Genomic DNA, 106475 nt, shown 5'->3' on the forward strand with positions numbered 1-106475 from the left:
CATATCTGTGGTAAAAACCTAATTAAATTCTTATCAAACCAAATGATATCGTTTGGAATCTCACAGTGGTTAAATTTAAATTTAAGTTTCCTTTCAGATTCATCAAAGCTAAACCAAGTGTGATCGGCATATATTATTTTTGGTTCACCATTATTATTTGCATTTAAGTCCATACAAATGGCATTGCCTCCAATAGTCGTAGCAAACACAAGTAAACCATACCTTATTAAAAATACTCCTGGCGATAAACTACTGTTCTCTTCTTTAATGCCCAATAAATTGGCAAGTCTCACACCATCTCCCAAATAATCTAGTTCTTTCGGTTCATAGTTTTTGTAAAAGTTAATTATTGTTTCAGGAACTCTGTATTCCTTAAATTATGTAGTTCATCATCCTCGTCATAGTAAACAGTTGACCAATAGCTGAACGTACCAAAAAGATCTGATAAAATATTAATGTTCTCCTCATCACACTTACCAAATGCTTGGTCAACACTGTAATTATGCTTTCTTTCCGTTATCTGCTTCTTTGCTTGTTCTATTATCAACTCATATGTCTTCATGAGATACCACCATTACTTCCTTTTTATGTATTTACTTTGATCAATCAAGTTATCACGCGCTATACTCACCTTATGTTGCACTATCGTTCCTCGTTGAATGAACCTACTGTTAAATCTACATCTCTACTGTAGTCCCATCTTCTCTTCCAGCGTAGGAATGTAATTTCCCATCATTTCCTTTATATTCAATTGCAAAGCTTTTAACTTTTTGATTATTCCAATAAACAATCACTTGCATTGCTATGTTACCTTCTTCTAACCCCTCCGTATGAGCCCACCCTTCATCCCCTGTCCTTGTTTCGACTTTAAATCCATCTTTCACGCCAAAATCATAACGATATGCATCTATTGTATAAGACTCTCCAGCCTCTGTACCTGTATAATTTATTTCAACATATTTATCCCCAAGAAGCTGCTTTAAATCTGTTTGTGTCAGTCCTACTTTTAATTTAGTTTTAATGTTATTTAAATCGAAAGAGTTTATCCAAATTGTATTACTGTCGTATCCAATTGATAAACCCAAACTTTCAGCAACAAACCGAATCGGTACATACGCATGTCCCTTATAATTTAATGTGGTGTATTCACTATCTAATTCTTTGTTTTGACCATTAAATACAAATTTGGCAGGAAATAAATACGCTTGGATTGTGTCTGCGGCATAGACAGCAGTTGTCGCGGTTAAACCAATTCCACAAACAAGACCTAAAATAAACTTCTTCAAAATTCATCACTCCCATTGTTAGTTCTAATAAATCAGACGAAGCGAACAAGTAAAAAGTTTCCATTTCAGAGCACATAGCTTATTACACTAATCTGCCCGTCCCTCGGTTTTAATGGTTTATCTAACGCATACTCACTCATTCGCAGGATTTCATCACCTTGAAAATAACGACCGCTTAGAAAACGAGGTTCTATGGATAAAAAAAATTAATTTCAAGCGTGCGGGAACAGAGGAGCCGTAAATTAATTCCCCTAAATTTCACTCCATAAAAATAAAAAAGCCTGATTCCTCAGGCATTTGCATTTAAAATTATGTAGGCACATTTGTGTCATTTGACACCTGTCGGATGGCAAGAACATTGTCCGATTAGTTCAAACCCATTACTTGAGTAACGGGCTAAGGAAATTTTTATATAATACCTCCGGCGAGAATGAGATAATGCTCTTGTCATTAGGCAATGACAACAACCTTATCCCATAAAACAAAAAGCCGCGAAATAAGCGGCATTGGTCATACCTTGTCTACTTGACAGGGGTATGACCACATTTGTGAAATAAAGCTTTTGTCACCCTAAAACATACCTTAACCTCCTTCGATTATTTGAATATGGAACAATCGCACACTTATGCGGAAGTAATCGTAACCGTTCGTTTCGTTACCGCCGAATCATTCGCCGCCAATGTAACCTCAAGCGTCGCTGCCGCTTCACTATAATCACCGAGCACTAGCTCCTGTCGTCCTGTTTTCACAGCTGCGACAAACGCCCGATTCTGCTCAAGGTAAAAATCCATCTCCGACGTTAAAGTCACGTCTTGCGTGTCATCCACAATCCGAAGCGTCATGCCGCTTATGGATACGTAGAAGTCATGCCCGAAAAATTCCACGTCCCCGCGTCCAATTTTACGGGACAAGACCGTATTGCTGATCGTCCCTAAAGCCCCGCTGCGCAGCCCAAAAGAAACGATACCCACATCATAGACTGATGCCTCTGGATAATTTCGATGAATGTGCCTCTGCTCATAGTTCGCTTGGACGTAGTCAAACTCACCTGCCAAATATCGAATCAAGTCCACTTGATGTGTCGATTGCTCTACAAGCTGGCCGCCTGAGCGATCCATGAGCCTCCACCAGCCTACTTCAGGCATGCTGCCAATTCGGTATGCGAGCACCATATCAACTTGTTTATCAGCCAAGTACATCTTTGCCTTCTGCACGGTGTCCAAATAACGCAAGCAATAGCCCGACGAATGAATGATGCCCGACCCTCGAATGAGCTGTTCTTTACGACGTACTTCTTCCATTTGTAAGCCGATAGGTTTCTCCGATAACAAATGTATGCCACGTGCTGCTGCCGCTTCCTCAATCCCTTCCCTAGCAAAGGGTGGTGTGCATATATAAAGCGCGTCGATTACCCCCGCATCCAGCATTTCTTCCAAATTTTCGTACGTGTTTGCTCCGAAAGTTTCAGCTATCTCCCTCGCCCGATCCGCGTTCATGTCGCATAGGGCCGTAATCACAGCGTCCTCTATTTGCTGCAATGTTTTCATATGGTACTCTGCCATGCCGCCTACACCAATAAATCCGATTCTTACTTTATCCATCCGTATTGCCCTCCCTGTGTGTTTCTTTCCGCGGCAGCCTTCTCCTGATGTTTATTGAGCTATAGTTCTCAGTTAGTTAAGTAAACTAACGCTATAAGAGTCTAGCCTAAAAATAGAATTTCACCATTATCTTTCTTGCGCGAATTGTGATTTTTCCTAAGCATTGCTCTGGATAAGCATAACCACTTTCTACTTCGTTGAATAACGCGGCTAATATCGACTCTATTTCGGCTAATGTAGTGTCTTTTGGAAGTCAATGTACACGAACTAATTCAGTGCTATTATAAGCATCTTCTGTTCCATTGACTTCAACTTTACCAAATGCTCTGACTTCAAATTCTATCTTCATTTTTCATCTCCTCACAAACTAATACTATTTTATTTTCAATAATGATTCAACTAAGCTGCCCGTTTACTTTAATAAACAAAAGAGAAGCTGCCGCGAAGCAAGCCCCTCAAGTATAGTTCTCCGTTAGGTCGAGATGAAAAACGATTACTGCCACGGTCAATCATAACGCATGTTCTATTTTTCATATTCTATTTTCATTTCATTTAGTTTATAGTTTTTCGCTACTGCTGGAACTAACCCCTTGGTTGTAGGTGACATGACGATTGTTCCTGTATTTCCATTCACTTTAATGTAATTAACGAGATAACCTTCTTTCGGAATAATGTACCAATCATCATTAAATGGAATAGTTGTTGTCTGCTTTCGATTATTTTTAGCCTCTTCCCACTTCGAACTTATTGAATCAGGTACAGGAAAATCTCCAGCTATCATTTGTGGACTAGTCGTCATCATATGTTTACCGGTTTGATCCATTTGTTTCAATTTTCCATCAGGAATTTCAAAGATTCTGTTATCCAGTATAGGATTAATTTCTATTGAAGTAACTTCAAAAGTTTCAACAATATTCCCATTCTTATCATAGAATTGTTTTTTTAATAACATATCTGTCTCAACATCTACCCATATTTTATACGTGACAGAACTCCCATTCCGTTTCATATAGGCCGGTAATTCCCCTTCAATGAGTGTAACTTTACGACCTATTAATATATCTTCGCTTTTAAATGACCACAAATTCAAGTCAACAACCATATAAGGCATATTACGCAAGGGCGCGACAATATCTTCTGCTGTTCTTGACCAAGCTGGATCTGAAGGCATGTAGTATGTTTTGATTCCGTCGGGTGCGGTAGATACAAAAGTCATTTTAGGCTCCATCTCTGGATCTCTAGTAGAAACTTTTGTAACCCGATCTTCCTTACCATTTATCTGCTCCAACATATAATGATTATCATTAATATATTCGTTTATTCTCCCATCAGGTAAATTAACTACTTCATAAGAAGCTGGATTCTTGCCTTCACGAATTTGAAATTCAACTGTCGAGGAAACTGAGTTTATATTTAATTGTGCTTTTCCCCTCAAGGTTTTTATGTTCTGATATGAATATGCCATCTTTTGTATAAATTCAGCTTTAATTTTTTCGTCGTCTGGCAGCTGATCCTGATTCTCAAATACCTTGTTTCGGGGAGGATAATTAACTGCCTCATATTGTACGACCTCTGGTAGTTGGTCCTGATTCTGAGGTGTACTTTGAGTAGTATAACTTTTTTGAACGCTATTCCAATTAGAAATAAAACTCCATGTTTTATCCAAGTTCAATGTAAAGATTCCTGCTAACAATACCCCTGCAACTGTTATACCCATCAAAGGCACAACTCTTCTAAATGTGCTTCTTTTGTTTTTAAGTTCCATTTCAATAAGGCGAATTTTCTCTTGAGTCATTTTATTTTGTTTAAAAGGCTGTGCCTCCAACCGGCTATACCAATCAGGTCGCTGTGACATTAGTCATTCTCCTTATCTAATTGTTTAGCAACTTTAGCCCTCGCCCGGAAGATCCTAGACTTCACAGTTCCTATTGATAAATTGAGTGTATCCGCAATTTCCTTCATTGTCATATGATGAACTGCATCCAACAATAAGACTTCCCGTAGTTTTATGGGCAATTCTAAAACAATTCTCCAAATATCATCAGAAAACTCCTTTGACAAGTATTCTTCTTCTGCCGATGGGCTTATCTTATTGTCTTGAATGATATCCATTAGAATCATTTTTCGAAAAAAAGACTTTTTCCTATAATCGCTTGCAAGGTTACGTGCTATCTTAATTAACCAAGTTCGAAAAGAACTATCCCCTCGAAATGTAGCAATATAACGGTAGGCTTTACTAAATGTATCTTGAGTAATATCATCCGCGATGTCAGGTTGGCCTACAAGGAAATATACGTAATTCCATACAGCCTGACCATGATTTTCAATGACATGCCGGAAATCAATAGCTTCTATTTCAGATACATAACGAAGATTATCATCCACTACTACGCCTCCTTTATATATTTAATTAGACCAATCGAACGGACTGAAGGTTCCGTACAAAAGAATATATTTTTCCATTAAATTGATTTGAAGTAAAAAAACAACTATCCGTAAATCCGATAGTTGCTCTTTGGTACCGCTGTTACTTACAAGTCGAATAGTTCGTGGGTCCAGCATCAGCATTGTTTAATGAACTACGCTGCCCGTTACTTGAATGACGGCAAGCTGCTCCCTGGTTGGTATTGTACTATCGTTTCCGTTAGATTCCTGTAGATGGATAAATTTCAGCTTTGTAAAAAAAACGAGCGCCTCTGTACGATGGAAGTACGCTACGGGTCAAAAGCCCTTTAATTCCATCATCCAGGAGGACGCTCTACTATGAAGTTTAAATCACAAGATAAGCAAAATCAACTCATTGAAAACATTACCGTTAATCATCTTGGTGTTGGTGTAGACATTGCTCAAGAGACTCATGTTGCCAAGGCGGTTAACTTCTGCGGTGTCGCTCTCGGTAAGCCTTTAGCGACAATACACGCTCTAAAAGCGACAAAAAAGATGCTTTAGTTATTGCCGACATGGTGAAAAACGGCTACTACTCCCCTGTCCGTTTCCACTCTTCTGAGTACGAGGAGCTGCGAGTACTCATGGCTAACCGAGAAACAGTCGTTAAACGACTTGTAAGTGCCGTTAACCAGATCCACCGCTGGGTCGACATTGTCTTCCCTGAACTGAGAGAAGTTTTTAAGATCTTAACTTGTAAGGGTGCATTGTTAACCCTTCGGCTTTTTCCGCTCCTGGCTGAGCTATGTAAACTAAGTCCTGACGATGTCATTAAAGGATGGCAGAAATTAATGAAGCGGCATTCTGGTGTGCGTAGAGCTCATCTACTTATTGATATTGCCAAGCAAACTATTGGTTCCAAGCAGGCATCACATGCTTACAAACTCCATCTAGAACAGCTCCTTGAGGAGCATGACTTAGCAACTAAACAACTTCAGAGGATCGAAAAAGAAGCCAAAGACGTTGTTCAACGTATCCCGTATTCTGGCAAAATCCTTGCGATTACTGGAATAAGTGCAATTGCTCTAGCAGGTGTTTTAGGAGAGTCTGGAGATCTTAGAGGTTACGCACACGGGAACGCTCTACTCCGTCACGCTTGCCTTAATGTGACCGAAGCAAGCTCGGGTAAATGGAAAGGACAACTGAAGCTCAGTAAACGAGGTCGTCCACGCCTGCGTCACTTTCTCTATTTAATCACGATGTGCATGGTCATGAGTAACCAAGAATTTAAAGCCTTACATCACCATAATGTTCAAGTAAAAAAACTCAAAAGATGAAATCTATCATTCTAGTCTCCATTTTCTCGTCATGTCTTCATCCATTTTAATCACCTCATAATAGACAATCAAAGACAAGATTTCACCAGCTCATCTAAATTAATATTGCGCTCTCGTTTTCCGTTCAATGATGTCTGACTCGTTAAGAACTGACATCCTTTATCAGTAACGAGTAAGTTATTTTCTCCAACGTACTGAATATATCCATCTCTTAGTAGGGAAGTTCTTGCGTTAATTATCCGATTTCTATATGTATATTGTCTTCCGCATTTCACCATTTCCTTAAGATCTTCCTCTGATAGCCGAAACAAAATAACTAAATCATTCATTATTCCATCTGTATTGTAGCGTTTTCGATCATTTAATATCTGAAGAAATGGAAGTACGAATTCCCTATACGAAGGGATGCTAGACATTTTATTTCCTCATTTCAATAAAATTCAAAACGTTGTATGAATCATTTCCAACACTATTCTTCCTTACATGTTTAAATTGATTGTCATTCTGCACTCAACCTGGGAACAACATCTCCGTATTAAGCGTAAAGCCTTCGATCTCGGCATCCTCGTCAACCTCAATCAAAATGCATCGTTTCCCTTGATAATTCACCTGTTTCACGTACTTCAAGTCTTGCGGACTGATCGAAATCGTAGCTACCTTCGTATTAATCTTTATCGATTTCGAAGTGAACTTCGGAATAACACTGTTTGCTTTGAACTCATAGTTTCTGTCATCGACGACATTCTGGAACGCTCGTTCCACCTTTTCCTTCGTCACGTTCTCTACGCCACTCGCGGTCAGCATGCGTTCCACATCGACATAATCCAGCTTCGGAGGCTCATCCCCCTCATTGGACTCGATAATCTGATGTACGGCCTCGTACACATGACCAATCGTGGAGGCATCAAGCTGACCACCCGCCACTTCCTTCACGATTTCCTCAAAAATAACTCTCTCTTCATACGCCGTCACAGACTTCTCGGCATTCAATACTTGATCGATGAACTGCCAATTCGGCTCATTGGCTTTCCCCATGCAATACAATATGCGATTCACGTCAGAGTAGTTGTCCGTCACGCTAGGATATAAAAACCCTTGCTCCGGTGTGTTCAATTTGATGATAGGATCCACGAAGACATTGTACTTATATTCCCTCTCGACATAATCGAACATGAGGATTTTACGCTGTTGCTCCGTGGAGTTCACGCTGCACAAAATGAACAGATGTGAGAACATCTCGTCCTTCTCGCTCTCCTCGGCAGCTTCGTTCCTTTTCTTGGTTGGACGGGCCACTTGGCCGCGAACAAAAGTAACGACCATATCCCGTTCATAATTGGTATCCTTCAGCATTTTCTCTACCAGCAGGATCATCAGATCTTGCCACTCTTCCGGATCACCGGTCACCAGTGCTTGATGGAGAAGTTCACGTGAAGGCTCCTCCGCTTCGTCTTGAAACATTAACTCGATCATTTTCTGATCCAATTCGCCAGTCAGCAGTTTCTTGAAATTGCCCATATACAGCTCCTGCTTTTCCCTATCCAACATCGCAAACGACTGACGTTCGTGATGATAAATCTCGCTGCTATCCTTCATGATGTACACGTTAAGAATATCGTATATCTTTAACATTTCGTGGTCCAACTTAAGCTGCTTTCGAATATGCGCGAGTTCCTTTTTGTTCATGGTCCTTCAGACAACTCCCAACTAGTTTTATGAGGCGATCACAAAAGTAAATGCCCTTCACGAGAAGGGCATCTCACTATTACTTTTTTATTATCGTCTCTTCAGGCCAAGTGTGCAACACTTTCAACATGTAACGAGTAGAATGTGACAACAAATATGTCTGTATCCATAGGGATAGTGTTTGCTCAACTAACCCCAAATCCCTATCGAAGGATAAATTCGGAAGGAGATCGGAGCTGCAACAGTTAATTATAAAAAATTTGTTCGGTAACACTAACTTAGTGTTATCGGCAAAGGCGCAGTCCCCGCATAACCCCTGACCAAGTTCAATCACGATGAACACGGATAGCTGGCGGACTTGAAACACAATCGGCTTACGTTGCCCATCTGAAGGCAGGGTGTTAACATTTCTCGTACTTCCAACATAACGTAATTTGAATTTGAAAATTCCTAAAAGGAGAAGTAATAATGACAATTACGTTTGAACCATTTACGTTAACAATATCCTTTTTTGCCATCATCTTAGCAATTTGGCAAGCTATTAAGTTTATTACGAAAAAGAATGTAGAACATCTTTTTACTAAAAATATTGAGAGTCATAAACATGAATTACAAAAGATTATTGAATTCAATAAATTTGATTTTCAAAGAAAATTGCAAGATTTTAATTTGTATACTTCAAAAAAACATGAAAATTATCAAAAAACATATCATCTAATAACATTAACAATTGGAAAAACTAAGCCTATACTTAATTTCCTTCCAGTACAATATTATCTTTCATTATCAACGAAAGGTCTCCAATATATACTTTTAAAAAATAAAGCCCAAGAACACATAATAGAAATGTATTTAGCAGATTGGAATCATAACAAAATTAATCTAGTTAATTCATTAATTGGTTATATGAAGTTAAATGAATTGAATGATGCTAAATCGACATTAGTTGAAGCAAATAAAGAGTATTTTCTTAATAAGATATATCTATCAGACAAGGTCTGTGAAGTATGTGAAGAATTAATTAATGGTATTGATAGTCTACTTGACGATGTTTATACACTTATTATTTATTTTTATGATAATGAAAATGCTGTATTGGAAGTAGCTGAAACCGGAAGGAACGAATGTATTGATACTTTGACTAAATTAGATAAATGTATTTTAGAGCTTAGAGGAAAAATGGTGGAAGAAATTGGTGTAGGATATTACTAGTCAAATCCCATGTCTATTAAAACCACGCTCTACTTCCAGTTACTTCCATAATCAACAAGAAGAGCTGCAGCGATGCAGTTACCTCAACTATGGTTTCTCGTTAGGGGAGCAACTAGGACTATGGGTTCACATAATATTCGTTGGTCACCTATGGTATATAGGTTACACCTTCTGTGTAGGAATTGTTAGCATTCCAGATTAAGTATTCATTAACACCCGCATCTTGTAAGGCTTTAATTTGTGCATCTACTTCAGCCTTGCCATATTTAATATAATTGCCGGTACCTAACCAGCTTGCTGTAAAGTCTTGAATCCATGGACGTGACTGGGGTGGAGACTGGAGTTGTGCAAACTTCTCTTTTTCAGCTTTCATATATTCGGTTACAAGTCTATATGGCTCTTTATCCGGTTTGGATATTCCGAAATAACCATTGGACCAATGACTTGGATAAATCATAGACGAAATTACATCTACAGAGCTAGAAATGCGGTTAAAGTTCTGACCGATACCCGGAGCTTCAGGCAATGTAGCAGAATATCCGAAGATATCAACAGAGACTTTTATTGCGTACGGCTTTAGTTGATCTTTGGCATATGCAACAAAATCGCTGACAGCATCAACACGAAGCTGAGTCATACGTGCTGTATCGCTAAAATCAGGTGCTTTGGGAGCTTTTTTTAGAAGGTCAGATACGCTCTTTTGAGCATCGTCCATTGCTTTTTTATTTACATCGGTATTCGCTGAATTGTAAGTATTAGTAGCATCTGTCAACTTTACCTGTAACGATGTCAAATCGTCTTGATATTTCTTAGAGGTTTCCGCATAGTCATTTTCTTCTTGCACAAATTTAGCTGGTTTTTTATCCTGGTAATCGCCCAATGAATATTTAAGAACTTTGTCCCTGCTTTCAAAGCCTTCTGGGAATCGCACGTAGTCAAATTGGATCTCTTTAAACCCAAGTTCTGCAGCCAATTTTGCTAAATCTACATTATGATCCCACGTTTCTTTAAGGAATGGGTTGATAAACCCATCACCGTTACCATTACGCCAAACACTGTTGCCCTCTACATAGGAAAGGTCTGGACGCTTTTTCGCCAAAACCGTGTCTTTAAAGGAAACAATACGAGCGATTGGGTAGATTTTATGCTGCTCAAGAGTTTTCATGAGTTCGTGGGCATCTTTAATGTAAGGTTGGCCAAATTCTGCAAGTTTCCCCTCAGGCTTAAATGTGATATATCCGTCATCATCTTTTATATCTATCACCATTGCATTTAGGTCAGTGTTATCAACAAGTGAAAGAAGTTTAGACATACGGTCCCCACCAGCTGACCAACCTGTTACATAAATCCCACGTACAGCATCTGGATAATCGAAATGTACGGGGGGGGCAAAGGTAGGTGCTTGACTGGCTGCAGGTGTGGGCGAAACGACAGTTGGTGAATTTGAGGGCGATGGCGATGGCGTGAGCGTGGACTCTGGTGCAGGTGTAGACTGCTGTTCGGATGGATTCGGCGTATTCAGAGCTTCTTTGGAGGACAAACAAGCTGACAACGCGAGCACTAAAAATAGCATGATAAAAATAAGACCTTGTTTCTTCATGATATTCTCCCCTTTTCCCAAAATCATTTGATTTCCAGTAGTTATACCTTTTGGTGAATAAAGGGTGTTATATGGAGAAATAAACTTCATCATATCATGATGCCGCATTAAAAATTGCCCCATACATTAACGGGAATTTCGATGCTCCATATTGAAATATTCGTGAAGCGAATAAACTATGCTGCCCTTGATGACATTCGGCTAAAAAAAGAATTAAGGAGCAGCTGCCGCGGCAAACTGCTCCCGTTCCGCTAATCTGCTCTTTCGTATTGAATAGGCTACCGATTATCTCGGTAACCTGTTGCAGTGAGCTATTATTCGCCGTTATTTTAACGAGCACTATAAAATATGACCAACCATGTCTTTCTTGACATAATTAGGCTTATTTATCTAACCAAAGCTTGAATCTGAGAAGATGATCGGTTAAATGTTCTCTCTTTAAGATTTCAATCTGCTTGTTCCCTATTAGGTCGTAATGTGGATATTCATCACGAAGATGAATGTAAACTGGATTTAAACCATTCGCCAAGCACCATTCCTTCAATCGTTCCAGATCACAGCAGCCCACCTTAGTGATCGTCTTCACTCCTGGAAAGCGAGGTTCTAGCCAATAATGCGTCAAAAAGGCAATTTCTCCCTGTGAGCATTTGCTTTTCCATTCATTCAGTTCATGTCTGGATATTCCGAAAGCCATGTCATCAATCTCCTATTCGGTGCAAACATTCTGGAGCATCAATACCCAATAATGTCCTCGGGTGATTTGCAACCTGAATAACAACTAAATTCGCTGCCTAGGCTCCTTTTAATATGCATTAGTATGAAACTTTTACCTTGAAAATATCAGGCCGTCCCAATGCCTCTTCAGATTGTTTTATAAAACTTTACTTCATCGTTAGTTCAATATCCTATATTTTATTTGGTTTCTTTAACACTATATACTTCAATCTCATTACAGAATAAATGTAACTTCCTTGCCATTATCATGAAGCGTTTCGTATTGGTTTTGATTCACTTCTCCATTTGATTTGTTTCAATAAACTTTTGAAGTATTTCGAAATCAAATCAGTTTGTTTTATTTAATTTTTTTAAGTTTTCGGTAGCGGACTGAATCATTCCTTCTGAATGGTCAATGCCAACAAGTAGTAATGCGGCATCGGCAATAGATATCAGACCTGTTCATATCATGTCCTCCATCTTTAAATTGAGATAATAAAAAGCCAAGAGCTAGCAGCGCATGAATAGGAGCAAACGAAAAATTCATTTGTTCCGTCATTCAAGCAGTACGAGTGTTCTTGGCTTAAATATTTTGGAAATCAGCCTGACACCATTCAAAGTTTTAGTTTCAAAAGACCAAAAGGACAGAAAATCCCCTTTGGCAGCTGGTACGCGTTTTACCCAGCCCCAAAACTAGTTACTTCGAACGATACGGAATGACATCCAGTTCACCTCATTTGGAAGATAATTCAATTGTAAATGTTGCTTCCCCTATATTCAAGCTTATATTCAACATAACTGTCCAATAGCTTAATGAAGCTGCCGACATCCTTCCTCGGCAACTTCATTATGAATGTATAAGCTCTTGTACATCGTTAGAGCGTAATGATATTAATCTAAGTAATGGGGGTTTGCAGCCATTAATTCATCAAGGTCTTTCTTTGGCTTGTGAATTCTTCCCCTCATGATAGTCTTCCCATAGTGGGGTGATGTATTTTTCTAATATTTTTACGACGTCATCTCTTCGGCTCTCCTCGACATCTACAGTGTTATTTGAAATATCATTTCTAATTCGTATGAGCACAAATAAAGGGGGTAATGCAGCCTCGCGAAGAGCATTTATCATGTTTTCTTCTTGTGGAGTAATATCCATAACGTATCATATTCCTTTCTAGTAGATTTCTGCTCGAGATAATCTCATTATAAACCTTGACCTCAGTGTTAGGGTCAAGAGGAAGTAAGCTATTCAACTATGCTGTCAGTTACTTTAATGAACTCAAAAAAAGAGCTGAATTAATTCAGCTCCTGTTATTTTTTCTCGTTAGATAAGTAAGCGTCAAACAGCCCTCATCTTGAATACAAGGTGGGGGCTGTTTGACGCTTACGTTTAGGTTGATGATATCGAGAGAGTAGCAAATGATGATTAAGTCACCGACTATGTACGTGAGCGCTAACAACTCTTCTAATGAAATCTAATTATTCATTTACACTGATTTTTCAAAATCTAATACATCTAGTGTTGATCAGCAACTTTTTCAAATTTTATCGCTCTCAGGAAACTTGATTTTCCATAGCCATCCCCAGATTATAATAGAGTATATCCTTTGCGATTTGCTCTTCGTTCAGATGATCCCATCGCTTGCCTCCTTTTCTCCCGGTACGCCGTACATTGCCGGACAAAACGTTTGGCAGCTTCCACATTAGATGCAAAATGAACATGCGTATACCCCGCCGTTTGCGTTGGCAGCGCGTAGCCGTCCTTGCCAGCCCCGCGCAACCCTTTCGTCTCGTAGGCATAAGGGTACTCGTCTTGAACAACATCTACTGCGACCGTAGAATAATGGAACTCGTGCCCGCGGATCGTCTCTCCTTTCGCCAGAAGCACACTGTCGCGCAGCCCCTTCACCTCACGGTAGCCGAGAGCGGCCAGCTTTGCTTCCATACGCACCTCAGCGGGAATGAGCCCAACCATTTCGTGCTTTTCGCCGGAACGATCGGTGATGGACCTGGTTAAATACATATAACCACCGCACTCGGCAAATACCGGAAGTCCCGCCTCCGCTCGCGTTTTCAAATCCTCACGTACATGGCGGTTTTCCGAGAGCCGAGAGGCAAATTCCTCTGGAAAGCCGCCTCCGATATAGACACCGTCGGCGTTATCCGGTACGACTTCACCTGCAAGCGGACTGAACAAACGGACACGAGCGCCCAAATGCTCGAGTAGCTCCAGGTTTTCCGGGTAGTAAAAGTTGAATGCCGCGTCTTTCGCAACAGCGATGATCGGTCCCGTTCCAGAGACTACTGTATCTACGAACAAACGCTGTTCCGGCCAATCGAGCACAGGCGCTTCTCCTGCCAGCGCCAGTATGGCGTCGAGATCGACGCCCTGTTCGATCACATCGGCTGCGTGCCTGAAGAGCGGCGCAAGTTCGCCTCGCTCAATAGCTGGTACGAGACCAAGGTGCCGCTCCGGCACCTTCAGCCCGTCGTCGCGGCCGAGCCAGCCGAGTACTGGGATTCTGCATATTTGCTCGATTGCCAGTTTGACGAGCTTGTAATGCCCAGCGCTGCCGCATTTGTTGGCTATGACCCCAGCAATCCGTCCCGGACCCGCCAATTGCTGGAAACCGAGCACAATCGCTGCTGCGCTTCTCGCCATGCTCTGCGCATTCACGACAAGTAGAACAGGACAGTCCAGCAGCTCGGCGATTTCCGCCGTCGATCCTGCGTCGGATAGCGGGTCTTTACCGTCAAACATGCCCATGACGCCTTCGATGACGGACACATCAGCATCCGTAGAGCCTCGTAAAAAGATTTCCTTCATCGTATTGTGAGAAAGCATCCACGTATCGAGATTACGTGACTGCCTGCCTGAAACGGCCGTATGGTACGTCGGATCTATGTAGTCGGGACCGCATTTGAAGCCCTGCACCCGCAAGCCGCGCTGCTGCAGGGCGGCCATCAAGCCGATCGTGACCGTCGTCTTACCAGTGCCGCTTCCAATTCCGGCCACAACAAAACGGGGTCTGCGCTCACTCATGCGCGTTCCACCGAGCTCCACCGAAACCGTACTTTTCCTGTTCCAATCGCAATCTCTCCTATCCTGCATTAAATGTGTAACTAACCGAGTCAACGAGTATACCGATCTCGATGCATTTATTCAAAACGCCGTCCCGGTCTACAGGCTCATGAGGATTAAAAGAAGGAGGAACACGAAAGCCTGTTCCTCCCTTCCTAATTGCTTATCTATTATTTATTCAGGTCTGGATAGATCGCGCTGGCGATGTCATGCAGCGCTTGCGTGATCCGTGGACCTGGGCGGGATAGTACGTCTCCATACAAACCGATGACTTTCTCGTTTTTAATCGCCGTAATACCTCCCCAGCCGCTACGACCGTGAATGAGATCTTCCAGCTTGTTGCCCTGTTTGTCCACCGTATTAAGCGTATAGATGATTACATCAGGATTGTCCTTGATAATCTTCTCTTTGTCGATCTGAATCCAGCCCTGTACGTCGGAAGCAATGTTCACCCCGCCAGAAAGCGTAATGAGCTCGTCCATGAACTCGCCGCTACCGACCGTCCAACCAGGGGAAAACTCGATGTAAACCTTCTTCTTCTCCTCTGGTTTAATAGTCGCCGCGACGTCGGTTACTTTCTGAATATCCGCTTTCATTTGCGCGACGAGTGCTTCAGCTTCCTTCTGCTTGTCGGTAATCCGTCCGAGAAACAGAATGTCGTTTAGAACATCGTCAAGTTTTTTCGGATCCGAGCAGACAACGTTAAGACCTAACGTGCGAAGATTCTCGAGTGCTGTATTTTTAATGGAAATTCCCGTGACGACGAGATCGGCACCGGTGGCCACGATCGCTTCCGTATTCGGCGAGGTAGTGCCTCCGACCTTCGTCTTGCTTTCCACTTCCTTCGGATAATTGTCGTAATTCGATACGCCTACGATACGGTCCGCCAGACCAAGCGCGAACAAAATTTCCGTCTCCGAAGGGGATGTGGACACAATCTTCTCCGGCGCTTTCTTAAACGTGATTTCCTTGCCAGTTGCGTCCGTTTCGGTCAGCGGGTAGATCGTTCTCTTGGCATCATCGGCCGTTGGCGATGCAGATTGCGTTGCATCCGTCGACGGCGATAACGTCGTCGAACTCGCGTTGTCGGACGATGGATCGTTGTCATTCGCTCCACACGCAGCTAGTATCATTACAAGTAACGCAGATAATAGGATAAGACTGTTTTTTTTCATTTCAGATTCTCTCTTCCAAATTAGTTTATATGATTTGTAAAAAGTTGGGACAACTCCAGTGCCGTTCGTGGAGGTGTCCCCATCGTTGCACGAAGAGTACTGGGAAGCCCATCCCAAATTTCAATTAACATTGGTGGTTCCAGCTCGGAGGGAAGTACTGCCCGATTGTGGTAGAACACATCGAGAGGATCACCTTCAAGAACCTTTCTTCCTTGGTCCATAACGATTACCCAATCAGCCCAGGAATATGCCAAATTCATATCATGAGTTGCCATGACGATCGTCATTCCTTGGCCGTGGAGACGGTTCAACTCATCGATGAACTGCCGTTCGGCATGACGATCCAAATAAGCCGTAGGCTCATCCAGCAGCAGCATTTCCGGTTCGAGTGCGACTACACCAGCCAACGCGACTCTTTTTTTAAGTCCCAAACTTAGATGATGAATGGGCAAATTTGCAACATGCTCAAGATGGAAAGTTCGCAGCATCTGTGAAGTCCGTTGTTGAATGACATCTTCGGACATCCCGGCATTGCGCATACCATAGCCTATATCTTCAATGGGCGTAGAGAGAATCAACTGATGCTCGGGATCTTGGAAGACGAGTCCGATTTGCTGACGAAGCTGCTGGAGATCTTTGCGCTTGTAGCTGAGTGGTTCTCCCTTCCATTGCAACATTCCGCTCATTGGCTGGACGATTCCGATTGAATGGAGAAAAAAGGTCGACTTCCCCGATCCGTTATGGCCGATGATCGCGGTCCGCATCCCTGTGAGGATGTTCATTTGCAGCTTCTGAAGTGCCTTGCGTTCGGAACCGGGATATTGATAGCTGACTTCACAAGCTTCCAAAATATGTTTCACGTTTAAAGCTCCTTTCATCTGTATATGAGGTTAAGCAAAAGGAGCATACCGATGCCTATCAAAGATTCTATCCTATATTTGCGTTGTACCGGTTTACGCGAATAAGGCGCTAACCGTAGTTCACCAGTGTAGCCTCTTGCCATCAAGCCCTGATTGAGTTCATCGTAACGTTGGATCGTTTTCACCATAAGTCTCGAGATGAGAAGCGCACAGTCTCGCAGTCTGCCCCGAAATCCAGTCTGGCCTCCTCTGGCAATTTGGGCCGTATAGATCATCGTCGCATTTTCCATAAGTAAGAAGAGAAACCGATACATAATTAACATGAGCTCGACCAACAACGGATGGATTCTCAGCTTGTTCATAAGCTGAAAGAGCTGCGACATCGGAGTTGTCATCATGATGAATGTAACACAAGATAAGCTTGCCGCAATTTGAACACCTAGTGACAACCCTCTGTGAATACCTGTTGACGTCATATAGATGGACCAATTATGAAAAGTCGCAATAACATAATGACCAGGCAACATAAGGGTATCATTGGACATCGCATGACTGATTTCAAGAATGATCGCTGGTAAACTCACCGCATAAAATAAGAATGGGACGATGATCAGCCTAGCGTAAATTTTAAACGGAATTTTGGCGTGAACAACCGTCCAGCACATCATCCAACAAAAGATCCCAGCCTGCAGCGGTATTGTAGAAACATACGTAATGAAAAGCATTGCTACTGCAAAACCAGTCTTCCAGGCTACGGATTCATTGCTAAGATTATTTGAATATGAATAAGAATCGATCAGCTTAATCATCAGATCGGGATGAGGCTGCTGCTCCCTTGAATCTTCCTAGCACATACCCAATAAAGCCCGCTCCAAGCGCTGCTTGCACCGCGAATAGCATACTTTCAGTCTCTCCTGGTAGATCCATGTATGATTCGAACCACGGCTTATAAGAAGGATCCAGCTCGGTAATCATTTGCTCGCCTGCATTATCAGATCCACCGTAGTCACCATTAATGAATAGCAATGGAGTAACAATCATAATCGAAATGACGATCAGGATTGTGATCGTCAGAGTACGAGTTTTCATTCCTTGTTCAGCCCTTTCATAGTACGTTGTAAAAGTTGAATTTCTTTCGAATTGTAAGAATGCAACCATTTCCATATCATTACAGTCAACAATCCCTCAATAATAGCAAGCGGTATTTGCGTAGTCGCAAAGATGCTGCCGAATTTAACCACCGAAGTCCAAAATCCGCCGTTTTCTGCTGGGAATGCAAGCGAAAGCTGCAATGTCGTAACCATATACGTCGATAAGTCGGCAAGCGCTGCAGCAGCAAAGATGGCAAAGTACTGCTTTTTTGTTGAATACATGATTAACTTGTAGACGAAATAACCAACGATTGGTCCGACAACAGCCATAGACATTGCATTTGCGCCAAGTGTAGTCAATCCGCCATGTGCTAGGAGTAACGCCTGGAACAGCAATACGATAGTGCCCAACACGCTCATTGCAAGCGGTCCGAACATCACAGCTCCTAGTCCTGTACCTGTAGGATGCGAGCTACTGCCAGTAACGGAAGGGATTTTAAGTGCTGACAACACGAAAGTAAACGCGCCTGCCAAGCCGATCATCAGCTTTAATTCGGGAGCTTCTTTCGTAGTACGAATCAGTGAGCGCAGTCCGAATACAAAGAATGGAATAAATAGTACCCACCAAAATACTGCCCAACCGACGGGTAGATAGCCCTCCATGATATGCATGGCATAGGCGGTTTCTGGTTCATTTATAGAAAAATACAGTGTAAACGCCAGTATCGTTAACAAAAGCGATCCGTAACGTTTAAAATGCGTTCGTTTCATCAACAAAACCTCCAGTAAAATAATTACTCTGCTCAGCATAAACAACAATCGATTTACCGACCCCTCAAATCTTCAAGTCGTAGATAAGATGCCTTCATTGTGCTGGCGATCAAGCGTGCCAAGCCTAGCCGAAAACGTCCATTCTCCGTATCGATGATCGTCGCACCGAAGCCTTCTTGAGCGATCTTCTCTGCTATATTTAAAGCCGCCTCGAGTGAGGTTTCGTGATTTACCGAATGGCTTGCTCTGCTCACCTTGCCATCGGTTAATACGAATAGGCTGGATTGGAACGAAGGCTCTCTCTTACCCCATCGCTGTAACAGCTCTAGACATGTTCGTAAGCCCTTGGCTAGAGGAGTAGTTCCGCCATTGCGAAGCTGTTCCAATGCTTTCTGCGCTTGCTTGATGCTTTTGGTCGGTGGAAGCAGAACGTCGGCTTTCCCGTCACGAAAACTAACGATTCCAAAAACATATCGTTTAGGGTATGCCTTCTGAATCATTGACAATACAGCAGCCTTGGCTTGTTTCATCTGCATGTAGCTGGACATCGAGCCGCTCGCGTCTATCGCATAGAGTTGGAACTGTTTATACTGAAGAGTGAATGTCTTCTTGAACAAATGCTCCTGCCTGATCCTGATCTTGCAATGGCTCTCGTTCTTGTTATGCAGTTTTGGCTGAAAAATAGCGGCTGCTAACGTCTTCTGCCAATCGAAACGGCCAGATGTGTCAAGCTTTCCTCCACCAACCGGTTGAGAGCGCAAATATCGGCCGCGCAATGGATGGTTCACACCATTGGCACGTGTACGCGCACGCGCTCCTTCGACATTACGATGAGCAATCGAGCTAGCTTTACGGCTAGCTTGATCAAGGGCAGCGTCATTGATGCGGAACAAGCTATCAATCGGCAGCAGATGCTCATCGATCGGTGCTGGGATAGAAGCACTCTGCCCCTCATTTGTCTCCGCTTGGGGCTGGCTTAAAGTCTCGCTTTCGGTATGAGAAGGAGTCTCTTTATTCACAGCATTCTGCCCCGATTGTCCAGAATCTCCGTTATTCGGATTCTCGTTGTCATTATCGTTCGACGAATCATCCTCGCTATCATCTTCAGGAGCAGAGTCGTCTGGATCTGGCTGCCACTGCTCCGCGCTGCGATGGTACAGCACTAAAGGAGCAGCGTCATTGACATCCGCTACCGTGACACTCAGATGATTTCGATATGCAGCAAGTGCCTTAGCTGCTTCACACAGGACGAGATCCGCTCGTAACCCTTCTGTTCCAGCTTGAATACAGATTCGGGCGATTTGCTCCAACCTAGTTTGCGGCAATTCAACGTCGGGCAGCTTGATTCTTGCGGAAGAAAGCTGCTCACCAGCAGCTTTCTCTTGCTCCTCCCACTGACGGACGAATTGTTCCGGATTTGCTTCAAATTGCATCCGTCTACTCATGACCGAAGTTCGGGCTTCGATATCTTTCGGCGTGATTACTGGTACAGACAAGCCGAATCGGTCGGCCAGCTGAGGCCGCAATTCCCCTTCTTCCGGGTTCATCGTGCCGACCAGAATGAAGCGCGCCGGATGCGATAAAGAAAAGCCTTCACGCTCTACATGATTCCAACCTGAAGCAGCCGCATCGAGCAACGCATCGATCAGATGATCTGGCAACAGGTTGATTTCATCTACATACAATATGCCACGATGAGCTTGCGCCAGCAGCCCGGGCTGGAAAGTGTAAGTTCCATTCTGGAGGGCTGCCTCCATATTCAGATGACCGCTTAGCCGATCTTCCGTAGCGGAGAGCGGCAGCTCAACGAACGGTGCTTCTGCATACTCCACCGGTCCATCCCATTTTTTTCCTGTGCAATGTGGGCAAAATTCAAAGGGCATAGCCGGATCGCAATGTGACGGGCAACCCGGTACATACGGCACGAGCGGCATTAACTTGCGTAGAGCGCGGACCGCTGTTGACTTCGCATTGCCGCGCTCTCCTTGAATGAGTACACCACCTACTTGAGGAGAAACTGCATTAAGTAGTAGCGACAGCTTGACGGCTTCTTGACCCACAATGGCATGAAACGGATAGATATGGCGCAGTGTATTAGGACTCGCCATTGGTATTCCCTCTTTCTTCAAGGCACTCTTCCACCTGCAGCAGTGCGTTCATTAGACCCTCGATCGTCTGAGGATTAGGTGACTCCCACAGCCTACGCTGCGCCGCCTCCAGCAACCGTTCCGCGATATCCTTGAGCGCCCACGGGTTCGAATGCTGCAAAAACACACGGTTTTGTTGATTCAGTACGTATTCTTCGGACAGCTTCTCATACATCCAGTCCTCGATAACATGTGCAGTCGCATCATAGCCGAACAAGAAATCTGTCGTATTGGCCATTTCGACAGCACCTTTATATCCATGACGACGCGCTGCCTCGATCCATTTTGGGTTAACAACCCGACTGCGGAACACTCGCATCGCTTCCTCCGTGATGTCTCGTATTTTCGGCACCGACGGGTTAGAAGTGTCACCGAAGTACATTTTCGGATTATTTCCTGTCAGCGAGCGTATCGTGGCAATCATGCCGCCATGCTCTTGGAAATAATCATCGCTGTCGAAGATGTCGTGTTCACGGTTATCTTGGTTTTTAGTTGCAATCTGAATATGGCTGAGCCTATGTTTGAATTCAGACGGAGCAGGCGTGCCATACTGCGTGCTTGTGTAAGCATAACTGGACCAATTCGTGAATACTTCGGCAATATCGTGTTCCGTTTCCCAATTTCCGCTTTCGATCAAGGAAAGCAAACCTGCGCCATAGGTTCCCGGCTTGCTGCCGAAAATTCGATACTGCGAAGATTCGAGCGCAGCGGATTCTTCCATACCCGACTGCATCTTCTCGACCGCTTCTTCTCGTATGTGCATGCGCAGCGGATTCATTTCATCCGGCTCATCTAGCTCGCTAACGAGCTTGACAGCATCATCGATCATGCGAACGATATGTGGGAAGGCATCTCGGAAAAATCCGCTGATCCGCACGGTCACATCAACTCTCGGCCTTCCGAGCTCTTCAAGTGATATAACCTCAAGTCCCATTACACGACCGCTTGAAGGCTGCCAAACTGGGCGGACGCCCATTAACGCATAAATCTGAGCGATATCGTCGCCACGCGTTCGCATAGCCGATGTACCCCATACGATAATAGCTACCGTCTTCGGATATTCATGCTCTTCGTCCACATAACGCTGAATGAGCTCATCGGCCAATTGGCGACCAATTCTCCATGAACTAGAAGAAGGCAATGCTAACGGATCGACTGAATAGAAATTCCGTCCCGTCGGCAAAATATCCGCCATCCCCCGGGTCGGCGCTCCGCTCGGACCAGCTGGAACGAAGCCGCCATTTAAGCCGACAAGCAGGTTGCCGATCTCCTCTGGTATGCACAATAGACGAGGTATTAGCGAATTCTCGACATACGAAGTTACCGTTCGAATAACAGGATGCACGCGAACTTCATCAGGGATTTGAACTTCCACGCTGAGTTCCTCTGCGCTTATTTCTATCTTCTGCGCGAGCTCGCCTGTTCGAATGATTTGTTGAATGATGAGACGAGAAATCTGTTCAATCGATTCCTTAAGGTCGCGAACACGAGCAGTAAACTTCTTCTGAAAACCGGCAAATGACGCTAAATAACTTGGGATTTCCCCTTGCCAAGTCTCTCCGAGCTCGCTCTGCATCGCCGTCCATTCGAGATTCAAGCTTTCAGCGACAGCGTTAGGCAACGAGGAAATATCTCCATTCGGATGCTGTACGAGTGAATAAAGCAAATCAACCCATGCTGCCTCCGACTTTGGAGTCTCCCCAAGAATATGGAGTCCATCCCTGATTTGTGCTTCTTTGAGTTCACAAAGATAACCGTCAAGATTTTTCAGAAAAAGGCTGAGTTCCGCGTATTCCGTTGGGAGTTCCGCTTGCTGTAAATCCTGGTCGAGCTGGGCTTGCTTTATCGTCTTCCAAAGTTCTTCCTGAATGTAGGGGAGCTTCTTGGGATCGAGCAATTGCACCTGGTAATACTCTTCGAGTAACAGTTCGATTCGGCTCAGCTCACCATAAGTGTCGGCGGTGGTGATTACAGGCACCATATGATCAATAATCGTGGCATGAGCGCGCCGCTTGGCTTGTGTCCCTTCGCCTGGATTGTTGATAATATACGGATAGAAATTCGGGAGATCGTCGAGAACAACCTCTGGATAACAATTCTCCGAAAGACCGATGCCTTTACCCGGAAGCCACTCCAGCGTTCCATGCTTCCCAAGATGGACGACCGCATCCGCTCCAAACGTATCTCGCAACCACCGATAATAGCCAATGTAATGGTGGGTCGGCACAAGATCAGGACTATGATAAATGGCGGACGGATTGTCGCTGAATCCGCGAGGCGGCTGCAAGCCGACGAATACATGTCCGAATCGGACACCCGGAATAATAACATGATTGTCATACACGAAAATATCTCCGGGTGGTCGGCCCCAAGCTTGCTGAACTTTCTGCCGTGCCTTTTCACTAATCTGCTCCCAGTTACCAGCATAGTCAGACACAGGAAGACGACCATGAGCCGCTGCAAGCTGTTCCTCGGTCAAATAATCGCGATCATTGCTGCAAGTCGCGATAATCAGATGCGCCAGCTCGTCCCCTGTTCGCGGAAGATTCTCAGGATCGCCAAGATCGTATCCGTTTTCTGCCATAGCACGCATAACGGCAACGATCGAATTGAGCGAATCCATTCCGACTGCATTGCCTATCCGTGAATTTTTCGATGGAGAATTGTTCAGCAGTAATGCAATGCGTTTATCCCAATTATCCTTCTTACCCAGACCTGACCACTTGATGGCAAGCCGAGCAATGTACCCCGTGCGGCTGCGATCTGCGGCATATTTGCGAATCGATGTCTTCAGCACCGGATCCTCTTGCTCGATTTCCTTGAAGCTGATCGGCACTGTGACGATGCGTCCATCAAACTCAGGAAGCGCAATGTTCATCGCGATATCGAGCGGTGACAAGCCAGCCTCGCTTACATCCCACTGCTGATGGCTGTTTAAGGAGACAATCGCCTGAAGGACAGGCACGTTCAATGCTTCGATGGTAGAAACGCTGCTTCGGCTCGGTGGACATACGTCGTTCCCTCTACCATGAACCGCAAAACTCATCGTCACGATTAAACAATTCACGAGTTTACGACCGTGCGAATCAACCAGAAACTGTCCATAGCTTTCTTGCTGCTCGTCGTTCGAATTTTCCTTGAGACTTTGAGCAAAAATCGGGAGCGGAATGCCGCCTTTTCCTGCGATCTCCTCACACAACGAGTCGATGAACTCGATGTTCTGGCTCATCCAATGCGCCCGGTAAAATAAAATTCCGATTACTGGCAACCCTAGAGCTAACTTTGCTTGGTGCTCTTGCGCCCATTGATCCGATGTAATCGGCAGCAACGACTTAGACTTATAAATACCGGCCCATGGCATCGAAGCTGGCTTAACATAGCCATAACTTGTCCCCAGCCAGTTGTCACTGACAAAATGCAACATCTGAACGAAATTACGGACTCCACCATAAACCGTATAGGACATCGCCTTTCTTGACAGTTCAAGCGGCACGTTCGTTGCTCGATCAAGCTCTGGGTCTTGCTCGGTATTGCCTGGCCAAGCCATGAAAGGAATCTGCTGCTGGTGACAGAGGTTACGAATTCTGTCAAATGCATACGGCTGAGCTTTACGGCCTCCATGAATAAGAAGAACAACAAGCTTAGCCTGAGCCAGCCACCGGTCTAGGAACGACTCAGCCAATTCATCCCGATCCAGCCAATCGGTAACATTCGCGGAACGAATCGCTGAGAAATCTTCTGGCAACATTGGCAAAGCTGCTTTTAAAGTCAAAATGTCCGTATCTGCTGTCGTTAAATATAAAATCACAAAAGGCTCTCCTTTCGACATTGAGAATGATTTATTGTTCTTTTGCTTTTGCTTATGCTTCTGCTTTTGCTCTTTTTCGTTCAGCTCCAACACTTGGAAGCATGCCAGCCACTCCGTTTCCGCTAAGGATGAAACGACCTTGATCGTAGGAGAAAGTTATCTGATCCTGTAAGGGTGTGTTTGATTGTAAGAGCCCGCGAACCAGTTGCTTTCCGCTCTCGGGAGTCATGTTCTTATACCAGTTTCCCTCCGGATAGACAGTGACAACAGATGCATCCTCACAGCGGCCATTGCATCTTGTTCTTGTTGTATGAATCAGATCTTCCGCTCCAAGGGACGCGATTTCTTCGCGTATAGCAACGGTAACTTCATCTCCGAGCATGCGTAAGCAGCTCGATCCATTACATATTAGAACATGATGCTTTGTTTGAGATAAATCCCAAGTTGACATTGTTTATACACCCCTTCATCGTATCGACAACGTTCGTCAAGTTAGGATTTTGCATCCTTTTTCTTCATTTCCCTAAATACTTTCGGGCTTCTCACATATTCAACATCCGCTATGCCTAATCGATAATTCATTACTCTTGCAACAGCAAATAAATAATCAGACGTTCGGTTCATATACTTAAGTACATGCGGATTAATCCGCTCCTCCTTGGACAACGCAACGACACGCCGCTCGGCACGACGTACTACCGTCCGGGCCAAATGCAGAAAGGCAGAGGCTTGGCTGCCACCAGGGAGAACGAAGCGCTCCAGTTGTGGCGATTCTTGAATGTACGCATCGATGCGAGACTCCATCTCAGGTAGAAACTCTTCTAGAAGCTCTTCTGTTACCTTAAAAGGTCGGCGTTCTTCCATTCCTTCTTTCTTGCTTAGATCACTGCCGCAATCGAATAGAATTTGTTGGATTTGCTCCAGTTCATTTCTGATCTGAAGTTCGGTTTCAGGGATGTAAGTGATCGCAATGCCGATAATGCTGTTAGCTTCATCGATTGTTCCATAAGCATCCACTTTTACACTTGCTTTCGAAACACGCCCGCCGACAATGCTTGTTTCGCCGAGATCCCCGGTTTTCGTATAAATTCTCATTTTCATCGCCTCTTTCTTTTCACTATATAGGTCGAACAGGAGTAATATTCAAACCGAATGCAATGGGTTCGATCATGCTTTCGATGCCATACACCTGCTGTAAATTTCGCTCGGTCAACACTTCACTTGGGTGACCGGTTGCGTACACTTCACCTTGCTTCATCAGAATGATGCGATCTGCATAACGTGAGGCTAACTCGAGATCATGGAGAACCATCACGGCTGAAGTGTTGTTATTCCTCACCATAGCTTGAATCGTGTCCATCGCCTCAAGCTGATGCCGAATATCAAGACCTGTAATCGGCTCGTCCAACAGCATGACTTCTGGCTGCTGTGCCAAAGCGCGGGCCAGCATCACTTTCTGGCGTTCACCGCCACTAAGTTCGCTAATATATCGCTTTTTAAGGGAGGAAAGCTTGAGTTCATTCAGAATGCGTTCGACTTGCACAATGTCTTCTTTTGTAGTTCCCCAACGAAGATATGGCGTTCTCCCCATTAGAACGACCTCGAATACGGTCATTGGAATGGACGCGGAGAAATGCTGAGGAACGAATCCGATTATTCGCGCCCGCTGTTTGGGAGAATAATGTTGTAGTAGCTTGCCTTTGTATGAAACAGAACCACTTCTCGGCGGATAGAGATAGGCCATACATTTCAACAACGTGCTTTTACCTGCTCCATTCGGACCGAGAATCGCAACGACTTCCCCTCGAACGAGTTCCAAACTCACCTTGTGAATCGCGGAGCGTCCTCCATATTGAAAACTTACCTCCTCTAATCGCAGGCTCATGATTTTCCCCCTTAATTCCAATATTCTCTCTTCTTGCTGATCAATAAATAGATAAAGAATGGAACGCCGATGATCGAAGTTACGATTCCGACCGGGATCTCAACAGGAGAAAAGAGTGCTCGCGCAACCGTATCCGAGAGTAATAATAGGATTGCACCAAGTAAGCAGGACGCTGGAACGAGAAATCGGTGATCGACACCGATGATCATCCTCGCTACATGAGGCGCCACGAGTCCGACGAAGCCGATAACCCCTGTGAACGCGATCGTGATTGATGAGATGACCGTCACCGTGAAGAGCGAGACTAGCCGAAGCTGTTTTACACGAATACCGGTCGTTCTGGCAATTTCCTCTCCAAGCGCCAGCACATTTAACTGCCAGGAGTAACGCATTATGATCAACATACCAATCAAAGTGACTGGTGCGATCAGCTTTATTTCTGACCAATTAGTACCGCTTGTACTTCCCATCAGCCAAACAATCAAATCTTTAAGCACATCATTTTTGGAAATATATTTTAGTGCAGATACCCCCGAGGAGAACAAGTAACTAAAAGCAACCCCTGCAAGTAACAGCACCGTGCCGGAATGATTCTTCAAGCTGGAGATCGCATAAACTAACAGAATGGACAAGCAGCCAAATACAAAAGCATTAGTTGCAATCAGCCATGAGCTTGTCAGTATCGTTTTAATGCCGAACAAGCTAGTGCCCAAAACGATAGCCAACGCTGCACCGAAGGAAGCTCCGCTTGACACGCCTAGCGTAAACGGGCTGGCAAGTGGGTTTCGCAAAATAGCCTGCATGATGACGCCTGCTCCAGCAAGCGCGATGCCTGTAAACACGTCCATTCCTATGCGTGGGAACCGTACATCTCGAAGAATTGTCAGATTCGTCGACTCCACCGATGGGGCAAACAACCCCTGAATAATCTCGCGATTGGTCACATGAATCGTTCCAAATTTGGCAGCGCCAATGATGATAATTATCAAAAAGGCTGATAGTAACAAAAGGACCAGCCATTTTCTGCGAAGGGTTGTGGCATATTCGTTACTTGGAATTAACGTTTCATCCATCTGGATCCATCTCCTAAGTTTGACTCAAATATAAAAAAGCCTCCTGAACAGTTTCAGGAGGCTTGCATGCAGAAGTAAAAGGTGTATACGACAAAACGGTCGCAACTAACTTTCAAGTTCCATGCATCTTTTCCTCGAAGACATTCATGAATAAACACCAAATAGGCAGGTCTCCTGGCTATTGCGTCATCGCAGTATCCAACCTTCCCATGACGAACAAACATCACAGTGGCATAACGGATACTACTCTGCAAGTACAGTGGCGGGACCGCGTCGGATTCGAACCGAACTTCCCTTTTAATCTCCCGATCGACTTCGATCAAGGAGAACCTATTGGCCAATATTTAATTTTTTTCGGACTAAGCATAGTGAACTCAAGATCTAACTATAGTGAATACATCTGCTTTTGTAAATGTATTTTACAAACAAAATTAAAAAGGTCACAGCCTCCAAAGCATCTGGAGGTCGCTCTACTATGAAGTTTAAAATTCAAAACATATAAGTCAATGCATTAAAACCGTTTCCAAGTTTGCTACATCCGCCTTGATGAACTTCGGATGAGGGTTACTTGCCTCTATGGCACCTCGCGCAGGGAGCCACGCGAGGTACAACGGCGCGTGATGGTTGTCAACTCTGGCTCTATGGTCTCAATAAACACGTTCAAATTACTTAAAGCTAACATTTGATCCAGGGCTATACTTTGGTACTTAGCCATCGTTTTCGATAACAAATTGAAAATGATTATCTTATTAAACATCATGACTAATTCTCTGTAGACACTTCGTCTACAAGAGTCTCCTAAAATAAACTCTAAAAATATCTCGTCTACAATTCGGCTCATTAAAAAGCAAAAACCCGCTCAGTGAGCGGGTTCTCTGTATGGAGGTGAGGGGAGTCGAACCCCTGTTTTGAACTCTTTAATTGTTTTTAAGTTATGTTGATTAGTGCCAAGAAGCCTTATTTCATAAGGGCTGGGGGTTCTAATCGTGTTAATTAATGTTAGCTATTTTTAGGTGGAATTAGCGTACTTTAAAGCTTTTGGCTACACTTTGACTACAAAAAAACGAGGGGATTCTGGGGTAAAGTATTCTAAAATTTATTTTAAATTATTTAGTATTAGAATGTTTTTTGAATGCTTTCCCACTTATATGCACCGTATGCGGGATCAAATCGACCTAAGTGGTTTCCTCCATTTTCTTTGTTAAGGGAAACGTATGCTGGTTAGTTTTTCCTATAAATATTTTCTTTTGACTTTAAGGAGATTAATAATCGATTGAGCGATAGTAGAGTCATTTAATCAAGCCAGATCACACAGGTCGATTTTCACACTGCAAATGATTGAGCAATCTGATGATGAAATTATCCAATCGCGGGGTAACAGCAAATTTGCAAAAAAAGCAAAGATGCTTCCTGTAACTTTTGTAATCAAGGCAAAAAAACTATAGTATCCAATCGAAATATTATAAAGATCATTGGATTTTCTTAATAACCATTATACTGCGTTCGATGATCGGACCACTTATGACCATATTTTAACATAAATAGTTGATAACTAACAGTTCGCTGAGAAGGCTGCCGTTCTATGCTGTCGGTAGCCTTCTCCTGATGTCTATTGAGCTATAGTTCTGCGTTAAAATACCGATTATTACGTAGATCAAATTCGGGTTCGTTTCTGGAGCAATCAAATACCTATTTCATCGATTCTGCTATTTTCATCAAATCATCTACCGTAAACTTTTTGCTTAAGTTTTTCTTACCGACTGCCAATTTATAATTCAAACCATCTTTTGAAAACGTATTTCATATCCCAATTCGAAGTTTGCATAATATAACACTTTTGTTCCGTCTTTTAATTTGAGAATCTCAGTGTTTTTCCATATAAATCTATCAAGGTTCTCAGTTACAGGGAATACCGCGATATGTAAATAGCTGTGCAGAGACTCCATTCCATATCCTAAATCTAGAATCTCAGGTAGTGTATCATTTTTTTCAGTAATATAACCATGAAAACCAGTAATCTCAACTGGGAATTCAGTGGGTACCAATACGCGTCTGTGAAACTTCAATTGTGAGAGAGTAAAATGAAAAAAAGCATCTTCTTATCTTTAGTTATTTTGATGGCAGGTTGCCTATCATGGTGGTTTTGTTTAATTAAAGAAATCGAACATAAAAACAATATAAATAAAAAAGCGCGGGATTGGCTATCGTTACTCGTTAGAGTTTAAAGCGACAAAAAAAGCTGAATTTAGAGCATACGCCTAGATTTTGCATATACTGCTCATAAAAGGAGGAGTATTGTATGCATCATCCCAATTATATGATGAAGGGGTTGCAGGGCAACATAAAGGATACAAAGGTTACTATCAATTTAATTACGTTGAGATAGCTCCTTGTATTTACTTTATGTATTGGTTGGAAGAAGTCTATACAGTTAGTCAAATTATTGATCTTAATAGGATGGTTGTCTATACCCATTATACCTATGATAAAAATGGCGATCGAAAAAGCTTTTTCCATTCTGGTACAATAACTCAACTATATACAACAAACTTCACATCGTAATCCCAACTCGTCACTTTACTTCATTGAACTCCTGCTCGTTAGTTGTGTAAAGGAGCCGATACACTCGCCAGATGCCGCTGCTATACTCGATTAGTAAATATATGCAAAACGAAAAAAACCGCAAACTCAGCATGCGATACATCACATGCTGAGTTTGCGGTTAAAAACCAGTTTACATACTTTTCTTGTGTAACTCACTCGAAGTTCGCGCCCATCTGCGGTATTTCCGGTAGCCTCGGCGCACAAGGTGCAGCAAGAGCTCCGGGAACGGCAGCTTACGCAGCCATGGGAAATAAAAGCGATCGTAGGCGCGCTTCAAATCGTCCCACATCGAGCAATCGTCTTCTTTCAAGAAATCCGATACGTCGACGACTAAGCCTCGCCCGCTCCGCTGCATCACATTTTTGCCATGCACATCATGCGGTGACAGTCCCCGGGTAACCGCATACTTCAAGGCTTCATCGATATCGTGCAACACTTGACGCGAAATCGGGATACCGCGCAACACACATTGATACAGCGTAACGCCCGTTAGTCGGCGCAGTACGAGATAAGAATCACCCGAATAGAGGCATTCGGAATAAGCTGGGTGCTTGCCCAGCCGTCGATATATTTCTTTTTCATCCTCTAAGCCTGGCCGCCCCGGCGCGTACACCTTCACTACTATATCCGGATAACTTGGATGCATCAGCACAGCCGCATAATTACCCACTCCGACAAGCTGCCACGGCTCAGGGACACTATAAACGACGATCGGGTCATAAGGCTGCTCACTGGCAAGTTGCAAATTCGGAAGCAATTGTGCTTCAATTACTTCGATCCAGCCATTCTGCACGCACCTGTCACCCCCATCTATTACTTTGTGGTATTATACAAAAATTTCTAGCAATATGCTAGAACAAAATTACTCTGCACATCTATCCAAAATGAATAAAGAAAAAGGGCCTATCGTAGTCCCCCCTCTGTTATACGTGGAAAATACATCTGTTCTCCGGCAGCAAGACTTATCGTCCTACATGTAGTGTTAGGGTAAAGCGCAGAAAGATCTACCTCAAATACTCGCTTCGAATTAGATCTATTAGTCAAGGTAAACCCTTCAGAATTGTATTCATAGGCCAGCTGAAAAAGCGATTGATTCAATTCAACGCGTCCATACGTTTGCAGCTTAGGCTCGATCCTCAAATCGGCCTCCAAGGAGAAACGAATACCTACATATTCATGAAGCAATACCCAAGAAAATACACATGGATATTCGTAGTAATGGCCAGCTCCGTGCCAATTCTTGTCGTCAATATAATAGACATGGTTCATATCATAGCGTTCTCCCATGATATATCCATCTTTACTAGCCTGCTCCATAACCTGTTGCAATTGTCGGCTCAACATGTCGCCATCTTTTCTCCAAGACCAGTAAGCCGCATCCCAGCACCAATAACGCCCTGCAGCGCATAAGTCATAAGGGCCGCCATCTCCAAGTTCGGACAAGGTATATTGCTCGATTTCAGCTGCAACAAAGCTAGGAAAACGCTGGAACTCATTTAGCTTAGCATTCATTAATGTCCTAACAGCTTCTTCTTGTTCTAGTGTCGAATATCCGAACATAACCGGCAAAATATTAGCCAACAAATGGATATGATCGTGTACAACGCCGCTTCGATCTATCCAATCGACAAAACGTCGATTATGCGGATCCCAATATCCGTTAGGCAAGGGCTCAACCAAAACTTCAGACAACTGTTTCGCTATTTGCTTGTAAAACTCAGCCTTGTCTTCACGTTGTATATATTGTTCTAGTCTCCCAAGCAAATTTAACGAATAAGCAGCAAGCGCAGTTGCTAACGATTCCCGCCCATCTTTCATTACTTGATCCTCGTAGTACACATCCGACCAGAGACGGCCATGACGGTCAATATAGTCTTCGATTCCACTTGCCGCTCCCTCTAGTTTTTCGATATGGGCGCTGAGCCATTCTTTATCCTTCGTTACACTTATATAGAGCCACGCCGACTCCAAGATCTCAACATTTCCTGTTATTAGGAACATGTTAGCATTCGTTTTACCATCCATTGAGCTGCGCCGCACATGATACTCCCTTGTTCCATCGGGTTGAACAGCGCATGGATTTCTCCATAATCTTTCGGGATCTTCCTTCATAAGCGTAAGCTGAAGCTCCATCATTCGACGAATAACAGCCGCATCAAGTTGATTCCCCCAAGCCATTCTCCCTTTTATTTGAAATTCGTGATCCACGTCAGGATAAGTACCCGCGTATGCATGCTTCATTAGGGTGCTCAGAACGAAGCCGTTAGACTCCGGATAGGCAGCAGCTCTCGTTCGTTCTACTACGGAAGGAAGCATGGTCCCCCAATAAAAAGCCGCCAACGTCTTTGCAAACGCTTCACCATTTTCAAAATCAAATGTGTATCGGTCGCCAAAACAGTCGGAGTGAGGCCTGCTCTCATACGGAATCAACTGACAATTATCAGATGCAATATGTACTAAGATTCCTTGTTTATCAAGGGCCGTGATCCGGATCGTTCCTTCTGCTTTTATGAACCAAGAGGCATCTAATGAGTCTGTATCTTCAGGTAAAACCCAGGCGATGGAATTTCCCTCCAGATCTGTACTTCCTTCTTCCATGGGCAATACGTACCAATCATTTGTCTTTTGCAGGACATAGGAAGGTCCATAGCTAAAATAGAGCTCGATCACGCCTTGTTCACTTGAAATGACATTCCATGAAGGCGGAGCCTCAGTCAATGATTCAGCCTTTATAGATTGAAGAATGCCCCGGGGAAAATTATCTTTTATTTCTAGCTCGGAAATTTTGGACATCTTATCAGCTCATCTCGTAAATAGTTGTATAAAATGGTTATAAAGCGCTTCCATGTTTAGTTAAACCGTCGCAAATTCATATCCCTACCTCGATATACTCCTTATTATATTCTTGCAGCAGTTTGATTTCCCTTCCAGAAACCTTGAGGAAATCAGATCAAACTTGACTTTAGCTTAATAACACAAAGAGACCCACAGCAACGGGCTGTGGGTGGAGGGTGAGCTATCCAGTCCGCCGGTTTCCCAGGTAAATACACTAACCCGAATTAATGATGTCCCCGGTAAGGTTTATTCTTCTAGAGCAACTTTACTTACTTCAGGATTTCCGACAATCATATTAATTAGACCATTGCGATCCGAATTGAAATTAAGAGTAAGGCTGGAAACATTCGTTACATCAATATCAATTTTCTTGGCTTCTTGACCAGCTCTCCAGCTCGCTTTTAGTCTCAATACCTTAAAATCAGAAGTTAATTTTGCAACTTTGTGTTCTCCCATTACTTGTCGCGTAAGCAACTCCGCTTGATAAGAACAATAAAAGCCCTTTCCACTGAATTAATGGTTAAAATTTTGAGATTGGTTCACGAAAACAAAAACAGCATGTCTCTTTAGAGGGCATGCTGTTTTTGTTTAGTGGCCGTTAATTGGATGGAATGATTCGAAAATCCTTATCCAAATTGACAAGCATCAGGAAATTGCGATTGAAAGTAAAAATGCGTTTTACCTGATAATAGGACATGGTCACAGCAGTGAATGCTTCGCTGAGCGAGAAACGGAGTTCCGGCCTGTCTATAAGCAGTTTGCGCGATTCACCCTCGAATTCGTGGCCGCTGGAGATCACCGCAAGCTTGCCTGTATTCACTGCTTTATCAATTGCATTCAGAAAATATTCCGCCTGCTCATAGCCGTATTCATTGCGAAGCCATTCGTGAAGATCAAATATGATGGAGTTGGTAGTCATGTAATTACGTTCAAGATCATGCAAATCCAAAAACAGGGAACGTGCTTTCGCATAGTGGGGGTCTTCAGGGTTCATTAAAGCGGCTAAAGCTGTTTCATCCAGAAAAATTGCATCCTGAATGTTCAAGTGGTTATCCATGTATCAGCACTCCTTAAACCTCTAGTTTGCAAATACCATCCAAATACAGAAGCGGGTTATCTTCCTTTTGATCCACTGAGATGGGGGGTGATCCGTATGTAGCGTTTGCCAGATATTGGACAATGATTCCATTTACGATCGCTTGCACGGTCGTATGCCGCATATCGGCGATTGATCTCAGCTCAGCATAATATTGCGGATTGAGTTCTATAGTGCTTTCTTCTTGTTTTTCACTTCGTGAAGAAATGAATTCGGAAGCAGTGGACATCGCTTTTTCGTATTGATTTTGAATGAAGCGTTTATAATTTTTCGCCAACGTGATTCACTCCTTATGCATAGCTTTTAAAACGATTCGTCTATTTTTGTAGATATAAGGGGGTTGATCCCATAAAATAAAAAAAGCCGCGATTTACGCGGCTATTAATGAGAGATTGTTCTTGCCACCCGATATTTTTAACCTAAAATAAGGAAATGTCACTTGGCATTTTGCCAGTACTTTGAATGGTACGAATCTGAGCAGTTGTTACCCGGAATCCAACCAGAATAAACGACGAGGTTACATTGTTAAAATTAAAAGCTCGTAAGTCTGAAATGTTCTGGCTGCCACGGAAAATTCGAAAATTGCCTGTAAAGTTGCGCCCTGAAAACAATACTAACGTAGCTTGACTAGGAAATATGACATTTCTTAGCCGAAAACTGGAGATGATGTTATTAAAACCGAATAAACCCAGATTTGAAACTGCCACGCCTCGTCTAAATGTTAGACTTCTTCCAGTAAAGTTAAAACCCGAGAAAAAAGTAACTCTAACATTACGATTAAATATTAATCCCATCCCTATCACGCTCCTAATCACAAGATAGTAATAGTGTATGAATTGGTTAATATATTGGCTTGGACTTATGTTATTAATCAGAAATTCTATTCCCCGAACCGAAACCGATTGAACAAAACGAAAACCCGAGGGGCCTCGAACCATCCCCCCGGGTTTTCATGCTTTGTTAGCCACCTGAATTATGTTCACAATCGATCTTATCTACTTCTTCTTTTTTCTACTCTTACCATGATTGGGTTTATTATCTCTCTGGTCTTTAGCGTGATTCTCTTGTTGTTGGTCGTGTGTTGTCATACTACTAGCCCTCCCGTCTAAGGAATTGAAAAACATAAATAGTGTACTCATTTAAGGAGAAATATAAGCATCCAACGCTTACCATTTTTATACAAATTTGAAATATTGATTTTAAACTAAAGCTACGGTGTACTTCGCCGATTCGATCCAGGTCTGATTGGAAAACTCTCGGCCGCGAACCACCACTTCGTTGTTGTAGATCTGAACGTACATGCCTTGTGCTACATTTGGATTGTCGGTACTGCGGGTTTTGCCGACTGAGGCATTATTGAACCAATGAAATGAGTTCTGAGTATTATAATGATTCTCCGTTGCAAAGTTACGATGGGTGTGCCCGGACAGCACAAAAACATTCTTATAGGGCTGTAAGATTGCCCGAAACTCCTTCGCCCTGAGTAATTGGGGTGGTTTCCCGTCCATATCCGGCGCCGGTAGCGGCTGATGTATGAAGACGATAGCAGGTTTTCCATCCTTATGGGATTTCATCAAATTCTCGAGCCAGGCAAGCTGCTCATCCGAATACCATGCCCCCTCCCCTACCTCTGCTCTCTCCTGTACATATGCCTCTTGGGACATCATGATCAGATGAACATCATTGATCCAGACATCCTTATAGGGCTTATCCTTATAGCCGAAAAACTTCATGAAGCGTTCACGGGACATCGCATCGGTCTTCCCGTTGGGCATCGTTTCTTCAGACCAATCCCCCTTACTGTTTATCCAAATGTCATAATAGTCATGATTGCCCATATTCGCGTACATTGGCGGTAATTTGTAGTTGTCCAATACTTTCCGAAAAAGCTTGTAATCCTGCTCCCGGCCTACGTCAGTGATATCCCCTCCGAAAACAATCGTATCTACCGGCAATTCGAAGCGAGTGATATCCTTTAATGCTGAATGAAGCTTATTGGTAATCGTAGAGGTTCCATTGTCGGAAATATGCACATCGCTGAGAAGGAAAAAGGACAGCAATAGTCGATTGCCATCATTGGCGACCGTATCCGGTTGAACGGATGCTTGGGGGATTTCTTTCTGTACCAAGGGCTCGACTACAGTTCCCTTCGTATCTCGGATTTTCAAGGTTTGCATGAGCAGGGCACCCGCACCGGTTAATGCAAACGTTGTGGCAAGTAATCTTTTGACAAACTGTCTTCTGGAGATCATAAGAACTATTTCACCCACTCTTTGTATTCGTCATTGCTTTAGTCATAATTAGTCATAATAGTACCAGAGGATCAGTCATCTGTTTATTAGATTTATATAAATTCTATCATACTTGTAGTCTCAATTTTACTATATTCATTCTAAAAGTAGGACACATAGATAAAAAATAGCACAAGTGACCAGGTACATTTTTCTCCTGATCGCTTGTGCTTTTAATAGGGGGTTGAATTATAGATTCTTATTTCTCCAAAACTGGATCCGCAAGAATCAGATTAAGGAGTCCCTCTCGATCGGAGTTAAAATTTATATCCAATTGCTTTACGCCAGTGACGTCGAGATCGATCTCAAATGCCGCTTGGCCGGAATGGATATTCTCTATCGTGGCCAGCACTTTACCGTCTCCCCGAATAGTGATCGTTCCTGAGGCTGTATCGGATATGGTACTTTCGTCTGCTCCTGCTTTCCCTCTAAAGCGAGAATATTCGCCGTTGATATTGACAGACACGGTACCACCCGTTTCTATATCAGGTGGATAGGCATTGTCATGTAGATAGATCCCAAGTCCAGACGAATATTTAATTCCATTAATTGTGAAGAGTGGCGCATGTTTGGCGGTATTTTGCTTCAGAATTTCCCATTTATTCGTCACGAGATGCGACTTGGCTTCGAAGAGCCTTGTCAAAGTCAATTTGGTGAGAGGCGTTGCAGCTCCTCCGTTGCTTGCCGACCCTTTTCCCTTGAAGCTCCATTTCGTCAGTTGGGCGTCTACATTCACAGCGTACATGCCACCATCCGCAATGGTAGGCAGTATTAATCTTATAGTTCCGTATATACGCCACAGCTCGCTGCTAGTTTCTGGGTTATAAGCCACTAGGAGAGGGGAACCGTTTTTCGCTGTCCCACGAAAGACCATCAAGTCATTGGTCAGAATCATGTTATCTCCAAAATCATCATTCTGATAATTCTCAATCTGACGGTTCCAACGTTCGTTGCTAGTCAACAAATCAATGGAAACGGCCCAATTGGTGCCATCGCTCTTCACATAACTAACGATCAGGGCTTTTTCGGATGTATTTGCCGAGACGATGGTGTTGCCTAATTCTTTTCTCCACTTGACGGATTTACTCTTCAGATCGAAGGCGTACACATACCCTGTCATCGTGGTGAAATACATCGTGTCACCTTTCAAGTTGAAATGGTCCACACGGTGATTGCGAAGATCGAAGTCATCCGTAATGAAATCTAGCTTCCACTCCCATTCCTGAGTCCCTGTTTGCCGGTTCAGCGCCACAATCTTCCCATCCGTGGCGGCGAGAAGCAGATCATTGTAAGGGATAAAATCGTACCCATTAAAATTCACTTGGTTGAACGTCCATCGGATATTCCCGTTGGCTTTATCGATTGCGCGAACATGATCCCAATCTCGAAAATATACATTGGATTCATCCATAACAGGAGTCGCGACAAGGTCAGCAGGTATTTTCCATTGCAGAGAGCCTGAATCCATATCGACCCTATAATTATTCTTCTCATCATTAAAATAAAGGGAATCCTTGTCCGCTATCAGTTCATACGTATAATGCTCAATAGGGAACGACCAGAGTAAACGGCCTTCTTGAACGGAAACCGCGTATACATACATCGAGTCGGCATAAAAAATCTTGCCGCCCGATACGACGGGCTTTGTTTGGCTACCGTTCCATTCGTGCGCGAACTTTAAGCCAGACTCGTTCGCCTTGAAGATCCAGGCGGGGTTACCCGGATTTACGGATGTGGATGGTCCCTGCGGCTGAACAGACTGTTTATCCGTCGATGTGGCCGTTTGCTCTGTCTGAATGGAGACCACCCGTTTGACGTTATCCCAAGTTACCTCTGCACCGAGTGACTCACTGATGAAACGGACGGGAACCAAGGTGGAACCGTTCACGAGTTGCGGAGCCACATCCAGTGTTATCGATCGTCCGTTAAGCCAAGCTTGCTTGGAGTCGATGGTCAACTTGACCGCTGTTGCACCTTTTACGCCGATTACCGAGCGTTCTCCCCCGTTCCAGGTCACTTTCGCTCCAAGGGCTTCGAAAATTGCTCTCATCGGAACGAAGGTGCGTCCGTCTATCAAAACAGGCTCTTGTCCATCCACTTTCAGCTTACTTCCATTAATTTCAACCGTTATTGGCGGAGTTTTATCATATTTAACCTTGACTCCGTTACTTTCCAGATACTTCATGGCTTCTTGGCTGAAATCGTCCAGTGGGTTGCCCTGCACATAGGCGGTTTCTAGGTTTTTTAACGTCACAAGGGGTGACACATCGACAATCCGATTATTGGATACGAATACGTGGCGAAGACTATCGGACATACTCAGGATAAGAAAAATATCCTCCAGCTGGTTATCGGCGGCGTCTAGCCAAACTAGCTTATGAAAATAGAGCGGCGATAAGTCCTTGATCTGATTTTCGGCTACAAATACTTCTGTTAATTTGGATAAGTCACTTAAAGGGGACAAATCCTGTATATTTGCTTTCGATGCGCCTAGATGCTGAAGCTTCTTCAGATTTTGGAGAGGCGTGAGGTCGGAAACCTTTGTCTGAGATATATCAAGGAACGTCAGATTACTCAAACTTGCGATCGGCTGCAAATCCGTGATGGATTGATTAGAAACGATCAGCTTGTTCAAGTTTAGAGCAAACTCCAATCCTTTCAAGCTTGTGATCTTTTCGTTCTGGAAAGCGTATATGGACGTCAACTTCAACATGTCGGATTCGGTGATGACTCCCTCGCTTTTGCCGATAGTGTTTCGCACGACCTTCTCCAAATTGACATCTTCGATCAGTGAGTCTTGGGCAATAGCGATTTGGTTAGGCAATAACGCCAACATCAAAAGGATAACGGCCACATATAAGACCATTACCCTTTTTCTCATATTCCTCACGGTTAAAAAAAGCATGAATGTTCTCCTCTTCACAGTAGTTCTATAGCACTAGGGAGTATTATATCAATTACAGGGATTTGTGAATAGGTATCATATCTATTTACTACCGGTCATCGATAACCTTAAACCACACTGAAGATTGGTCCTTAGGGTCTCCATTGTAATTAATCAAGATCTCTTCACCCGCTTTAATTTCTTTATAGGCAGTGAAGTCAATGGATAAATTATTTTTATTCGATAAGTATCTCGCATTGGGAGAGAAAGAGTGATTGTATAGGGCACCGTAACCTAGCACTAAAGCTTTATCCTCTCCCCAGCGAAAAATATAGTTTTTGAGGATGCTCTCCCTCATTTCTTCCCATTCGTCTTTGGAAATAATGATAATCGGAGATGACTCAATAAAGTCTCCTTTTTTAAAATTTTCAGTTGCAAAAACTCCTCTGCCATATTTACCTGTATGTTTCACCTCAATTGATTTCAGCGTACTCCCTCCTATTCAAGATCCTTTAGATGCTTTCGAAGATAAGCGTTGCGTTTTTCAACAAAGCGAAGAATTAATTCGGGCTCACTATTAAATAGCGCAATGGATTTCTTTTTAAATGGATCCAAAGAAATATAAGGGTTTAATTGCTTATGGAGATTTGTCACCATTGATTCTATTGCTTTAACCGTAAATTTTGTTTCTAAAATTTCTTCCATAAACCGACGGTATTGCTGCCGTATTTCCTTGACATCCAAAAGGCGTGCAGTGAGCGTATTATAGCCGCTAATCGGAACAGCATAATACTCCATGATTTCGCCATTCCAATTTCGTCCCCAAGTTGCGTCGTAATCCCAGGGGATCATTTGATATAATTTCGTCTCCTCATTTCGAATTAAGGAATAGTTATGAATAAATCCATCATAGTTTTGGGCACAAACTGCTCCGCATAACCACAATAAATAATTGTCGATATCCATATCCTTTTTTATCGCATCACCAAATTGGTCTCGGTTAATTGTATTTATTTTGACAATAAACCTTTCTAAATCTTGTTTATCCGTATCACTACCTATTTTTTGGAAATATCCAGACAGCAGGGAAGGTTTTGGTTTTTCCTTTGGTGTTAATAAAGAAAAATTCGCATGGTAAATGGTGGCATAAAAGATTGGACCCGACGGCAGTTTTCTTTTTTGTAAAAAAAATTCATCCACTGATTCCAGTTCTAGATAAATCCCCTTTGGCTCCCCATTCAATTCTAGAAAAACATGCTTACAATTCGGAGCAAGACTCCCAATACTCTGGAAAAAATCAAAAGAAAGCTTGTTTCGTATTAAAGATGGATCCCGGTATTCAGCATTTAAGTGTACCTCACGTCCAGCAAAGTTTTCATTATAGGACCTAAAGTCGATGCTATAGGATTTTTTTCGAAAATTACGGGTATGATCGCCCCGATAGGAGATCCCAATCTCATAAGGAATGTTGTCTACAATTAGTCTGGAAGGAACAGGGTCATCTTTCCATACATCATTATTTAGTACCTTAAGATCTTTCGACTCAATCGTAATACCATAAGTAGGGATAGCCGTATGTTCCATTCAATCATTCCCTTGCTTTTTTTATATCTTATGAGGAAATATGTGGTGTTGATAATAAATCTGGACTGTACACTAGAACAATTAAAAATGTATTTACATAAAATACAGCACCTTGATTTATAAGGAATTTTTACGACGGGTGGTCAAGTCAATATGGGTGAAACTCAAATATTAGATTTAATAAAACAAGCGCAAGATATCGGTCTAGATGAGTTCTTAGTTCGAAACCCAGTGTCAAATAAAGGTACAGGTGGAACTGGTGGTACTGGTAAAGGTACTGGCGGCACGGGCAAGGGCACTGGCGGCACGGGCAAGGGCACTGGCGGCACGGGCAAGGGCACTGGCGGCACGGGCAAGGGCACTGGCGGCACGGGCAAGGGCACTGGCGGTACTGGTAAAGGTACTGGCGGCACGGGCAAAGGCACTGGCGGTACTGGTAAAGGTACTGGCGGCACGGGCAAAGGTACTGGTAAAGGTACTGGTAAAGGCACTGGTAAAGGCACTGGTAAAGGCACTGGTAAAGGCACAGGTAAAGGCACAGGTAAAGGCACTGGTAAAGGTACTGGTGGAACCGGAGGTACGGGTAAAGGCTCCGGTAAAAAGGCAGATTAAGAATAAAATAAAAGCAGGCATAATTGCCTGCTTCCATAAAAAACTTGCCTGCCTATTCGGTGCCAAGTTTTTATATGTCCTATATCGACAAAGCCACCTCGCGGAGAGAGTGGTTTCTTCTTATTAAGCAAGCCATCCTACTTTTTTCCTTTACCTTCTTTTCCTTTTTCCTGTTTTTGTTCTTTTCCCTTTGTTTCTTTTGTTTCCTTGGTTTCTTTTGTATCTTTAACTTCTTTTTCTTTACTGCCATTCTCATTCTTGTGTTCACCGTGTTCATGGCCGTGTTTACCAGGACCTTTTCCACCAGGCATACGCATTACCTCCTAATTATATAATTACATGGTCGGCGAATGGACGCTTTTAATATGTTGTATGTTTGTATAAAAGGTCTTGCCTTCCGCTGTAATCATGTGGACGATATTGTTATCAATTTCTTTTAGTAATCCGATCTTACTAGGGGTTCTCCCCAAGTCAAAAACAACGATTTTGCCTTCCAACTTTCTAAGTTGTTCTTCGAAGGAGCGCGATAGAGGCAAATCAGAAGGATTTACAGGAAAACACTTTTTATCCAATAGGTAAGGTGTATGGTAGTCATTATATGGAATAAGCCATTTCAAATGGATTAATGGAATAAACATTGTTTTGTAAACAGGGGAATAAAATTCGAAGTAATTCGTCATGATATGGGTAATGTATCCATGTACAGGCTGATACCCAGAAACAAAAATTTCTGTAAATACCCCCTTGGAATTCATTAACATTTTTCTATACGAAATCTTGTCACTAATGATTGGTTTTTCAGTAAGAGTGGAGAAGTCCGTTGAATTTTTTTTGGTATTCATACTGACATTGAGAATATGAAAAGAAGGAATATAAATATAGCGTTCTCCGTTAAACAAAACTAGGATATCTTGCCCCGCATCTACCAAAATACCGGTATGCCATTTTTCACCGAGCAATTCAACATCAATAACCGCTCCTAGCTTCTTCTGAAAAAGGTCCATCAATGTCACCTCCTCTCACTTAAATAACCAGCCCGTCCATACATATAAACAAAAGAGACTTATAATAAGACCGATAGGAACGATCATAATCGTCACTTTTATATACTGACTCCAGGTAAGTTTTATATGATGTTTTCTAAGAATATGCATCCATATCAATGAAGCTAGTGTCCCCATTGGTAAAAGTAAGGACCCAATATCTGCGCCAATGACTGTGGCCAAATAGGCAGTATGCATAGTAAAAGTATCTAGTCCCATATTTTGCAAAGATAAGGTGCCAATCATAATTGAAGGTAAATTATTAAACAGATTGGACATTGCAGTAAGCAGAAAACCCATCACAAAGATCGCATTAAAGTGACTTTGGGCAACCGCACCGCCAAGCCATTGTACGAGAAAGTCCGTCAGTCCTGAATTATGGAGCCCGTAAATGATGACATAAATACTGAAAGCGAATATGAGTATATGCCAAGGCGTTTTTACAAGAATATCCCTCGGTCCAATTCCTTTACGTATCCACCTAACTGCAATTAGCACAATTGCACCTATGATTGCGGGCCATTCCGTTGCAACACCAAGGGGGGTCAGCAAGAAAAAGCTGCATCGAATTAGAATGACAACTAGGATGCAAATACGAAACAATCCCCAATCAATATAGCCTTTTTCCTCCGGATCTACTTGTAAGGGATGAAAATTCGAAGAATTATTGTGTACAATAGTGCTTATCGAATTGGGCTGCAAGGTCGTAATTTTTACGGGAATCTCTCGCTTAAAATAGAGGAAAAGCAGAAATGTAATTGTAATAATCCCTGTCATGGCGGGTACGAACATCATTGTTGTATATGTGTTAAGATCTAAACCGACTGTTTTTAACGCAATCAAATTCGCTAGGTTGCTGACTCCGATCGGTGCGCTTGCTCCAGTAGCAACTAACGCGCCTGATAGAAGATAAGGAATTTTTTGCCGTGTTTTTAAGTTCAGTATAGCTAAGGTTTGGATGATAATGGGGGTTGTTATAAGGATACTTCCGTCATTATTAAAAAACATCGTCATTAGGAAGCATAATACATTAATGTACCAGAATAAGGCTCGACCGGATCCTTTTGCTCGAACAGCCAAATTAATTGCCGCCCATCGAAAAATACCAATACTCTCCAAAACAATTGACATTACAATTGTTGATATAATGGTTATGCTTGCCCCACTGACAATCGTGGCAATATGATATACACCTGAAAGAGGCACAATTCCTAATGCCAAGAAAATCATAGCACCAAGAGACGTTGGAATGGATTCGTTAATACCGAACGGCCTCCAAATTATCAACAACGTAACGGTAACAAAAACAATGGAGATTACCGCAGTTGTTATATCAAACATGTGCCTGCACCTCACAAGGGTTGGCTGCTGATGGTTTACGTTTCAGAACAATGATAGGGAGGACGAGAATTTGATAACATGTAGATCCAGTAAGGAATAAAATGTTCCTCATATTCTCCCTCCTCCCACCAACATATAAAATTCAGAAATGAATTATTTTTTTTCGGTGTTATCTTGCTTTTGTTCCTTTTTTTCGTTATTATCTTGCTTTTTTTCCTCTTCTTTTTTGACGCCATAAGACATGCTCTTAATATGAAAGTTAAAAATAGTGACCAATTCATGGTTTACAACCATGGTAATGAAATCATCATTCGTATCTGCTAAAACGCCCTGGATACTTTCATGTCCTCCACGGTTAACTTGACACCATAGGCTCTTCATGCCTTTTAATAGGCTAACAAAATTGTCTGCTTCCATAACTTTCAATGTTGCAGGATACGCAGGTGCAGTCTGCAAGTACTCCACAGAGTCCTTCGTGTTTACTGTGAGACTTTTCAGATGACTCGTGTTGTAGTAGATAAGTCCATCCTTTTCATTATAGATACCCACATAATCAAATCCCACTGCAACAATCTCACCTTGCCTAGATTCAGGACCTCCACGATCAAGTCTTACTTGTTTGCCCATTAATACAGAATAATCATATGCCATGATAATCATTTCCCCCTTCAGGTAGTGGTTAGTTGTTCTTGCATAATGTATATATACGTACCCGGCAAAGGTTTGTACTAAACGAATGCCCCGTTTCTTAGAAACTCCACATTTATCACTAGAGGGTATTTGTACGTGAATATAAACACAGCTCCCCTCCACGAATGAGTGAAGAGGAGCTTAGCCGATCCTTTTATTTACGTCTTTTTCACATTGGATACATCGGAAATACTGCTTAGGGCAACAACATATACGGTATCTCGTGTGGATAATACAACGAGCCCTTCGTTAAGTCCGATAACAGCCGCATTGGAAACATCGTTTAATTGTTCGGCTAACGTGTTGAAGTCAACAGTCGCTTTACCGACCAATGGACTAAACAAGTTCATCATTGCCGGGCTTTCGCAGTTATCCATTTCGTTTTTATCAGCGTTTTCTTTATCTTTAATAAACGTAATGTCGAATTCTCCCGTCCATATCTCTAAGCCTGCAATTAGATGGATTGGCACGAAGTATTCGATTCCGTTACTTGTAAAGTTTACTATTAAATTCTCGGCGGAAATGATTTTCGCATTGGAATATTTCCCGTTTGAGTAGTCTAACGTGTGCAACTCTTTTAACTTTTTGTCTTTTAGTTGACTTAGAAGATTTTGCATGGTATCCGCACTATGACAGCATTTGCAGCCCTCGTTGCTGGACCTATCTTCCTTTTTTGGCGGCCCTGGCGGTTTAGGCTTTGGTGGTCTTGGGGGCCCTGGCGGCTTCGGAGGCCCTGACGGTCCTTCATGTCCTTTCGGTCCTTCTGGTCCTTCTGGCCCATCTGGTCCTTTCGGTCCTTTCGGCCCTTCTGGTCCTTTCGGTCCTTCTGGTCCCTTCGGTCCTTTCGGTCCTTCTGGTCCCTTCGGTCCTTTCGGTCCTTCTGGTCCCTTTGGTCCTGCTGGTCCTGCTGGTCCTGCTGGTCCTGCTGGTCCTGCTGGTCCTGCTGGTCCTGCTGGTCCTGCTGGCCCTGCTGGTCCTGCTGGTCCTGCTGGCCCTGCTGGTCCCGGTGGTCCCGGTGGTCCCGCTGGCCCCGCTGGTCCCATTTCCCCCCTAGGGCATCGCTTACAATGATGTTTTTTGCATGTATGCTTTCTTTTTAGTTTGCGGCAAGCTTTTTTCTTCTTTTTCTTATGCTTCGTACATTTGCATGGCTCTTTTCGATTGCATACTATACAATGCTCCTCCAAGACATTTTCTTGTGTATGGGAGACGTTTGTCTTTTCCTTTACTTTGTATGGACTAAGTTTAGCAACAACTTTTTCAATACGAAATGTTTTCGTACCAAAAGCTCTAGGATTAAAGAATACGTGCGATCGATTCATCATGACTAACCCCTCCTTTCAGAATAGTAGGCATTTGCTAATAGAGAACATATATCTATGTGGGTGTTTGCAATAACAGTGTATGAACCTATAAAATAGCCTGTTCTAGTGAAATAGCACATTTTGAGACGAATAGAGAATTATAATTGTTTTTTAGAAGAAATACGGGCTATACCCTAGTTCACTCACATTGACGTGACATATACATGCAGTATAAATATCGCTTCATGTCATCTGTCAGGTAATATATGTGCAGCGTGATTAGTTATACGCCAACAAACAGGAGGTACCCCTATGTTAATCGTCTGTATACTGATTCTTTCAGGAATGGGCTTGTATGCTATATTAAAGCCTTCGAAAGAGCTATACGCTAGTTCGTTAAATACTGATATATTTCCAGAACTTAATAGGAATAGTGCCCAGAATGCTAACTTTTTGAAGGCTCAACCTATCAGGGAGACGGGTAATAGTGACTTTGACTAGATAAGAGTAGATAAAGGTTATACGGTGGTTCTCGACTGAACAAAAAAAAGCCTATCTAGTTTACTCTAGATAGACTTGATATTCTTTTATTCTTCAATCTTTGGTCCACTCAGCTCGCCAACCCATTCCCTGAACAGATCGTAGTCTTCCCCCACCTGATGAGCGTAAGAAATGGCCCAATTGGATATATAATCACAAAACGCGTCCGTATCTGGTCCAATTGCGAGGTGAATCTCATCCTCGCTATGGTAGGATATCAACTCGTGCTCCATGTCCGCATCCGCCCGCGAATGAAGCTTCGCTGTGATCCGTCCCATACAATCTAATACCGGCAAAAGATCCTCCGTTTCCTTAATCTTGTCCGCCTTCAGCCGTTTCTTATAAGGAGATCGCTCCCGTACGTAATAATCTCTGTCGTCCATCGTCAAATATCCTAGATATGGGTCCGCCTCGTGATGCATAGCCTGCTGTGTGAAGATAACCCGCTTGCCCTGATGGCCGAAATATGTCCAGAATGACTCTTTGAACGGCATGAAATACGCAGGAACTGGGACCCGTACTTCCTTTACTTCGATGATGATATCGTCCAGCGCTTGCTCGCCGCCTTCTCCTTCGATGAGCACGTAATAGCGATCTAATCCGATAGACGCAGTGCCCGAGCCGTGCTTCACAGCAACGTCCTTAATCGCGTAGAACCCGTCAGGACGTTTAGTACTTTCAGTCAGCGACGCCTTGTAATTCGGCCAGACTTCCTCCAGCTTGCGACGCTCTTCTTCTGTAGCCGGAAGGATCTCCTCCGAATTCATAAACCGTCTTGTCCTGCGCGTTAACGTGGTGATGCCTTCCAAAAATTGCGAGGCTTGCCGTTTCTCTGTCTTTTTCAAAAGATTGCGGATCAGCCCTGTCGTCCTGTCCTTGTTAAAGACAAGCGTGCGCGGGTCATCCTTGCGTTTCACAAACCGGCGAATCTGATTCACATACGCTTCCAAGTACGTAGTGATCGCATTCTTTTGTCCATCCTCATCGATCTGCTTGCTCCGACTTACCAGTGCTACACTTACCGACATTCTAAGCAAATCGTACAAATAAGAGCCTAGATACCCCTCATCAAAATCGTTTACATCGTATACGATCCGACCTTCTTCGCTACGGAACGCCCCGAAATTTTCGAAATGCAAATCTCCCTGAATCCACGTCGGCCGCTCTATTGGGCTGTGATAAGGAAACCATTCCCTACTAACGTCAAAATAGAACAAATATGCGCTACCACGGAAGAACGAAAACGGACTCACTGCCATTTTCTCGTATTTTTGCAGTCGCTTTTCTTCGGATAGCCCCATTAACTGTCCGTCGAACTCGTCGAGCACGCTGCTAAGCAGCTCTTTGCGCAGCCGTTTTTGCGTAATCTGGACCCGTTCTGTAAGCATTTCCGTCTTCATTTGCAACTCCTCCTTATTTGATACAAATATTTAAACTTAGTACTTTATTTCAAGGTTCTTATCATGTTTCACGCAAAATTCTTTCAATAATCCTATAACTTCGTTTCGATTATTCTTCTTATCTTCTATTAAATATGACAATTGGTAGCCCTACCTATAATACCATATTAAGGAATTAATCAATTAAAATAGTTCATTTACTCGTTCCCTTCCTACCTTGTCCTGCATGATATGAAAGTAGGAATGTTTAGGGTGGGGAACTAGAATGACTGTTATTTTCAAAATAGTGGGTGGAGCTGCCGAAGTCAAGACGAAAGATGGCGTGTTGGACTGCTGATTCACAGAAAACAGGCTACCTCGTTATGCCGGCAGCCTGTTTTAATTAAAATATAAGAATTTATATGTTTCACATAATAATTCGGCTATATTTATCCATAAACGCACTCGTCCTAAGAGGACGGCGTAGCCGTTTATTTTGTTTCGCTAGTTTACCCGTTTGCGTGGAGTCCGCGGCTTACCGCGAGTTTCACGCCATCTCATAAGGAATAAACACAGTAATTTTCGTGCCTTTGCCGATTTTGGATTCGACCTCGATCCGTCCATTATGCTTAGCAATGATCCCGTATGTGATAGACATCCCTAGTCCTGTACCTTCTCCGATCGGCTTTGTTGTGAAGAAGGGATTGTACATATTAGCCAGCGTCTCCTCCGACATTCCGATTCCATCATCTTCGAAAGTTACTGCGATTTCAGAGCCGGCATCCCAGAGACTGACTTTCAAGCTGCCAACAGGCTCCTCGCTTCCCGCCGTGCTAGTTTCCTTGGATTGAACGGCTTGGCACGCGTTTATCATCAAATTCAAAAAGGCTTGATTCAATTGGTCAGGGTAACATCCGATCCTATTAGTCTGACTATATTCTGTATAAAATATTATTTGTTTGTTGTATTGGGATTTAACTATTATTACCGTGGATTCCAGTAAATCCTCGATACTCCAGAGCTTTTTCTCCGCCGCTTCCAGACTGGAGAATGTTCTTAAATCTTGAACAATCGTCTTGATTCGATGGCTTCCATCGAGTATTTGGCCAAGCGAGGAATCGAAGGTCTCGAAGTTGCGGTTAAAGTACTCGATAATTTCCTGGTCGTTCCCTTCCATTAAGCCATTGACTTCCGTTTGGAATTTCGCCAAATCCTTCTCTAACGAGCTTGCGCTTAAATAAACGTAATTAGTCGGATTGTTAATCTCATGCGCCACGCCTGCCACCATCGTCCCTAGTCCGGCCAGTTTCTCTGATTGGGCAAGCTTCGATTGGGCAATTTTCAGTTTGAAGATCATCTCGTTCAATCTTTTCGCTAACCAGGCTCCCAAGGCGAGGATCAATAAAGCGACAATGCCTGCCTCAAAACCAAATTTCAGCAGAAATGAGGAGGTACTCCCAATCAAGTCCTTCTCAGGCACCGCGATAACCAAACGCCAATCCAGCTTGTCATTGTAGGAATAATTGCTCATGTCCAGGTAATAATTCTCTCCAAGCAATTGATAAACTTCCGGTTTCGTCATTGAGAATCCATTCGCTTGGATCCGTTTTTGCATGATGGCTTTGCTTTGCGAAATTAGCGAATCTTCCGGAGACGATGTCGCGATAACCTCTCCTTTTGGATCCATCAAAAAGGCAATTCCATGTTTGCTTATATCTATTCCCTTCATGTAATCGCCAAGCTTATCGAAGATGACGTCCACCCCGAAGACCCCTATAAGAGTTCCATCCTTGGCCAATAAACGTTTGGACGCCGAAATCCCTATAACAGGATCAGACACACCAGTGTAAGGCTCGGTCCAATATATGCTTTCCATGGATTTGGCCTCTTGGTACCACGAACGCGTACGTGAATCAAAATCCGAAACGGTTCGAATCGGATTTCCAATCTCATCGTTATCGTTCATAGCGTAAGTGATATATGGATTTATTCTCATGTCCTTCGTGTAGGACACAACGTATTGATCGTTTATTTTGCCTGCTGTAGCGATCCCGCCCTGTTCGTTCGCGAAATAGGCCCACTCCACGGAGCTTATGTATTTAATTTCATTTAGTAAAAAGCGCCCTAAGAGGACGGGATCATCAATGTGAACCAAACCGTTTGCTACCATCCGCCTATTTAAGTCGATAATGCTCTCCGCTGGATTCAGATAATTGTCTAATTGGCTAAACACATCTTTCTTGATTCGATTCACCATCGTGGTGCTTGTACTTTCGGCTAGTCTGGAAGTATACTCATATACCTGTACATAGTAAATGGCAGCCAATATCAGAATGATGCTTATAAAAGGAATCAAGATTTGAGTTTTGACGATCCGCTTGCTCTTTTCGATGCTTAATTCCTCCCTACGACTACAGGCAGAACAATTTCCACCATCGTCCCTTTGCCAAGTTCGCTTTCAATTACGAGCTTTCCGGAATGCTCCTCAATAATTTTGAAACAAATCATGAGCCCTAGCCCCGTCCCTTTCTCTTTCAAGCTGTAAAATGGTTCTCCCAAATGAGGAAGACGGTCCGCCGGTACCCCGCAACCTTGGTCAAGAATTCGGATGACGAATTTGTTGTCTGCCCCCCAGATTGTCGTAATCGTGATATTTCCGCCCTTGTCCATCGCCTCAATCGAGTTTTTCAATAAGTTAATAAATAGTTGCTTGAGTTGATTTTCTTCACCTTCGACCATTGGCATGTCATCGACCATTTCGAGTTTAAATTGGATGTTGTGCAAGAGCGCTTGCGGAGATAAAAAGGCGACCACTTGCTGGATAAGCTGATCCAAATGCAAGGGTATGAATTTTGAATTCTGAGGTTTGGATACGTACATAAATTGGGACGTAATCCATTCTATCGATTCGATTTCGCTCATCATAATATCGAGATAGTTTGTTTTATCGAGCATTTTTTCTTTGATTAGTTGCAAAAAACCTTTGAGCGTCGTAAGGGGATTCCGAATCTCGTGTGCGATACCTGCAGCCAGTTGCCCGACGACTGCCAACTTCTCTGATTTGCGAAGCATATCTTCCGTCTGTAGCAGCTCTCTCGTTCGCTGCTCGACTCGCACTTCCAAGCTTTCGTTCATTTGCTGCAGTTCCTTGATCAAACGAATATTGCAAAGCTCTAACTCAAACGCCTCCAACGCCCTTTTAACAGAAATTAGTAAATCTTGCGGCTCAATCGGTTTCGTAATGAATTTGTATATGTTTCCTTCGTTAATCATATCGATCATATCTTTAATATCCGTATAAGCGCTTACAATCATTCGAATCGCATTCGGCAGAATCTGCGCGGATTCATTTAAGAATTCCATCCCCGTCATACCCGGCATCCGTTGATCCGAAATAATGAGATTAATCCGGGTCAGATTCGGATATTGAGCAATAATGTCCAAAGCTTCAAAACCGCTTCTAGCGGCGATGACGATATATTCCTCTTTTAAAATTCGTGTTAAGGCATTCAAATTAGGGAGCTCGTCGTCCACGATTAATATCGTATGTTTTTTTGTATTATTTACATCTCTTTGGGGAATGGACAACTTGCTTTTGTCAAACGTGAATGCCATTTTACTTCCTCCCATTTAAGTGATTTCAGCACTCGCTTCGCTAGACATTACATCAATGGTGCTCCCAATCAATTTTTGCTCTTTATACAGGCTTTTAACTTTCTGAACTAGATTCTCGGTTAACTCGATTCCAGAGGTAAGCAATTTTGCTCCAGAACTAGTCATTAAAGGCGCCGCCAGCAGCATACCAGGCTTCAAGTCATTGATTGAAATAACCTGAATTACAGGTTCATTTTCCGAAGCAACGATTTTTTCTAAAGCTTCTAACAAAATAGACGGATAAGACGGAGTAATGCCCTTAACCTTGTCTAATGCCTGGAATTGAGAATATCCTTGGTACAACAATGTTTCAAACTCAACCAATATGTTCAGAATGAACTGACCCAAAACAGTATGATCTGAAATGTCCTGATTTAATTCACTTGGATGGATCAACTGATTGCGTATAATTCTTGCAACTTCTTCCAAATTAGGGTTGAGCGAAACGAGCAAGGCGCCGATAGCCGGATGCTGGTTGAAGGAAGCGGCTTCTTCCCATGTAAGCGGAATTCCTGAAAATTTCTTTTTTACAAGCTCATAAGGAAGTTTAAGACAACCCACCTGTGAAAGCATGATAGCCGTCTCGACGTACCAGCTGCTTTGAGGATCTATAGACAATATTTGCATCATTTTTTTCGCTTTTGCGCGCATACATTTGAAATGTTCAAAAAGGACAGGATATTGATTCGACAATAGATGGTTCATGAAATCAATTACGCCCGATACGGTTTGTTTTACCGATGACGATTGGGTTTCAGCTTTAGATCGGTGCAGTCCCAAATGAACCTCTACCCTTGACATCACATCTTCTGCACGAAACGGTTTCGTTATGTAATCTTCTCCGCCTGTTTTAAAGGCATTAACGATCTCATCAGTGTGTGTTAATGCACTAATAAAGATAACTGGAATATGGGCTGTTGAAGGTATTCTTTTAAGTGATTGACAGACTGCATAGCCATCGATTCCCGGCAGCATAATATCCAGCAAGATCAAATTAATTTTTTCAGTGGACGCAATTTGCAGTGCTGTGGTGCCATCGGTGGCTAACTTGACGATATAATTCTGCTTTAGTATATCTTTAAGAATAGCCGTACTTACTAGGCTGTCATCGACAATTAAAATTGTTTCTAATTTTCCAACACATTTCCGCCTCTCAAAATTGTTTCGAAGTCCGGCACATTGCCTTTTTCCTCTAGCTCTAAAATTTTTTTATCTAGTAACAGCAATTTGTGCACTCAATTCGTCCAAAAACACATCGATATATATGTCTAATCGAGAGTCACTCGTGGCCTCTCACCTCCAAGATAAATAGCTTTATCCGTTTTTAGGGGACAAAAAAACCAAGACGGAATAAGCGTATCCACGCTAGTCCTTCTTGGCCTCGGCACGGCATGTATCCGCTTTGACTACCAAATGATATTTAGAGTGTAATCTTGCCTTGTTCGATCAATTCTTCGAGATCCATGTTCAGAATCAGTTTATAAATGGTTTCTCTGCCATTGGGTAATGGTTTGAAAACGAGCGTTGACGATTCAATACGCAGTCCAGGATACAATTTGTTTAAGTCAGGATTCATCACTTCATAAACCAGCGGATTACCCTTCTCATTAAAAAACTCCTGCACGCATCCTTTTTGCTTCAGATAACTGAGCAGCATTTCTTCGAGTACGGTATTTCTGAGGCTCGTGATAAAAGACAAAGTGCTATGGTCCAGACGGCAGCTCGCATCAATCGGACCCTTGCCAAAAATATTCTTGCGATGGTTAATGAGTAAATTCTTGAGGTGCCGCTCAACATCTGCTTTGTGAAACACCAAAATCATGCCTTTCCATCTATATTTAATTATCGGATAGGTAAATATGCCTAGTATACTTATTTTATCATAGTAAACTAATTTTTTCCTAGTAAACTTTTTTTAATAATACCAAGTATTCTGCGCTTTATTTGAATGAAAAAAGAGCTGCCCCGAGGCAAGCTCCATTCACTATCGATAATTCGCATATACTAATCATTTAATCCTTTTCCACTCAAAATTTGCTGCTTATATTTTTCAATCCTTGAATCTCGCGTTTTGGATTGCTTGGGTTCAGAAAAATGAAGGAGGTATGCTCTTTGCCGTCCCGGTGTCAATGCTTCGAAAGCGGTTTTCAAGGCAGGGATTTCATCGAATTTATTTTGTAATTCTTCAGGCATGGCATATTCTGTATTCTTTTTATATGCCACTTCCACACCGGACTTTTCAACTTCTATAGCTTCATAAATATAGTCTTTCAAGATGTTTTCCATGGCAATGATTTCTCGAACATCGGTGAATCGAATCTGGCGCGCCGCCTGTACATTCTCCGTTTGTTGGATTAGAATCCCCTCGGGATCCTTTAACAAGACACCTTTGTGAAACAGAATCGCACAGTATTCTTTAAATCCGTGTATTAAAAGGACGTTTTTATTCTGAAACGTGTAACAAGGATGCATCCACTTAAAATCTTCGGTCAGCTCACAGTCAAGAACGATATTTCTCAACTTCTCAAATTCTGTCTTCCACGTTTTAGCCTTTCTTAGAAATCCATCAACTTTTGGATTCATCATACTTTGTGTCATCAAGGAACACCTCTCTATATGGGTTCGATCAACTTATCTAGGATCCATGGTACCACAATTTCGTTCACTTTTCTCCCGTTACTTTAACAAGCAAAAAAGAGCTGCCGCGAGGCAAGCTCCTTCACTATCGGTAAACCGAATGAGGTTATTGTTCCAACAACTTTTTAAGTTCGCCGTGCCAATTACTCCAGCCATACTTAGCGCCTTCGAGTCCTTGTGGCGTTGCGATGCCAGTTTGCTCGAGATGAAGGTTAATCTTTCCGTCCCCTAGATCCTGCAATGTCCAGACGACCGTGTGCTCCTCTCCGGTAACTCCCCACGTATAGGACAACCTGTTTGGTGCGTCCACGATAAGCACTTCGCCGTCAATCAGTCCATTCCACCATTCGTTCGGCTGAGAGCGAAACTGAAAACGGTGTCCTACAATGGGCTTAAAATCATTTTCCAAGACCCACTTGGCAAGCTTGTTTGAATCGGTTAAAGCGGACCACAACTTCTCGATCGTTGTCGTGTACTCAAAATCCATGGTTAATGTTAAACTCATTCTTCTTCCTCCTCTAATAATAGGTTCAATCGAAACATATTTGTACGCCAGAATTTGCTGTAGTAAGCCACCCAATCTTTAATTTCTCTGAGTGGAGAGGCGTTTAGCCGAAATCGCGTTTCTCTGCCGACTTTTCGGTCAAGGATCAGTCCAGCCTCTTTTAGAATTGTTAAATGCTTGGATACCGCTGTACGGCCCATTTGAAATTGTGCTGTTAATTCATGAAGAGGTATCTCCTCTGCCTCTGCCAATAGACGAATCAGTTGGCGCCTAGTTGGATCTGCAATCGCGTCAAACACGTCCCGCAACTGGTTGTTTTCGTCCACAACACCCTCTCCTTACTAGTATTACCAAGGGACGGCCGTTACTTTCACCACCTCCTCTAAGTATGCGGCTCTTCGGACGTAGCCCACGAGGCAAGACTATTTAATCAGACACCCTTTAGTGTCTTATTAAGAATAGGTCACCATATGGTGTCCTGTCAACAACATTTTTAATTCGATTAAATAATAAAAGCCGCAAATACGCGGCTTCGTAATGGAGGCATTTCAGCATGCCCCTCGGGCTTTTAGTTTATAGTGACTTTCTTAGTGTCCTGATTCTAGGTAATTTTCTTCTTTGTCAAAAAAAGGGGTATCCTTCTTAATAATCGGATCTATAACAGATACAGCATCCTTCGTTGTTACATGCCAATCCTCATTTGAACAGAGGACTTCAGTTAAAAAAGCATCAATGTCCATGGTCTGTGATTCCTTCCTTTATATTCCTAAAGCGTATAACCTTAGTATTAGTGATGCAGATCATGTTTATTCAATTGCGTGTATCGCTGTTCTCATTTGAAATAGATCAATCGTTCTCCAGCCACCATCATATGAAATTTTTGCGCGGGATACTTGTGAAACAAATAATCGACGAAGTAGGACGGGTTATCGCGATTATTGGAAAACATATCGAAATGAATAGGAACGAGAAGATCCGTTCCGATCTCAACGCCGAAATCTGCCGCTTCACGGAAGTTCATGTTACCTGCAATTCCCCTGGAGGTTCTCGCATAATCCCCTCCGTTAATTGGCAGGAGCGTTACGTGAGGCTCAAATTTCTTGGCCTGCTCGATCAATTCAGACGTGACAACCGTATCTCCTGTATGGAAAATTCGCACCCCGTTGATTTCAATAAAAAAGCCCAAATAATACTGATTGCCATCCTGATCAGCCTCATACGCCGTGTGCGCTCCCGCTACTGGGGTAATTGTTACGTCTTTAACGGATATTGCTTGCTGCTGCTTTGCAGGTATAATGCGGCTTGAAGCCAGTTCAATGTCTTGCAGCATATACACATGTGATGCCGGAGCCACAAATTGCGTCTTTGGATGCGCCTGTGCAACACCTCTGATCGTAGTCAAATCCATGTGATCATTATGAAAATGCGTGATTAATACCGTGTCTACATCCAGCTCCTGTGGAGAGAGCGGAGGCGGGATTTCCCGCTTAAATTCGGTGGCGGGATTTTCCAATTCAATAGAATAACTTAAGTAAGGGTCTACACAAATAATGGCATCGGAGCTACCGCCTTTTATCAGCACTCCCGCTTGTCCCAAACTCCATATCGCTGCCCCGCCTTCAGGTACATTCGTTCGTTGAATATCCTTGAGCAGCGATTCTCCAGCGTTGTAAATAGGTCTTAAATGCTCTCTTGCCAATCGGCTACACTCCTTTGGTGATTGTCTGCACATTATTTGTTTCCTTCCTACGTAGTTTACTCCTTGGGGTTAACTCCAAGTCAAGTAATTTCCCGCAACGAGTGAATCAAAAAAGCAGCGCACACCCTCTGTAAGGAAGATGTGCGCTGCTGTTGCGGAAATTAGAACGTATTATACACATTTTGACATTCTTTCGCGGTCGGCTCATAAAAACAGTGCTTCTTGTAGCGACCTGCTTTCGGCTGATTATACCAGGTATCCGGACATGGTCCAGGATTGTCGAACGTTCCTGGTCGGAAATACCAGAGGGAGAATTTGCCTGGCCAAATCCGTTCCCCATCCACAGCTCTTTGTGCTAGGCGACGCTCTCTTTCTCTTGCATTTTGATAGTACAACCCGTGTTGCAACGCTTCAAACGCATGCGGTTGGTTGATCATTTGGGGAATTGTCCTGAGATTTTTAAAATCGGAGCAATTCGCTCTTATTCGATTAATGCCAACATTTCCAACAAGAAGCATACCTGTTTCGCCTTCGGTCTCAGCTTCAGCTCGAAGCAACCTTGCCAACATGTCGATATCCTGTTTTCTAGCTTTTACGACTGCCATTCGCTCACCTCTTTTGATTGTATGTCTAGACCCATCATATTGTAGGTGCAGCGGATGTGTTACTCTGGCATTATGGGAAGCTCAATTAGACATTTATAAATACTTACATAATCTGATATAGTTATAAATAGATCGTATAATCCTTAAGGGAAAACCTCCAATTAAAAGGAAGTGCTCAACAATGAATCTAGAAATGGTTATGCAAGAACTTGAATCTCTCAGCAAAGAACGAATGAAGAAAATCTACATGTCCAATGGCGCGCAGGAACCTCTTTTTGGGGTGACAACAGGGGAAATGAAGCCAATCGCCAAGAAAATTAAAATAAATCAGCCTTTGGCTGAGCAGCTTTACAACACAGGGAACTACGATGCCATGTACTTTGCTGGTGTTATTGCAGACCCCAAAGGCATGACTGAAGCAGATTATGATCGTTGGATCGATGCGGCATATTTTTATATGCTGTCCGATTATGTGGTTGCAGTAACATTGGCAGAAGCAGATATTGCTCAAGAAGTCGCCGATAAGTGGATCGCAAGTGGTGAAGAACTGAGAATGTCAGCGGGCTGGAGTTGTTACTGCTGGCTATTGGGAAATCGCAAAGACAGTGAATTTTCCGAAAGTAAACTTGCCAATATGCTTGAACTTGTGAAAAATACAATTCATGATGCTCCCGAAAGAACGAAATATGCGATGAATTATTTCATTTACACAGTGGGGGTATCCTATATACCGCTTCACGAAAAGGCACTTGAAACCGCAATTGCTGTAGGCCAAGTAGAAGTCAAAGGTAACAAGAAAATACATGCTTACCCAAATATTTTAAAAGAACTCGATAAAGGGAGAATTGGTTTCAAACGCAAGCATGTAAGGTGTTAAACGATGGCTTTGCTATTCAAGCTAAATCTGGATACTCTGAACAATATATTGGTATAATGAACGATAGAAATTCCAAAATACATATAGTTAGGCGGAAATGTTCATGGAAACAGGTAATCAAACAATTACGGTAGAAACGACAATCAACGCTCCAGTTGAAAAAGTGTGGGCAAATTGGACAGAACCACAGCATATTACGCAATGGTCTTTTGCTTCTGAGGACTGGCATGCGCCCACTGCCGAAAATGATTTAAGAGTTGGCGGAAATTTTCTTACCAGAATGGAAGCTAAGGACGGTAGCTTTGGATTTGATTTTGGTGGCGTTTATGACGAAGTGAGAACAAATGAATTTATTTCTTACACGTTGGGTGATGGTAGAAAAGTTGCAATCACTTTCATTAGTCAAGATAACAATACGAAGGTCATTGAAACTTTTGATCCAGAAACCACCAATCCCATTGAGATGCAACAAGCAGGCTGGCAGGCGTTTTTAGATAATTTCAAAAAATATACGGAAGCTTCTAAATAAATCTGCACTTTTCATTTGACTACGTTACATCACAGCAAAATCCCGGCGGAGCAGTTTCCGCCGGGATTTTGTTGCTTCGGTGTTTCTGAAATTTAACGGTACCCCGATGCATTCGCTGGTTTGCCTGCCTCCTGTACCTCTACTAGATACCGCCAGCAGTCTGGCTGTGAGCCATCCAGATCTTGAAACCCATAGATTTGCGAGAGCGCTCCGCTGGATACCGATTGTCCATTCCATCGACCAACTTCTGGATCTGCGGCAAGAGCTGCCACAGCTCGTCCCATGAAACGCGGCGTTTCCGAGATGATGAAATGGGGTTCAGCTACTGTCGCGTCACGCCAATTATCTTCCTTGACACCAAAGTGTTCAAGCATGATTTCAGAACGCATCCACCCCGGTGTCAAGGCGATAGCGGTGCATTGATAGGGCGAAAGTTCTTGGGCTAGCGACTTTGCCATACGAATGACAGAGGTCTTAGCAAGATCGTAAAACATAGATAAACGGTAGTTGTTATTGTTGTATTCTGCCGTACCGTCTGTTACCTCGATAACGAGTCCTCCCTTGTTTCGGATTAACAGGGGTAATGCAAAGTGACTTGTAATGATATGTGTATCAATCGCTAATCGAAGCATACGAAATCCGCCTTCAAGGGAGTGTTCCCACACGGGCACATTCCATTGTATCAAATTTTCACCACCCCACACATCGTTAACCAGTATGTCCAATCGCCCTTGTTCGCTCTCAATGCGAGCCATAAGTGCTTGTACTTGAGCCTCATCCAAATGATCAACTTGAACGGCTATACCTTGTCCACCTGCTTGACATATTAATTCAGCGGTTTCCTCTATCGTTTCTGGACGATTGTATTCCGAGCGTTGTACGCGCGTGGTGCGGCCAGTCACATAAACAGTAGCACCAGCTGCTCCTAATTCAATTGCAATCCCTCTTCCACCGCCGCGCGTTGCTCCTGCGACTAAGGCTACTTTTCCTGCCAAAGGTTTCATCGTTAGGGTTACTCCTTTTCTTGTTCTATCGATTATTATAGACCATAACGATGATCTTTGCAGAGGCTAGAAAAAGTTAATTTCTACTCTCAGTTTGCCTGCCAATCAATAATCTAATCTGGTTATTCTTCGCTCGTATCGAAAAGTTAGGATCCATTGTTCCCTGCAGCACATGAAAGGCTGTATATTCAAAGCCATCATAAACCATTCGCAATTCACTTTCAGATGAAGAAATAATCCGTGGCAAACTTTGAGCATTCTCATCAAACTTGGGTTTCCATATGACTTGATCAGCATTCTTTTCAAGCGTGATTGTCATTTCATCCTCAACTAGCTTTATTGTAATGGTTCCACAGGCTGTACCTTGAAATGAAATGATTGCGACGCCCTTTTCCTCCTGATAAGTAATATCTTCAAAAGTGAGCGGCAGAAGTTGTCCATCGACAGTACTAAATAATGGATATATCCCCGCGCGAATCTGATTACCACTCCACCGGTATCCATCCATAATCGGCAAATTGTTAAACTGAAGTTGATTGCCTGTACACACCTCATCTAAATATCGCTCGCGATAATCTTCACGAAACAGGTGCATATCCCTTATCCAGAACCGTTCATTCTCGGTATACACATTGATTCGGTAATACTTGCTGTTAAACCATATCGACTTATGCCCTTCCTCTTTGGAATCGCTAAATGCAGCTACAACAGATGCAGGGGTTGTTTGGTAGTTTGCTTAAACCATCGTCCTGTTTCGCCAAGGGTTTCAACCTCTAGCGTGCCTTCTTTTTGCAGCTTTGCCAACTGTTCAAACTGATAGATCAGCCCTTGACTCATTTTCTCCCAACCAAAACTATTTTCCTGACCAACCTGTGTATAGCCAAATGAGAGGCAATTTCCGCTGAAGTTTTCTTTGAAATACCAATCAGTCCAAGTATTCACACCTCCACCTAGCTCATGATAAACAGGCTCTAGCGTGATGACTTTCTGAATGGCAGGTGCACCAGAATCAAGCTTCAAGCCAACATCATATTGATGAATCGGATCGGATCCCAACATGCGGAATATCGGAATGTTAATCTGTTGTTCCAATGTTTGGGCCGGACTGAAATAGTTCTTGCGACTTGGATAGTATCCTTGATGATAATAGCCTCCCCAGAGGTTATACCCGTCCGTCCCCCATTGATCCTTACACATACATAAGGCGTTGATTTCGTATTTTTCTGCCAAATAGGTAATGGTATGCACGTCGAGTGACCAGAAACCGATCGACTTAGGGTATCTTTGAAATACCGAATAAAAGTCGTCCATGACGATGTCAATGATCCGCTCACGTTGTTCCAGCGTATATCCGACTGTAAATCCGCAATGTGCATGCCAGTCCCACGCATAACGTCCTTTCCAAGGGATTCCTGCTTTCTTGGCAAGCGGCTCTACAACTTCCAGCCACACGCCAAGCTCAATGTTATCCGTATCCATCTCTTCGAACATCAAAGTAAAAACGGGATCTATCAGAGCATCATATTGAAACAAAAAGGTTCCTTTTAGATCATGTTTTTTTAGAAGCTCTATTTGCTCCTGCACAGGTTGAACCAGATCAATATCTCTTCCCGGCCTTGGCTCTACACCACGAATAAAGTTAATAATGTTGACGATTTGTCTTTTCATTGGAAATCCTTCTCTCTTCGTAAAGTGTTTGATTTGTTCAATCATATACCTTAAAATGCTTCCTAGGGAGTAAGTATCCAACTTAAAATGTGGACAAATCAACGGGAGTGGTGTTGTGAAGCAACAGTGCTGAAATCCAGTGGAATACCTACGGGGACAGTTCTGTATGTAGGCAGTGTGGAACATGTCATAAGGTCATTCCAATCCATGTTTCAAGCGTTTTCCCATAGGGATTCATTTTTTCAGTTAGATGTCATACAGAATCTGATTTCATTATTAGCGTTAATCGGACGAAATGTGCAGAATTCTAAAGGGTCCTTGATCAGCAAACACAATCGAATCGAAAAATCTTTACGATATATCCACGAGCATTTTCATGAGGAATTGACGTTAAAACAGCTTGCCGAAATGGAACATCTGAGCGTGAGTCATTACAGGACGGTCTTTACAGAAATCTTGAGTGTGTCACCCTATGAATATATTTTGTTACAAAGAATGAATCGTGCCTGCGATCTGCTGCGCAATTCACTTCTAAGTGTTGCGGACATAGCAGAAATGATCGGTTACCAGGATCAGCGGTATTTCAGTCGATTATTTAAAATAAAAACGGGCATAACGCCCCAGAAGTATAAAATTAGGACAAATATTGGGTATGCTACGGATGAACCAGATTAAACATACAATGAACAAGCGAGGCTAGTATGAATCCAATCCATCAAGTTCGTTTATTTGTTGCTGTGCCGATCCCGTCCGGATGTAAGCATGTGGTTGCCGACTGGATGGAGGAACTAAAACGGCATCTTCCTTTTCGCAAATGGGTCCATCCTGAGGATCTGCATATTACGCTGCAGTTTCTTGGAGATACACCTTCAGACTCGGTCCCTCGCATTACGCAAGCGTTGCAGGAAATAGAGGCAGCATCTAATCCCCTCTTACTGCATGTGGAATCCCTCAGCATATTCGGCCGACCAACCCAGCCTTCTGTGCTCTGGGCCGGTGTCGGAGGTGATGTAGAAAGTTTGCACTTATTACAACAATGGGTAGCTGGCGCACTTACGCCGCTTGGTTTTACACCTGAAGCGCGCACGTTTCACCCGCATCTGACGCTTGCACGCAAATTTACGGGGATGACGCCATTTGAGCTTCATACGTTACGTGATTTCCCAGTACCAACATCTTCTAGAAGCGACGATCTCGCGTGGAAATCTAAAGAAATTACACTGTACCAGAGCCATTTGAATAAGGTACCGATGTATGAAGTCATTTCGGTGACTTAAGGGTGATTGAACCTAAAGAAAAAGGGGGACGCTTTGTCACGCTTTGTCCACCCTTTTCATCATTCAACTCGTTTGGTTTTATTTATTTCCTTCCAAACACAACCTTATCAAATCATCCACATGAGCGGTTGCCAAACACTCGACTGTATCTGCCGCACCGTAGTAAATCTTTACTTCCCCATCATCCTCCAGAATCATACCGCCTGGAAAAATAACATCGTTACGGAAGCCTCCATCTGTTTCATAGCTTACCTCTGGCGCCAATAGCGGTTCCTTATACAAACCGATTACCTTCTTCGGGTTATCCAAATCAAGGAGCATAATGCCCGCCGTATAGCGCTTTTTCCACGTCGGCTCCCAGCCATTTTTACCGCGGTTTGGATCGATATCAACGGCATGGATCGTCGTCAACCATCCCTTGGAAGTTCGAATTGGCGGTGCGGCAGGTCCAATTTTATCATTCGCATAGGGAACGTGCTCTACACCTAAGACAAGCTCCGTGTCTCCCCAGTATTTGAGATCTGGCGACTGCGAAAGCCATATATCAAATTGATCTTTCCCACGGCTGTAAACCGGGAACGGACGTTCCAAACGCACATAATTACCGTTAATCTTCTCTGGAAAAAGCACCATGTTCCGATTGTCTGGCGCTGACAAGGAAAGGATTTCGAACTGATCAAAATCATCCGTTACCGCAATGCCACCTCTGACGCCATGACGGGTATCTACGGCGAAGCACATGTAAACGCGACCATCCATCACGGTTAATCTAGGGTCGTAAACTCTTGTAATTTCCTCATCATAAAGCTTCCAACATGGCTTGGATTGTACATCCCAATGGATGCCATCCTTACTGTAGGCTAGTCCCAGATCCGTTGTATGAGAGGGTTCCAATGTTTCATTTTTGACGGAGCCGTGGTCATTACGGAACACCATGACGTATTGACCTTGGAATTTGGTTACCCACGCATTGAATGTAAGCGCCGTTGGATAGGGCACGGAATCTGCCGTTAAAATGGGATTGGCAGGATGTCTGGTTATTACCGTGCTTGATGTTAATGAACCGATCGTTAAGGTCATCTGAGTTCCTCCTTCAATCTTATCTATCATTAGGTTACAATAGGAGAGCGCAGGTTTCCTATCAATCCTTGAACAAACCTCTCATTTCTTGAATAGGCTGTGATTCCCATGACATTTCCAATCAATAAGCAATTATCGGATTATCCGAATATCGGATCATTCCCGTTTCATTTATCCATAAATCGGGTTGATCAGTATTTCCCCAGCCATCGTCATGATTTTTTAGAATTCTCTTTGGTTGTCGAGGGCTCCGGATACGAAACCGTGAACGGTCAGGCACATCCGATGAAACCTGGCACCTTTACCCTGCTGCTTCCTTATCAGGTACATGAAATCAAGGCAAATCCCGGAAGTCCGTTAATCTTGTTCAATTGTATGTTTGGCTTAGAACTGCTTGGTGACCCAGCTGAGCGCTTGCTTCTCTCGGATACTAATCCGTTCTTGACTCACTATGACTTGAGCGTGGAACAAAGTGAGATCATGAGACAGAAACTTCAGGGGATGCTTCGTGAATTCGAACTTAACGACGACATATGGAAGCCGCTTCTCTTAAAAGGAGAGCTCCAGCGCATCCTTGCGTTCCTCCACAGGCTTTATCCGTGCATCTCACAGCAGTCGAATATAACTGATATTCCCTCAAAAACCGCTTTGCCATGGGCCATAATACGCTACATTTATACCCGTTACAGGGAACCGCTCACCTTGGAGCAGATCGGCACCCATTTTCATTGTCATCCTTCCAGGGTGACTCAAATCTTAACCCAGCATCTAGGCGTGACTTTCGTTGCGCTCCTTCAGGAGACACGGATTCGGCACGCATGCAGTTTATTATCAACCACCGAGTTGAAAGTAACCGATATTGCTTATGAAGTCGGTTACGAATCGTTCGCCAGCTTTAGTCGTAATTTCCTTAAGCATATAGGAATTTCTCCGACAATATATCGGGCATCAATGCGAGCGAAGTTGAAATGAATGACAAATAGAAATACCCGACGGAGCTAGTGCTCTGCCGGGTATTTTCCTTTTTACTTCGTCAAGTCAGGGGACTATCTTTTTTAATAGCTCTTCTACTTTTGCTTGCATCGATTGCACCGTTGTTTTCTTATATTGAAGTCCAAGCCGAAGTACCATTAATTGCTGTCTGCGGGAAAGCTTTCGAAAACGCGGTTCACGTTTCAAAAACTTACGAATGATCGTCCAGCTGTTGACTTCAATCCGATCTGGTTTCAGGTAAGGAACTTCATAAGGAAGTTGACGTTTACGAAATCGATTTATCAGCATGCCAAAGTTAGTGGAAATCTTGCTTTCATCTACGAGACATACGGCTCGATTTGTATTTGTGTGCTTTTTGAGGAAATCGAAATGATGATGCCCATCTTGGATGATATAACCACCATCTTTTTTACTTTTATGCACAATTAATACCTGCATAAGATCCTGAGCAACTTTTTTTAACTCCTTCTTTCGTGGTGAGGTCTTCGTGATGTTACTTTCCTGCTTAATTTTACTTAGAGGTAAATATTGCACTGTATATCTCAACTGTACCCCTCCTCGTCACCGATGCTTAATGTAATGTATTCGAAATGATTACCGTGTATGTGTTATGGTCGAATCGTAACCCGAGTCTGGATAGGAACGAGACTTGCAAGCTGTAGGACATCCTCGTTGTACATTCGGATACAACCGTGACTGACTTCTCTACCGATCGAGGAAGGATCGTTCGTTCCGTGGATGCCGTAATGGGGTTTCGATAAGCCCATCCAGAAGACGCCGAATGGACCTCCAGGGTCGGCTTGTTTATTGATGATCCTAAATTCGCCTCTCGGTGTCTTCGTAATCATCTTACCGATTCCTACCGGGAAAGACCGAACAACGATATTTCCATCAAGCAAGTAGAGGTCCCGGTCGGACAAATCGACAATAATTCGATAGTGTGGCATTTTCTCGCCTCCTATGAACTATGCTATGCAAGCCTAGTTTAGGAAGTGATAGGCTGGATTTATGTTAGACGTAAAGGGTTGGAGGTTCACCGTCTCCTCCTCTAAATTAGCCTTCTGCCCTTCGTTTTTCAATCGGAACAAATTTGATAACTTTTTCAATTCCAAGAACTTCATTACCCCATTGATCTAAATACGATGATAACTGACAAATTTAATTTTTAAAGGAATAGTTTTCTCCACAATTCTACCCAAAGCAATTTCAAGGATATCTAGTTCACGCATATTTAGGTCATTGCGTATATCGCCTTATTTATGAATTTTGCAAATTTTCCATATTTGAGGTATTCGTGAAACGATTTAACTATCCTGCCACAACGAGAAAAGGCTGCCCATTGTGGGCAGCCTCTGTAATCATTTGAGATCATTTCCTACCAATTAATTCTAATTCCAGGTGGATGTTCCTTTGCTTCTTCACTCACCAATTTGTTAATCCGTTCTATAACTTTGATAATGCTCTGAGGACCGATGCCAACCTCGACAGTATATTCCTGTATTTCCCCTTTAATGAACCAACGTACAATTCAATTCTGACTTTCTATCCATTAAATCAGTACTATTTATACTCACTAACTAATTCACCTTCTGCACTGAAGAGTTGCGCATCATCATTAGATTGATCATTCCAAATGGCTTCTTTGGACCAAACCAGACTGCGAGAATACGCTTGAAAATCAGACTTCTTGCCGCTCACACCATCGTTCCCGCTGGTTAAGAAAACATAACTATCAGGTCCCAGGATAAAGCTATCCTTGAATATATACGACTCTCCACCATTCGCGCTATTTACCTTCCAACCCTTCAAGTCGATGGGGAAATCACCTCTATTTTTGATAGCAACAAATTCAGCTGTTCGATTCCGAGTAACGATAAAGATATCTGAATCAGGCTTCGCTGTCGATACATTCACAACAGGAGTAGGAGCAGAAATAAGTGCAGGATTAGGCAAAATCATGTTAATTAATCCTTGCCGATTTGAGTTAAAATTAATTCGAAGTTCTTGAACTCCAGTAAGGTCTACATCCACCTTTTTGGGATCTTGCCCTGCACTAATCTCGGAAATGACCAGTAATTCCTTACCGTCACCAATAATGGTTAAAGTTCCCTTTGCGGTGTTCTGCAACGTACTTTCTGCTGCGCCGATAAGTCCAGACAATCGAGAATACTTGCCAGACAAGATATAGTGAGCGGTCCCGCCAACACGGATATTCGGTGGATAAGGTCCATTGTGCAAATAGAGACCCAGCCCCTTACTGTAGGTTTTACCGTTGATTGTAAATGTTTTACTTTTGGCTGTATTATGCCCTCCCGTGCTCCAACTATCAATAGCAAGCGAACTTGCTTCATCCTGTTTGTTAACGGTCAAATCTGTCAAATTTACTTGATCGCCTGTGATAGCCGTCTCTGTTGGCTCGCTTGTCACTGGTGCAGGCGGCTTTTGGCCAACCCAGATCGTTTCAGTCTCACCCTGCCACGTAACTTCCTTACCCAGCGACTCCCCCATAAAACGAAGCGGTACGTAAGTTGTCCCCTCGTAAATGAAGCCTTGTGAACCTGTCGTTTTTTTCTCCACGCCATCAAACATGTACCGTAAATTCTTAAAATACACATCAATCTTCGTGCTTTCAGCGGCATAGGCTGCCGTAGCACCAACAAAAAGTAATGTCGAACATACACCCAAGATAAAACCTCTTATACTTGATCCCCTGTTTTTCAATACAACGCAACCTCTCCCAAATAGATTCCAAACAATCATTAGATTATCAGTGCGTAAATCATTTGTAAAGGAATTCCCTGAACTCCCTCCATTATTTTCCTACTCCTTAAAAAGAGGAATCCGCCATTTTTTTGTCGAATGTCGAAAGTTGTCATTTTGATACGAAAAGAATCTGGGAGGTTTTGTAGTTGAGTCGTAAAGTTATTGCCATCCTGTTGCTCATGATATTTGTCATAAGCTCAAGTGCCTACGCATCTGAAGGCAAGATCGCTGTTTATTTGGATGGAAAAGAGTTGACGTTTGATACGCCGCCTATCATTCAAGATGGAACGACGCTTGTTCCACTAAGGAAAATTTTCGAAACATTAGGTTCACAAATTCAATGGGATAACAACACGCGAACGGTAACAGCAACCAAAGGCGATGTATTGATTACCTATAAAATCGGCGAAAAGAACGGTTACAAAAACGGGAAAATCGTCTCGATGGAAGTAGCTGGCGTTATCTCCAATGGGTTTACGCTCGTACCCTTGCGGTTCGTTAGCGAAGCATTAGGAGCCGTGGTCAATTGGAATGGAGCAACCAAACGAATTGATATCACGCAAGGAACACAGGTCGTACAAGAAGTGAAACCGACTGAAACCAGTTATATATCAAGCATGAATCAGTTGTATGGGAATGAATCGGGACCCATTTACGTGGACGGTGATTGGATCTATTACACGAAACCGACGGAGCAACGCAAAGTTTATAAAATGAAACTAGATGGCTCACTGAATACCAAGATTAGCGATGTACCTGATGTTACACACCTCATTGTTGATAAAGATTGGTTATATTTCTCGACGTTTGCCGTCATTGGACACCCAAGGGATATGAAGTTATCCCCTGAGAATGGGATCTTTAAAATGAAAACCGACGGAACAGGACTCCAGAAGCTGCTCAGCGGCAGCTCGATCGGTTCTATGTCCCTCAGCGGCGATACCATCTATTACACGAAAATGTTCGACGCACCTAACGTGAATATGGTAAAGACCGATGGAACTGGCAATCAGTCGGCATTCAAAAATGTATGGAACTACCAAATTGTCGGTGATACCATTTATTACAATGAGGAACCCCGAGTTCCCGTCACCTTCTATGAAATGAAGCTTGATGGATCGAATAAACGGAAACTGATGACGAATATTTCCCCAAGATATCAAATCATCAACAATTCTTTCTACTATACAGATGGTACAAACTTACTGAAAAGGCTCCTAAATGAGCCAGAGAAAGCACCGACGAAGATCGTAGAATGTGCATCAGCCGTAGTCATTAACGAGAATACGGTCATTTTCAAAAAATGGGATAATAAACTATTTAAACTCGATTTAACTAACATGAAAGTGACACCTATGCTTGGATCAGCTGTACAGAACTATTATGTTGCGGGTGATTTCATACATGTCACTTTCAACACGGACCCTGTTACGTTCTCATGGATCAACTGGAAAACTGGTGAAATCAAAGCCATTCAATAGTTGAAAGCCATTCTACTCCCTCAGCCAAGAGGTATTGCAATTCTTGGTTGAGGTTTTTTTGTAGATGAGAAAGCACTGAAAGCTATTTCTGGTTGCTGTCTTTTTTGTCAGCATGGAAGCGCTTGCGGACTTGCTCCAACCGACGATCATGTCACACATTTTGGACGGAGGCGTTGCGGAGAAACGGCTTGATTATGTGCTTCGCATGGGCAGTGTCATGCTGATTATCACAGCGTTTGGGGCAGTAGCCGCATCACTTTGACCGCGGCGAGATCGCCGAGCAAGGTAATCACAGCTCGTTAATGAGCCAAGACGGCACGTATTCCCGTATGTTTGCCAATCAATTTAAAAATCTCCAAATTACTTTGGAATAATCGATCGTACGCAAAAGATCCCCCCGGCATGGGCATGCTGGGAGGATCTTTTTATGATGAATACGTGAAAATTATGTAAGGGTTCTTACTGGTGATCCAACTAGATATGCCTCGATGTCTTCAACCACATCTTTATAAAAAGCCTCATAATTCGCTTTCGATACATAACCGATATGCGGTGTAGTGAGAAGATTTGGCAGCGATCGGTATATATCGTCCTTTGGCAAAGGCTCCACTTCGAACACATCTACCGCGGCGCCGGCAATCCATCCGTTCTGCAAAGCCTGGGCAAGTGCAGATTGATCAACAATCGGAGCGCGGGACGTGTTGATCAGATATGCCGAAGGACGCATACGCTTGAGCTCTTCGGCACCAATCAGTCCTCTTGTCCGTTCGCTTAATACAAGATGAATGGAAACAAAGTCGCTGTTCGCCAGAAGCTCCTCCTTGGAAGAGGCTAATTTCACTCCGATCTCGTCGGCCCGTTCTTTTGTTAAATTCTGACTCCATGCCATGACATCCATGCCGAACGCCTGACCGAATTTAGCAATCTTGCTGCCCAGTTTGCCAAGTCCAAGTACGCCAAGCGTCTTGCCGTACAAATCCGTGCCAATCGTACTTTGCCATTGACCGCTGAGGATCGCGTTGTGCTCTAACACAATGTTACGGGCGAGCCCTAAGATCAAAGCCCACGTGAGCTCTGCAGTTGCGTTGCCCGCGCCACCTGTACCACAAACAATAACGCCATGCGAAGCGGCTGCGGTCATGTCGATCGACGCATTGCGCATACCTGTGGTAATTAGCAGTTTCAAGCGGGGAAGCCGGGCAAGCAGCGATGCGCGGAAAGGCGTCCGTTCCCGCATGATCACGACAATCTCGCAGTCGGCGATCTGTTCGAGAAGCTCTTCCGGATCATCGATATGCCGATCGATAACTGTGACCTCCACTTTGTCCATAACCTGAGACCAATCCGCGGAAGTCAAAGCCACTTGTTGGTAATCGTCTAATATCGCACAGCGAAGCTTCATAGTAAGCTTACCTCCTTCATAATCGTCTTAGTTGCTTAAACCTTAGGGTAATCAACGACAATCACATTTTCCAATATACCATCTAGTGATAGAACAAATGCCTGATGAACGGGATGCGGACCATAGGAGCGCAGAGATTCAATATCTTCAAAGGTTACTCGTAATCCGAGCGTGTAGCCATGCATATTATCCGTTTCTTCTGTTTCATTAATTCCTGCACTTATGTCAATGATCCCAGGGATACGATCCCGAAACGTGAGTAATTGATCCAGCAATTCCTGTTGTTTGACAGGTGTGATATTTGTATTGAACTTGAAAACAACGAGATGTTCGTACATCGCTAAATTGCTCCTTTATTGACCGATTCATTTATATTCCATGCACATCTTCCAATTTAGGTATTCGTGGTTGCATAAGGAAGTCCTCTTGTTCTATTTACTGGAAATTTATAACACGCCCCCTTAAATCCGAGAACGAACAAGAATACTATACAGACGTGAATGCCACCTCCAAGCCATGCCTTACAACAATCTAAGGAGGAAATATGAAATGTTCAAACAGTTCGATAAGTTATTTGGGATTGACTTAGGTACATCAAACACCGTTATTTTCGAAAAAGGAAAAGGAATTGTGCTAAACGAACCATCGGTAGTCGCATTTGATCAACATACAGGAGAGCTATTGGCTGCAGGCTCTGAAGCGCAAGCAATGATTGGCCGTGCTCCTGGACATGTGGATATCACGTATCCTTTAAAAAATGGTGTCATTGCTAATTTTGATAAGACAAGCATCATGTTGAAATATTTTATTAAGAAAATCCAAGGTAGATCCTCTTTTCTAAGAAGTTCACAGATTTACATTACGGTACCTTGCGGGATAACGAATGTCCAAAAACGGGCAATTGAAGAAACAATCGTCCACAAGGGGGCTAAAAAAGCGATAGCTGTCGAGGAACCTATTGCAGCCGCCCTCGGTGCGGGACTTATGCTTGACGAACCAATTGGTCACTTAGTACTCGATATCGGTGGCGGCACATGCCAAGTAGCTGTTTTGTCTCTCGGGGGCATCGTCGCGAGTCATACGATAAACCGGGGTGGCTTATCGATCGATCGTGACATTATGGATTATGTGAAACGACAATATAATCTGGAAATCGGGGAACGAACGGCCGAACTCATTAAAAAAGAAATTGGAACAGCCATTTCTACATCGAATGAACGTACGCTTGACATCCGGGGACGCGATTTGGTTGATGGATTACCCCGCTCGATCCGATTGGTCTCGAGTGAAATATACGCGGTGGTCAATGATTTCTTAGGCGCGTTGATCGAAGCGATTCGGTCAACCTTAGAGCTATGTCCGCCCGAACTTGCTGGCGATGTCATGGAACAAGGGATATTGCTTTGCGGAGGCGGCGCATTATTGGAAGGGATTGATGAACGGATCCGCGCCGAGACTGGGGTTGCTGTGCATATTGCGGATCAACCACTTGAATGTACGGCATTGGGGACAGGTATGATGCTGGGTGTGTATAGATCGAAGAGTAAACCCATCACGCAGGAAATTACGACGCAAGAAGAACAAAAAGCGGTTAGTCTGTAATAAAAAGCGTAGTCTGTATGGCTTTGCCCACAGACTACGCTTTTTTTATATTCATGCACGGGCATTTCATCCATTTAAATCCCGGTCCATAGCGGCATGATCACTTTGATTTCGGTTCCATCTGCATGACTGTCTACGACCTCTATATACCCGCCGTGAGAATTGATAATCCGTTGGGAAATCGACAATCCTAGGCCCATGCCTGTTTTTTTGGTTGTATGAAAGGGTGTGAAAATGCGCTCCCATTCAACTTGTGGAATTCCTGATCCTGTGTCTGTAAATAGGATATGGATTTCATTGTTCTTGGTAACGTATTCAATTTTGAGAACTTTATGACCTTTTCCTGCCATAGCTTCTATACTGTTATTGATTAGATTAATGAAAACTTGTCTTACTTTATCTTTATCTATCATCACGATGATATGTTTATGAGATTTCAACTCCATAGTGACGTTGTTTTCTTGCGACTTTATTGAAGTTAATGCAATAGATTCTTGAATAACTTCCCAAATGTCGGCTTCTTCTGTCTGTATTTTTCCGCTTTTTATAAAATGATTATAATTGGAGAGGATGCTGTTCATATGTTCACCGGCAATTTCAATATGACTAACCATCCCTTTGGCAGTATGATCCAATTGCTCGTTTCGTGCTAAGAGATCGGAATACCCTTTCACAACGGTTAATGGGTTATTGATTTCATGTATTAATCCTGAAGTTGATATCTCAATTTGTTCTTCTTTCTCTTTTCTTTTCAAAATTTGAGAGGTATCTCTTATCATTCTTGTACTCATATGAACAAAAATAAAGAATATAATGATTGAAAAAATCATGACCCCAATTTGACTTGAATAAATGAACGTGCCTGCCTGTAAATTTAAAACGCCGATCATATACGTTAAAAGGAAAGTAAGACTGAATAAAGTTAGGAAATTTTTCACATAGGTATCCGTTACTTTTCTACTTGCAAGTAGAGTCAGAATAATACTAACGATCAACAATTTAATATGGTTAACAAATAAGCTGCCCCATTCACCATAGATCGGATAGAGCACGGTAGTATGGTTGTCGAAGCCTTCAATATTCTTTAAACCTAATACTCCGTAATCTGTCCAATTAATCATATAAATGAATACAGACCATGCTCCGTAAAGGCCAAGTGTATATTTATTAATGATCCTGTTCATCCATTTCGCTTCTTCTTTGGTTAGATATTTTAGAGTGACATATCCAACATACAGAAAAGCCGGAGGAAGCATGATCGAACCAATCCGGAATAACTTAAACAGAAAGAATATCCAATCTGTTTTCATGATTTCGATGCTATATAAAACACTTACATCCAATTGCCATATACTCATAAAAATCATGAAAGCTAACATGGCATTCGTTAATTTTGTTTTAAACAACATTTTACAAGACATTCCTAAAAAGAGAGGTACCAAAGACATGGCTGCCATAAGTATAAAATTCATAAGTTAACCTACTTTCGATATCACAAATGGTTGATACTTCCCGCTATTTACATGATGTTATTGCGATATCTAATATACTCCTGAAAAAAAGACCTACAACGGATTATGGTTGTAAGCCAGGTTATATGAAAGTTGGTCGTTGTCACATATTCGACTTGTGAATTATAACATATCTGACATTCGCTTGGTATAGGATTTATTACATATTCCTGCGATATTGCCCGCCAACTTCATACAAGGTCGTTGTGATCTGCCCTAGCGATGCGACTTTAACCGTTTCCATAAGTTCTTCGAAAAGGTTCCCGTTGTTGAGGGCTGTTTGCTTTAATCGTTCAAGAGCTGCAGGACACGCCAACTTGTGTTGTTCCTTGAAGGCTTGTAGCCCAAGAATCTGAGTTTCTTTCTCTTCAACTGTTGAACGTGCCAGTTCGATTTCAACAGCATGATGGTCGGCATCCCGTTTTAGGAACGTATTCACGCCGATGATCGGTAGCTCACCTGCATGCTTCTTATGCTCGTAGGAAAGAGATTCATCTTGGATCCTGCCGCGTTGATATTGCGTTTCCATTGCACCTAATACGCCGCCTCGAGCATGGATTCGCTCGAATTCAGCTAACACGGCTTCTTCCACGAGATCGGTTAAATCATCCACAATAAAGGAACCTTGAAGCGGGTTTTCATTTTTCGTCAAGCCAAATTCCTTATTGATGATCAATTGAATCGCCATCGCTCTGCGCACTGAATTCTCTGTCGGGGTCGTAATCGCTTCATCAAAGGCGTTCGTATGCAAGGAGTTGCAATTATCGTAAATGGCAATGAGCGCCTGCAAGCTAGTTCGAATATCATTAAAATCCATTTCTTGTGCATGTAAGGAGCGGCCTGACGTTTGTATATGGTATTTAAGCTTTTGACTTCTTTCATTGCCGCCATATTTATTTCGTATGACGGTTGACCATATGCGACGCGCAACTCTTCCCATGACCGTATATTCGGGATCAAGACCATTACTGAAAAAATAAGAAAGATTCGGCGCAAAATCATCGATATGCATACCACGACTTAAATAATATTCAAGGAATGTAAAACCATTTGCCAGCGTAAAAGCCAATTGCGTGATCGGGTTCGCTCCCGCTTCCGCAATATGATAGCCGCTAATACTTACCGAGTAGTAGTTCCGAACTTGATGATCAATGAAGTATTGCTGCATGTCCCCCATCATCTTCAGTGCAAATTCGGTTGAAAACAGGCAAGTGTTCTGCCCCTGATCTTCTTTTAAAATATCCGCTTGAACCGTACCGCGAACGGTTTGAAGCGTACTCGCCTTTATTTGCTCAACTTCCTCTTCCGTCGGTTGACTGCCTTTGTTCTGGACATATTTATCTACTTGCTGCTGAATCGCCGTATTCATGAACATGGCCAAAATCATTGGAGCAGGACCATTAATGGTCATCGAAACGCTTGTGGAAGGATGGCATAAATCGAATCCAGCAAACAGCTTTTTCATATCCGCTAACGTACATACATTCACACCGCTGTTTCCTATTTTTCCATAAATATCAGGCCGATAGTCGGGATCATGCCCGTACAAGGTAACACTGTCAAAAGCAGTCGATAATCGCTTCGCCTCATCATTTTGACATAAATAATGGAATCGACGATTGGTGCGATCAGGTGTCCCCTCTCCGGCAAATTGGCGCTTAGGCTCTTCATTCGTCCGTTTAAATGGAAAAACACCCGCCGTATAAGGAAAGTACCCTGGCAAATTTTCCTTCAGCAGCCAATCAAGGAGTTCACCATCATCTTCATATCTCGGCAAGCTAATCTTGGGAATCTTAGTCCCAGATAGCGATTCGGTGTACATAGCTGTCAACATCTCGCGATCGCGAACGCGGGTGACAAGTTGATCTTGTGTGTAGGATTGACGAATTTGCGGCCATTCTTGAAGCAACTTGATGCACGAAGGGTGAAGTATCGCTTGATAATGAGCGATCCAGTCGTTCAGTTTCGCAATTATCGTTTGCGTTTCCTCCGCGGTGTTCAGCTGAGATTGATGATCGGACACCATAATCTCTTTCGTTCCTCGCAGCTGATATAGCTTTCGTGCTACCTTGACCTGCTCAAGAATAAACTTCGTGTACTGTCGGATCGTTTGCACAATTTCGCCGAGATAACCGGTGCGGTCCTGTGGAATGATCACATTCTTTGTGGTGACAGGTTGCTTGTTCGTGTTCGCCTTCTCATCTATCGTCCAATCGCCGCCTGTTTTGTCTGCAACGAGCTTCATCAACTTAGCAAATAGAACATTCGTTCCATGGTCATTAAATTGACTGGCGATCGTGCCAAATACAGGTAGTTCCTGGGCAGCTGTTTCAAACAAGCCGTGGCTTCGCTGATATTGTTTACGGACATCGCGTAATGCATCTTCCGAGCCGCGTCGTTCAAACTTATTGATGACAATGACATCCGCATAATCAATCATTGCTATTTTTTCCAGTTGTGTCGCGGCTCCAAATTCACTTGTCATGACGTACATAGACACATCGCATAGCTCATCTATGGCCGAGTCTCCTTGTCCGATCCCGCTCGTTTCCACAAGTACCAAATGATATCCAGCAGCCTGAACCACTTGGATGGCATCTTTCGTTGCAAGGCTCAATTCAGATTTCGCACGCCGAGTTGCTAAGCTGCGCATATAGACCCGAGGGCTGTTTACAGCATTCATACGGATTCGGTCACCTAGAAGGGCACCACCTGTTTTAATCTTCGTAGGATCGATAGAAATAATAGCGATGGTTCTGTCCGGGTATTGCTCGAGAAAGCGCCGAACTAGCTCATCAGTCAGCGTACTTTTTCCAGCTCCACCTGTTCCTGTAATGCCGATCACGGGTGCGACTGCTGTATTAGATTGTGTGTTTTGTAAAATAGGTAAAGATTCGGTCTTATGTCCAATCCCAGCGGCATCTTCAGCAGCAGTTATGGAGCTGGCAATGACACTCCATTGGCTTTCTATGGATAAGGGTGATTCCTCAACGAGCTTCCTTGGCGTAGACTTATCAACTTCTTGAATCATGTAATTAATCATGCCTTGTAGACCAAGGTTACGTCCGTCGTCGGGTGAAAATATTTTGGCAATCCCATATTGGTGTAAGGCTTGAATCTCTGAAGGAATAATGACGCCTCCTCCACCTGCGAAAATTCGAATGTGCCCGGCACCTTTTTGCTGGAGAAGGTCAAACATGTAGGTTAAATATTCGATATGTCCACCTTGATAAGAACTAATTGCGATTCCATGCACATCTTCTTGTATGGCAGCATTAACGACCTCTTCGACGGAACGATTATGACCAAGATGGATCACTTCTACCCCCGATGCTTGTAAAATCCTTCGTATAATATGAATGGTCGCATCATGACCATCAAACAAAGCTGACGCCGTTACAAACCTTACAGGATTCTTGGGCCGATAAACTTGAGTGTTCACACGAAACCCACCTTCTAGTCAATTTCATTCATTAGGTAGCCTAGTATTACAATGCTTTTCCTTCATTTTATTCCTGCCCCCGCACTGAAATCACCCACTTCAATTATCATTTTCCAAAAAAAACAATCATATGCTGTTAATTAAACCATAGAACCATTCTTCGTGAGGCGGGTGAACATAATGTCCAAGCAGAACGATCATGGAGCGAAGTATTTCGAGAACATGCTAAATATTATCGATGTCGGTGTTCACCTGATTGATAACAAGGGGATCACCATTTTTTATAATGAGAAGATGGCTGAAACAGATGGTTTTAAACGCGAACAAGTCGTGGGGAAAAATTTTTTCGAACTCTTTCCTTCCCTAACCAATGAAACGAGCACTTTCATGAAAGTACTTCAAACAGGGATTGAAATACGAGAAAAAATTCAGACCTATGTGAGTGTAACGGGGAAAAGGATTACGACCATAAACAGTACTTATCCGCTATTGGAAAATGGCGAAATCATCGGTGCCTTAGAGGTGGCTAAGGATATTACCAGCATTGTTCATCTGCATGACCAAATCCTAGATCTCAGACATCAAATCTATGAATCTCCTTCCAAAGATAAGAAAAATACAAGCTCCGCTCGCTACCATTTCAGTGATTTAATCGGTCAAAGCGAATCCTTCCTGCACACCATTGCCTTCGCCAAAAAGGCATCACGTACGAGCTCTCCTGTCGTCATATCAGGACCTACTGGCACTGGCAAGGAATTATTCGCTCAAAGTATACACAATGCAGGAGCCCGTCGGAACAAACTATTTATTGCTCAGAATTGTGCGGCAGTCCCCAACGAGCTGATGGAAGGTATTATGTTCGGAACGGCAAGAGGCGCGTTTACTGGCGCCATTGATCGTGCTGGGCTATTTGAGCAAGCCAACGGGGGAACGCTTTTTCTGGATGAGTTAAATAGCTTGGATTTATTTCTACAGGCCAAATTATTGCGGGTGCTTCAAGACGGAATCGTTCGCCGAGTCGGGGGAACCCATGAACAGCAAGTCGATGTTCGCATCATTACCGCTATGAATATAGATCCGAAGGAAGCGTTAGCTAAAGGAGTGCTGCGGAGCGATCTATTTTACCGACTCAATGTCGTGAATCTGTACCTCCCCCCTCTCGTGCAAAGAAAAGAAGATATTCCTCTTCTCACATCCCACTTTATTGAAAAATTTAATCAGATGTTCGGTATGAAAATCATAGGTATTTCGCCATCCGCGTTGGCATGTTTAATGAATTACCATTGGCCTGGCAATATACGGGAGTTAAGCCATGCGATCGAATCCACTTACAATATGATGGAGCTGGAGTGTGAAATGATTGAGGAAACGCATCTCCCTGCTTATTTCATGGGGAATCATACAACAACGTCTCTTCGAACCCCTACATGGAGTGACGAGATTGAAACCTTCTCTACAGGTAGATTGACCGATAAAGTAAAGCAAATGGAAAAGGAAGCCATCACCGATGCGCTGGCCTTTCATCAATATAACATCACGCTTACTGCGCAAGCGCTAGGCATCAAACGTCAGGCTTTACAATATAAGTTGAACCGCTACGGTATTGTGAAAAAGCCTTAATAGCGGCGGACTAGACCTTGTTATCCCATTCTTCTTCAATAAAAATTACAAAACGACAACGACTTTCGAGCAACATCACTTCCTTAATCCTGTATGATATGAAAAAGAATTCATAGAGTGATTAGTATAGTGAGAAATCCATCGTTTTAAGGAGGAAGTCATGTGGCAAACCAAGTAATCAGTGATGAAGAATTGATGCTCCCGCTCTCCCCCACTTACAATACAGATACCCATGAATCACAAGAGCAACCAAAGCTTACAATGAAATTACTATACGAACTTATTAAAAAACTCAAAGAAGAGAATATGATGCTAACGAATCGTATGACCGAATATGAACGACAAATCGATTTGCTGCTTGAAAGTAAAAATGAGATCGCAAGCACCTTAGAAGTGTCACTATGCAATGAACATGTAAAATTAGCCGAAATTGAAATTGCACCTAATTCCGTTACTTCAATGAATGATCTGGTGCCTCGCTCTGTACGTCATCCTGATCACAAGAAAAGTCCAATGTGGTTCTTATTATTGAAGTCCTCTTTCCGATTTCTCTTTCGCCGGCGCAAGGGTTATCTCTTTTAAACCATATGGCTAAATGTTGGCATCCTTCTTGCATCTTACTTCTAATGAGAATACATCCATGTTGGAGGTGCAATGATGGAACGACGTGACTGGAAGCAAATTGAACTCTGGAAGCATGTAACGGATGAGCAATGGAATGATTGGCTATGGCAGCTGACCCATACGATACGTACCTTAGATGATTTGAAAAAGGTAGTGAATCTAACTCCGGAGGAAGAAGAAGGCGTTCGAATTTCAACGCAAACCATCCCTTTAAATATTACGCCTTACTATGCATCATTGATGAATCCAGATGACCCGCGATGCCCGATTCGCATGCAATCTGTCCCCATTTCCGCCGAATTATTGAAAACCAAATATGATCTTGAGGATCCCTTATTCGAGGATGAAGACTCCCCTACTCCGGGATTAACACATCGATACCCCGATAGGGTTCTCTTCTTGGTAACGAATCAATGCTCGATGTATTGCAGATACTGCACGCGCCGCCGTTTCTCTGGTCAGGTTGGTATGGGAGTTCCCAAAAAACAATTGGATGATGCGATTGCTTATATCCGGAATACACCGGAGGTGCGGGACGTTCTTCTTTCTGGTGGGGATGGTTTGTTAATTAACGACAATATTTTGGAGTATATTTTGAAAAATTTGCGGGCGATTCCCCATGTCGAGATCATTCGAATCGGCACTAGGGCTCCTGTTGTGTTCCCGCAGCGAATTACGGAGCATTTGTGCTCAATCATCAAGAAATATCATCCTGTTTGGTTGAACACGCATTTTAATCATCCATTGGAAATCACGGAAGAAGCAAAAACGTCCTGCGAAATGCTAGCAAATGCGGGAGTTCCGCTTGGCAATCAGTCCGTGATCTTAGCAGGCATCAATGACAGCACCTATATTATGAAAAAGCTCATGCATGAGCTTGTGAAAATACGTGTTCGTCCCTATTACATTTATCAATGTGATTTATCCGAAGGCATTGGTCATTTCCGGGCACCTGTTTCCAAAGGGCTTGAAATTATTGAAGCACTTCGCGGGCACACCTCTGGGTATGCGGTACCTACGTTTGTCGTCGATGCGCCAGGAGGCGGCGGGAAAATTGCCTTACAGCCGAATTATTTGATATCACAAAGTCAAGATAAGGTCATTCTACGTAATTACGAAGGCGTCATCGTGGGTTACCCCGAGCCGAAAAACTATATACCTGGCCGTGCAGACGATTATTTCAACGAAGTCTACGGTATCGAGAAACAACCGGAAAGCACGGGCATTATTTCACTCATGAAAGATGAAAAATTCAACTTAGTGCCAGAAAATTTGCGCCGAATCGGCAGAAGGAAAACGTATCAGGAAACACCTGAGCACATGTCGCTGAAGGATCGCCGGCCGATGAGGGATGAAATGAAAGACAAATTGATGAAAGCACAAAACAAAGAGAAAAAAGTGAGTTCAACGGAGATTCCCGTGGACTAGATGGGTTTCAAGCTTATAGCTTGGAATTCAAATAAACCGGACTCCATGCTGCAGGCCTCGATTGGATCGAGTTACTCGAAGTATTCGTGTAATTTCATGCTTCTGGCCTCGATTGGAGCGAGTTACTCGAAATAATCGTGTAATTCCATGCTGCAGGCCTCGATTGGATCGGGTTACTCGAAGTATTCGTGTAATTCCATGCTGCAGGCCTCGATTGGATCGGGTTACTCGAAATAATCGTGTAATTCCATGCTTCTGGCCTCGATTGGATCGAGTTACTCGAAATAATCGTGTAATTCCATGCTTCTGGCCTCGATTGGATCGAGTTACTCGAAATAATCGTGTAATTCCATGGCTGCAGGCCTCGATTGGATCGAGTTACTCGAAATATTCGTGTAATTCCATGCTTCAGGCCTCGATTGGAGCGAGTTACTCGAAATAATCGTGTAATTCCATGGCTGCAGGCCTCGATTGGATCGAGTTACTCGAAGTATTCGTGTAATTTCATGCTTCAGGCCTCGATTAGATCAAGTTACTCGAAATATTCGTGTAATTCCTTGCTTCAGGCCTCGATTGGAGCGAGTTACTCGAAATAATCGTGTAATTCCATGGCTGCAGGCCTCGATTGGATCGAGTTACTCGAAATAATCGTGTAATTCCTTGCTGCAGGCCTCGATTGGAGCGAGTTACTCGAAATAATCGTGTAATTCCATGCCTGCAGGCCTCGATTGGATCGAGTTACTCGAAATAATCGTGTAATTCCATGCTTCAGGCCTCGATTGGATCGAGTTACTCGAATTATTCGTGTAATACCATGCTGCAGGCCTCGATTGGATCGAGTTACTCGAAATATTCGTGTAATTCCATGGCTGCAGGCCTCGATTCTTATTCGAGTTCTTACGGTATTATGGGCAAAAGCGGGATGGAATAAGCCGGAGGATTTCCATTTAGTCTGCAAAAAGGCACCCATCACGGGTGCCTTTCCTCTTTCAGATCTTACTTTTTAAAACAAACCAACTTCAACTCCGTCAACTCACGTATGGCGTATTTGACGCCCTCACGTCCAGTCCCGCTTTCCTTCACGCCGCCATAAGGCATATGGTCTACACGGAAGGTAGGAATATCATTGATCATGACGCCTCCTACCTCTAAGGCTTCCGCTGCGGCAAGAGCGGTTCGGATATTTTCCGTGTAAATGCCTGCTTGTAGGCCATATTTGGAGTTGTTAACTAGCCGAACAGCCTCCTCGATTGACGAGACTTTATTGATCATCACGATGGGAGCAAATACTTCTTGGCACGATACGTTAGCTGTAGAAGCAACATGAAGCAGGACAGTTGGATGAACGATATTCGCCTCCCTCGTGTTACCTGTAGCGACACTCGCGCCAAGTTTTTCAGCTTCTGCAATCCATTGCATTGCACGCTCAGCGTCACGAGGGCCGATTAACGCCGAAACATCTGTAGCGGGATCCGAAGGATCACCTAAATGAAGCGACTCTGTCTGCTTTACGAATTTGCTGGCAAATTCATCGAAAAGCTGCTCATGCACATAAATGCGCTGAAGCGAGATACACACCTGGCCCGCATAGGAAAATGCACCTGTGACTGCCCTTGCCATCATCGCATCCACATCAACCCCTTGATCCACGATGAGTGCAGAATTTGATCCCAATTCTAAAATCACCTTTTTCAACCCTGCTTTATTGCGGATGGCGATCCCCACCTCCGGACTTCCCGTGAAGGTCACGGCCTTAATTCTGGGATCCTTCACCAACAGATCGCCAATTACGCTTCCACTGCCAGTAACCACGTTTAGTGCTCCTGCGGGAAGACCCGACTGCTGCAAAAGCTCTGCTAAAAACAAAGCTGATAACGGCGTTTGGCCAGCTGGTTTCAGCACGATAGTGTTGCCGGCAGCGATAGCAGGACCTACCTTGTGCGCAACCAAATTCATCGGAAAATTAAATGGTGTGATGGCCGCAATGACCCCCAATGGCTGATGAATCGTATAGGCAACACGGCCCTCGCCTCCGGGAGCAGCATCCATAGGAATCGTTTCACCATAAATCCGCTTCGATTCCTCAGCGGCAAATTTGTAGGTTGTGATCGTTCGCTCTACCTCTATTCTCGCCGTAGTGATCGGTTTAGCGGCTTCAAGCGCGATCAAACGCGCACATTCTTCCTTATTCTCGCGGATTAATGCTGCCAGCTTCTCCAGAATTGCTGCCCGTTCATGAGTCGGCATTCCTGCCATGACAGGTCTGGCTCTTTCAGCAGCCTCAATCGCTTGCTCCACTTCGGCTGATCCTGCAAACGCAACCTCAGCTATTTGTTCACCGGTATAGGGTGAGATTAAAGGACGATACTGTCCCGCTTCCACCCATGCCCCTTCGATAAAAAGATGCTTTCTCATGCTGCACTCCCCTCCTTCCGAATAGGTTTATGAAAAGGCTCCTACGAACGGAGACACGTTTTAATCACCTGCTCGAGAACATCCAGTCCCTCAGCAAGCTGCTCATCCGTAATGACCAGCGGACTTAGAATACGAATCACATTACCGTATATGCCAGCCCCCATAACGATGACACCGCGTTGATGTGCCTCTTGCAAGATTCGAGTCGTAAGCTCTTTATCAGGTCTTTTCGTCGCCAGATCCTTCACGATCTCTATCGCACTCATAGCGCCTAATGTCCGCACATCTCCAATACAACCTACTTCCTGCTGCAGCCGAAGGAAGCGTTCACTTACTGCTGCCCCAATCCAACCTGCTCGTTCAGCAAGCCGATCCTTCTCCAGCATATCAAGAACTTGTAAAGCAGCTACACAACCGAGCGGGCTGCCTCCGTAAGTTCCTCCGATCTCTCCGATACCAGGTGCGTCCATGATCTCCGCCCGTCCCGTCACAGCACTAATCGGAAGTCCAGCGGCAATGGATTTGGACATGGTCATTAAATCCGGCACAACACCGAAGTGTTCCATCGCAAAGTTCTTCCCTGTCCTCCCGAATCCAGTCTGTACTTCGTCGGCAATAAGCAGAATACCGTATTTCTCGCATATCGCCTTCACGCCTTGTACGAACTTAATGGAGGGGATCACAAATCCCCCTTCTCCTTGAACAGGTTCCATGATAATAGCTGCAACTTCTTCACCTGGGACCTCCGATAAGAAGAAATCCTCGAATTTCTGCAAAATCTGATCATCTACTTCATCCTGCGTCATCCCGGAAGGAGCGCGATAATAGTACGGATAGGGCATTTTGTACGTATCAGGCGCAAAAGGGCCGAAGCCGTTCTTATATGGCTTTACCTTGCTGGTTAAGGACATCGCCATATACGTTCTGCCGTGAAAGCCGCGCTCGAAAGAAATCACCGCTCTTCGTCCGGTATATTTACGAGCGATTTTTACCGCATTCTCAACCGCCTCCGCCCCGCTGTTCAAGAAGAAAGTTTTCTTCGGATGGTCCCCCGGTGTTAATTCATTAAGCTTCTCAGCTAATGCCACATAAGGCTCATACATCATGACATGAAAACACGGATGCAGGTAGTGATCCAGCTGAGCCTTCAATGCCTCCACGACTTTGGGTGGACAATGGCCGACGTTTAAGGAGCCGATCGCACCGGCCAAATCGATAAACGTATTCCCATCAACATCCGTAAGAAGAGCTCCCTCCCCTTTGGCCGCAAAGGTTGGAACCGTATTGAAAGGACCTCTTGGAATACTCGCCATGCGCCTCTCTAGCAGCAGTTGAGCCTGCGGCCCTGGGATCGGCGTCTTCATGTCAATGTACGTTGTCTTTTTTGAGTTTCGTTCCATCCTTATGCCTCCATTCCCTCCAAACCACACCAGTGAATCAAGGTTAATGCGATGATTTCAGCTACCTCGAACACATGTTCCAGCACAATGTGCTCGTTCGGATAATGGGCAAGTTGCGTGATGCCTGGGCCGAAAACGATACAAGGTGTTTCACCGACTAACGTCAGCAAACCGCCATCTGTTCCCCATGGAGATGCTTCAATGACAGGTTCTTCTTGTCTGACCTGTCGGAATTGTTGCATTAGTACCTGCATCAAGGCGTGCTCGGGATCAACACTGCCCGGAACCCACTGCGCACCGAACCATTCCACACGTGGCGGATGCTTCTCGAACCAAGGGTCTTTCTCACTAATCCGCGCCAACCACAGGCTCATTTCGTCCTTAGCGTCAGCAAGCTTCTCCTCAGGAGCAACGCCCATTCGTCCCTCTAGCTTCACTGTATCTGGGACAGACGATGGCCAATTCCCACCCTCAATGACACCGATATTGATCGGGATCGGAATCGGGTTATAGGCATACAAGGGATCCGAGATCCGTGCATTTCTAAGCTCCTCAAGCTCCCGAATATGCTGGATCACAACCATACTTTTCTCAATGGCGCTAATGCCCTCATATCGCGTTCCGCCATGGGCCGCACGGCCTTTGACCTCAATTCGGAACCACATGGAGCCCTGTTGCTTCGGAAATATGTGCATATTGGTAGGCTCGGGAATGAGAGCCGCATCGGCCCTATAGCCTTTTACAATGGCAGCCAGTGTTCCTGCCCCTCCGCTTTCTTCTTCAATGACACTTTCAAAGATCACATCACCTTGCAGCTTAATGCCAAGACTCTGAAGAGCCTCGACTGCCATAAGGAGTGAAGCGGTGCCACCTTTCATATCCGTTGACCCGCGCCCATACAGCTTCCCGGCAACCACATTACCTCTATATGGATCATCTTGCCATTGCTCCCGATTTCCTTCGGGCACGACATCCATATGACCATTAAGTAATAGGGAACGCCCCCCTCCAACACCTTTCAAGACGCCAACTACATTAGGACTGCCCGTAAATCGGTTCCGCGGGGAGCAAAAATAAGGATGCGCCTCGAGCGCCGCTCCATCCGGTTCCCACACATCAACGTCGAACGCTAGTGATCGTAATTTATCGGCAATTAGAAGCTGAGCTTCCTGCTCATTGCCTTGCGTGCTAGGCATTCTTACCAGCTTCTGTAGAAACTGTGTGCCATCTTCGCGATGAAGCTTCATCCAGTCATGAATTTGCTTTTGCAGCTCAGTGTACCCATTAGGCAAAGGATTTCCCTCCTTCAGGCTCAACAATACATGCTTTAACTAGTGTTTTATGGGATATACGTAATGGTTTCCGGGATGAGTAATACAGCCTCCGTATGACGGACAACGTCCTCAACCGTATAAGGCAGCATGATTTCTTTTAAAAGCAATCCTTGATCCGTCACCTCCATCACGGCCATTTCCGTAATAATCATTTTCACACAGGCTACTGCCGTGAGCGGCAAGTCGCATTTTTTTTTCACCTTAGATTCACCCTGCCGGTTCACATGGTTCATCAGAACGATGACTTTTTTGGCTTTTTGCGCAAGCTCCATCGCCCCACCGATCCCGGCCACTCGCTTCCCTGGCACGATCCAATTGGCCAAATCCCCTCGCTCACTCACCTCTAGCGCCCCAAGAATCGTGATATCGATACAGCCTCTACGAATCATGGCAAAAGCAATGGCACTATCGCAGTAGGAGGCACCATTGGTAATGGTGATGGGATACCCGCCTGCGTTGCACAGAAATGCATCTTCCGCCCCCGGAAGCGGGCCGCCGCCTGCACCTAGAATCCCATTCTCCGCATGAAAAACGACGTGCACGCCCTCAGGAACATAATCCGCAACCTTGGTCGGGATGCCGATCCCGAGATTGATCGCCATGCCGTTCTTGAGTTCTAGAGCAGCCCGCTTTGCTATTCGGTCGCGGGTTTCTTTTCCCATACCCATTCCCAAGTCACCCCTCTGCTCACGATCACCATATCCACGAAAATGCCTGGTGTTACAATACTTTCGGGGTCCAGTTCGCCGAGCGGAACAATCTCGTCTACTTCGGCAATGGTTATCTTTCCAGCCATCGCAACAAGCGGATTTAGATTTCTACCGCTTTTATCGTAAATGAGATTCCCGTACGGATCGGCTCTTTTCGCATGTACAATGGCAACATCTGCCGTCAGGGCCGGCTCCACTAGGTACGTTTTCTCGTCGATGGTAACCTTTTCTTTTCCCTGCTCCATGATTGTGCCGACGCCGACATCCACTAATATCCCGCCAAGTCCTACTCCGCCTGCCCGAATTTTTTCACATAAGGTTCCTTGCGGGAAAAAGACGACCTCCATCGTGCCTTCTTCCATCATTTGACCCGCGTTAGGATTAGATCCAATATGGGAAGCGATCACCTTCTTTACGCGTCCTGCCGTGACTAAGCGACCAATCCCGATATGTGGAAATCCCGTATCATTACCAATGATCGTTAAATCTCCAACGCCTTTTTGTATTATCCCCTCGATCAATGTTGGCGGCGTTCCAATGCCCCCGAACCCGCCAAACATCAACGTACAACCATGAGTTATCGTTTGAAGCGCTTCTTCCAAGGTTTTAATCTTGTCGCCTACGTTTCCATATGAGTTCTCTTGTGGCACCATCATATCTCCTCCGATTCGGTTCGGGTAACCTCGACCATAACTTCCCGAATGGATTCATCCAACATCCGCACAAGCTGGTCGATTTCCTCCTCGGTAATGACCAAAGGCGGTGCGACGATGATCGCATCCCCTTCCCCATCGATCGCGCCTGCCGCCGGGTAAACGAGAAGCCCCTTATGGAAGGCTTTCTCTATGATCCGCGACGTTACACATAAAATAGATGGAAATGGTCGTTTGTCGACCCGATTCGAAACAAATTCCAAAGCCAGAAGAAGCCCTTGCCCCCGCACATCGCCGATGATCGCGATCCCATCGGCCATTTGGCGCAGCTGGGCCAGCAAATAACGGCCTTTGATCTCAGCAGCACGGACTAACTGATGCTTTTCGATATAGGTTAGCACCGCCAGTGAAACTGCCGCGGATTGCGGATTCGCACTGTACGTGTGGCCAGACATGATACTTTTGGAGCCATTCAAAATAGGTTCCATCACATGATCCTTGACAAGCGTAGCTGCCATCGGTGTATAGCCGGCGCTCATGCCTTTTCCGAGCGCCATTAAATCCGGTTCAACCTCATAGTGCTGCATGCCGAACATCGCTCCTGTCCGAGCAATTCCAGTCATGACCTCATCGGCGATGAATAAGATGTCATTCCGCTCGCAGATGGCTTTGATCTTCTTGTAATAACCTTCGGGTGGAACAACAGCTCCGCCTGCAGCGCCAATGATCGGCTCCGCGATGAACGCGGCGATATGATCCGCACCAATCCGCTTGATGGCGGTATCCAAATCGTCCGCGCAAGCTAAGTTGCACGATGGATAGGTTTTACCAAGTGGGCAACGGTAGCAGTACGGCGGGGCGACGACCGGAAAGTCCTCTAATAAAGGAATAAAACGTCTTCTTCTCAGGACATGCCCCGACATCGAAAGAGCTCCGAGCGTGATCCCGTGATAGCTCATCCGCCTAGAGATCACTTTATTTTTGCCTAACCGTCCTTTCTCTTGCCAGTGTTGAATCGCAATCTTCATCGCCGTCTCGGTAGCCTCGGATCCGCTGTTCACGAAGAAGGACCAATAATCGTTGCCAGGCGTCAATTCGCTTAGCTTCGCTGCCAGTTTCTCCGCGGGTTCACTAGTAAACTGAGAGCGATACACAAAGGAGACCTTGTTCGCCTGCTCCAACATCGCATCAATAATTTCTTGAACCCCATGCCCGATTCCAGCGGTCACAGCTCCCGAGGAACCATCTATATAGGCTTTGCCTTGATCATCGTAGAGATATACACCTTTCCCGTATTGAATGGTGGGATAATGGTGATCCAAAACCGGCTTAATGACATGCTCCCGACTCATAAGGCACCCCCACAGATCACTGTTGCTAGGTTTTTATTTGAGAAATATATTCTTTACCCGCGGAGCCTTCAACAGATCTGCATAGCGAAATGCAGTTCCTAAAGCGGATACATCATGCCAATAGAGGGTCTCTTCGATTTGCTGGGCGGTGGCCTCCAATACGTAAGTACGGCAGTTGGAACATTCGATCGCGGGGACTTCTAGAATTTGTACGGCCAGTCTCCCATCCGGCATGATCCAGTAGCAATCTTTCACACTTTCACGGATATCTTCCGTTTCACACCACATGCAATTCATATGCGTCCGTCCTCCTTCATAAGGTATAGAACATTCTTACTCCTATCTGTCTTTGATGCAAAATTGATGCCAACTTTTCGCAATGGGTATTTGCACAGCTGCAGGTAGTGTGTGTAGGAAGAGCTGCCAGACTTTTGGCAGTTGTTATTTTTTTGCAGCAAAATGAGGGTGTAAGGGGGATGCTAGATGCCAAATGATCTGCCGACCTACACGAATCAAGTTGAGAACGGCACCGATTATACGATTATGTTTTGCCTTGATTTTAGGAATAAAAGGTTGCGGGTGGATGACTATCAGGGTGATGTAGATGTGATCTACTTGCGGTTAGTCGAAATTGCCAAATCACATGCTTTGACCAAAGTATTCATCAAATCACGAGAGGATGACTGGCAGACTTTTTTATCGAAGGGCTGTATGCTGGAGGGAATTTATAAGGGATATTTTAACGGCAACGACGCTTACTGTATGGCCATGTATGATGACCTGGAGCGGCGGACTAGCGATTATTGGATGGAAGAAGATCTCATACTTAAGCAAGTGCTTGCTCTGCCACTCAAGCCGGATCGGCCAATCGCACCGAGTAGCTTTACAATGCGCATAGCTCGCTTAGAAGATGCTGAGCAGCTTTCCGATTTATACAGCCACATTTTCCAAACGTACCCGACACCGATGAATGATCCGACATATGTTGAGAAAACCATGCACGAGGGAACCCTTTATTATCTCGTCGAATCGCCGGATCAACTGATTAGCGCTGCCTCCGCAGAAATCAATTCGGTCTATGCGAATGCGGAAATGACGGATTGCGCTACACTGCCCGCCTACCGCAATCAAGGACTCATGAGACTGCTCATGCATGCCTTGGAAGATGAATTAATCGCGCGGCAAATCACTTGCGCCTACTCCCTATCCAGAGCCCTTTCTTTCGGTATGAATGCCGTTTTCTATCAAATGGGCTACAGATATTACGGCAGACTTACGAAAAATTGTGATATTTACGATAAATATGAGGACATGAATTTATGGGCCAAATCGTTAAAGTGAGCCCGCGATCACCTTGTATTCAAACTATATGCGTTTCCTTCTCACAGAAGAAGAAATGCCTAGTTCTTCCCTATATTTGCTTACGGTTCGGCGAGATATGTGAATACCATCCTGTCTCATAAGATCAGCCAGCTTTTGATCGGAATAAGGTTTCAATGGAGGTTCGCTGAGGATCCATTCCTTCATTCTCGCTTTTACACGTTCCGAGGACGCAGAATCCCCCATGTCCATATGCAATCCGGAGGGAAAGAAGTACTTCAGCTCAAAGATGCCCCAAGGCGTTTGGGCGTACTTCCCCGCCGTAGCGCGACTTACCGTTGATTCATGCACGCCTATTTTATCGGCAATCTGCTTTAAAGTCATGGGTTTGAGATGAGCAGTTCCCTTCCAAAAAAAATCGGCTTGCTCCTCCACAATGGCTTGCGCGACAAGCGATATGGTCTTTCGTCTTTGTTCCAAGCACTTCAGGAAGAACTTCGCGGCGTGTAGTTTACCTGATAGGAACTTTGTCACCTCATTATTGTCATCATTCTCTTTAACCATTCGTTCATAATAACCATTAACCGCAAGTCGGGATGATGTCGCTTGATGAAGCAACACAACGAGCTGTTCGTCATCCGTCTTTTCGATGATGACCTCGGGAATGATATAGGGAACAGCTTCTATATGAAAGGCAGCACCGGGTCTAGGATTCAACCCTTTGATCACATCGATCGCAGCCTGAATTTCATGTGTGGCCACTTGCAGCATTGTCGATAATTTATGAATACGGTAATCAGCAACATCCTGTAGATGACTACGAATTAAAAGAGCGACTAATGGAAAGCAATCCGACAAGGACTGAACCTGAAGAAGCAGACATTCCCGCAAATTCCTTGCTCCTACGCCGCGGGGCTCAAAGCTCTGCAAGATCCTTAGTGCATGCTCAGCTTGCGTTAGCTGAACCTTATAAACGTCAGAAATTTCGTTTAAGTTGGAACCAAGATAGCCATTGTGGTCTAGATTTCCGATCATAAATGAGACCATATTTCGAATAGATGTCGGTATTTTTTTTACAAATCCTAACTGCTCCTTTAAATGCCTTTCCAGGGACACCTCATTCGATGCGATGTAAAGTAAGGGGTCATACGTGTGTTCAATTCCGCCTAATCCACGAAAGGATTTAGGTGTGACGTTATACGCATCCCATTCGTTTCCAGTGAATTCCAATACCGGGTTCTCATTCATCTCCTGTTGAACAACTTCCAGCAATTCTGGTGTCGAGAGCTTTAGGATCATTATCGCTTTGCGCAGCTGGGGAGTCATACGCATTTTCACAGATTGTTGTTGGAACATTCCGTAGCCTGGGCGCATGGACATCACCCCTTTTCGTTATTGCTTCTATATGTATTCAATGATGATACTTTTTAGCCAATTCTGTGTATATTGTCTCGAAAGTCGGACATAATAATTTATGACGGTGACGCAGTGGTGAGGTGTTGTGTCGCAGACAATTTACACAAGGGAAGTTGTTCTTGAATCCATATGGAGGCGAGGAGATGTGCCGCATACCACTTACTGTAGTATCAGTACTGCATTGATGTGATGAGGTAGTGACCTAGCGAAGTAAGGTTCAAAGCAAGAGTACCAACAATCTACTCACCGTCGAAGAGGACTCCGAAAGGGGTCCTCTTTTCTTTGTCTATGTTCAGGCGCGACCAGTAACGTCCCCCTTCTATTACGGACTAAAGCATTGAGAAGTTAACGAAATATATGGGCATAAACGGAATGTAAGGGGAAATTCAACATGAGGATTAGAAGCTTTGTTCTTAAAGGAGCCAAAATGTCGATAATAAGCATGCTGCTGCTCCCTGCAACAGCGGTACATGCCGATGAAAATGTATCACCTTCTGTATTTCTTGATGGTCATCAGTTGTCTTTTCAGACACCTCCTATCATCGAAAACGGCTATAGCCTCGTTCCGATGCGTGCGCTATTTGAGGCTGAAGGTGCACTAATATCATGGGATGAGAACACGCGAACGGTAACAGCGATGAAGGATGGCGCCGTATTTACATACCGAATCGGAGACATGTATGCTTTTAAAAATCAAGAACGTCTGGAGCTGCCTATACCGGGTAAAATTATGGATGGTTTTACGTTGATTCCTTTGCGATTTATTAGTGAAACGCTAGGCAATCTCGTGAAATGGCATGAGTACTCCCGCTCGATCACAATTTCATCAGTTCATACCTATGAAACCACGATCAAATATGGCGTCAATCTGCGCGATTCACCCGACAAGGATCAGGTTTCCAGCGTTCTCCGAATGCTTGCGAAAAACGAAAAAGTCCATGTCCTCCGTGAAATAAACACGGATTGGTTGGAGGTACAGAGTCAAGACGGTACAATTGGTTTTATTTCTGCTGCTCCGATGTATACCGATTATACGATCTCGTTGTTAACTGCGAAGCAAGCAGATGAATTAATCACTTTCGGTTCTACATTTATGGGAACGCCTTACGAGTTTGGTGCCGCAACTGGTCAAACCAGCACGTTTGATTGCTCTTCTTTTGTGCAACATGTGTTTAACAAAGTGCTCTCCCTTAATTTGCCGCGAGTCTCTTACGACCAAGCACTGCAAGGGAAAGAAGTCGGGATTGCCGACATTCGTAAAGGTGATCTCATCTTTTTTACTGCTCGCGGGCTAGATATTGGTCATGTTGGCATCTATGCGGGAGACGGTCGAATCCTTCAAACGTATTCTAAAGAGCTCGGAGTTCACATCACAGCGTTCGATGAGAAATGGCAAAAGCGTTTTGTCACTGCTAGGAGATTATTTTAATTGGATGAGCTAGATTAGTTGGACATGTAAGATTCCATCAGACTGACTAATTCCGACTTGTATTGGTTAAGATCGTAGGAGGAATTATTGACTCGTACTACGTCTAGTTGTAATTGATTAAGCAATTCATTCTCTAACGCTGCCCTGGCTTGAAGTACCTGCAGGGTCCCTTCTAGTCCAGTGAAGCATCTCTCTTTGCCAAATCCTTGATTCGTGTAGTAATGAATAAAGCCATCTGACCATTCTACGGGTCTTTCCTTGACTGCTTTACGAAACGATACATTAAGGTTTGACTGCTCTACATAAATTAATAGTGGATGTAATGGCTCAATGATTGTTGCTAAACTCGTTACCTGTTTGATAACTTCATCTTGGTTAGCATCATATTTTATCATCCCGAATGTCACCGGATTTTGAATAAAACAACATTCAAATATATAAACGATCTCGCTATTTTGTGCATGTTCTGAGAATTGACTCCATCTCTCTATTATCAACTGATTACCTAGATTCAAAGGTAATTCATAGATGTCATGTTGGAAAAATGAGTTGGATATTTCATCAGGGAATTGTAATTTCAGCTCATTTTCAATTTTCCGATACGGTAAGAAATAGCGATTCCCTTGTTCTACTACTCGTTCATTGCATATTGCTTTTAATTCTTGCGTACAGGATGCCATTACCTGTTCAAATTCACTTTTGCTAAAACAAGCAACGCCCTCATAATCAGCAGGATGGTCCAGATTTCCTTCCATAACTAGCTTAGCCTCGATGTTCATTTCTTTCAGAATATCAAAGATAAGCTGCGCTGTAGTTGATTTCCCAGACCCAGGTAAACCTTCGACAAGTATTAGTTTTGATTTCAAATGTATCTCATCCCTTTCGTTACTCATTTGCAGTTATTAGGAGGTCTTGAACTTGAAAGTTATTCTCGGTATTCTCATGTTTGTTTTGTACGCATTGGTAACATTCTTTGGGTTAGGCCCCGTTTTGTTTGCTGATGGTAGTACCCAAGAACGCATGATTACTCTTACAGTTGTCTTACTCATCTATGTCGCATTAACAGCAATTACCTATCTCATTTTCCGTAAAAAGTAACGAAATCAATCTTCGAACAGTTCATCTAGGATCATTTTTCTATTATCAAGAAACCGTTTGGTGATCATATAGTGCAGCGTTTCCTCGTATTGAATCTCACTAATCGGTTGATCATCAAAATTAAGAATCTGTGCATCTGGAAATCCGAGCAGTATGGGTGAATGCGTAGCAATAATGAACTGTGCCTCATTTTCCAAATCTTTAATTACGCGCATTAATGCCAATTGTCTTGCTGGAGATAAGGCCGCTTCCGGTTCATCAAGTAGATATATTGCCTTTTTCCCAAATCGGTGTTTAAAAAGAGATAGAAACGCTTCACCATGGGATTGCTCATGTAAGGAGCGACCACCATAATAGCGTAAGCTTTCGGGCATCGTATCTAGATGGCTTGCAAAGTTATAAAAGGTTTCCGCTCTTAGAAAAAAACCATTCGTAATTTTGGGCATCCATGAAAGACGTAAATGCTCCCCCAGGATAGATTGAGAGGCATCTACTTCATAAACATTGTTTCTACCGCCACTTGCCGTGTTAAATCCGCATTGATACGCAATCGCCTCGAGGATCGTTGATTTCCCTGATCCATTCTCTCCAACGAAAAAAGTGATATTCTTTTGAAACGTGATTGAAGTCAACGATTGTATGGATGGGATCGTAAACGGATATTTCTTATCATCGATACTCTCTTGCTTTTGAATTTCAATTCTTCTCAAGTACAATGTTTTCAACTCCAATCGAGCTTTCCAAGCCATACTTTCATTCTAATGGAATCTAAATCAAAGTAAAGAATCACCACAATTACTTGATTAATGACGTTAATTATTCACCCCATTAAATGAAAAAAGCCTGATTCCTCAGGCTCCTTCAATCTACTTCCATCCTGTTTGCGGATGTTCATTACAGCTCGATGATCTTGGTCGCAACATGATCGCAAAAATTCCTGTCATGCTCCACAAAGAGAAGGGTCGGTGCGAATTCAAGCAGTAATTCTTCGATCTGCATGCGCGAAATGATGTCAATGAAGTTAAGCGGTTCGTCCCAGATATGCAAATGAGCTTTCTCGCTCAAACTTTTGGCAATTAACACTTTCTTCTTCTGGCCGCCGCTAAAAGCAGAAATATCCTTCTCGAATTGAACTCTGGCGAAGTCGAGCTTTCTTAAAATCGCTTTAAAAAGACTTTCATCAATCCCATTGTTCTTCGCATAGTCCGTTAAATTGCCCTGCAAATGCGAGGTGTCTTGTGACACATAGGATATTTGAAGCTGGCTTCCCTTTCTAAAAGTTCCTGTATAGTTGATGTTCTGACCACAAAGTAACTTGATAATACTGGATTTGCCAGAGCCATTTTTACCTGAAAGTGCAATTCGCTCACCTTGTTCAATTGTAAAACTGACATCCTGGCAAACCATCTTCTCGCCATAATAAATTGAAACATGATCAAGCTCAGCAAGTTGGTTTTTATGATAAGCGAGTTGCGTAATCTTCAAGTCTTCTGAGCTTTCCATATTTTTAAGAAGCTTCGACCTTTCATCTATCGCCGATTGTTGCCGTTGCTCAATGGATTTAGATCGTTTCATCATTTTAGCTGCCTTGTGACCTATATATCCTTTATCTACCTTGGAACCCGAATTTCTTGTGCCGTTTTTGGTTTTCTCGACTTCGTGAGACCAGTTGCTCGTTCGTTTAGCTGAATCAGAAAGGCGTTTAATGTCCTTCCTCAGCTTTTCGTTTTCTGCGAGCTCGAAGTGATCTTGCCTCTGTTTATTTTCCCACCAATCGGTGAAATGACCTCTTTGAATTTCGTTATTGGTCTTATTGATGGAAAGGATATGATCAACGCAATTATCAAGAAACGATCTATCGTGAGACACGAGAATGAAACCGCTCTTGGCATTGAGATATTCACTGACGAGTTTCCGAGCCTGCATGTCAAGATGATTGGTGGGTTCATCGATTAACAGAAAGCTATTCTCCTTCAGAAATAAAGCAGCCAACAACACCTTCGTTTGCTCTCCGTTGGATAATGATTCAAAGGGCCGATATAGCACATCCTCAGAGACCTTAAGCAGTGAAAGTTCACGCATTAACTCCCAGTGATGATAGTCTGGCAAAATGTCGTTGATGATATCAAGCGTATTATTTTCTTTATTTGCGACTTGGAAAGGGAAATATTCAAAGCTGACACTAGCAGAAATATGCCCGCTATATTCATATTTACCAAGAAGTAAACTGAGAAAAGTTGTCTTCCCTCGCCCGTTTCTTCCCGTAAATCCCAATTTCCAATCGGTATCGATCTGAAAATTGACGTTTTCAAATATGTTATCGTAGCTGCCATCGTAGGCAAACGTTAGGTTTGAAACATTTATTAATGACATGAATGGGTCCTCCTGTACACAGCATGATGCATGAGCTCATCATATCACAGTTGGATTTACCATTTCGAAGGAAAGGATTACTATAGATAAACTCTACTGCTCATATCCAATAAATTACAAGTGAGTTATTTTACATTTGAATCGTTTGGCGGTACACGAAATCCTTTAGCTATGAGCCAAACCGCTAACGTCATTTCATACGCGGCTACAGGAATCGCCAAAACGGCTCCCCATGTTGAAAGTTGCTCAATGATACTGAACATTTCCAACAAAGCTGCGATGAAAATGAGCGTTGCCCCTGTAAGCCCCATGTAGGAAATAAAGCGGGGAACGAGTCTGGATTTATAGAGTAAATAACTGCACATCATCGTGTTAATCCCCAGCATGAAATTAGGCCCAAGTAAAAATGTCCAATCATGGATGGCGATTAAAAGTGTCCCGGAAGCATGAAACGAAGCTTCATTAGGAGTTACTGTATTTACAAATTCCTGACTTAAAGTTAATAACGATAGAACGCTGATTATGCCAATCGTAATGATGATTGCTTCTAGAAATCGGAAGAGAACATACCCAAGCGCGATGCTTTCATTATGTTTACGAAACAAAGGATACAACATGATCGAAGTTCCAATCGCTGAAACAACAAGTGTTAACTCGAAAATCGCGCCTAAGATCACCTGGTTTGCATGTTCTGAACCATGTAAAAGATAATTGGAATCATTCAGAATCGGATTGTACAAGATAAGACCAACGATTGACGTTGCCGCCGCAACAATGAAAAGTACACCCACAATAATTGCAATTTTCCTGTTTGATAACATATATGGCATTCTCCTTTTCTTTTATTTAGACATACGCCTTCTTCATCCACTCCGTGATGCCAACACCTTCGGAATTATACAATTCCTCCACATCAGCCATTCGAAGTACGGAACCGTCTTGGATCGCAATGAAGCTATCGAGTAAGGATTCAATTTCCATCATCTCATGACTCGTCATAATGAGTGTCTGCTTTTCCAAATCAATGTAAGAAATCATGCCTTTCACGATCGAATCTCTCACCATAGGATCCAGTCCCGACAAGGGTTCATCCATGAGAATGTATGGTACTTCTCTGGCCAAAGTAAGCATGATTTTCACTCGGCCCCGATTACCTTTCGAGAGATTTTTGATTTTCATATGAGGTTCAAGCTGCATAAACTTCATGATTTCTACGGCTTTTGTCGTATTAAAATCAGTAAATTGCGAAGCATGAAAATCCATCGCTTCACCTATTGTGAAGAATGAATAATAGGAACCGAGCTCCGACATATATGAAACAACTTTGCTGATTCTACGGTTGGCTGTCTCTCCGTTTACGGTGACATGACCGCTCGTGGGTTGCGCTAATCCGGAAATAAGCTTCAATATCGTAGACTTTCCGCTGCCGTTCTCACCGACAATGCCAATGATTTTACCAATGGGAAGCGTAAAAGAAATGTTAGTAAGGACGGTTTGTTTGACATACTTTTTAGACACATTCGTCAATTGAATCACCTTATTCATCTCCTTTTTCAACTTTATTTAGATGGTTCTGTACCCCTGAAATGATTTCATCGGTGCTAAAGCCCATTTCTTGCATGACCTGGACAAAGGATAGGATCTGCTCATTTTTCAAATTTTCCCGTTGCTGCGTTAGATGCCCCTCTTGTTCCGTTACAAAAGTACCATGACCTCTTCTCGTTTCCAGGATTCCCTCACGCTCCAACTCACTGTAAGTACGCTGTATGGTGTTTGGATTTACGCTGTATTTTAACCCCATATCCCGTACAGAAGGCAGTTTCTCTCCTGACTTCAATTCCTTACTTACAATCTGTCGTTTTATTCGATCCGCTAGCTGCAGATATATGGGCTTTGACGTATTAAATTCATCCATCGTTACACCTCAACTTTGTTGTCTATGATCCACGCTGTCAGTACAAATAGTCCAATGATCATAAGGAAAGTATACACATATTCTCCTGCATACAGGGGGATTGGTGATATTGAAAACGAGGGGAAGTCTAATGTGATTTCTCCCCATTTCGTTATGACCTGATAGAGTGGAGTGCTTTCAAATAGCGCATTTATCCAGCTCGGTATGATAACAGCTCCAATGAGGATCAACCAGCTCCATCTCCCGATTCTATTTTTGAGGAAGTGGAAAAGTGCCCAGAGCAAGACTACCCATACCCCTAACAGGAGCGAAATCATATTGATATGGAGGAAAATAAGCAGACCCGATACCCAAGTATCCGTCCAATACGCTTCAATTAATTCGAACTTAGATATGATTAGCAAGCCAGACATCACATATAGCATCAATAGTGAAATAATAATCATGATCAATCCGTTCACTATCTTACTAATCAGCAATAAAGAAGCTGGTTGAGGATTATGCAACCATAAATTAAGCTGGTTGGCCTCTGTTTTCAAACTGATAAATAGCGTGATCGGCATATACAAAACGTGAAAAATAACTGCTGCTACGAGGGGGAAGAATATTAGTAAGGTATCCTCTGCTATCATCCCCAAATAAAACGTCAGCATGACAATGAGTGCATTCATCATAAGTCCTATGAAAAAAACGGATCTTGTTAATCTAAAATCTTTTTTAAATAAAGCTAGCCATGCCCTCATCCTAATCTCTCCTTCTTATCGAAAAATTGTCTCCGAAAATTGTATTAATGTTATAGTACACTAAGACGTTAGAACATGTAAATAGACAAAATGAAATTTGTATACATTTGTTTACATTCCGTTTAAATAAGTACGCTATAATCGCTTTATCAATTGTTATCTAGGAGGAATTACATTGGATTCTGTACAACGCAAAGAAATAGCGCATAAGCATGGCGATTGGGCCGTCGAAGCGAAAGGTCTCGTGAAATCTTTTGGAGAAAATCGTGCGGTAGATGGCGTGAATTTGAATGTGAAGGCGGGGACGATTTACGGTGTGCTAGGTCCGAATGGGGCTGGTAAAACCACCACGATTAATATGTTGGCAACCCTGCTAAGACCCGATGCGGGGACGGCAAAAATATTCGGATATGATGTCGTGAAGGAGTCGCAGATCGTCCGTCAATTGATCGGGGTAACCGGTCAATACGCCTCGGTCGATGAGTCGCTCAGCGCTACTGAGAACTTAATTATTTTCTCACGGCTGCTCGGGCTGGGGCGCAAAGAAGCGCGGCAAAAGTCAGAGGAATTGCTTGAGGAATTTGGTTTGACAGAGGCTGCAAAACGCCCATTGAAGAATTTCTCTGGTGGTATGCGCCGCCGTTTGGATCTCGCCGCAAGTCTTATTGCGCAGCCTCCACTCATCTTTTTGGATGAACCTACAACTGGGCTGGACCCGCGTACGCGTTCACAAATGTGGGACACGATTCGGCGTTTGGTGGACACAGGCTCAACGATCGTGCTAACAACACAGTACCTGGAAGAGGCAGATCAACTGGCTGACCGAATTGCGGTCATTGATCGTGGTCGTGTCGTTGCAGAAGGGACTGTTGATGAACTGAAAGCATCTGTCGGTACCTCCTCGTTGCAACTTAGTGTCCATAATCCACTGGACATTGAGCAAGCCCGTAGAACCGTTGAGCAGATACTCAAGGTGCCATCGACCGTGGTGGCCGGTAAGATTTCAGCTCCGATGGCGAATGCCGATCGTGTTACTGACCTGCTCATCTCACTTCGCGAAGCTGGTATTCACTTAGCCGAGTTGAGTGTGCAGAAGCCGACATTGGATGAAGTATTTCTAACCATAACGGGCCATGGTGTTACGGAGCCCGATGCAGATACGTCTAATGCAACAAGTAACAAACAGGAGGCAAGAGTATGAGTACATCCATGAAAATTAAACCCGTTTCCGAGCGTCTTCTGAAAAATCACACCAGCTTCCGTCAGTCCGTACGCAATTCGTTGACGATGGCCTATCGCGGTCTATTGAAGATCCGCCGTACGCCTGAACAATTGTTCGATGTCACTCTTCAACCGATCATCTTCACCTTAATGTTTACCTATATCTTCGGCGGAGCAATCTCCGGTGACGTTGTGAGCTATTTGCCTGTCATTATTCCCGGAATTCTCGTACAGACCGTGATCACAACTTCCATCGTTACCGGGGTCCAGCTACGAGAGGACATGGATAAAGGTGTGTTCGACCGATTCAAATCGCTGCCCATCGCGCGAATAGCACCTCTCGCAGGAGCCTTATTGGCAGATACGATCCGGTATACCATCGCGACAGTACTTACCTTTTCCATGGGATTCATCATGGGCTACCGTCCTGAAGGCGGCTTAGCCAATGTTGCGATCGCCGCGCTGCTTGTCATTTTCTGCTCATGGGCAATCAGCTGGATCTTCGCTTTCTTCGGTGTCATTGCACGCACAGCGTCAAGTGTTCAAGGGATCTCGATGCTTGTACTGTTTCCGCTTACGTTCCTATCTAATGCGTTCGTTCCGGTCGACACCATGCCTAACTGGCTGCAGTGGTTTGTTAAACTCAATCCAATTTCACACCTCGTCTCTGCCGTCCGAGAGCTTGCCAATCAAGGTACTGTTGGTTGGGATCTTACGATCTCACTCTTTGGAGCTATTGTTATAGTGGCGATTTTTGCACCAATCACGGTTATTGCTTATATGCGCCGGACTTAATCATCGAACAAACAGAAATAAGCCGCCATTTCGGCGGCTTTTTCTGTTTTATGTATGTGTTCACTCATTTTACATGAATAATAATTTTTCCTATATGATACCCTTCTCCAAAATACCGCATAGCTTCAGCAACATCACCTAACGGGTAATGTCGATCAATAACGGGTACTATTACGTCTCCCTCCATGAGCTCCATTAATTCATCTAGATCATTAGTATTGGGTTTGTGTATGAGGAGCCCCATTTTCTTTGTTCCAATCATTGATAGCCATGGTCCTAGGAACATGACTTGGAAAATGCGAGACATAGCTCCACCCACCATGACATAATGTCCATTCGGACTTAACGCACGCTTATTGTCGTGAATCGATCTAGTTCCCGCAATATCAAGTATCAAGTCATACTGTTGTCCATTTGTGGTGAAATCTACTTTCGTATAATCGATGACATGGTCAGCACCAATCGCTTGAAGCGTGGCTAATTTCCCCGCACTGTCCACTGCAGTCACTTCAGTCCCCCATAATTTCGCAAGCTGTATCGCAAAAGTTCCTACGCCCCCACCCGCACCATTAATTAATACCTTATGCCCATTACGAATGAGTCCTTTATCGCGTAGGCCTTGCATAGCTAGAACTGCTGCTTGTGGTATCGCAGCGGCATGCTCAAAGCTTATATTGGCTAATTTCAGCGACAATGCATTTTCTTTCGCACAAACATACTCTGCAAACCCGCCCCAACTACATCCGGAAATGTCTCCGAATACCTCATCACCCGGAACAAATTGTGTAACATCTCTGCCAACCGATTCTACTCGACCCGCAATATCAGCTCCGAGTATGTTGTATTTTGGTTTTAGAAAGCCGCCGAGTCGTACCAGGAAAGGAATGCCTCGCAGAAGATCCCAGTCCCATGAATTAATGGATGCAGCATGTACTTGGATTAGGACTTCATTATCCTTGGGCTTCGGTTTTTCCACTTCCTTGTATGTAAGCTCATCAGGTGTGCCATATTTATTGTAAATGATTGCCTTTATGAGGATTCCTCCTTTCGGATGTTGTGTTACCTGTTTAAGCCTATGTTTAGCTTACTTACCTAAGTATACTTATCTTATTGGAAAAACATAGAAAAAAAGCTGAATCAAGGGTTTCCCCCTAATCCAGCCTCTGAATCTCTATGTTGATCCGATCCGATTAATTCCCTCTTCTCTTTCTACACCATAACACCCATGCAAGTATACCGAGTGAAATAATGGCTCCTGCTAAACCAAGTCCCATGTCCTTATGAGAGTCAAAGACATCTCCCTGCATGCCGACATATTCTTCCCCATATTTCTCAACCAAAATGGCTGCACCCATTTCTATGATTTCGAAAGTGGCACTACAGCTGACAACGACTGCCACTGTAAGGGCATAAGACCAAAAGCCGCGTTTTACGGCCACCCTAGTAAGCAATTCTCGGAATGGATATGCCCAGAACAGACCGAATGCGAAGTGAACAACCCGATCGTAGTATTTTCTCTGGGTATGGTACGTAGCTTTCAGCCACGTATCGAAAGGTGTACCTTGATAGGTATAATGAGCTCCGTACGTGTGTAAGAGAAGAAATATAAACATGAACATATAAGATAAGTTCGAGAATCGGAATACTTTATAAGTAAAAGCAAGAACAAGTACAACGGCAATGGGAAGCAAGCTCTCCATTAGCCACTGTATCCGATCCGTTGGCGAAATGGCCGTGTATCCCCAGTAAACCGCGAAAATGAAAATCATCAAGTGAAGCGGCCAATTCCGAGAAAATGGGATATCGTGTTTCGTTAGCATCTTGTGGTCCGACCTTCATCTTTCAAATAGGTAGCACTCCTAGTGTTGACATTAATGAATGCAATATACACATTATATGACAGCCGGGAAGCCTTCCTTCAAAGATAACATGAAATGCTACGCTTTCTTTTTCAACATCAAGGATTCAACTTGCCCATCTTTGGTTATTGCATTAATACGCAATTCATAGTCACCAGCTTGGTAAAACAAGCCCCAAACACCATCTTCTCCATTGATCTCACTCTTAGGGTTTCCTAGAGCCTTCTTAACTTCGGGCAATGTGTAGTCTACCGAATCTCCGAGAATTCGAATGGCACCTATCCGATTATCCGGCGGCCAGAAGTACATCTGATAATGATACCATCGCTGAAATTCTACTTGCCTAGAACCGATTTCATGAGGTTTTCCCCATTTTGCAATCACCTCATTCTGTGAGGCACCGATGCCAAATTCAATTCCCCGAATTTTCCCCAAAGCAGCTAGCTCCATAAATTTCGGATCCAATATAATTTTGTTTTTCAAATCAGCGATTGCACTCTCATCTCCAGGCACGGGTTCTTTACCTTCCACTAGCGGAAAATTGGAATACGTATTCTGAAAAGTTACATCCCTGATACCCAGATTCTGTATTTCCAACAACAAGTAATCGTTGATAATATCCTTATTGCTATTAGCGGCATATTGATACGACTGATAGGAAATAAATGCTTCTCCTGCCGAAATCATCACATCTTCCAACTCCACTGAATCGGAATACGACGAGGATGACTTGATCAAAGCATACGTACGATCACCGAATGTTCGAAATTCCTTTCTCCACTCTGGCAACTTCAATAGAGCTTGGGCCCATTCCTTCACTTCCCCTGGTGCTTGAGCAAGAGGAATTGATTTATAAATTTCATAAATCTGATCTCCTTGCGGCTCATAATTCATAAATCCACTCACGAGCCATATCCCATCATGGGAATAATCTTTTTTCAAATAGACCATATATGCCCGTTGATCGTTAGTTGTAATAAGTAAGGAACGGGGATTTACTGGTTTTCCTATCGTTTGAAATGTAGAGAGTTCTTTGTTTAAACGTGAACGAACGAACTTCTGCAAAACTTTGCTATATTCTTTATTTTCCGGATTGGCCTGAAGCTCCTTCAGTTGATCTTCCGTGTATTCGAACCCTTCCCCACTATCATGAACTCTTGCTAAAATGCGAAGTAAAGTATCCCTATCCTTTATCACCGGGCTTTGTTCAGTAGGAATTGGGGTAGCTTTGTTGTCCACTGTAGGGAACGGACTCGGAGCAACCGTTACACTAGCGTCTGTCGGTGTTTTGTGACTCGTTATTGAATAACCCAAACCAAGCCCAACTACCAACGCACAAATTAACATGATGACATATTTGATTGGCATTCTTCCCCCGTCCTTTCTCTTCGCTCACATACTCCCGACTGGGTCAGGATTTTGAAGATAAATGATTGTCTTTTCCGACGATCCTACAATTTCCGCTTGCTTTGGCAGTACAACGCTTTTCTCAAACCGCGGCTTTCGAATACTAAATAGATAAGTCCCTGTGAAATCATGCATCACATAGTTGTCTTTTCCGACCCACCATGCAACATCAATGCCATGCTCTGTGTCAAAAAGCTTATCACTTTGATCTTTCTCGAAATCGTAACGAAACCACTCGGGATAATTGGAATCCCCCTTTTGATAGATAACCTCACCGTCTTGTAAAAAACGCAGCCCATTCGTTATCGTAAATCCTTTTAACTCGGTGATTTTTAAATTTCCCCAATCAAGTAGTTGCAGTTTATAATCCCATTGACTTCCATCCGGCACGACGAAATTATTAGCATAAAAAATATGCGTCCCGTTAAATTGAAAAGTAAATGAGCTATTTCCTCTTTTTGAAACATTCTCGACTTTGCGCGGTAGCTTGTCATTAACGTTGTTAAATACATATAGATCGACATCCCCGATGTCCATCACAGTTCCAAGATGATGGAAGAGGCTAACGACGAATCTACCTGTTTCAAGATCTAACTCCATTCCATCAATGTTATAGAACATTGTCCGATCATCTTTGTAGGGAGAAGCCCAAATAACGGTTGTTTGTTGAGTAGCAGGGATATAGCGCAAGATTGAATCTCCAGAAGCATATACAAAAGATTGCCCGTCTGCTAGCCAATGTGGGTATCTCGCTTGCCCAAAATGCTTGATGACGTCCCCATTTGCATTTAACAATGTTACATTAGGTACAGGAAAATCACCTTGAAAATCATCCTGCAATTCTTTAGCTAAATAATATTTCCCATCAGATGAGAAATCTAATGTTTGGTATCTTGGCAGCTTATGAAATAAAGTACCTACTTTACCTGATTGCATATCGATTGTTTCATATTTCATCATCTCAGTTATTACACCATGGAGTGAACCGTTTCCATGCATCACAACATAACCATCCGTACTTTTGACACCTTGAAAATCAATAAGAAATTTTTTGTACATATCCTGAGGGTTGGTACGTAAGGTTATTGTCAAATCTTGATTACTCTCCCAGACTGTGGACCAATCCAATTGTTGAAATTGATTATGCAGCGCATTTATTGCGTCTTCCCTATTCACATCAAGTGAGAAATGAACCTGAAACGTATATGTTCGATCCGTTGCAATTCGATAATAAGTACCTGAATTCATCGCATAGTAATCCGCTTCTTTATCATCGGGACTATGAATTTGATAAGTGAACATCGGCGTATATTCAAATGTAAATTCCTTGGAGGATAAACCATCTAAAGAATGAAATTGAACGATTAAATCAGCTTGTGGTGCGTCAATTAATTGGATGGATATGCCTTGGATGCGCGTTTCTTCGAAAGCAATCACCGTGAATGGGATGATCTTTTGATCGACTTTCGTTTTTACGACGATTTCATTTTTAAGCTTAATAATTTCTTCTTGCGATAAATGCTGATCATGGCGATAAAAAAATTCAATCAACGCATTCGTGTTATTGAAAAACAATCGATCTGACGGCTTATACATCCGTTGCATGCCATCTTCCATCGTACTAATGCCCACCTCATCGGAATTAGTTAATCCTACGTACCATTCTTTATTCGTTATGAAGGTGTTCGTAAGGCTGACATCGCTTATCGGCGGTGTAATTGTTTCTTGCAAATCTGAAGGGGCATCCACCTTTAAGGTGAGATAAACAACTAACAAAATACTTATGCTCAATAAGGAAACAATTAGCCACCTTCTCATTTCATCCCTCCAGCTCACTCCATATGAATTAGACGTAGGTGATGCAGGAATGTTCTGTGGAAATTGAATATTTGGAATTTTTTTCAACTTCCGATTCAGGCTTACATAAATCCTTCTAAAATGCATCAAAATAGCCATGAGGTGTCCAAATGTCAAAAATAAGAAATTGTTATTTTCTCCTTACTTCGGTGTTGTTGGTTAGCAGCTTGTTCCAAAATAATACCCATGCAGAGGAATCTGTGAACCTCCCTTTAAACAATGGTGAAGAGCCAACCAACCAAACAGAAGAGCTGGAAAAACGACTGAAACGGCTTGAACCTCCTACGCCCATTCATATGGATGAGCTTCCATTTCAAACAAATCTTAAGAAACGATATCCTTCACAAACTGTCCCAATTCACGATGTTATTGATAAAGGTACTAAAATTCCATTTTCAATCATCAAAAACTCCCCTGATTATATTAGACCTGTGTACGAAGAGCATTGGCATAGTACATACTGGGGCGGCAGGTGGAGTTACGTCCCTTCGCGCATTTATTATGCCTCACATCGCATGTTTACCAATTATGATATTGGACTTTCAGGTTGGATGAATTTCGAAAATGACATGGGCTTTTCCATTGAAATGTTTCAAAATGAGACAGCACTAGACATGTATATCGTGGTTTTTCAAACGGAGGTTAACGCTGTATATACAACAGGAAATCAACTCGTTGTTGTTGGTAATCCCAAACGAAATGGCGTAGAAGTGATTACGATTAAAACAGGAGATCTCCGCCCTGCAAATACAAAAGAAGGGGCTGTCCCAAAAGTAGATAATTCTACTTGAGGACAGCCCTATTTTCTTGAAATTTGTCTTAATCTTAAAAAGACAGCAGCGTTTCAGGCTTATACCTGCCCCACTG

At 43.4% G+C, this 106475-nt stretch carries 99 protein-coding genes, 2 pseudogenes and 1 riboswitch; of the genes and pseudogenes, 23 read left to right on the top strand and 78 right to left on the bottom strand.

The annotated features are described in order from the left end of the window. The 6 genes from AC58PQ_RS21865 to AC58PQ_RS21890 form a co-directional block, all read right to left on the bottom strand. A partial coding sequence (locus AC58PQ_RS21865; RefSeq protein WP_497245464.1) for a hypothetical protein occupies positions 1-350 on the bottom strand: 350 nt, incomplete at its 3' end. Continuing rightward, positions 347-562 carry a hypothetical protein gene (locus AC58PQ_RS21870; protein ID WP_497245274.1) on the bottom strand — a complete coding sequence of 72 codons (216 nt, stop codon included), beginning with the start codon at positions 560-562 and terminating at the stop codon, positions 347-349. The genes AC58PQ_RS21865 and AC58PQ_RS21870, both read right to left, overlap by 4 nt. A 115-nt stretch (positions 563-677) precedes the next feature. Then, a complete protein-coding gene (locus AC58PQ_RS21875) occupies positions 678-1286 on the bottom strand; it encodes a stalk domain-containing protein (RefSeq protein ID WP_497245276.1) in 609 nt (202 codons plus the stop codon). A 623-nt stretch (positions 1287-1909) separates the two neighbouring features. Continuing rightward, positions 1910-2887, bottom strand: coding sequence for a Gfo/Idh/MocA family protein (locus AC58PQ_RS21880; protein WP_497245278.1), 978 nt, complete (start codon positions 2885-2887; stop codon positions 1910-1912). Positions 2888-3410: 523 nt separating this feature from the next. After that, on the bottom strand, positions 3411-4742 hold the full coding sequence (locus AC58PQ_RS21885) for a sigma-E factor regulatory protein RseB domain-containing protein (protein ID WP_497245280.1): 1332 nt from the start codon (positions 4740-4742) through the stop codon (positions 3411-3413). Beyond that, on the bottom strand, positions 4742-5272 hold the full coding sequence (locus AC58PQ_RS21890; protein WP_497245282.1) for an RNA polymerase sigma factor: 531 nt from the start codon (positions 5270-5272) through the stop codon (positions 4742-4744). Before AC58PQ_RS21890 ends, AC58PQ_RS21885 begins: the two co-directional genes overlap by 1 nt. A 378-nt stretch (positions 5273-5650) precedes the next feature. Between AC58PQ_RS21890 and AC58PQ_RS21895 the strand changes: the two are divergent. Further along, positions 5651-6606 (top strand): annotated as a pseudogene (locus tag AC58PQ_RS21895) (IS110 family transposase); the annotation flags it as partial. A gap of 71 nt (positions 6607-6677) precedes the next feature. On the opposite strand, the gene AC58PQ_RS21900 reads toward AC58PQ_RS21895, so the two are convergent. After that, positions 6678-7025, bottom strand: coding sequence for a winged helix-turn-helix domain-containing protein (locus AC58PQ_RS21900; RefSeq protein WP_497245284.1), 348 nt, complete (start codon positions 7023-7025; stop codon positions 6678-6680). A 94-nt stretch (positions 7026-7119) separates the two neighbouring features. Continuing rightward, positions 7120-8292, bottom strand: coding sequence for a DUF4317 domain-containing protein (locus AC58PQ_RS21905; protein WP_497245286.1), 1173 nt, complete (start codon positions 8290-8292; stop codon positions 7120-7122). A 468-nt stretch (positions 8293-8760) separates the two neighbouring features. Here AC58PQ_RS21905 and AC58PQ_RS21910 point away from each other — a divergent pair, with 468 nt between their 5' ends. Next, positions 8761-9504: a hypothetical protein gene (locus tag AC58PQ_RS21910; RefSeq protein WP_497245288.1), complete on the top strand. Its 744-nt coding sequence runs from the start codon at positions 8761-8763 to the stop codon at positions 9502-9504. A gap of 148 nt (positions 9505-9652) precedes the next feature. Here the strand turns inward: AC58PQ_RS21910 and AC58PQ_RS21915 are convergent, their stop codons facing one another. The 15 genes from AC58PQ_RS21915 to AC58PQ_RS21985 form a co-directional block, all read right to left on the bottom strand. Further along, positions 9653-11212: a putative glycoside hydrolase gene (locus AC58PQ_RS21915; protein WP_497245290.1), complete on the bottom strand. Its 1560-nt coding sequence runs from the start codon at positions 11210-11212 to the stop codon at positions 9653-9655. Between the two features lie 274 nt (positions 11213-11486). Next, positions 11487-11798 carry a hypothetical protein gene (locus tag AC58PQ_RS21920; RefSeq protein ID WP_497245292.1) on the bottom strand — a complete coding sequence of 104 codons (312 nt, stop codon included), beginning with the start codon at positions 11796-11798 and terminating at the stop codon, positions 11487-11489. A gap of 948 nt (positions 11799-12746) precedes the next feature. Next, complete coding sequence (locus tag AC58PQ_RS21925) at positions 12747-12971, bottom strand: hypothetical protein (protein ID WP_497245294.1); 225 nt, start codon at positions 12969-12971, stop codon at positions 12747-12749. 432 nt (positions 12972-13403) lie between these two features. Next, positions 13404-14858 (bottom strand): cobyrinic acid a,c-diamide synthase CobB, encoded by a 1455-nt coding sequence (locus AC58PQ_RS21930; protein WP_497245466.1) that lies wholly within the window; start codon positions 14856-14858, stop codon positions 13404-13406. Positions 14859-15067: 209 nt separating this feature from the next. Continuing rightward, entirely contained in the window at positions 15068-16072 is a 1005-nt protein-coding gene (locus tag AC58PQ_RS21935) for an ABC transporter substrate-binding protein (RefSeq protein WP_497245296.1), read from the bottom strand. Positions 16073-16092: 20 nt separating this feature from the next. Then, positions 16093-16932 carry an energy-coupling factor ABC transporter ATP-binding protein gene (locus tag AC58PQ_RS21940; RefSeq protein ID WP_497245298.1) on the bottom strand — a complete coding sequence of 280 codons (840 nt, stop codon included), beginning with the start codon at positions 16930-16932 and terminating at the stop codon, positions 16093-16095. Positions 16933-16946: 14 nt separating this feature from the next. Then, the gene (gene cbiQ, locus AC58PQ_RS21945) at positions 16947-17741 is read right to left on the bottom strand and encodes a cobalt ECF transporter T component CbiQ (protein ID WP_497245300.1); all 795 of its coding nucleotides are present in this window, start codon (positions 17739-17741) and stop codon (positions 16947-16949) included. Next, complete coding sequence (locus AC58PQ_RS21950) at positions 17734-18021, bottom strand: energy-coupling factor ABC transporter substrate-binding protein (RefSeq protein WP_497245302.1); 288 nt, start codon at positions 18019-18021, stop codon at positions 17734-17736. Before AC58PQ_RS21950 ends, cbiQ begins: the two co-directional genes overlap by 8 nt. After that, complete coding sequence (locus tag AC58PQ_RS21955; protein WP_497245304.1) at positions 18018-18794, bottom strand: energy-coupling factor ABC transporter permease; 777 nt, start codon at positions 18792-18794, stop codon at positions 18018-18020. Before AC58PQ_RS21955 ends, AC58PQ_RS21950 begins: the two co-directional genes overlap by 4 nt. 53 nt (positions 18795-18847) lie before the next feature. Further along, entirely contained in the window at positions 18848-20923 is a 2076-nt protein-coding gene (locus tag AC58PQ_RS21960) for a VWA domain-containing protein (protein ID WP_497245306.1), read from the bottom strand. After that, on the bottom strand, positions 20889-24749 hold the full coding sequence (gene cobN, locus AC58PQ_RS21965; protein ID WP_497245308.1) for a cobaltochelatase subunit CobN: 3861 nt from the start codon (positions 24747-24749) through the stop codon (positions 20889-20891). The genes AC58PQ_RS21960 and cobN overlap by 35 nt, the downstream gene beginning before the upstream one ends. Positions 24750-24801: 52 nt before the next feature. Beyond that, positions 24802-25200: a (2Fe-2S) ferredoxin domain-containing protein gene (locus AC58PQ_RS21970; protein WP_497245310.1), complete on the bottom strand. Its 399-nt coding sequence runs from the start codon at positions 25198-25200 to the stop codon at positions 24802-24804. 41 nt (positions 25201-25241) lie between these two features. Beyond that, complete coding sequence (locus tag AC58PQ_RS21975; protein WP_497245312.1) at positions 25242-25844, bottom strand: cob(I)yrinic acid a,c-diamide adenosyltransferase; 603 nt, start codon at positions 25842-25844, stop codon at positions 25242-25244. Between the two features lie 22 nt (positions 25845-25866). Further along, complete coding sequence (locus AC58PQ_RS21980) at positions 25867-26634, bottom strand: ABC transporter ATP-binding protein (protein WP_497245314.1); 768 nt, start codon at positions 26632-26634, stop codon at positions 25867-25869. A gap of 11 nt (positions 26635-26645) precedes the next feature. Next, on the bottom strand, positions 26646-27707 hold the full coding sequence (locus AC58PQ_RS21985) for a FecCD family ABC transporter permease (protein WP_497245316.1): 1062 nt from the start codon (positions 27705-27707) through the stop codon (positions 26646-26648). 147 nt (positions 27708-27854) lie between these two features. Next, positions 27855-28056, bottom strand: a riboswitch (cobalamin riboswitch). A 982-nt stretch (positions 28057-29038) separates the two neighbouring features. On the opposite strand from AC58PQ_RS21985, the pseudogene AC58PQ_RS21990 reads away from it, so the two are divergent. Then, a pseudogene (locus tag AC58PQ_RS21990) lies at positions 29039-29152 on the top strand (class I SAM-dependent methyltransferase); the annotation flags it as partial. A gap of 850 nt (positions 29153-30002) precedes the next feature. Continuing rightward, positions 30003-30269 (top strand): MoaF-related domain-containing protein, encoded by a 267-nt coding sequence (locus AC58PQ_RS21995; protein WP_497245318.1) that lies wholly within the window; start codon positions 30003-30005, stop codon positions 30267-30269. 172 nt (positions 30270-30441) lie between these two features. On the opposite strand, the gene AC58PQ_RS22000 is transcribed toward AC58PQ_RS21995, so the two are convergent. From AC58PQ_RS22000 to AC58PQ_RS22040, 9 genes are all read right to left on the bottom strand, one after another. Then, on the bottom strand, positions 30442-31104 hold the full coding sequence (locus AC58PQ_RS22000; protein WP_497245320.1) for a serine/threonine protein kinase: 663 nt from the start codon (positions 31102-31104) through the stop codon (positions 30442-30444). 110 nt (positions 31105-31214) lie between these two features. Beyond that, positions 31215-33104, bottom strand: a complete 1890-nt coding sequence (locus AC58PQ_RS22005) for a glucosidase family protein (RefSeq protein ID WP_497245322.1) — start codon at positions 33102-33104, stop codon at positions 31215-31217. A gap of 288 nt (positions 33105-33392) precedes the next feature. Then, positions 33393-33602: a hypothetical protein gene (locus tag AC58PQ_RS22010; RefSeq protein WP_497245324.1), complete on the bottom strand. Its 210-nt coding sequence runs from the start codon at positions 33600-33602 to the stop codon at positions 33393-33395. A 142-nt stretch (positions 33603-33744) separates the two neighbouring features. Next, a complete protein-coding gene (locus AC58PQ_RS22015; protein ID WP_497245326.1) occupies positions 33745-34203 on the bottom strand; it encodes a type II toxin-antitoxin system VapC family toxin in 459 nt (152 codons plus the stop codon). 13 nt (positions 34204-34216) lie between these two features. Next, a complete protein-coding gene (locus tag AC58PQ_RS22020; protein WP_497245328.1) occupies positions 34217-34519 on the bottom strand; it encodes a hypothetical protein in 303 nt (100 codons plus the stop codon). Positions 34520-35441: 922 nt separating this feature from the next. After that, positions 35442-36494, bottom strand: coding sequence for a metallophosphoesterase family protein (locus tag AC58PQ_RS22025; RefSeq protein ID WP_497245330.1), 1053 nt, complete (start codon positions 36492-36494; stop codon positions 35442-35444). A gap of 238 nt (positions 36495-36732) precedes the next feature. After that, on the bottom strand, positions 36733-39438 hold the full coding sequence (locus tag AC58PQ_RS22030; RefSeq protein WP_497245332.1) for a stalk domain-containing protein: 2706 nt from the start codon (positions 39436-39438) through the stop codon (positions 36733-36735). A gap of 88 nt (positions 39439-39526) precedes the next feature. After that, entirely contained in the window at positions 39527-39889 is a 363-nt protein-coding gene (locus tag AC58PQ_RS22035) for an SET domain-containing protein (protein ID WP_497245334.1), read from the bottom strand. A 26-nt stretch (positions 39890-39915) separates the two neighbouring features. After that, a complete protein-coding gene (locus tag AC58PQ_RS22040) occupies positions 39916-41001 on the bottom strand; it encodes a CotH kinase family protein (RefSeq protein ID WP_497245336.1) in 1086 nt (361 codons plus the stop codon). 153 nt (positions 41002-41154) lie between these two features. Between AC58PQ_RS22040 and AC58PQ_RS22045 the strand changes: the two genes are divergently transcribed. Then, positions 41155-41613: a hypothetical protein gene (locus AC58PQ_RS22045; RefSeq protein WP_497245338.1), complete on the top strand. Its 459-nt coding sequence runs from the start codon at positions 41155-41157 to the stop codon at positions 41611-41613. Positions 41614-41750: 137 nt separating this feature from the next. On the opposite strand, the gene AC58PQ_RS22050 is transcribed toward AC58PQ_RS22045, so the two are convergent. The 5 genes from AC58PQ_RS22050 to AC58PQ_RS22070 form a co-directional block, all read right to left on the bottom strand. Beyond that, entirely contained in the window at positions 41751-41924 is a 174-nt protein-coding gene (locus AC58PQ_RS22050) for a hypothetical protein (protein WP_497245340.1), read from the bottom strand. 24 nt (positions 41925-41948) lie between these two features. After that, positions 41949-42617 (bottom strand): YwrJ family protein, encoded by a 669-nt coding sequence (locus tag AC58PQ_RS22055; RefSeq protein ID WP_497245342.1) that lies wholly within the window; start codon positions 42615-42617, stop codon positions 41949-41951. 15 nt (positions 42618-42632) lie between these two features. Further along, positions 42633-43997, bottom strand: a complete 1365-nt coding sequence (locus AC58PQ_RS22060) for an arsenic transporter (protein WP_497245344.1) — start codon at positions 43995-43997, stop codon at positions 42633-42635. A 153-nt stretch (positions 43998-44150) separates the two neighbouring features. Then, entirely contained in the window at positions 44151-44648 is a 498-nt protein-coding gene (locus AC58PQ_RS22065; protein WP_497245346.1) for a hypothetical protein, read from the bottom strand. Between the two features lie 197 nt (positions 44649-44845). After that, positions 44846-45304: a hypothetical protein gene (locus tag AC58PQ_RS22070; protein ID WP_497245348.1), complete on the bottom strand. Its 459-nt coding sequence runs from the start codon at positions 45302-45304 to the stop codon at positions 44846-44848. A gap of 34 nt (positions 45305-45338) precedes the next feature. On the opposite strand from AC58PQ_RS22070, the gene AC58PQ_RS22075 reads away from it, so the two are divergent. Next, complete coding sequence (locus tag AC58PQ_RS22075) at positions 45339-45758, top strand: hypothetical protein (protein ID WP_497245350.1); 420 nt, start codon at positions 45339-45341, stop codon at positions 45756-45758. Between the two features lie 820 nt (positions 45759-46578). Here the strand turns inward: AC58PQ_RS22075 and AC58PQ_RS22080 are convergent. The 11 genes from AC58PQ_RS22080 to AC58PQ_RS22130 form a co-directional block, all read right to left on the bottom strand. Beyond that, positions 46579-47931 (bottom strand): DUF2252 domain-containing protein, encoded by a 1353-nt coding sequence (locus AC58PQ_RS22080; RefSeq protein WP_497245352.1) that lies wholly within the window; start codon positions 47929-47931, stop codon positions 46579-46581. Between the two features lie 526 nt (positions 47932-48457). After that, on the bottom strand, positions 48458-50266 hold the full coding sequence (locus tag AC58PQ_RS22085; protein WP_497245354.1) for an ATP-binding protein: 1809 nt from the start codon (positions 50264-50266) through the stop codon (positions 48458-48460). A 38-nt stretch (positions 50267-50304) separates the two neighbouring features. Then, the gene (locus AC58PQ_RS22090; RefSeq protein ID WP_497245356.1) at positions 50305-51525 is read right to left on the bottom strand and encodes an ATP-binding protein; all 1221 of its coding nucleotides are present in this window, start codon (positions 51523-51525) and stop codon (positions 50305-50307) included. Between the two features lie 15 nt (positions 51526-51540). Continuing rightward, positions 51541-52686, bottom strand: a complete 1146-nt coding sequence (locus AC58PQ_RS22095; protein ID WP_497245468.1) for a response regulator — start codon at positions 52684-52686, stop codon at positions 51541-51543. A gap of 298 nt (positions 52687-52984) precedes the next feature. After that, positions 52985-53386 (bottom strand): hypothetical protein, encoded by a 402-nt coding sequence (locus AC58PQ_RS22100; protein WP_497245358.1) that lies wholly within the window; start codon positions 53384-53386, stop codon positions 52985-52987. A gap of 182 nt (positions 53387-53568) precedes the next feature. Beyond that, the gene (locus AC58PQ_RS22105) at positions 53569-54162 is read right to left on the bottom strand and encodes a YdeI/OmpD-associated family protein (RefSeq protein WP_497245360.1); all 594 of its coding nucleotides are present in this window, start codon (positions 54160-54162) and stop codon (positions 53569-53571) included. 145 nt (positions 54163-54307) lie between these two features. Next, positions 54308-54706, bottom strand: a complete 399-nt coding sequence (locus AC58PQ_RS22110; protein WP_497245362.1) for an SRPBCC family protein — start codon at positions 54704-54706, stop codon at positions 54308-54310. Continuing rightward, entirely contained in the window at positions 54703-55032 is a 330-nt protein-coding gene (locus AC58PQ_RS22115) for an ArsR/SmtB family transcription factor (RefSeq protein ID WP_497245364.1), read from the bottom strand. Before AC58PQ_RS22115 ends, AC58PQ_RS22110 begins: the two co-directional genes overlap by 4 nt. Positions 55033-55293: 261 nt before the next feature. Continuing rightward, on the bottom strand, positions 55294-55446 hold the full coding sequence (locus tag AC58PQ_RS22120; protein ID WP_497245366.1) for a hypothetical protein: 153 nt from the start codon (positions 55444-55446) through the stop codon (positions 55294-55296). 92 nt (positions 55447-55538) lie between these two features. Then, positions 55539-56405, bottom strand: a complete 867-nt coding sequence (locus tag AC58PQ_RS22125; protein WP_497245368.1) for an MBL fold metallo-hydrolase — start codon at positions 56403-56405, stop codon at positions 55539-55541. A gap of 161 nt (positions 56406-56566) precedes the next feature. Continuing rightward, on the bottom strand, positions 56567-57010 hold the full coding sequence (locus AC58PQ_RS22130) for a cell wall hydrolase (RefSeq protein WP_497245370.1): 444 nt from the start codon (positions 57008-57010) through the stop codon (positions 56567-56569). Positions 57011-57191: 181 nt separating this feature from the next. On the opposite strand from AC58PQ_RS22130, the gene AC58PQ_RS22135 reads away from it, so the two are divergent. Both AC58PQ_RS22135 and AC58PQ_RS22140 read left to right on the top strand, forming a co-directional pair. After that, a complete protein-coding gene (locus AC58PQ_RS22135; RefSeq protein ID WP_497245372.1) occupies positions 57192-57887 on the top strand; it encodes a DNA alkylation repair protein in 696 nt (231 codons plus the stop codon). 103 nt (positions 57888-57990) lie between these two features. Next, on the top strand, positions 57991-58416 hold the full coding sequence (locus AC58PQ_RS22140) for an SRPBCC family protein (RefSeq protein ID WP_497245374.1): 426 nt from the start codon (positions 57991-57993) through the stop codon (positions 58414-58416). 92 nt (positions 58417-58508) lie between these two features. Here the strand turns inward: AC58PQ_RS22140 and AC58PQ_RS22145 are convergent, their stop codons facing one another. From AC58PQ_RS22145 to AC58PQ_RS22155, 3 genes are all read right to left on the bottom strand, one after another. Further along, positions 58509-59420: an SDR family oxidoreductase gene (locus AC58PQ_RS22145; RefSeq protein WP_497245376.1), complete on the bottom strand. Its 912-nt coding sequence runs from the start codon at positions 59418-59420 to the stop codon at positions 58509-58511. Positions 59421-59496: 76 nt separating this feature from the next. Beyond that, positions 59497-60015: a hypothetical protein gene (locus tag AC58PQ_RS22150; protein WP_497245378.1), complete on the bottom strand. Its 519-nt coding sequence runs from the start codon at positions 60013-60015 to the stop codon at positions 59497-59499. Between the two features lie 107 nt (positions 60016-60122). Further along, positions 60123-61088 carry a hypothetical protein gene (locus tag AC58PQ_RS22155; protein ID WP_497245380.1) on the bottom strand — a complete coding sequence of 322 codons (966 nt, stop codon included), beginning with the start codon at positions 61086-61088 and terminating at the stop codon, positions 60123-60125. 126 nt (positions 61089-61214) lie between these two features. Between AC58PQ_RS22155 and AC58PQ_RS22160 the strand changes: the two genes are divergently transcribed. Both AC58PQ_RS22160 and thpR read left to right on the top strand, forming a co-directional pair. Next, positions 61215-61763, top strand: a complete 549-nt coding sequence (locus AC58PQ_RS22160; RefSeq protein ID WP_497245382.1) for a helix-turn-helix transcriptional regulator — start codon at positions 61215-61217, stop codon at positions 61761-61763. 26 nt (positions 61764-61789) lie between these two features. After that, positions 61790-62365, top strand: a complete 576-nt coding sequence (gene thpR / locus AC58PQ_RS22165) for an RNA 2',3'-cyclic phosphodiesterase (RefSeq protein WP_497245384.1) — start codon at positions 61790-61792, stop codon at positions 62363-62365. 78 nt (positions 62366-62443) lie between these two features. On the opposite strand, the gene AC58PQ_RS22170 is transcribed toward thpR, so the two are convergent. After that, positions 62444-63445, bottom strand: a complete 1002-nt coding sequence (locus tag AC58PQ_RS22170) for a glycoside hydrolase family 130 protein (RefSeq protein WP_497245386.1) — start codon at positions 63443-63445, stop codon at positions 62444-62446. A 108-nt stretch (positions 63446-63553) separates the two neighbouring features. On the opposite strand from AC58PQ_RS22170, the gene AC58PQ_RS22175 reads away from it, so the two are divergent. Beyond that, positions 63554-64417 (top strand): AraC family transcriptional regulator, encoded by an 864-nt coding sequence (locus AC58PQ_RS22175; protein ID WP_497245388.1) that lies wholly within the window; start codon positions 63554-63556, stop codon positions 64415-64417. 66 nt (positions 64418-64483) lie between these two features. Here AC58PQ_RS22175 and AC58PQ_RS22180 read toward each other — a convergent pair whose 3' ends face one another. The 3 genes from AC58PQ_RS22180 to AC58PQ_RS22190 form a co-directional block, all read right to left on the bottom strand. Beyond that, the gene (locus AC58PQ_RS22180; protein ID WP_497245390.1) at positions 64484-64984 is read right to left on the bottom strand and encodes a hypothetical protein; all 501 of its coding nucleotides are present in this window, start codon (positions 64982-64984) and stop codon (positions 64484-64486) included. 62 nt (positions 64985-65046) lie between these two features. Further along, entirely contained in the window at positions 65047-65385 is a 339-nt protein-coding gene (locus AC58PQ_RS22185; RefSeq protein WP_497245392.1) for a L,D-transpeptidase, read from the bottom strand. 613 nt (positions 65386-65998) lie between these two features. Further along, the gene (locus AC58PQ_RS22190; RefSeq protein WP_497245394.1) at positions 65999-67123 is read right to left on the bottom strand and encodes a lamin tail domain-containing protein; all 1125 of its coding nucleotides are present in this window, start codon (positions 67121-67123) and stop codon (positions 65999-66001) included. A gap of 224 nt (positions 67124-67347) precedes the next feature. Here AC58PQ_RS22190 and AC58PQ_RS22195 point away from each other — a divergent pair, with 224 nt between their 5' ends. Both AC58PQ_RS22195 and AC58PQ_RS22200 read left to right on the top strand, forming a co-directional pair. Continuing rightward, positions 67348-68682, top strand: a complete 1335-nt coding sequence (locus tag AC58PQ_RS22195; protein WP_497245396.1) for a stalk domain-containing protein — start codon at positions 67348-67350, stop codon at positions 68680-68682. 130 nt (positions 68683-68812) lie between these two features. Next, the gene (locus AC58PQ_RS22200; protein ID WP_497245398.1) at positions 68813-68944 is read left to right on the top strand and encodes a hypothetical protein; all 132 of its coding nucleotides are present in this window, start codon (positions 68813-68815) and stop codon (positions 68942-68944) included. A 183-nt stretch (positions 68945-69127) separates the two neighbouring features. Here the strand turns inward: AC58PQ_RS22200 and AC58PQ_RS22205 are convergent, their stop codons facing one another. Together AC58PQ_RS22205 and AC58PQ_RS22210 are read right to left on the bottom strand one after the other, a co-directional pair. Beyond that, positions 69128-70084: a D-2-hydroxyacid dehydrogenase family protein gene (locus AC58PQ_RS22205; RefSeq protein ID WP_497245400.1), complete on the bottom strand. Its 957-nt coding sequence runs from the start codon at positions 70082-70084 to the stop codon at positions 69128-69130. A 35-nt stretch (positions 70085-70119) separates the two neighbouring features. Next, on the bottom strand, positions 70120-70422 hold the full coding sequence (locus AC58PQ_RS22210; protein ID WP_497245402.1) for a Dabb family protein: 303 nt from the start codon (positions 70420-70422) through the stop codon (positions 70120-70122). A 211-nt stretch (positions 70423-70633) separates the two neighbouring features. Between AC58PQ_RS22210 and AC58PQ_RS22215 the strand changes: the two genes are divergently transcribed. Continuing rightward, the gene (locus AC58PQ_RS22215; RefSeq protein WP_497245404.1) at positions 70634-71686 is read left to right on the top strand and encodes a rod shape-determining protein; all 1053 of its coding nucleotides are present in this window, start codon (positions 70634-70636) and stop codon (positions 71684-71686) included. Positions 71687-71760: 74 nt separating this feature from the next. Here AC58PQ_RS22215 and AC58PQ_RS22220 read toward each other — a convergent pair whose 3' ends face one another. Continuing rightward, a complete protein-coding gene (locus AC58PQ_RS22220; protein WP_497245406.1) occupies positions 71761-73158 on the bottom strand; it encodes a sensor histidine kinase in 1398 nt (465 codons plus the stop codon). Positions 73159-73357: 199 nt separating this feature from the next. Further along, the gene (icmF, locus tag AC58PQ_RS22225; protein WP_497245408.1) at positions 73358-76639 is read right to left on the bottom strand and encodes a fused isobutyryl-CoA mutase/GTPase IcmF; all 3282 of its coding nucleotides are present in this window, start codon (positions 76637-76639) and stop codon (positions 73358-73360) included. Positions 76640-76819: 180 nt separating this feature from the next. Between icmF and AC58PQ_RS22230 the strand changes: the two genes are divergently transcribed. The 3 genes from AC58PQ_RS22230 to kamA all read left to right on the top strand — a co-directional run bounded on the left by AC58PQ_RS22230 (position 76820) and on the right by kamA (position 80311). Beyond that, complete coding sequence (locus AC58PQ_RS22230; protein WP_497245410.1) at positions 76820-78259, top strand: sigma-54 interaction domain-containing protein; 1440 nt, start codon at positions 76820-76822, stop codon at positions 78257-78259. Positions 78260-78421: 162 nt separating this feature from the next. Next, a complete protein-coding gene (locus AC58PQ_RS22235; RefSeq protein WP_497245412.1) occupies positions 78422-78841 on the top strand; it encodes a hypothetical protein in 420 nt (139 codons plus the stop codon). A gap of 75 nt (positions 78842-78916) precedes the next feature. Then, positions 78917-80311, top strand: coding sequence for a lysine 2,3-aminomutase (gene kamA, locus AC58PQ_RS22240; protein ID WP_497245414.1), 1395 nt, complete (start codon positions 78917-78919; stop codon positions 80309-80311). Between the two features lie 996 nt (positions 80312-81307). Here kamA and AC58PQ_RS22245 read toward each other — a convergent pair. The 7 genes from AC58PQ_RS22245 to AC58PQ_RS22275 all read right to left on the bottom strand — a co-directional run bounded on the left by AC58PQ_RS22245 (position 81308) and on the right by AC58PQ_RS22275 (position 88472). After that, positions 81308-82726, bottom strand: coding sequence for an aldehyde dehydrogenase family protein (locus AC58PQ_RS22245; protein WP_497245416.1), 1419 nt, complete (start codon positions 82724-82726; stop codon positions 81308-81310). A 41-nt stretch (positions 82727-82767) separates the two neighbouring features. Next, a complete protein-coding gene (gabT, locus tag AC58PQ_RS22250) occupies positions 82768-84126 on the bottom strand; it encodes a 4-aminobutyrate--2-oxoglutarate transaminase (protein ID WP_497245418.1) in 1359 nt (452 codons plus the stop codon). Between the two features lie 2 nt (positions 84127-84128). After that, entirely contained in the window at positions 84129-85418 is a 1290-nt protein-coding gene (locus AC58PQ_RS22255; RefSeq protein ID WP_497245420.1) for a peptidase, read from the bottom strand. Positions 85419-85465: 47 nt separating this feature from the next. Next, positions 85466-86128, bottom strand: coding sequence for a 3-oxoacid CoA-transferase subunit B (locus AC58PQ_RS22260; RefSeq protein WP_497245422.1), 663 nt, complete (start codon positions 86126-86128; stop codon positions 85466-85468). Then, on the bottom strand, positions 86095-86730 hold the full coding sequence (locus AC58PQ_RS22265) for a CoA transferase subunit A (RefSeq protein WP_497245470.1): 636 nt from the start codon (positions 86728-86730) through the stop codon (positions 86095-86097). Before AC58PQ_RS22265 ends, AC58PQ_RS22260 begins: the two co-directional genes overlap by 34 nt. A gap of 92 nt (positions 86731-86822) precedes the next feature. Then, positions 86823-88175 (bottom strand): aspartate aminotransferase family protein, encoded by a 1353-nt coding sequence (locus tag AC58PQ_RS22270; RefSeq protein ID WP_497245424.1) that lies wholly within the window; start codon positions 88173-88175, stop codon positions 86823-86825. A gap of 33 nt (positions 88176-88208) precedes the next feature. Further along, complete coding sequence (locus tag AC58PQ_RS22275) at positions 88209-88472, bottom strand: YokU family protein (RefSeq protein WP_497245426.1); 264 nt, start codon at positions 88470-88472, stop codon at positions 88209-88211. Positions 88473-88658: 186 nt separating this feature from the next. On the opposite strand from AC58PQ_RS22275, the gene ablB reads away from it, so the two are divergent. Beyond that, entirely contained in the window at positions 88659-89516 is an 858-nt protein-coding gene (ablB, locus tag AC58PQ_RS22280) for a putative beta-lysine N-acetyltransferase (protein WP_497245428.1), read from the top strand. A gap of 24 nt (positions 89517-89540) precedes the next feature. On the opposite strand, the gene rpoN is transcribed toward ablB, so the two are convergent. After that, complete coding sequence (rpoN, locus tag AC58PQ_RS22285; RefSeq protein ID WP_497245430.1) at positions 89541-90869, bottom strand: RNA polymerase factor sigma-54; 1329 nt, start codon at positions 90867-90869, stop codon at positions 89541-89543. Between the two features lie 433 nt (positions 90870-91302). On the opposite strand from rpoN, the gene AC58PQ_RS22290 reads away from it, so the two are divergent. Further along, positions 91303-92340: a stalk domain-containing protein gene (locus AC58PQ_RS22290; protein WP_497245432.1), complete on the top strand. Its 1038-nt coding sequence runs from the start codon at positions 91303-91305 to the stop codon at positions 92338-92340. Between the two features lie 14 nt (positions 92341-92354). Here the strand turns inward: AC58PQ_RS22290 and AC58PQ_RS22295 are convergent, their stop codons facing one another. Beyond that, entirely contained in the window at positions 92355-93206 is an 852-nt protein-coding gene (locus tag AC58PQ_RS22295) for a P-loop NTPase family protein (RefSeq protein ID WP_497245434.1), read from the bottom strand. 52 nt (positions 93207-93258) lie between these two features. On the opposite strand from AC58PQ_RS22295, the gene AC58PQ_RS22300 reads away from it, so the two are divergent. Further along, entirely contained in the window at positions 93259-93438 is a 180-nt protein-coding gene (locus AC58PQ_RS22300; protein WP_497245436.1) for a DUF6954 family protein, read from the top strand. Between the two features lie 5 nt (positions 93439-93443). Here AC58PQ_RS22300 and AC58PQ_RS22305 read toward each other — a convergent pair whose 3' ends face one another. The 6 genes from AC58PQ_RS22305 to AC58PQ_RS22330 all read right to left on the bottom strand — a co-directional run bounded on the left by AC58PQ_RS22305 (position 93444) and on the right by AC58PQ_RS22330 (position 98469). Then, positions 93444-94154 carry an AAA family ATPase gene (locus AC58PQ_RS22305; protein WP_497245438.1) on the bottom strand — a complete coding sequence of 237 codons (711 nt, stop codon included), beginning with the start codon at positions 94152-94154 and terminating at the stop codon, positions 93444-93446. Between the two features lie 178 nt (positions 94155-94332). Further along, on the bottom strand, positions 94333-95811 hold the full coding sequence (locus AC58PQ_RS22310) for an Lsa family ABC-F type ribosomal protection protein (protein ID WP_497245440.1): 1479 nt from the start codon (positions 95809-95811) through the stop codon (positions 94333-94335). 125 nt (positions 95812-95936) lie between these two features. Next, positions 95937-96632 (bottom strand): DUF4386 domain-containing protein, encoded by a 696-nt coding sequence (locus AC58PQ_RS22315; protein WP_497245442.1) that lies wholly within the window; start codon positions 96630-96632, stop codon positions 95937-95939. A 25-nt stretch (positions 96633-96657) separates the two neighbouring features. After that, a complete protein-coding gene (locus AC58PQ_RS22320; RefSeq protein ID WP_497245444.1) occupies positions 96658-97347 on the bottom strand; it encodes an ATP-binding cassette domain-containing protein in 690 nt (229 codons plus the stop codon). Position 97348: 1 nt separating this feature from the next. Beyond that, positions 97349-97726 carry a GntR family transcriptional regulator gene (locus AC58PQ_RS22325; RefSeq protein WP_497245446.1) on the bottom strand — a complete coding sequence of 126 codons (378 nt, stop codon included), beginning with the start codon at positions 97724-97726 and terminating at the stop codon, positions 97349-97351. A 2-nt stretch (positions 97727-97728) separates the two neighbouring features. Next, on the bottom strand, positions 97729-98469 hold the full coding sequence (locus tag AC58PQ_RS22330; protein WP_497245448.1) for a hypothetical protein: 741 nt from the start codon (positions 98467-98469) through the stop codon (positions 97729-97731). A 175-nt stretch (positions 98470-98644) separates the two neighbouring features. On the opposite strand from AC58PQ_RS22330, the gene AC58PQ_RS22335 reads away from it, so the two are divergent. Together AC58PQ_RS22335 and AC58PQ_RS22340 are read left to right on the top strand one after the other, a co-directional pair. After that, complete coding sequence (locus AC58PQ_RS22335; protein ID WP_497245450.1) at positions 98645-99670, top strand: ATP-binding cassette domain-containing protein; 1026 nt, start codon at positions 98645-98647, stop codon at positions 99668-99670. Next, positions 99667-100485, top strand: coding sequence for an ABC transporter permease (locus AC58PQ_RS22340; RefSeq protein ID WP_497245452.1), 819 nt, complete (start codon positions 99667-99669; stop codon positions 100483-100485). Before AC58PQ_RS22335 ends, AC58PQ_RS22340 begins: the two co-directional genes overlap by 4 nt. 64 nt (positions 100486-100549) lie before the next feature. Here AC58PQ_RS22340 and AC58PQ_RS22345 read toward each other — a convergent pair whose 3' ends face one another. The 4 genes from AC58PQ_RS22345 to AC58PQ_RS22360 all read right to left on the bottom strand — a co-directional run bounded on the left by AC58PQ_RS22345 (position 100550) and on the right by AC58PQ_RS22360 (position 105569). Beyond that, complete coding sequence (locus tag AC58PQ_RS22345) at positions 100550-101461, bottom strand: NAD(P)-dependent alcohol dehydrogenase (protein WP_497245454.1); 912 nt, start codon at positions 101459-101461, stop codon at positions 100550-100552. A gap of 214 nt (positions 101462-101675) precedes the next feature. Next, positions 101676-102305, bottom strand: coding sequence for a DUF2238 domain-containing protein (locus tag AC58PQ_RS22350; RefSeq protein WP_497245456.1), 630 nt, complete (start codon positions 102303-102305; stop codon positions 101676-101678). A gap of 117 nt (positions 102306-102422) precedes the next feature. Next, positions 102423-103712 carry a DUF4309 domain-containing protein gene (locus AC58PQ_RS22355; RefSeq protein ID WP_497245458.1) on the bottom strand — a complete coding sequence of 430 codons (1290 nt, stop codon included), beginning with the start codon at positions 103710-103712 and terminating at the stop codon, positions 102423-102425. 24 nt (positions 103713-103736) lie between these two features. Further along, positions 103737-105569 (bottom strand): hypothetical protein, encoded by a 1833-nt coding sequence (locus tag AC58PQ_RS22360; RefSeq protein WP_497245460.1) that lies wholly within the window; start codon positions 105567-105569, stop codon positions 103737-103739. Between the two features lie 149 nt (positions 105570-105718). Here AC58PQ_RS22360 and AC58PQ_RS22365 point away from each other — a divergent pair, with 149 nt between their 5' ends. Further along, positions 105719-106399, top strand: a complete 681-nt coding sequence (locus tag AC58PQ_RS22365; protein ID WP_497245462.1) for a hypothetical protein — start codon at positions 105719-105721, stop codon at positions 106397-106399. Positions 106400-106475: the final 76 nt, after the last annotated feature.

The sequence above is a fragment of the Paenibacillus sp. J22P143 genome, from assembly GCF_059692035.1.

What these genes read in the sequence shown, in the direction of transcription:
- AC58PQ_RS22060 (WP_497245344.1), bottom strand. Translation starts at nt 43,997, where the DNA reads ATGTTTGATATAACAACTGCGGTAATCTCCATTGTTTTTGTTACCGTT.
- AC58PQ_RS22330 (WP_497245448.1), bottom strand. Translation starts at nt 98,469, where the DNA reads ATGAGGGCATGGCTAGCTTTATTTAAAAAAGATTTTAGATTAACAAGA.
- kamA (WP_497245414.1), top strand. Translation starts at nt 78,917, where the DNA reads ATGGAACGACGTGACTGGAAGCAAATTGAACTCTGGAAGCATGTAACG.
- AC58PQ_RS22275 (WP_497245426.1), bottom strand. Translation starts at nt 88,472, where the DNA reads ATGAATTGCATGTGGTGTGAAACGGAAGATATCCGTGAAAGTGTGAAA.
- AC58PQ_RS22105 (WP_497245360.1), bottom strand. Translation starts at nt 54,162, where the DNA reads ATGACACAAAGTATGATGAATCCAAAAGTTGATGGATTTCTAAGAAAG.
- AC58PQ_RS21870 (WP_497245274.1), bottom strand. Translation starts at nt 562, where the DNA reads ATGAAGACATATGAGTTGATAATAGAACAAGCAAAGAAGCAGATAACG.
- AC58PQ_RS22045 (WP_497245338.1), top strand. Translation starts at nt 41,155, where the DNA reads ATGGGTGAAACTCAAATATTAGATTTAATAAAACAAGCGCAAGATATC.
- AC58PQ_RS22145 (WP_497245376.1), bottom strand. Translation starts at nt 59,420, where the DNA reads ATGAAACCTTTGGCAGGAAAAGTAGCCTTAGTCGCAGGAGCAACGCGC.
- AC58PQ_RS22205 (WP_497245400.1), bottom strand. Translation starts at nt 70,084, where the DNA reads ATGAAGCTTCGCTGTGCGATATTAGACGATTACCAACAAGTGGCTTTG.
- AC58PQ_RS22270 (WP_497245424.1), bottom strand. Translation starts at nt 88,175, where the DNA reads ATGAGTCGGGAGCATGTCATTAAGCCGGTTTTGGATCACCATTATCCC.
- AC58PQ_RS22245 (WP_497245416.1), bottom strand. Translation starts at nt 82,726, where the DNA reads ATGAGAAAGCATCTTTTTATCGAAGGGGCATGGGTGGAAGCGGGACAG.
- AC58PQ_RS22340 (WP_497245452.1), top strand. Translation starts at nt 99,667, where the DNA reads ATGAGTACATCCATGAAAATTAAACCCGTTTCCGAGCGTCTTCTGAAA.
- AC58PQ_RS22215 (WP_497245404.1), top strand. Translation starts at nt 70,634, where the DNA reads ATGTTCAAACAGTTCGATAAGTTATTTGGGATTGACTTAGGTACATCA.
- AC58PQ_RS21950 (WP_497245302.1), bottom strand. Translation starts at nt 18,021, where the DNA reads ATGAAAACTCGTACTCTGACGATCACAATCCTGATCGTCATTTCGATT.
- AC58PQ_RS22070 (WP_497245348.1), bottom strand. Translation starts at nt 45,304, where the DNA reads ATGCAAAATCTTCTAAGTCAACTAAAAGACAAAAAGTTAAAAGAGTTG.
- AC58PQ_RS21985 (WP_497245316.1), bottom strand. Translation starts at nt 27,707, where the DNA reads ATGGATGAAACGTTAATTCCAAGTAACGAATATGCCACAACCCTTCGC.
- AC58PQ_RS22150 (WP_497245378.1), bottom strand. Translation starts at nt 60,015, where the DNA reads ATGCACCTGTTTCGTGAAGATTATCGCGAGCGATATTTAGATGAGGTG.
- AC58PQ_RS22230 (WP_497245410.1), top strand. Translation starts at nt 76,820, where the DNA reads ATGTCCAAGCAGAACGATCATGGAGCGAAGTATTTCGAGAACATGCTA.
- AC58PQ_RS22315 (WP_497245442.1), bottom strand. Translation starts at nt 96,632, where the DNA reads ATGTTATCAAACAGGAAAATTGCAATTATTGTGGGTGTACTTTTCATT.
- AC58PQ_RS21975 (WP_497245312.1), bottom strand. Translation starts at nt 25,844, where the DNA reads ATGAGAATTTATACGAAAACCGGGGATCTCGGCGAAACAAGCATTGTC.
- AC58PQ_RS22210 (WP_497245402.1), bottom strand. Translation starts at nt 70,422, where the DNA reads ATGTACGAACATCTCGTTGTTTTCAAGTTCAATACAAATATCACACCT.
- AC58PQ_RS22030 (WP_497245332.1), bottom strand. Translation starts at nt 39,438, where the DNA reads ATGCTTTTTTTAACCGTGAGGAATATGAGAAAAAGGGTAATGGTCTTA.
- AC58PQ_RS22065 (WP_497245346.1), bottom strand. Translation starts at nt 44,648, where the DNA reads ATGGCATATGATTATTCTGTATTAATGGGCAAACAAGTAAGACTTGAT.
- AC58PQ_RS22040 (WP_497245336.1), bottom strand. Translation starts at nt 41,001, where the DNA reads ATGGAACATACGGCTATCCCTACTTATGGTATTACGATTGAGTCGAAA.
- gabT (WP_497245418.1), bottom strand. Translation starts at nt 84,126, where the DNA reads ATGGAACGAAACTCAAAAAAGACAACGTACATTGACATGAAGACGCCG.
- AC58PQ_RS21925 (WP_497245294.1), bottom strand. Translation starts at nt 12,971, where the DNA reads ATGGATATTACTCCACAAGAAGAAAACATGATAAATGCTCTTCGCGAG.
- AC58PQ_RS22120 (WP_497245366.1), bottom strand. Translation starts at nt 55,446, where the DNA reads ATGGACATTGATGCTTTTTTAACTGAAGTCCTCTGTTCAAATGAGGAT.
- rpoN (WP_497245430.1), bottom strand. Translation starts at nt 90,869, where the DNA reads ATGCGCCCAGGCTACGGAATGTTCCAACAACAATCTGTGAAAATGCGT.
- AC58PQ_RS22220 (WP_497245406.1), bottom strand. Translation starts at nt 73,158, where the DNA reads ATGAATTTTATACTTATGGCAGCCATGTCTTTGGTACCTCTCTTTTTA.
- AC58PQ_RS21920 (WP_497245292.1), bottom strand. Translation starts at nt 11,798, where the DNA reads ATGGCTTTCGGAATATCCAGACATGAACTGAATGAATGGAAAAGCAAA.
- AC58PQ_RS22135 (WP_497245372.1), top strand. Translation starts at nt 57,192, where the DNA reads ATGAATCTAGAAATGGTTATGCAAGAACTTGAATCTCTCAGCAAAGAA.
- ablB (WP_497245428.1), top strand. Translation starts at nt 88,659, where the DNA reads ATGCCAAATGATCTGCCGACCTACACGAATCAAGTTGAGAACGGCACC.
- AC58PQ_RS22110 (WP_497245362.1), bottom strand. Translation starts at nt 54,706, where the DNA reads ATGAGTTTAACATTAACCATGGATTTTGAGTACACGACAACGATCGAG.
- AC58PQ_RS22185 (WP_497245392.1), bottom strand. Translation starts at nt 65,385, where the DNA reads ATGCCACACTATCGAATTATTGTCGATTTGTCCGACCGGGACCTCTAC.
- AC58PQ_RS22005 (WP_497245322.1), bottom strand. Translation starts at nt 33,104, where the DNA reads ATGTCCAAAATTTCCGAGCTAGAAATAAAAGATAATTTTCCCCGGGGC.
- AC58PQ_RS21880 (WP_497245278.1), bottom strand. Translation starts at nt 2,887, where the DNA reads ATGGATAAAGTAAGAATCGGATTTATTGGTGTAGGCGGCATGGCAGAG.
- AC58PQ_RS22350 (WP_497245456.1), bottom strand. Translation starts at nt 102,305, where the DNA reads ATGCTAACGAAACACGATATCCCATTTTCTCGGAATTGGCCGCTTCAC.
- AC58PQ_RS22055 (WP_497245342.1), bottom strand. Translation starts at nt 42,617, where the DNA reads ATGGACCTTTTTCAGAAGAAGCTAGGAGCGGTTATTGATGTTGAATTG.
- cbiQ (WP_497245300.1), bottom strand. Translation starts at nt 17,741, where the DNA reads ATGATTAAGCTGATCGATTCTTATTCATATTCAAATAATCTTAGCAAT.
- thpR (WP_497245384.1), top strand. Translation starts at nt 61,790, where the DNA reads ATGAATCCAATCCATCAAGTTCGTTTATTTGTTGCTGTGCCGATCCCG.
- AC58PQ_RS22130 (WP_497245370.1), bottom strand. Translation starts at nt 57,010, where the DNA reads ATGGCAGTCGTAAAAGCTAGAAAACAGGATATCGACATGTTGGCAAGG.
- AC58PQ_RS22365 (WP_497245462.1), top strand. Translation starts at nt 105,719, where the DNA reads ATGTCAAAAATAAGAAATTGTTATTTTCTCCTTACTTCGGTGTTGTTG.
- AC58PQ_RS21885 (WP_497245280.1), bottom strand. Translation starts at nt 4,742, where the DNA reads ATGTCACAGCGACCTGATTGGTATAGCCGGTTGGAGGCACAGCCTTTT.
- AC58PQ_RS22310 (WP_497245440.1), bottom strand. Translation starts at nt 95,811, where the DNA reads ATGTCATTAATAAATGTTTCAAACCTAACGTTTGCCTACGATGGCAGC.
- AC58PQ_RS22080 (WP_497245352.1), bottom strand. Translation starts at nt 47,931, where the DNA reads ATGAAGACGGAAATGCTTACAGAACGGGTCCAGATTACGCAAAAACGG.
- AC58PQ_RS22260 (WP_497245422.1), bottom strand. Translation starts at nt 86,128, where the DNA reads ATGGGTATGGGAAAAGAAACCCGCGACCGAATAGCAAAGCGGGCTGCT.
- AC58PQ_RS22325 (WP_497245446.1), bottom strand. Translation starts at nt 97,726, where the DNA reads ATGGATGAATTTAATACGTCAAAGCCCATATATCTGCAGCTAGCGGAT.
- AC58PQ_RS21900 (WP_497245284.1), bottom strand. Translation starts at nt 7,025, where the DNA reads ATGTCTAGCATCCCTTCGTATAGGGAATTCGTACTTCCATTTCTTCAG.
- AC58PQ_RS21930 (WP_497245466.1), bottom strand. Translation starts at nt 14,858, where the DNA reads ATGAGTGAGCGCAGACCCCGTTTTGTTGTGGCCGGAATTGGAAGCGGC.
- AC58PQ_RS21905 (WP_497245286.1), bottom strand. Translation starts at nt 8,292, where the DNA reads ATGAACAAAAAGGAACTCGCGCATATTCGAAAGCAGCTTAAGTTGGAC.
- AC58PQ_RS21970 (WP_497245310.1), bottom strand. Translation starts at nt 25,200, where the DNA reads ATGTCAACTTGGGATTTATCTCAAACAAAGCATCATGTTCTAATATGT.
- AC58PQ_RS22140 (WP_497245374.1), top strand. Translation starts at nt 57,991, where the DNA reads ATGGAAACAGGTAATCAAACAATTACGGTAGAAACGACAATCAACGCT.
- AC58PQ_RS22170 (WP_497245386.1), bottom strand. Translation starts at nt 63,445, where the DNA reads ATGACCTTAACGATCGGTTCATTAACATCAAGCACGGTAATAACCAGA.
- AC58PQ_RS22090 (WP_497245356.1), bottom strand. Translation starts at nt 51,525, where the DNA reads ATGGCATTCACGTTTGACAAAAGCAAGTTGTCCATTCCCCAAAGAGAT.
- AC58PQ_RS21935 (WP_497245296.1), bottom strand. Translation starts at nt 16,072, where the DNA reads ATGAAAAAAAACAGTCTTATCCTATTATCTGCGTTACTTGTAATGATA.
- AC58PQ_RS22360 (WP_497245460.1), bottom strand. Translation starts at nt 105,569, where the DNA reads ATGAGAAGGTGGCTAATTGTTTCCTTATTGAGCATAAGTATTTTGTTA.
- AC58PQ_RS22155 (WP_497245380.1), bottom strand. Translation starts at nt 61,088, where the DNA reads ATGAAAAGACAAATCGTCAACATTATTAACTTTATTCGTGGTGTAGAG.
- AC58PQ_RS22290 (WP_497245432.1), top strand. Translation starts at nt 91,303, where the DNA reads ATGAGGATTAGAAGCTTTGTTCTTAAAGGAGCCAAAATGTCGATAATA.
- AC58PQ_RS22050 (WP_497245340.1), bottom strand. Translation starts at nt 41,924, where the DNA reads ATGCCTGGTGGAAAAGGTCCTGGTAAACACGGCCATGAACACGGTGAA.
- AC58PQ_RS22010 (WP_497245324.1), bottom strand. Translation starts at nt 33,602, where the DNA reads ATGGGAGAACACAAAGTTGCAAAATTAACTTCTGATTTTAAGGTATTG.
- AC58PQ_RS21915 (WP_497245290.1), bottom strand. Translation starts at nt 11,212, where the DNA reads ATGCGGCATCATGATATGATGAAGTTTATTTCTCCATATAACACCCTT.
- AC58PQ_RS21955 (WP_497245304.1), bottom strand. Translation starts at nt 18,794, where the DNA reads ATGAAACGAACGCATTTTAAACGTTACGGATCGCTTTTGTTAACGATA.
- AC58PQ_RS22015 (WP_497245326.1), bottom strand. Translation starts at nt 34,203, where the DNA reads ATGGATAACCACTTGAACATTCAGGATGCAATTTTTCTGGATGAAACA.
- AC58PQ_RS21910 (WP_497245288.1), top strand. Translation starts at nt 8,761, where the DNA reads ATGACAATTACGTTTGAACCATTTACGTTAACAATATCCTTTTTTGCC.
- AC58PQ_RS22025 (WP_497245330.1), bottom strand. Translation starts at nt 36,494, where the DNA reads ATGATCTCCAGAAGACAGTTTGTCAAAAGATTACTTGCCACAACGTTT.
- AC58PQ_RS22100 (WP_497245358.1), bottom strand. Translation starts at nt 53,386, where the DNA reads ATGATTTTGGTGTTTCACAAAGCAGATGTTGAGCGGCACCTCAAGAAT.
- AC58PQ_RS22355 (WP_497245458.1), bottom strand. Translation starts at nt 103,712, where the DNA reads ATGCCAATCAAATATGTCATCATGTTAATTTGTGCGTTGGTAGTTGGG.
- AC58PQ_RS21980 (WP_497245314.1), bottom strand. Translation starts at nt 26,634, where the DNA reads ATGAGCCTGCGATTAGAGGAGGTAAGTTTTCAATATGGAGGACGCTCC.
- AC58PQ_RS22175 (WP_497245388.1), top strand. Translation starts at nt 63,554, where the DNA reads ATGACATTTCCAATCAATAAGCAATTATCGGATTATCCGAATATCGGA.
- AC58PQ_RS22265 (WP_497245470.1), bottom strand. Translation starts at nt 86,730, where the DNA reads ATGTTTGGCGGGTTCGGGGGCATTGGAACGCCGCCAACATTGATCGAG.